General features: G+C 61.5%; 112 protein-coding genes (2 of these 112 running past the window's edge). 39 read left to right on the plus strand and 73 right to left on the minus strand.

Going from position 1 to position 115,343, the window contains the following annotated elements; translation table 11 throughout:
* From L0U82_RS29510 to L0U82_RS29525, 4 genes are all read left to right on the plus strand, one after another.
* Positions 1–422: the final stretch of a S53 family peptidase gene (locus L0U82_RS29510; RefSeq protein WP_233836623.1), read on the plus strand. It extends 1,192 nt beyond the left edge of the window; 422 of the gene's 1,614 nt are visible here — the last part of the coding sequence; its start codon lies beyond the left edge, outside the window; the stop codon is at positions 420–422.
* A gap of 90 nt (positions 423–512) precedes the next feature.
* The gene (locus tag L0U82_RS29515; protein ID WP_233836624.1) at positions 513–737 is read left to right on the plus strand and encodes a hypothetical protein; all 225 of its coding nucleotides are present in this window, start codon (positions 513–515) and stop codon (positions 735–737) included.
* Between the two features lie 8 nt (positions 738–745).
* Positions 746–1,696, plus strand: coding sequence for a DUF692 domain-containing protein (locus L0U82_RS29520; protein ID WP_233836625.1), 951 nt, complete (start codon positions 746–748; stop codon positions 1,694–1,696).
* Positions 1,696–2,361: a hypothetical protein gene (locus L0U82_RS29525; RefSeq protein ID WP_233836626.1), complete on the plus strand. Its 666-nt coding sequence runs from the start codon at positions 1,696–1,698 to the stop codon at positions 2,359–2,361. The genes L0U82_RS29520 and L0U82_RS29525 overlap by 1 nt, the downstream gene beginning before the upstream one ends.
* Positions 2,362–2,452: 91 nt before the next feature.
* Here L0U82_RS29525 and L0U82_RS29530 read toward each other — a convergent pair whose 3' ends face one another.
* The 12 genes from L0U82_RS29530 to L0U82_RS29585 all read right to left on the minus strand — a co-directional run bounded on the left by L0U82_RS29530 (position 2,453) and on the right by L0U82_RS29585 (position 14,861).
* The gene (locus L0U82_RS29530) at positions 2,453–3,355 is read right to left on the minus strand and encodes an SDR family NAD(P)-dependent oxidoreductase (RefSeq protein WP_233836627.1); all 903 of its coding nucleotides are present in this window, start codon (positions 3,353–3,355) and stop codon (positions 2,453–2,455) included.
* A 71-nt stretch (positions 3,356–3,426) separates the two neighbouring features.
* Complete coding sequence (locus tag L0U82_RS29535) at positions 3,427–4,341, minus strand: LysR family transcriptional regulator (RefSeq protein WP_233836628.1); 915 nt, start codon at positions 4,339–4,341, stop codon at positions 3,427–3,429.
* A 231-nt stretch (positions 4,342–4,572) separates the two neighbouring features.
* Positions 4,573–4,881 (minus strand): hypothetical protein, encoded by a 309-nt coding sequence (locus L0U82_RS29540; RefSeq protein WP_233836629.1) that lies wholly within the window; start codon positions 4,879–4,881, stop codon positions 4,573–4,575.
* 44 nt (positions 4,882–4,925) lie between these two features.
* Complete coding sequence (locus L0U82_RS29545) at positions 4,926–5,366, minus strand: MarR family winged helix-turn-helix transcriptional regulator (RefSeq protein ID WP_233837551.1); 441 nt, start codon at positions 5,364–5,366, stop codon at positions 4,926–4,928.
* A gap of 189 nt (positions 5,367–5,555) precedes the next feature.
* A complete protein-coding gene (locus L0U82_RS29550) occupies positions 5,556–6,929 on the minus strand; it encodes an MFS transporter (protein ID WP_233836631.1) in 1,374 nt (457 codons plus the stop codon).
* Positions 6,930–6,961: 32 nt separating this feature from the next.
* Positions 6,962–8,149 (minus strand): porin, encoded by a 1,188-nt coding sequence (locus L0U82_RS29555; RefSeq protein ID WP_233836633.1) that lies wholly within the window; start codon positions 8,147–8,149, stop codon positions 6,962–6,964.
* A 53-nt stretch (positions 8,150–8,202) separates the two neighbouring features.
* Positions 8,203–9,180: an aldo/keto reductase gene (locus L0U82_RS29560; protein WP_233836635.1), complete on the minus strand. Its 978-nt coding sequence runs from the start codon at positions 9,178–9,180 to the stop codon at positions 8,203–8,205.
* A 52-nt stretch (positions 9,181–9,232) separates the two neighbouring features.
* Positions 9,233–10,048 (minus strand): hypothetical protein, encoded by an 816-nt coding sequence (locus tag L0U82_RS29565; RefSeq protein WP_233836637.1) that lies wholly within the window; start codon positions 10,046–10,048, stop codon positions 9,233–9,235.
* Entirely contained in the window at positions 10,045–11,883 is a 1,839-nt protein-coding gene (locus tag L0U82_RS29570; RefSeq protein WP_233836639.1) for a hypothetical protein, read from the minus strand. Before L0U82_RS29570 ends, L0U82_RS29565 begins: the two co-directional genes overlap by 4 nt.
* Positions 11,884–11,918: 35 nt before the next feature.
* Positions 11,919–13,391 (minus strand): aldehyde dehydrogenase, encoded by a 1,473-nt coding sequence (locus tag L0U82_RS29575; RefSeq protein WP_233836641.1) that lies wholly within the window; start codon positions 13,389–13,391, stop codon positions 11,919–11,921.
* Positions 13,391–14,284 (minus strand): alpha/beta fold hydrolase, encoded by an 894-nt coding sequence (locus L0U82_RS29580; RefSeq protein ID WP_233836642.1) that lies wholly within the window; start codon positions 14,282–14,284, stop codon positions 13,391–13,393. Before L0U82_RS29580 ends, L0U82_RS29575 begins: the two co-directional genes overlap by 1 nt.
* A complete protein-coding gene (locus tag L0U82_RS29585; RefSeq protein WP_233836643.1) occupies positions 14,277–14,861 on the minus strand; it encodes an amino acid synthesis family protein in 585 nt (194 codons plus the stop codon). The genes L0U82_RS29580 and L0U82_RS29585 overlap by 8 nt, the downstream gene beginning before the upstream one ends.
* A 311-nt stretch (positions 14,862–15,172) precedes the next feature.
* On the opposite strand from L0U82_RS29585, the gene L0U82_RS29590 reads away from it, so the two are divergent.
* Positions 15,173–15,934: a GntR family transcriptional regulator gene (locus L0U82_RS29590; RefSeq protein WP_233836644.1), complete on the plus strand. Its 762-nt coding sequence runs from the start codon at positions 15,173–15,175 to the stop codon at positions 15,932–15,934.
* 9 nt (positions 15,935–15,943) lie between these two features.
* Here the strand turns inward: L0U82_RS29590 and L0U82_RS29595 are convergent, their stop codons facing one another.
* Positions 15,944–16,882 (minus strand): LysR family transcriptional regulator, encoded by a 939-nt coding sequence (locus tag L0U82_RS29595; protein WP_233836645.1) that lies wholly within the window; start codon positions 16,880–16,882, stop codon positions 15,944–15,946.
* 127 nt (positions 16,883–17,009) lie between these two features.
* Between L0U82_RS29595 and L0U82_RS29600 the strand changes: the two genes are divergently transcribed.
* Positions 17,010–18,008 (plus strand): amidohydrolase family protein, encoded by a 999-nt coding sequence (locus L0U82_RS29600; protein ID WP_233836646.1) that lies wholly within the window; start codon positions 17,010–17,012, stop codon positions 18,006–18,008.
* A gap of 126 nt (positions 18,009–18,134) precedes the next feature.
* On the opposite strand, the gene L0U82_RS29605 is transcribed toward L0U82_RS29600, so the two are convergent.
* From L0U82_RS29605 to L0U82_RS29615, 3 genes are all read right to left on the minus strand, one after another.
* Positions 18,135–19,457: an MFS transporter gene (locus L0U82_RS29605; RefSeq protein WP_233836647.1), complete on the minus strand. Its 1,323-nt coding sequence runs from the start codon at positions 19,455–19,457 to the stop codon at positions 18,135–18,137.
* An 81-nt stretch (positions 19,458–19,538) separates the two neighbouring features.
* Positions 19,539–20,438, minus strand: coding sequence for a porin (locus L0U82_RS29610; protein ID WP_233836648.1), 900 nt, complete (start codon positions 20,436–20,438; stop codon positions 19,539–19,541).
* Complete coding sequence (locus L0U82_RS29615; protein ID WP_233836649.1) at positions 20,404–20,667, minus strand: porin; 264 nt, start codon at positions 20,665–20,667, stop codon at positions 20,404–20,406. The genes L0U82_RS29610 and L0U82_RS29615 overlap by 35 nt, the downstream gene beginning before the upstream one ends.
* A gap of 227 nt (positions 20,668–20,894) precedes the next feature.
* Between L0U82_RS29615 and L0U82_RS29620 the strand changes: the two genes are divergently transcribed.
* Entirely contained in the window at positions 20,895–21,788 is an 894-nt protein-coding gene (locus tag L0U82_RS29620; RefSeq protein ID WP_233836651.1) for a LysR family transcriptional regulator, read from the plus strand.
* Here the strand turns inward: L0U82_RS29620 and L0U82_RS29625 are convergent.
* A complete protein-coding gene (locus L0U82_RS29625) occupies positions 21,779–22,708 on the minus strand; it encodes an AraC family transcriptional regulator (protein ID WP_233836653.1) in 930 nt (309 codons plus the stop codon). The two genes, L0U82_RS29620 and L0U82_RS29625, sit on opposite strands and share 10 nt — an antisense overlap.
* A gap of 100 nt (positions 22,709–22,808) precedes the next feature.
* On the opposite strand from L0U82_RS29625, the gene L0U82_RS29630 reads away from it, so the two are divergent.
* Positions 22,809–23,552, plus strand: a complete 744-nt coding sequence (locus L0U82_RS29630; protein WP_233837552.1) for an SDR family oxidoreductase — start codon at positions 22,809–22,811, stop codon at positions 23,550–23,552.
* A gap of 30 nt (positions 23,553–23,582) precedes the next feature.
* On the opposite strand, the gene L0U82_RS29635 is transcribed toward L0U82_RS29630, so the two are convergent.
* Positions 23,583–23,969, minus strand: coding sequence for a MerR family transcriptional regulator (locus L0U82_RS29635; protein ID WP_233836655.1), 387 nt, complete (start codon positions 23,967–23,969; stop codon positions 23,583–23,585).
* 91 nt (positions 23,970–24,060) lie between these two features.
* Here L0U82_RS29635 and L0U82_RS29640 point away from each other — a divergent pair, with 91 nt between their 5' ends.
* On the plus strand, positions 24,061–24,987 hold the full coding sequence (locus L0U82_RS29640) for an alpha/beta fold hydrolase (RefSeq protein WP_233836657.1): 927 nt from the start codon (positions 24,061–24,063) through the stop codon (positions 24,985–24,987).
* A gap of 311 nt (positions 24,988–25,298) precedes the next feature.
* Here L0U82_RS29640 and L0U82_RS29645 read toward each other — a convergent pair whose 3' ends face one another.
* The 5 genes from L0U82_RS29645 to L0U82_RS29665 all read right to left on the minus strand — a co-directional run bounded on the left by L0U82_RS29645 (position 25,299) and on the right by L0U82_RS29665 (position 31,812).
* Positions 25,299–26,387 carry a porin gene (locus L0U82_RS29645; protein ID WP_233836658.1) on the minus strand — a complete coding sequence of 363 codons (1,089 nt, stop codon included), beginning with the start codon at positions 26,385–26,387 and terminating at the stop codon, positions 25,299–25,301.
* A gap of 210 nt (positions 26,388–26,597) precedes the next feature.
* Complete coding sequence (locus L0U82_RS29650) at positions 26,598–27,641, minus strand: porin (RefSeq protein WP_233836659.1); 1,044 nt, start codon at positions 27,639–27,641, stop codon at positions 26,598–26,600.
* 233 nt (positions 27,642–27,874) lie between these two features.
* Entirely contained in the window at positions 27,875–29,281 is a 1,407-nt protein-coding gene (locus L0U82_RS29655; protein WP_233836660.1) for a uracil-xanthine permease family protein, read from the minus strand.
* Positions 29,282–29,431: 150 nt separating this feature from the next.
* Positions 29,432–30,730: an MFS transporter gene (locus tag L0U82_RS29660; protein ID WP_233836661.1), complete on the minus strand. Its 1,299-nt coding sequence runs from the start codon at positions 30,728–30,730 to the stop codon at positions 29,432–29,434.
* A 398-nt stretch (positions 30,731–31,128) separates the two neighbouring features.
* Positions 31,129–31,812, minus strand: coding sequence for a GntR family transcriptional regulator (locus L0U82_RS29665; RefSeq protein ID WP_233836662.1), 684 nt, complete (start codon positions 31,810–31,812; stop codon positions 31,129–31,131).
* 136 nt (positions 31,813–31,948) lie between these two features.
* On the opposite strand from L0U82_RS29665, the gene L0U82_RS29670 reads away from it, so the two are divergent.
* The 14 genes from L0U82_RS29670 to L0U82_RS29735 all read left to right on the plus strand — a co-directional run bounded on the left by L0U82_RS29670 (position 31,949) and on the right by L0U82_RS29735 (position 48,828).
* The gene (locus L0U82_RS29670) at positions 31,949–32,347 is read left to right on the plus strand and encodes a carboxymuconolactone decarboxylase family protein (protein ID WP_233836663.1); all 399 of its coding nucleotides are present in this window, start codon (positions 31,949–31,951) and stop codon (positions 32,345–32,347) included.
* A 163-nt stretch (positions 32,348–32,510) separates the two neighbouring features.
* Entirely contained in the window at positions 32,511–33,305 is a 795-nt protein-coding gene (locus L0U82_RS29675; RefSeq protein ID WP_233836664.1) for an alpha/beta fold hydrolase, read from the plus strand.
* Positions 33,306–33,428: 123 nt separating this feature from the next.
* Positions 33,429–34,133 (plus strand): SRPBCC family protein, encoded by a 705-nt coding sequence (locus L0U82_RS29680; protein WP_233836666.1) that lies wholly within the window; start codon positions 33,429–33,431, stop codon positions 34,131–34,133.
* Between the two features lie 30 nt (positions 34,134–34,163).
* Entirely contained in the window at positions 34,164–35,045 is an 882-nt protein-coding gene (locus tag L0U82_RS29685; RefSeq protein WP_233836667.1) for an FAD binding domain-containing protein, read from the plus strand.
* 12 nt (positions 35,046–35,057) lie between these two features.
* Entirely contained in the window at positions 35,058–35,570 is a 513-nt protein-coding gene (locus L0U82_RS29690; protein WP_233836668.1) for a (2Fe-2S)-binding protein, read from the plus strand.
* A gap of 4 nt (positions 35,571–35,574) precedes the next feature.
* Positions 35,575–37,941, plus strand: a complete 2,367-nt coding sequence (locus tag L0U82_RS29695; protein ID WP_233836669.1) for a xanthine dehydrogenase family protein molybdopterin-binding subunit — start codon at positions 35,575–35,577, stop codon at positions 37,939–37,941.
* A 64-nt stretch (positions 37,942–38,005) separates the two neighbouring features.
* Entirely contained in the window at positions 38,006–38,734 is a 729-nt protein-coding gene (locus tag L0U82_RS29700) for an enoyl-CoA hydratase/isomerase family protein (protein WP_233836670.1), read from the plus strand.
* Between the two features lie 148 nt (positions 38,735–38,882).
* Positions 38,883–40,553 (plus strand): UbiD family decarboxylase, encoded by a 1,671-nt coding sequence (locus L0U82_RS29705; RefSeq protein WP_233836671.1) that lies wholly within the window; start codon positions 38,883–38,885, stop codon positions 40,551–40,553.
* Positions 40,540–41,139 (plus strand): UbiX family flavin prenyltransferase, encoded by a 600-nt coding sequence (locus L0U82_RS29710; RefSeq protein ID WP_233836672.1) that lies wholly within the window; start codon positions 40,540–40,542, stop codon positions 41,137–41,139. Before L0U82_RS29705 ends, L0U82_RS29710 begins: the two co-directional genes overlap by 14 nt.
* A 114-nt stretch (positions 41,140–41,253) precedes the next feature.
* Positions 41,254–42,726, plus strand: coding sequence for an NAD-dependent succinate-semialdehyde dehydrogenase (locus L0U82_RS29715; protein WP_233836673.1), 1,473 nt, complete (start codon positions 41,254–41,256; stop codon positions 42,724–42,726).
* A gap of 212 nt (positions 42,727–42,938) precedes the next feature.
* A complete protein-coding gene (locus tag L0U82_RS29720; RefSeq protein ID WP_233836674.1) occupies positions 42,939–44,603 on the plus strand; it encodes a UbiD family decarboxylase in 1,665 nt (554 codons plus the stop codon).
* A 57-nt stretch (positions 44,604–44,660) separates the two neighbouring features.
* Entirely contained in the window at positions 44,661–46,019 is a 1,359-nt protein-coding gene (locus L0U82_RS29725) for an MFS transporter (protein WP_233836676.1), read from the plus strand.
* A gap of 62 nt (positions 46,020–46,081) precedes the next feature.
* A complete protein-coding gene (locus L0U82_RS29730) occupies positions 46,082–47,119 on the plus strand; it encodes an XdhC family protein (RefSeq protein ID WP_233836678.1) in 1,038 nt (345 codons plus the stop codon).
* 164 nt (positions 47,120–47,283) lie between these two features.
* Positions 47,284–48,828, plus strand: coding sequence for a methyl-accepting chemotaxis protein (locus L0U82_RS29735; protein WP_233836680.1), 1,545 nt, complete (start codon positions 47,284–47,286; stop codon positions 48,826–48,828).
* A gap of 56 nt (positions 48,829–48,884) precedes the next feature.
* Here the strand turns inward: L0U82_RS29735 and L0U82_RS29740 are convergent, their stop codons facing one another.
* Positions 48,885–49,739 carry a hypothetical protein gene (locus L0U82_RS29740; protein WP_233836682.1) on the minus strand — a complete coding sequence of 285 codons (855 nt, stop codon included), beginning with the start codon at positions 49,737–49,739 and terminating at the stop codon, positions 48,885–48,887.
* Positions 49,740–50,005: 266 nt separating this feature from the next.
* Between L0U82_RS29740 and L0U82_RS29745 the strand changes: the two genes are divergently transcribed.
* Entirely contained in the window at positions 50,006–50,728 is a 723-nt protein-coding gene (locus L0U82_RS29745) for a LuxR C-terminal-related transcriptional regulator (protein ID WP_233836684.1), read from the plus strand.
* 306 nt (positions 50,729–51,034) lie between these two features.
* Complete coding sequence (locus L0U82_RS29750) at positions 51,035–51,910, plus strand: hypothetical protein (RefSeq protein ID WP_233836686.1); 876 nt, start codon at positions 51,035–51,037, stop codon at positions 51,908–51,910.
* Positions 51,911–52,008: 98 nt separating this feature from the next.
* Here L0U82_RS29750 and L0U82_RS29755 read toward each other — a convergent pair whose 3' ends face one another.
* The 27 genes from L0U82_RS29755 to L0U82_RS29885 form a co-directional block, all read right to left on the minus strand.
* Positions 52,009–53,712, minus strand: coding sequence for an ABC transporter permease (locus L0U82_RS29755; protein ID WP_233836688.1), 1,704 nt, complete (start codon positions 53,710–53,712; stop codon positions 52,009–52,011).
* On the minus strand, positions 53,712–54,680 hold the full coding sequence (locus tag L0U82_RS29760; RefSeq protein WP_442793681.1) for an ABC transporter substrate-binding protein: 969 nt from the start codon (positions 54,678–54,680) through the stop codon (positions 53,712–53,714). The genes L0U82_RS29755 and L0U82_RS29760 overlap by 1 nt, the downstream gene beginning before the upstream one ends.
* 13 nt (positions 54,681–54,693) lie before the next feature.
* Positions 54,694–55,374: an ABC transporter ATP-binding protein gene (locus L0U82_RS29765; protein WP_233836689.1), complete on the minus strand. Its 681-nt coding sequence runs from the start codon at positions 55,372–55,374 to the stop codon at positions 54,694–54,696.
* An 11-nt stretch (positions 55,375–55,385) separates the two neighbouring features.
* Complete coding sequence (locus tag L0U82_RS29770; protein WP_233836690.1) at positions 55,386–56,531, minus strand: porin; 1,146 nt, start codon at positions 56,529–56,531, stop codon at positions 55,386–55,388.
* A gap of 133 nt (positions 56,532–56,664) precedes the next feature.
* A complete protein-coding gene (locus L0U82_RS29775; protein ID WP_233836691.1) occupies positions 56,665–58,146 on the minus strand; it encodes a carboxylesterase/lipase family protein in 1,482 nt (493 codons plus the stop codon).
* 15 nt (positions 58,147–58,161) lie between these two features.
* Complete coding sequence (locus L0U82_RS29780) at positions 58,162–59,559, minus strand: MFS transporter (RefSeq protein ID WP_233836692.1); 1,398 nt, start codon at positions 59,557–59,559, stop codon at positions 58,162–58,164.
* 44 nt (positions 59,560–59,603) lie between these two features.
* On the minus strand, positions 59,604–60,710 hold the full coding sequence (locus L0U82_RS29785) for a porin (RefSeq protein ID WP_233836693.1): 1,107 nt from the start codon (positions 60,708–60,710) through the stop codon (positions 59,604–59,606).
* A 144-nt stretch (positions 60,711–60,854) separates the two neighbouring features.
* A complete protein-coding gene (locus L0U82_RS29790; RefSeq protein WP_233836694.1) occupies positions 60,855–61,796 on the minus strand; it encodes a LysR substrate-binding domain-containing protein in 942 nt (313 codons plus the stop codon).
* 69 nt (positions 61,797–61,865) lie between these two features.
* Positions 61,866–63,140, minus strand: a complete 1,275-nt coding sequence (locus L0U82_RS29795; RefSeq protein WP_233836695.1) for an amidase family protein — start codon at positions 63,138–63,140, stop codon at positions 61,866–61,868.
* Between the two features lie 11 nt (positions 63,141–63,151).
* Complete coding sequence (locus L0U82_RS29800; RefSeq protein WP_233836697.1) at positions 63,152–63,469, minus strand: YciI family protein; 318 nt, start codon at positions 63,467–63,469, stop codon at positions 63,152–63,154.
* 3 nt (positions 63,470–63,472) lie between these two features.
* Positions 63,473–64,021 (minus strand): 3-hydroxyanthranilate 3,4-dioxygenase, encoded by a 549-nt coding sequence (nbaC, locus tag L0U82_RS29805; RefSeq protein WP_233836698.1) that lies wholly within the window; start codon positions 64,019–64,021, stop codon positions 63,473–63,475.
* 40 nt (positions 64,022–64,061) lie between these two features.
* The gene (locus L0U82_RS29810) at positions 64,062–65,141 is read right to left on the minus strand and encodes a maleylacetate reductase (RefSeq protein WP_233836699.1); all 1,080 of its coding nucleotides are present in this window, start codon (positions 65,139–65,141) and stop codon (positions 64,062–64,064) included.
* Positions 65,131–65,421, minus strand: a complete 291-nt coding sequence (locus L0U82_RS29815) for a YciI family protein (RefSeq protein WP_233836700.1) — start codon at positions 65,419–65,421, stop codon at positions 65,131–65,133. Before L0U82_RS29815 ends, L0U82_RS29810 begins: the two co-directional genes overlap by 11 nt.
* A 412-nt stretch (positions 65,422–65,833) precedes the next feature.
* Complete coding sequence (locus L0U82_RS29820; RefSeq protein WP_442793682.1) at positions 65,834–66,550, minus strand: maleate cis-trans isomerase family protein; 717 nt, start codon at positions 66,548–66,550, stop codon at positions 65,834–65,836.
* A gap of 14 nt (positions 66,551–66,564) precedes the next feature.
* Positions 66,565–67,593, minus strand: a complete 1,029-nt coding sequence (locus tag L0U82_RS29825) for an asparaginase (RefSeq protein ID WP_233836702.1) — start codon at positions 67,591–67,593, stop codon at positions 66,565–66,567.
* 2 nt (positions 67,594–67,595) lie between these two features.
* Positions 67,596–67,964, minus strand: a complete 369-nt coding sequence (locus L0U82_RS29830; protein ID WP_233836703.1) for a non-heme iron oxygenase ferredoxin subunit — start codon at positions 67,962–67,964, stop codon at positions 67,596–67,598.
* Positions 67,965–67,974: 10 nt separating this feature from the next.
* Positions 67,975–68,880: a dihydroorotate dehydrogenase gene (locus L0U82_RS29835; RefSeq protein WP_233836704.1), complete on the minus strand. Its 906-nt coding sequence runs from the start codon at positions 68,878–68,880 to the stop codon at positions 67,975–67,977.
* The gene (locus L0U82_RS29840) at positions 68,880–69,677 is read right to left on the minus strand and encodes a dihydroorotate dehydrogenase electron transfer subunit (RefSeq protein ID WP_233836705.1); all 798 of its coding nucleotides are present in this window, start codon (positions 69,675–69,677) and stop codon (positions 68,880–68,882) included. The genes L0U82_RS29835 and L0U82_RS29840 overlap by 1 nt, the downstream gene beginning before the upstream one ends.
* Positions 69,674–70,261, minus strand: a complete 588-nt coding sequence (locus L0U82_RS29845; RefSeq protein WP_233836707.1) for a nuclear transport factor 2 family protein — start codon at positions 70,259–70,261, stop codon at positions 69,674–69,676. Before L0U82_RS29845 ends, L0U82_RS29840 begins: the two co-directional genes overlap by 4 nt.
* A complete protein-coding gene (locus L0U82_RS29850; RefSeq protein WP_233836709.1) occupies positions 70,258–71,514 on the minus strand; it encodes an NAD(P)/FAD-dependent oxidoreductase in 1,257 nt (418 codons plus the stop codon). The genes L0U82_RS29845 and L0U82_RS29850 overlap by 4 nt, the downstream gene beginning before the upstream one ends.
* Positions 71,514–71,807 (minus strand): cupin domain-containing protein, encoded by a 294-nt coding sequence (locus L0U82_RS29855; RefSeq protein WP_233836712.1) that lies wholly within the window; start codon positions 71,805–71,807, stop codon positions 71,514–71,516. Before L0U82_RS29855 ends, L0U82_RS29850 begins: the two co-directional genes overlap by 1 nt.
* On the minus strand, positions 71,807–72,220 hold the full coding sequence (locus tag L0U82_RS29860) for a cupin domain-containing protein (RefSeq protein ID WP_233836713.1): 414 nt from the start codon (positions 72,218–72,220) through the stop codon (positions 71,807–71,809). Before L0U82_RS29860 ends, L0U82_RS29855 begins: the two co-directional genes overlap by 1 nt.
* Positions 72,221–72,237: 17 nt before the next feature.
* The gene (locus tag L0U82_RS29865) at positions 72,238–72,600 is read right to left on the minus strand and encodes a hypothetical protein (protein ID WP_233836714.1); all 363 of its coding nucleotides are present in this window, start codon (positions 72,598–72,600) and stop codon (positions 72,238–72,240) included.
* An 18-nt stretch (positions 72,601–72,618) separates the two neighbouring features.
* The gene (locus L0U82_RS29870) at positions 72,619–73,935 is read right to left on the minus strand and encodes an aromatic ring-hydroxylating oxygenase subunit alpha (protein WP_233836715.1); all 1,317 of its coding nucleotides are present in this window, start codon (positions 73,933–73,935) and stop codon (positions 72,619–72,621) included.
* 154 nt (positions 73,936–74,089) lie between these two features.
* Positions 74,090–74,668, minus strand: coding sequence for a TetR/AcrR family transcriptional regulator (locus L0U82_RS29875; protein ID WP_233836716.1), 579 nt, complete (start codon positions 74,666–74,668; stop codon positions 74,090–74,092).
* Positions 74,669–74,856: 188 nt separating this feature from the next.
* The gene (locus L0U82_RS29880) at positions 74,857–76,275 is read right to left on the minus strand and encodes an MmgE/PrpD family protein (protein WP_233836717.1); all 1,419 of its coding nucleotides are present in this window, start codon (positions 76,273–76,275) and stop codon (positions 74,857–74,859) included.
* The gene (locus L0U82_RS29885) at positions 76,272–77,444 is read right to left on the minus strand and encodes an iron-containing alcohol dehydrogenase family protein (RefSeq protein ID WP_233836718.1); all 1,173 of its coding nucleotides are present in this window, start codon (positions 77,442–77,444) and stop codon (positions 76,272–76,274) included. The genes L0U82_RS29880 and L0U82_RS29885 overlap by 4 nt, the downstream gene beginning before the upstream one ends.
* Before the next feature lie 332 nt (positions 77,445–77,776).
* On the opposite strand from L0U82_RS29885, the gene L0U82_RS29890 reads away from it, so the two are divergent.
* Complete coding sequence (locus tag L0U82_RS29890; RefSeq protein ID WP_233836720.1) at positions 77,777–79,087, plus strand: MFS transporter; 1,311 nt, start codon at positions 77,777–77,779, stop codon at positions 79,085–79,087.
* 84 nt (positions 79,088–79,171) lie between these two features.
* Complete coding sequence (locus L0U82_RS29895; protein ID WP_233836723.1) at positions 79,172–80,269, plus strand: porin; 1,098 nt, start codon at positions 79,172–79,174, stop codon at positions 80,267–80,269.
* A 248-nt stretch (positions 80,270–80,517) separates the two neighbouring features.
* On the opposite strand, the gene L0U82_RS29900 is transcribed toward L0U82_RS29895, so the two are convergent.
* Positions 80,518–81,234 carry a type 1 glutamine amidotransferase domain-containing protein gene (locus L0U82_RS29900; RefSeq protein WP_233836725.1) on the minus strand — a complete coding sequence of 239 codons (717 nt, stop codon included), beginning with the start codon at positions 81,232–81,234 and terminating at the stop codon, positions 80,518–80,520.
* A gap of 226 nt (positions 81,235–81,460) precedes the next feature.
* Here L0U82_RS29900 and L0U82_RS29905 point away from each other — a divergent pair, with 226 nt between their 5' ends.
* The gene (locus L0U82_RS29905) at positions 81,461–82,381 is read left to right on the plus strand and encodes a LysR family transcriptional regulator (RefSeq protein WP_233836727.1); all 921 of its coding nucleotides are present in this window, start codon (positions 81,461–81,463) and stop codon (positions 82,379–82,381) included.
* 54 nt (positions 82,382–82,435) lie between these two features.
* Here the strand turns inward: L0U82_RS29905 and L0U82_RS29910 are convergent, their stop codons facing one another.
* Positions 82,436–82,675 (minus strand): hypothetical protein, encoded by a 240-nt coding sequence (locus tag L0U82_RS29910; RefSeq protein ID WP_233836729.1) that lies wholly within the window; start codon positions 82,673–82,675, stop codon positions 82,436–82,438.
* Positions 82,676–82,998: 323 nt separating this feature from the next.
* On the opposite strand from L0U82_RS29910, the gene L0U82_RS29915 reads away from it, so the two are divergent.
* A complete protein-coding gene (locus L0U82_RS29915) occupies positions 82,999–84,705 on the plus strand; it encodes an FAD-dependent oxidoreductase (protein ID WP_233836731.1) in 1,707 nt (568 codons plus the stop codon).
* 63 nt (positions 84,706–84,768) lie between these two features.
* Here L0U82_RS29915 and L0U82_RS29920 read toward each other — a convergent pair whose 3' ends face one another.
* Positions 84,769–85,599, minus strand: a complete 831-nt coding sequence (locus L0U82_RS29920; RefSeq protein WP_233836732.1) for an IclR family transcriptional regulator domain-containing protein — start codon at positions 85,597–85,599, stop codon at positions 84,769–84,771.
* A 167-nt stretch (positions 85,600–85,766) separates the two neighbouring features.
* On the opposite strand from L0U82_RS29920, the gene L0U82_RS29925 reads away from it, so the two are divergent.
* The 6 genes from L0U82_RS29925 to L0U82_RS29950 all read left to right on the plus strand — a co-directional run bounded on the left by L0U82_RS29925 (position 85,767) and on the right by L0U82_RS29950 (position 92,201).
* Positions 85,767–87,038 carry an aromatic ring-hydroxylating oxygenase subunit alpha gene (locus L0U82_RS29925; protein ID WP_442793683.1) on the plus strand — a complete coding sequence of 424 codons (1,272 nt, stop codon included), beginning with the start codon at positions 85,767–85,769 and terminating at the stop codon, positions 87,036–87,038.
* Positions 87,039–87,043: 5 nt separating this feature from the next.
* Entirely contained in the window at positions 87,044–87,514 is a 471-nt protein-coding gene (locus tag L0U82_RS29930) for an aromatic-ring-hydroxylating dioxygenase subunit beta (RefSeq protein WP_233836733.1), read from the plus strand.
* Entirely contained in the window at positions 87,511–88,533 is a 1,023-nt protein-coding gene (locus L0U82_RS29935; RefSeq protein WP_233836734.1) for a PdxA family dehydrogenase, read from the plus strand. Before L0U82_RS29930 ends, L0U82_RS29935 begins: the two co-directional genes overlap by 4 nt.
* Positions 88,534–88,554: 21 nt before the next feature.
* Positions 88,555–89,550 (plus strand): 2Fe-2S iron-sulfur cluster-binding protein, encoded by a 996-nt coding sequence (locus L0U82_RS29940; RefSeq protein WP_233836735.1) that lies wholly within the window; start codon positions 88,555–88,557, stop codon positions 89,548–89,550.
* Between the two features lie 42 nt (positions 89,551–89,592).
* Entirely contained in the window at positions 89,593–90,945 is a 1,353-nt protein-coding gene (locus tag L0U82_RS29945; RefSeq protein WP_233836736.1) for an MFS transporter, read from the plus strand.
* 104 nt (positions 90,946–91,049) lie between these two features.
* Entirely contained in the window at positions 91,050–92,201 is a 1,152-nt protein-coding gene (locus L0U82_RS29950) for a porin (protein ID WP_233836737.1), read from the plus strand.
* Between the two features lie 90 nt (positions 92,202–92,291).
* Here the strand turns inward: L0U82_RS29950 and L0U82_RS29955 are convergent, their stop codons facing one another.
* From L0U82_RS29955 to L0U82_RS29995, 9 genes are all read right to left on the minus strand, one after another.
* The gene (locus L0U82_RS29955; RefSeq protein WP_233836738.1) at positions 92,292–92,693 is read right to left on the minus strand and encodes a DUF3331 domain-containing protein; all 402 of its coding nucleotides are present in this window, start codon (positions 92,691–92,693) and stop codon (positions 92,292–92,294) included.
* Positions 92,694–93,168: 475 nt separating this feature from the next.
* Complete coding sequence (locus L0U82_RS29960) at positions 93,169–93,585, minus strand: cupin domain-containing protein (protein WP_233837555.1); 417 nt, start codon at positions 93,583–93,585, stop codon at positions 93,169–93,171.
* A 189-nt stretch (positions 93,586–93,774) separates the two neighbouring features.
* Entirely contained in the window at positions 93,775–95,058 is a 1,284-nt protein-coding gene (locus L0U82_RS29965; protein ID WP_233836740.1) for an MFS transporter, read from the minus strand.
* Between the two features lie 188 nt (positions 95,059–95,246).
* Positions 95,247–95,990 (minus strand): class II aldolase/adducin family protein, encoded by a 744-nt coding sequence (locus L0U82_RS29970; RefSeq protein WP_233836742.1) that lies wholly within the window; start codon positions 95,988–95,990, stop codon positions 95,247–95,249.
* A 42-nt stretch (positions 95,991–96,032) separates the two neighbouring features.
* Positions 96,033–96,794, minus strand: a complete 762-nt coding sequence (locus L0U82_RS29975) for an ABC transporter permease (protein ID WP_233836744.1) — start codon at positions 96,792–96,794, stop codon at positions 96,033–96,035.
* A complete protein-coding gene (locus tag L0U82_RS29980) occupies positions 96,791–97,609 on the minus strand; it encodes an ABC transporter permease (RefSeq protein WP_233836746.1) in 819 nt (272 codons plus the stop codon). Before L0U82_RS29980 ends, L0U82_RS29975 begins: the two co-directional genes overlap by 4 nt.
* Positions 97,606–98,394, minus strand: a complete 789-nt coding sequence (locus tag L0U82_RS29985; protein ID WP_233836747.1) for an ABC transporter ATP-binding protein — start codon at positions 98,392–98,394, stop codon at positions 97,606–97,608. Before L0U82_RS29985 ends, L0U82_RS29980 begins: the two co-directional genes overlap by 4 nt.
* Positions 98,395–98,399: 5 nt before the next feature.
* The gene (locus L0U82_RS29990) at positions 98,400–99,404 is read right to left on the minus strand and encodes an ABC transporter substrate-binding protein (protein WP_233836748.1); all 1,005 of its coding nucleotides are present in this window, start codon (positions 99,402–99,404) and stop codon (positions 98,400–98,402) included.
* A 551-nt stretch (positions 99,405–99,955) separates the two neighbouring features.
* Positions 99,956–100,912: an IclR family transcriptional regulator gene (locus tag L0U82_RS29995; RefSeq protein WP_233836749.1), complete on the minus strand. Its 957-nt coding sequence runs from the start codon at positions 100,910–100,912 to the stop codon at positions 99,956–99,958.
* Positions 100,913–101,276: 364 nt separating this feature from the next.
* Here L0U82_RS29995 and L0U82_RS30000 point away from each other — a divergent pair, with 364 nt between their 5' ends.
* The 4 genes from L0U82_RS30000 (at position 101,277) to L0U82_RS30015 (ending at position 105,819) form a co-directional block, all read left to right on the plus strand.
* Positions 101,277–102,437 (plus strand): porin, encoded by a 1,161-nt coding sequence (locus L0U82_RS30000; protein ID WP_233836750.1) that lies wholly within the window; start codon positions 101,277–101,279, stop codon positions 102,435–102,437.
* A gap of 260 nt (positions 102,438–102,697) precedes the next feature.
* Positions 102,698–103,930, plus strand: coding sequence for a Rieske 2Fe-2S domain-containing protein (locus L0U82_RS30005; protein WP_233836751.1), 1,233 nt, complete (start codon positions 102,698–102,700; stop codon positions 103,928–103,930).
* 122 nt (positions 103,931–104,052) lie between these two features.
* The gene (locus L0U82_RS30010; RefSeq protein WP_233836753.1) at positions 104,053–104,841 is read left to right on the plus strand and encodes a helix-turn-helix domain-containing protein; all 789 of its coding nucleotides are present in this window, start codon (positions 104,053–104,055) and stop codon (positions 104,839–104,841) included.
* Between the two features lie 21 nt (positions 104,842–104,862).
* Positions 104,863–105,819, plus strand: coding sequence for a PDR/VanB family oxidoreductase (locus L0U82_RS30015; protein ID WP_233836755.1), 957 nt, complete (start codon positions 104,863–104,865; stop codon positions 105,817–105,819).
* Positions 105,820–105,887: 68 nt separating this feature from the next.
* Here the strand turns inward: L0U82_RS30015 and L0U82_RS30020 are convergent, their stop codons facing one another.
* From L0U82_RS30020 to L0U82_RS30065, 10 genes are all read right to left on the minus strand, one after another.
* A complete protein-coding gene (locus L0U82_RS30020; RefSeq protein ID WP_233836757.1) occupies positions 105,888–106,751 on the minus strand; it encodes an IclR family transcriptional regulator in 864 nt (287 codons plus the stop codon).
* A gap of 84 nt (positions 106,752–106,835) precedes the next feature.
* A complete protein-coding gene (locus tag L0U82_RS30025; protein WP_233836758.1) occupies positions 106,836–107,483 on the minus strand; it encodes an SRPBCC family protein in 648 nt (215 codons plus the stop codon).
* Positions 107,484–107,488: 5 nt separating this feature from the next.
* Positions 107,489–109,951, minus strand: coding sequence for a xanthine dehydrogenase family protein molybdopterin-binding subunit (locus tag L0U82_RS30030; RefSeq protein WP_233836759.1), 2,463 nt, complete (start codon positions 109,949–109,951; stop codon positions 107,489–107,491).
* Positions 109,952–109,990: 39 nt separating this feature from the next.
* Positions 109,991–110,860: an FAD binding domain-containing protein gene (locus L0U82_RS30035; RefSeq protein WP_233836760.1), complete on the minus strand. Its 870-nt coding sequence runs from the start codon at positions 110,858–110,860 to the stop codon at positions 109,991–109,993.
* Between the two features lie 14 nt (positions 110,861–110,874).
* Positions 110,875–111,348, minus strand: coding sequence for a (2Fe-2S)-binding protein (locus tag L0U82_RS30040; protein WP_233836761.1), 474 nt, complete (start codon positions 111,346–111,348; stop codon positions 110,875–110,877).
* A gap of 248 nt (positions 111,349–111,596) precedes the next feature.
* Positions 111,597–112,232, minus strand: coding sequence for a thiamine pyrophosphate-dependent enzyme (locus L0U82_RS30045; protein WP_233836762.1), 636 nt, complete (start codon positions 112,230–112,232; stop codon positions 111,597–111,599).
* A 17-nt stretch (positions 112,233–112,249) separates the two neighbouring features.
* The gene (locus L0U82_RS30050; RefSeq protein ID WP_233836763.1) at positions 112,250–112,783 is read right to left on the minus strand and encodes a thiamine pyrophosphate-binding protein; all 534 of its coding nucleotides are present in this window, start codon (positions 112,781–112,783) and stop codon (positions 112,250–112,252) included.
* 66 nt (positions 112,784–112,849) lie between these two features.
* Positions 112,850–113,371 carry a tripartite tricarboxylate transporter TctB family protein gene (locus L0U82_RS30055; protein WP_233836765.1) on the minus strand — a complete coding sequence of 174 codons (522 nt, stop codon included), beginning with the start codon at positions 113,369–113,371 and terminating at the stop codon, positions 112,850–112,852.
* Positions 113,368–114,858, minus strand: a complete 1,491-nt coding sequence (locus L0U82_RS30060) for a tripartite tricarboxylate transporter permease (RefSeq protein WP_233836767.1) — start codon at positions 114,856–114,858, stop codon at positions 113,368–113,370. The genes L0U82_RS30055 and L0U82_RS30060 overlap by 4 nt, the downstream gene beginning before the upstream one ends.
* A gap of 16 nt (positions 114,859–114,874) precedes the next feature.
* Positions 114,875–115,343 carry the 3' portion of a Bug family tripartite tricarboxylate transporter substrate binding protein gene (locus tag L0U82_RS30065; RefSeq protein ID WP_233836769.1) on the minus strand. 575 nt of this gene lie beyond the right edge of the window, so only the last 469 of its 1,044 coding nucleotides appear in the window; its start codon lies off the right edge, out of view; it ends in the stop codon at positions 114,875–114,877.

Below are 115,343 nucleotides of genomic sequence, written 5' to 3' on the forward strand. Positions count from 1 at the left end.
GCAACGAGACGGGATGGGCAGACGGCGGTGGCGGCAAAAGCATTCTGTTCCAACGTCCGTCGTGGCAGCAGGGAGACGGTGTACCAGCCGGCACGAACCGGCTCGTCCCCGATGTCAGTGTCACCGCGGATCCCAATGACGGCGCATTGGTCATCCTGCATGGAAAGCCTGCCCAGATCGGCGGAACGAGTTGGAGCGCTCCTATATGGGCGGGATTCTGCGCATTGATCAACGAAGCCCGACAGAATGCCGGCAAGCCGCTTCTGCCTTTTCTTAATCCATTGATCTATTCGCTGAAGACCAACTGTTTCCGGGACATCGTTTCAGGCAGTAACGGCGTGTACACCGCCGGCAAAGGATACGACATGGTCACCGGCTTGGGGGTGCCGGATGTCAAGGCTCTTGTTCGGGCCTTGTCATGATGAAACGCTTCCGCCCCCGAACGACCTGCCCGCACATTCCGGCATTGCGGATGCAGTGAGGCATTGCCGGAGCCTTTACAGGAGCGCAACATGAACACCCCAAAGCTACAGACCAAACGTGCCACATTAGTACTGACTCCGCATCCCAAGCAGCAGACGAAAGATGACGTCCACGCCGTCGTCGACGAAATTCTCAAACGCAGTGGCTGCATGACGTGCGGTCTGATCGCACTATTCCATGTCGAATTCGGCGGAGATCCTGGTCCGGATATGATCAAGCGGGGCGTGATCGCTGCGAATTACGAGAATGCCTAGCTGACACCATGTCTACGCCGACGATGCATGGCGGACTCACTCGCCGACAAACCGGCACGTCGGCCCATGTACTGGGGGTTGGTTTCAACTATTTCCCGAGCTTGCCGGCCGATATTTATCATCGACGCCTGATGGACTTCGTCGAGGTCACACCTGAGACGATGTGCAATGAGCAAAGCACTTCTGACGGGACTATTGAGGTGCTTATACGGGAGCAGCTTGACCGTGCACGGACCATCTGCGGCGAAATGCCGATGGTCGTGCACGGAGTCCAGCTATCCATCGGTTCGGCGCATGGCTGGAACAGTGCCTATCTCGCCATACTGGATCAGTTGCAGCAGCTGTGGCCTTTCCAATGGCATAGCGAACACCTGTCGTTTCAAACATACGAGGACACCGACGGATCGGTAGCGCAGACTGGCACACCACTACCGTTGCCGTTGACCGAAGAAGCTGCCTGCCTCGTAGCAGACCGCGGTGCCCAACTACTGCACCGCTATGGCGTGCCTTTCCTGCTTGAAAATCCAGCGCACTACCTGACTGACTTGCCGCGCGAACCTGGGGTCCCCGACGAATGCGCGTTAATGAACAGGATCACGCTGTTAAGCGGCTGCGGGCAGTTGCTCGATTTGCACAATCTGTATTGCAACGCCATCAACCATGGCTTCGACGCGTTCGAGGTCGTCGAACACTTCGCGCTCGAGCGCGTCGTCGAAATACATGTTGCCGGCGGACACTGGGAAAGCGGCTACTGGACCGACGCGCACGATCGCGGTGTGCCTGAAACGGTATGGGAACTGCTGGACTACACGCTGCCCCGCTGCAAACATGTCGCTGGCGTCGTGTTTGAACTGCTGGAGCCACACGCAGTTCGGATAGGTGTAGACGAGATCGCGCGCAATCTGCAACGTGCGCGCGACATATGGTTGCGCCACTGTCCCGACGCGAGAGACACCTGATGAGACTCCACGATTTTCAGGCGACGCTCGGCCGTGCAATCTCCAGGCATGAACAGCCGCCATCGCTGCCTTGCGTCCAATTTCAGGCAGCGGAACTCGATCAAGTGACCCGGTTGCTATCAAGTCCAGGCTTTGCTTTTACATGCGACGTGCAACGATCCTGGTGCGAAAGCCGCGTCAAACTGCTCGCGAGACATACGCTCAGCGTACTGCCACCTGACCGGCGCGACGCGCTGATCTGCGCCTGGGTCGACCATGGCGGAGGACGGAACGCGTTCCGTACTGAGGAAGCCATAGCGTTCCTGGAATTTTTATCCGCGAACCTCGCGGATGACTCCACGGCTTTGTACTGGTGCCGTGTCGAACAGGCGACCTACCGGGCATCCATGGGACGTCACGCGTTTGCTTCGCCAGCATGGCCGCGCGATGACACGACGCTAATAGGCCGCGCTCCTGATTCGGCTCTTGTGACCGCTCCACACCTGACGCTGTTCTTTGCGCCGGGTCTTCCTGATCTTGTTCGTGAAGCAGCACCGCTCGAAGAAGAATTGTGGAGACAACTGCAGTCCGCCAGGACTGTCAGTGTGTTCCCTTCTGCTGTGCACGCGACGTTGAAGGAGATGCTTTCGGTCGGCATTCTTGCTGTCGTATCGTCCGGCGTTTAAAGCAAAGCGCTAGCACGTGGACGCCCCGGTCAAGCCGGGGCGCCAGCAAACAACAGCGAACCGTTATACCTTTGCAGCCGGATGCCCTGCGTCAGGCAATCCATCCACCGTCGACGGTCAGGCTCTCGCCCGTCGTGAAGCCTGCTTCGGGGCTGGCGAGATAAGCCACGGCCGCCGCGATTTCCGCCGGTTTGCCGAAGCGACCCACGCTTGCGAGCTTTGTCATCGTTGCGTGGTCTTCCGTGCCGGGTTGCGGAGCAAGTTCTGTCTCGGTCGGGCCGGGCTGGACGGCATTCACGGTCACGCCGTATTTGCCGACTTCACGCGATAGCCCGCGAGTGAAGCCTCTGAGCGCGAACTTCGATGCGATATAGAGCGTCACGCCCGGCAGTGGCGCGGCTTCACCAAAGGCCGAGCCCACGTTGATAATGCGTCCCCAGCCCGCCGCGACCATTCGCGCCGCGGCGTCTTTTGCCAGTTCGATCGGTGCACGAACATTCAGATTGAAGTGGGTGTCGTATGACGTCTCCGAAGAATCGAGGAATGGTCCGTACTCGACCGTGCCCGCGTTGTTGACCAGGATGTCGAGGCGCCCCTCGAAGCGTCCGCCGAACGCACCGCTCAGCGAATCGATCAGGCTCTTGACGCCTTCCAGCGTCGACAGGTTGGCGCCCACGGCTTCAGCCTCGCCGCCGGCACCGCGGATCTCCTCGACGACTGCTTCGGCCCGCGCCTGATTTGACGCATAGTGAACGATCACCGCTGCGCCGTCGCGCGCAAGACGTGCCGCAATAGCGGCACCGATTCCACGCGAAGCGCCCGTAACGAGGGCGAGTTTGCCTTTCAGACCTTGGGTCATGGTTTTCCTCAACAGATAGGTTTCGAAGCGGTCCTCCGGCCTGGACGGCCAGAACGGACTGTTGCATCGGAGCCAATGTTTTCGTGCATTGGTTGATGCGTATCCTCCGCCCGGGTGGCTTCGTTCGGTAGCCACGGGTGAGGAATAGCTTCTATTCCTGCTGCGAGGGAGCAGATCAGGGCAGTGAGTGCGCGGGCACGAAGCGGTTAGGCGGTGAGGCCCTCGCTGGATTTGCGCTCGTTGAGCAGGTGCTCGACAAACGCGACGAAGGCGCGCGCCTTCGTGGTTGCCATGCGGCCGGACGGGAAAACGGCCCACAGGTCGATCGGCGGCAACGTCCAGTCTGTCAGAACGGCCTGAACTGTGCCGTCCGCAAGTTCGGGGGCGAACATCCATTCCGAAGCGACGGCCAGGCCGAGGTGAGCGAGTACCGCCGTGCGCATGCCCTCAGCTGCGTTCACGCTTATTCGGCCTGACAGGGTCACGCTGGAGTCAGAGCCGTCATTGCGGCTGAACAGCCACGATTCACCGCCGCCTCGCACGGAATAAACGACCGCCTGATGTCGGCCAAGATCGTCAGGTGTTTGCGGAAGTCCGGCTTCCGCGAAATACGCCGGTGTGCCGACGACGAGCCGCCGCCCAGAGGAGATGCGACGCGCAGTCATCGTCGAATCGTCGAGAGCACCCATACGCAATGCGACATCGACGCCCTCTTCGAGCAAGTCGACGGACCTGTCGTCAAGCACGATATCGATGCTCAGATTGGGATGCTGATCGAGGAAAGACTTGAGTGCCGGCAAGACATGCAGCCGGGCGAAGGTGACGGCCGCGCCGATGCGCAGTCGTCCGGACAAGCCATCCGACGACTCACGCACGGCCTGTTCGGCGTGCTCCGCCTCATCGATGGCTCTGACAGCGTGATCGTAAAACCGTTGACCAGCATCCGTCGGCGCGAGGCCACGCGTCGACCTGAGTAGCAGACGGGCGCCCAGACGTTCCTCCAACTGCGCGACAGCCTTTGAAACGGCGGGTTGACCAAGCTTCAACCGGCGTGCGGCGGCAGAAAATGAACCCGCATCGACGACTGTTACGAAAGTCTCCATCGCGACCATGCGGTCCATGTGCATTCTCCTGGCAGGTTGTCGGCGCAAGAGCGCAGTGTAACGAAACGACCGGCCTTCACGGACAAAGCACACGTTGTCCGGCGCTGACGTTACGTAGCGCGATTAAATGCGGCGAGCTTTTGTTGTTTGCTGAATCCGATGACTGCTTTCGAATGGAGATCGGCCCCCTGATAGCGTGCCTGGTAATTTTCCAGACCAGCGGATCGAGCTGATCGCGTTGCGTCGCGCTCAAAACAGACCTTCGCGACGCACACGGCCGAAATGAACCGATGCGAACACACCCATCATTAGCATGCCGACAAGCAGAGCGATGCTATCGAGGTTCACGCCCGGCGCGAACGGATGGCGGACCAGCAGCGCCAGACCGATCAATATGTTCAGCATACCCCACAGGAAATTGACCAGTGGCGACGACGGCCCCTTGCCATGCGGTGTCGAGAACGGAGAAGGGAACACCTCGCCGCGCAGACCCGCGGTGAGATGCGGCATCGCGTTGCACAGGAAGGCGCCTGCGAAAAAGATCGCAACGAAGCTCATGGTTCGTCCTATCAAAAAGGGAGAAGCGGGAAAGGCCGGGGAAGTCAGGAATCGCCGAGCTGCCTGATGAGTGGAATGGCCGCTGCAAGCGTTGCGACGTCCTGCGGATCGAACTGTTCGAGCTTCGCCAGCAGCCATTCGCGTTTGGCCGCCGTGCGCCGCTTGCGTTCGTCCAGCCCTTTGCGCGTGATCGCGAACAGGATCTGGCGGCCGTCCGTAGGATGCGGCTCGCGCTCGACGCATGCCTCTTCTTCGAGGCCCGCGAGGATCGTTTTCATGGACTGCGGCTTCATCGATTCGGCTCGCGCGAGATCCGCGGTGGTCATCGGGCCGTCACGTTCCAGCCGCGCGAGCACGCTGGACTGCGACAGGTTCAGGTCACCGGGATTGGCGTTGCGCAGCCGACGCAAAAGCTGGCCGACAGCCAGCGTTAAATCGGAGACGACGCATTCCAGCGGAGGAGTGGATTCACGGGATCGGGCCATCCGTGAAGCGTAAATCAAGACAGATAAACTTGCAAGTTTATCTGTCTAATTACGGTGTGAGGTTGACGCTCGAATACGTTCAGGTGAAATGGAAAGGCGGCCACAGGCGGTGGCCAACGCGCAGACGCCCCGATAAAACCGGGGCGCCCGCAAACAACAGTGAAGCGTTATCCCGCAACACACACACCCTCACTCAATCAACGCCCCCTCCTTCTTCATCTTCTGCCACGCCTTAACCCCTGGCAAAAACACCAGCGCCAGAACCGCCACCACAATCTGCGGCCCAATCAACTCAATAGTCCCCGCGAGTCGGTAATCAGCAATCCCCGTCAACCACCCGGAAACCGGTCCCGCCCCGCTCGCCACCAGATACCCAAGCGCACCGGCAAAGCCCGTTGCAATCGCAACCCGATGATTCGGCACCCCATCCTGCGCGAGCGTATACCCCATGAAATACAGCGTATTAAGCCCAACGCCGATGATAAAAACGATCATCATCGTCACGGCCTGCCCCGCCGGATGATTCAGCAGCACATACAATCCAATCGCATCGACAATCCCGAGTGCCGCGACCACAACCTGACGCCCATAACGATCGGCAATCCAGCCGAACAACGGCGAAACCAGACTCGTCAACCCAAAACCAAAGCCGAACACAACGCCCACGAACCCCACGCTCTTGTGCTGATACTGAATCAGAAACGTCGGCATCAGCCCGCTGAATTCCCAGTACGAAATCAGATTGACCGCATGAATCGCGAGCCCCTTCCACATCGAACCACGGCGCGCGACATCGAGAAACGCGTCGCGCATGCTCTCCCGTTCATGATGGGCAACGGACGCCACGACCACACTGGCAGCCGGCTGATCGCGCCGCATCTTTCTGAGCGTGACAGCCATCACGATAAACATCACGAAAGCAAGCACGATCGTCACGATGCCGAATATCGACAGACCAAGCCGCCATCCCGTATCCGGATCCGAACTCGCGATGATCTGACTGAACACGGTCGGTCCGATCACCGCGCCCGTCGCAAAGAAGAACCCGAGACAGTTATTCAGAAACGCACGCCGCTGCGGCAGTACAGAACCCGCGAACGAATACGCGCTGATATTGAAGATCCCCTCGAACACGCCGAATAGCACGCGATAGGTCAGCGTCAGCGGATAGTTGTACGCGAGGTACGCGAGCAACATCGACGTCGCGCCGGCACCCGCCGTGCCGATCAGCATCAGCGCATTCATCCGCGGCGTGACGCCAGACTTGCCGTGTCCCGCGTTCCACAACCCGGCGGGAACATCGATCAGCGCCTGGCCCAGCAGAAAGATCGTCGCCAGTGTGCCGACCTGCTGGACGCTGAAGCCGAGCGAATGCGCGATGCTGTGCAAGCCGATCGGAAACGCCGAGCGATTCATCGAGTAGATCAGATAGCCCATCCCCACAGTCATCAGTTGCACGAGGAAGATTGAGCGAGCAAGCCGCTGCACCGATTGCGTCTGCGGATTGTCACCCGATGCAGCATTGTCGGAACTGCCTTGCAGTTCGATCCGGCTGGTAGTCATGATGAGGTACTCCTGTTGTCGGGTGATAACGGTCAGAACATATGGCGCATGCCGAGACGCACGAGCGCCTGGCGGCTATTGGACGAATCGCCGATCAGCGAAATATCGGCTACTGCCGGCGCGCCGGTCGAACTGGTGCCGCTCGCCATCTGATAGGTGGCAGCCACATAGAGATCGGTGCGTTTCGACAGCGAGTAATCGGCAACCGCCGAGAACTGGTGATAGGTCTGATCGCCAAGATCGCCCTTCACTGCATTGCCCTTCGTGTAGTTATAAGCAGCCGACACGAATGCGGCCGACGACAGCCGGTACATGCCGTTGATTTCGAAGTTGTTGAAGGTTGCAGTCGCACCACCGAGCTGGCCGATGTTCCCGTACTTCACGTTCGAGTACATCATGCCGACGGCAGCCGAGCCGAATGTGTACTGACCGCCCGCTCCAATAACCTGCCACGACGATGCAGGGGCACTACCGGCCAGATAACCCGAATTGATCGAGCCGAATGCCGACGTGGTTGCCGGCGCAACCGCATTTGCATTGCCATTGAGCACCGCGCCCGCGTTCGACGGATTCTTGAAGAACTGGTACACGACACCCAGCCCAAGCGGACCATTGTTGTATCCAACTCCCGCGGTATAGCCGCTATTCTGCGAGACCGATCCTGCGATGCCACCCAGCATCACCGTGCCGCCGAAACGCAGTCCCGAGAAGTTCGGCGACGCATACTTGATCGAATTGTTCTGCCGATAGGTCCGCGCGCCGTTGTCGATATCGCCCGGGTGCGAGGCGCCGCTGCCATACGCGGCAAGCCCGAATTCGAACGCGCCGAGATAGTCGTTCACGCTATCGTACTGGCGCCCCAGCGTCAGCGTACCGAAGCGATTGCTCGACAGCCCGACGAATGCCTGACGCCCGAACGCGGTTCCTCCTTGCGCGAACGCACCGGTATTCAGATTGACGCCTGATTCAAGCGTGAACAGTGCTGCAAGTCCCCCACCGAGATCTTCCCTGCCCTTGATGCCCCAGCGGCTTCCATACGGTCCATTGAGCGAATCGAGCGACCACTGACGTCCGCCGACGTTGGTCGAACCGACCACGTGCTTTGCATTGGTGTTCAGTTGCAGCGCCTCGTCGAGCACGCCGTACAGCGTGACGGAGCTTTGCGCGAACGCGGGCAACGCGATCGTCGCGGCCGACACTGCGATAACAATCTTCTTCAATTCAAGTCTCCAGTGATTATCGTGATTAGCTAGTTTTTTTGGGTAATACACAGTCAGAAATGTCCGCTGCGCGGACGCGGTTCATAAGCCGCGCCGATCCGTTGCATCTCTTCGGCAGAGAGCACGACGCTCACAGCGGACAGTGCCTGGTCCAATTGCGGCAACGACGTTGCACCGATAATCGGCGTCGCCTGCGGCAGGCGGTTCAGCACCCATGCGAGGGCGATCTGCGCGGGCGTCAGGTCACGTTCGCGGGCGATCGCATCAACGGCCTCACCGACCGCGTGATCCGCTTCGCGCCCGTACCACTCCCACGTGTAGCCATCGGTGCGCGCGCGTTCGGTTGCATCGCGATTGCGCCGTTCCTTGCCGCACAGAAAGCCGCGCGCCATCGGGCTGTATGGCAGCATCGCGATGCCTTCATGCTGGCAAAGCGGCAATAGCTCGCGTTCGTCTTCTCGCCATACCGCGTTGAAGTGGTTCTGCATCGACACGAACGCGGCCTGTCCGCGAAACCGCGCGCCGTACAGTGCTTTTGCGAACTGCCAGCACGGCATATCCGCCGCGCCGACATAGAGAACCTTGCCCGAGCGCACCAGGTGATCGAGCGCGGCCATCATTTCATCGATGTGGGTCGACTCGTCCCAGATGTGTGTCTGGTACAGATCGATGTAGTCCGTATTCAGGCGGCGCAGCGACGCCTCAACTGCTTCGACGATGTGCTTGCGCGAATAGCCACGCGCATTCGGACCCTTGCCCATCGGATTGCCGAACTTCGTCGCGATGACGAATTCGCTGCGGCTGCCGAATTCGCCAAGCAGTGAGCCGAGAATCCGCTCGCTTTCGCCGGCCGAATAAAAATCGCAGGTGTCGTAGAAGTTGATGCCCGCCTCGACGGCCTTGCGCACGAGTGGCCGTGCTTGCTGTTCATCGAGCACCCACGAGCGCCACGCCTTGTCGCCGATGCCCATCGCGCCGAAGCCGATGCGCGAAACCTTGAGGCTGCTGCTGCCGAAATTGATGTAGTCCATGTCGCAATGATTTTGTTGGTGATCGGAATAGCGCGTCTTCAGCGTGGGCTTTCTAGCCGGCCTGGCGGCGGCTGCGCTCCGAAGTCGGAACGCGCAGCGACACCAGTAATTCGCCGAGTCGAGAAAACGTCGCTGCGTCCATCGTCATGCCATGCCGAAGCGCGTGTTGAAGCGCTGCGTCGAAGTCGATGCGTTCAGCGGAAACGGCTTCGCGCGGAGCCTGCTGCATGCCACTTTCGTCATGCCGCTCGACGCGCTCCACACGCTCGACGGCAATCGCCGCCCAGCCGTCGTCGCTGGTTGCATCGGCATGCAACGCGAGAAAGCGATGCAGTCGATCCATCAGCGAGCGCGTGTCGTCGGGATAGTCACCCGATGCGCTGCCCGCGCCGACGTACACCGAAGGCTCTCGCCCCGCGTGGTCCGGCTCGGCGGCAACCGACCGGCTCGCGGCCAATCCGACTACCCGCAGCACCGCGCGATAACCATGACGCGCGGCACGACGCGCCAGATACGGCGCAAACAGTGCGCCATCGGTGCGATGCACGACCATGAACGCGCATCCGGCACGGGATGCCTCGCCGCACGCGAGATCGATCAGACGCGGTCCGATCTGCAACAGCGACAGCCCTGCTCCGTCGATCCGATACTGGCCGTCCTCCGCGTGCTCGACATGCGGCCGCAGCGCGGCATTCAGCGTCGAGCCCTTGTTTTCCAGCAGATAACGGTAAGCGTCGCTGCCAAGCACTTCGGTCATCAGCAGCATTTCGGCGGCATCGTCGGCCTGTCCTACCGAGAATCCGCACGCGCGGAACATTTCCGGCGTCGAGCGCGCGAGTTCCGGATAGCTCAATGTCAACGTGCTCATCGGTTGCCCTCCGGTTGTGCGGCTACGCTATCGGCCAGCGCTATACGTGTATCGTCGGGCTGCGCCATAGATGTGCCCGCGAAATCTTCCGGCAATGGCGCATCGAGCAGAAACACGCCACGCACCCACTGCCGCGTGACCGGTTGCGAGGTTTCGAGACCGAACGTCGTCAGCAGAAACCGGATCGCGTCCATAGGGAAAAAGGACTCGCCGATCAGGTTCTCGCGGATTTCCGAATACGGCAGTACCGCCGCGAGTTGCATACGGCTCGCGATGTGCACGAACTCCGGATGATCGAGCAGCACGCGCGCGACGAGTTCATCGCGTGGCCACGTGCGCAGCACCGCGCAGAACGCCTGCACCGCACCCGCTACGTCGACGAACGTTTCGTTGTCGACGCCCGGGTCGATCGCGCGCTCGCCGCGCCGGTTCTCGCCGTTTTCGCCGGACTTGTACCAGAAGTACATCGCGGCGCCCGGCGCTTGCCGGTCGATGTCGAGCGCCCAGCGATAGCGGCTGTCCGCGATATCGAGCAATTCGCCGACCGTCGATTCGACGCGCTGCTGGCGAGTCACTTTCATGATTGCGGGCAGCACGGCCTCCATCGCCGCGGCGAATTGCGGATAGAGCGCGATCAGATGCGCGGCGAGCTGGCCGTGTGCTTCGTCACTGCCGAGCGAGCGCGCGCGTTCGAGCAACGCGCGCCATGGCAGCGGTGCTTGTTGACCATTGATGCTGCCGTCGACGGCAAAGCGCTCGACGCTCAAAGCGAGCTTCGATAACGCGTGCGCGATATCAGCGTGCCGCTCCATGTCGTCGACGTCACCATCGGGCAGCGCTGCGTACAGGCTCGCCGAGCGCTTCAACAAAGCAGCTAACGTGGGCGCATCCGCACGAGCGGTGTTTAAATCGCGTGTCGTTGCATAGGCCAGCGCAAGTTCGCGCGCAACCGAAAACGCGCTCAACCACGCAGGCCAGCGCACGAGTGTCGCGACCATGCCGAGCCCCGACGAATTGCCAACGCCCAACGCAAGCTTCGCACGATATTCGAGCCGCGCCGCCCCAGCGTTTCTGCTGCGCGCTTGCGCGTCGACCACGCTGAAACTCGTCAGACGCCACATGTACAACGCGAACAGATCGATGTGGTACGGGTACGCGAGCGGATGATCCGACGGCAACGACACCCATGCGCGCGTGCCGTGTCGTCCGTTCGCGTAATAGCCGGCGTTGCGGATGATGTAGCCGCCACCATTGGCGAGGTGATCGGCTTCCGGCTGCTGGCCCGCTTCAAGTCGGCCGAGCACATAGTCGTAGAAACGGTTGCTGCGATTCGCGACGGTCCAGCCGAGCGTCGCTGGATTGGTCGTGCGTCCGCGCCATACCTTGCCGACGATTTCCTCGCGTTCGCGCGCGATGGCCGCGAGATCCGCCGGCCCGTCGACCAGAATGCCAAGGAAGTCGAACGTCCATTCGGTGAACCGGCCCGGACGGTCGACACCGTCGCTTGCTTGCGAAAACGCGGCGAAATGAAACACGTGTCCGGCCGCCGTGATCTCGTAGACCACTGTGCCCTCGCCGTGCGCATCGATATCGCACGACACGCATTCGATACGCCACTGCTCGCGCTTCATGCGTGCGACGAGGCTGCGCGCAAAGCTCAGACTCGTAGCTTTGGCCGCGCGCAACGAGCGCGCGCTCATCACCTCGTCTTCGCTGCGCAACGCGTCGAGTACGCGGGCACCCTCCGCGTCGCCGCATGCCGCGTTCACCATGTCGCGAACGAACGGCGGCATTGGGCCGGCAAAGCGCGCGCCGACGCCCTGCTGATTTGTCATGTCTGCTTTCCTGTCTGCATCACTCATCGCCGGCCTCAGCGCATCACGAACGGATCGGCGATCGGTTCATCGGAGGTGCGAATCCAGACGGTCTTCGTACGCGTGTATTCGAGCATCGACTCGATGCCGCCTTCGCGCCCATAGCCGCTTTCGCCATAGCCACCGAACGGCGCCGTCGGCGAAATCGCGCGATACGTGTTCACCCACACGACGCCCGCGCGAATCGCCTTCATCATTCGATGCGCGCGCGACAGATCACGCGTGAACACACCCGACGCAAGACCGTATTCGGTGCTATTCGCAAGACGCACCGCCTGTTCCTCGGTCTCGAAGACAAGCACGCTAAGTACTGGGCCGAACAGTTCGGTCTGCACGCTCGGCACATCCGGGCTCGGACAGTCGATGATGGTCGGCTCGTAGTAATTGCCGGCCTGCATCGACGCGGGTCGTTGACCACCTGTCAGTACGACGCCACCCGCCGCGCGACTCGCCGCGACGACCTGCTCGATCTTCTCCAGCTGTCGCGACGTCGCGAGCGGGCCCATTTCGGTGGCGGGATTATCGGGCGTGCCGATCCGGATTTGCAGTGCCTTCACGACCAATGCATCGAGGAACGCATCGCGGATCTTCGCGTGCACGATCAGGCGCGAGCCTGCCACACAGCTTTGTCCCGACGCACCGAAGATGCCGGCTACCACCGCGTTCACGGTACCGCCGATATCGGCGTCGTCGAATACGACGACAGGCGACTTGCCGCCCAGTTCGAGCGTGGTAGCCGCGAGATTGGCCGCCGAGTTGCGCACGATATGGCGCGCGGTTTCCGGGCCACCAGTGAACGCGATGCGCGACACGAGCGGATGGCTCGTCAGCGCGCGGCCGCATGGCTCGCCGAAGCCCGTCAGCACATTCACGACACCAGCGGGAAAGCCCGCCTCGTGGATCAGCTTCGCGAATTCGAGCAGCGGCGCGGGCGCTTCCTCGGAAGCCTTCAACACCACCGTGCAGCCGGCGGCCAATGCGGGACCGAGCTTCACCGCGGCGAGAAATAGTTGCGAATTCCACGGCACGATCGCGGCCACCACGCCGATCGGCTCGCGACGCGTGGTGACTTCCATGTCCGGCTTGTCGATCGGCAGCACCGCGCCTTCGAGCTTGTCGGCCGCGCCGCCGAAATAGCGGAAGTACTCGGCGATATAAGCGATCTGCGCGCTCGTCTCGCGGATGATCTTGCCGGTATCGGTGGTCTCGATCAGCGCGAGACGCTGTGCGTTCGAGGCAAGCAGATCGCCGAGGCGAATCAGCAGTTTGCCGCGCTGTGTCGCCGTCAGCTTCGCCCACAACGGATCGCTCAATGCCGCGTGCGCGGCTTGCACCGCGCGTTCGACGTCGTGCTCGGTGGCCGCGGGCATCGTCGCCCATGGCGTGCCCGTTGCGGGGTTCACGCTGTCGAAGGTCTCGCTGCCGTTATCGAAGCGTCCGTTGATGTATTGCTGAAATACGGTAAGCATCACGACTCCCCTTGTCCTGTGACGGCCATCTTCTGGCCGCTGCCGTCGGTGGACATGGTGGTAGCGGCGCAGGTCGAAGCTTGTCGCGGCGATTGATCGAGGAACGCGCGAATCGCGTGGTTGACCTTGCGCGGCGACACGACGGCCATCATGTGCCGTTCGCCGTCGAGCGATTCGCTGATACCGCGCGGCGTCAGCCCGGCCATGCGCTCGGACATCGCCGGCGATGAATTCGCGTCGAGTTCGCCGGTCAGGTAGAACGCCGGCATATCCAGATGCGGCAGCACGTCGACGTGCGCGCGATCCGAGCTGGCGAATACACGATAGGCCCGTGCGTACCCTTGAGCGTCGACGCTCGCAAGGCAACGCAGAATCGCGTCGGCAGCAGGGCCGGGCTCCGGATTCGCGGTGCCGAGCCAACGCCCGAGCGTCACATGCATGTCGGTCAGCGCGCCTTCGGGGCCGAGCGACGTCGCGCGATTCATCACCGCGTCGCGTTGCTCCGGCGTGCGATCGAACACCGCGTTCAGCGCGATCAGACGCCCAACGAGTTCCGGATGACTGCTAGCCAGGCCGATTGCGATCAATGCACCCATCGAATGCCCGACGATGGTCGCTCGTTCGATATCGAGCGAGCGCAGCAAACGCGCCGCCTGAGCGACGTAATCGTCGAGCGTCGCGTTTTCAGGAGGCATTGCGCTATCGCCATGCCCGAGCACATCGAAAGCGATCACCGTATGGTCCCGCTCGAACTCCGCGATTTGCGGTGCCCAGATCGACGCATTCATGCCGACGCCATGAATCAGCACCAGCGGTTCGCCGCTTCCGCTGACCCGGTACGCGGTGCCGTCGAGCATGCGCATCGCGCTGTCCTGTTCTGCGTGATTAGCCATTCGCCGACATCTCCTGAATGTCCTTGTAGCGATCGCCGATGCGGTGATGCGGCCGGCCGCCGATCGACGCGCCCAGCGCCACCACGATTTCGTCCGGACCCGGCGCGTCGGTAATCGAGAACTGCACCGTCAGGTAGTGCGAGCGCATGCCCTCGTCGTGCTTGTGCATCAACGGAATCGTGATCGGGCAATTGGCCGGCCCGCGCAGATTCGTGAACGCGAGATACGACTTCGCGCCCACCGCCTCGCGATATTTGTTGCCGAAGCGCAGCGTGTGAATCAGCGCGGACGCATGCTCCATTTCGCCGTTCAGGCCGACGATCGATGCCTTGCCATAGCCTTCGACGTTATCGCCCGAGCCGGTGATGTCGAGGATGCGCGCGGTCAGCAGTTCGCCGAGCACCGGACCGATGTCGCGAATCTCCGGCCCGAGGTCTTCGACATAGCCGCGGCCGGCCCACGGGTTGGCCAGCACGGCCGCGACGCCGACCAGCTTGAGCGGCGTGGCCGCCTTGCGGCCACCGTCGGCGGCGATGACTTCGAAAAAGGTCACCGTTTTGCGAATCAGTTTGTGCATCTTGAAGCTCCAGATTGGCGGAATGGATCGCGGATTGGTTTGAACGGAGTCGGTCATCGACTCTCGATGACTGGACTTTTTAACCCGAACTACCGTAATCCGTATGTTGGTATACCATGCTATAGTCATTCCGAAATGCTGTGGGAAATTTTCGGCCAGGGGAGAACCCTGGGTAAGCTCGCTTGCTACGCGCTCAGGTCGCCGTGCATGATTCACGGAATCGCCGCACGCCCCTGGCGCCATGCGTACGGCAAGTGAACCGCGCAGCATCAGACAACGCACCTGCCGCGGGACTGAACATGGAACAACCTATGACGACTGAGAAGAAATCGCTGCGTATCGAGCGTGAAGTGAAGACGCTGCGGCAACTCGCGCTCGAACGCATGCGCGACGCGATCCTGCAATCGCACTTTCTGCCTGGCGAACGTCTGGTGGAGCGGCCGCTATGCGATGAACTCGGCGTGAGCCGGACCGTCGTTCGCGAAGTGCTGCGGCATCTGGAAACGGAGGGACTGGTCGAGAACATTGCGAATCTCGGCCCAGTCGTCAAAAAGGTCGATATCGACGAAGCGATCCAGATCTACGAGATTCGCGCGCTGCTGGAAGGCAGTGCCGCGCGCGCGTGCGCCGAGCGAGCCACGCCGGAAATCGTCGAGAAGCTGTCGCAGATCATCGATTCCGTGCAGCAGGCGTTTCGCAGCAAGGACTACGACAGCGTGCTGCTGAGAGTCACTGCGTTCTACGAGCACATGTTCGAAAGCGGCGGCAAGACCGTCGCGTGGAAGCTCGCTGAAACGCTGAACGCGCGTATCAATCAGTTGCGGGCGCATACGATCCGCGCGCCCGGCCGCGACAAGGCGTCATTCAAGGAAATGAAAAAGCTGCTCGACGCGATTGAAGCGAAGGATGGTGAAGCGGCTGAACGTGCGTCGGCCGAGCACGTGCAGGCGGTGATCAAGATACTGGTCGATTCGCAAACGGGCCGTAATGCGGGTGGCGAGCCCACTCAAGCGGAGAAGACAGCGCGCAGCACGGCGCCTACGCGGCAGCGTCGTCAGAGCGCGCCCGCCTGACGTATCGCGTTACTGAAGACGGTCCAGCTGGTTCTCCGCTCGGGTCCAGTCGAGCAGGAAATCGCGGAACGTCTGCGCGGCCGGACCGAGCGACCGGTTGCGCCGGTATAGCAACGCGATCGGTCTGGCTGTCACGAGATTGTCGAGCTTTCGTATCGCCACGAGCGACGTATCGACGATTTTCGACGCGTATCCCGGCACGAATGCAATACCGGAACCCGCCGCGACCATGCCGACCGCCGTGCCGACGTGCGACACCTCGTACTGCGGATTGAGCCGAACGCCCTCTTTGTCCGCGCACTCATCGACCAGCAAACGCGTCGCATTCTTCATCGTCAGCGCGATCAGCGGAAACCCGGCGATGTCGCTCCATGACAGCCTCGGGTAATGACACAACACGTGATCGCGCGGCACGATCAATAGCACATCGTCCTGCTGGATCACTTCGGCGGTCAGCAAATCGCCCGGGCCCTCCGGGCTGCCTACCCCCAGCTCCGCGCCGGCGTCTTCGACCATTTTCCGCACTTCGCCGGACGCCACATCGCGCAGCACGATCGAAATGTCGGGATAGTTACGCTGATAGGCCGCGACGATGGACGGCAGCATCAGCGCCGACAGCAACGGCGAAGCCGCGACACTGACGCGGCCGCGTCGCAGGTTCGAAAGCCCACGCGTATCCGCAATGGCGGCATTCAATTCGTGCAGCAGCCGCAAAGCCGTCGGGTGAAATTCCGCGCCCGCCTCCGTCAGTTCGACCACGCGCGGGGTCCGGTCAAGAAGCCGTACGCCCAGCTCCTTTTCCAGTTCGTTGACCAGCAGGCTCACCGCGCCTTGCGTTACATGCAGCACATTGGCTGCGCTCGTGAACGTCTTTTCCTGCACGACGACGACGAACGCACGCAGCTGTTTGATCGTGACATTGCCGATGTCGGATAGTCCGGAAGCCATTAGCTCACCTCATACTGCTACAACAATTACTCGTTGGCCCTCGCGTAAGGCGGAACCGTATAGTCGGCGATGTCGGTTGCTCATCTGTGTTCCCGGCACCAATCCACCTTCGATCCAGGAGCCTCGAATGAAGGATAATCTCGTTATTGACGTTCATACCCACAATTACAGCGAAAACTGGTTGAACCTGCTTCGCGAGCATGGCGCACCGCGCTACGTCGTCAAGGAAGTAGCCGGCGGCCGTGAAGCCATCCACCACGATGGCGCTGCCTTCAACACGATTTTCCCGACGTTCTTCGACTTCGACGCACGCGTGAAGTCGATGGACATCAACCGCATCGATATCTCCGTCGTGTCGCTCGCGGCACCGAGCGTCTTCTGGGGCAACGAAACCACCAGCACGCAGGCCGCGGTTCAGGCCAACAACGACTTCGCCGCCGCGCAAACCGCCTACCCCGATCGCATCCGCTGGTTTGCAACGCTGCCGTGGCAATACCCGGAGCGCGCGAAGGAAGAACTGGCACGTGCGATCAAGCTGGGCGCAAGCGGCGTGCTGACGCTCGCCAACATCGGCGAGAAGTCGCTGACGGATCCGCTGTTCGCACCGACGTGGCAAGCGATCGACGACGCGGAACTGCCGGTGCTGATTCACCCGACCGCACCGCCCGGAGTTGCTGGCATGGACATGCAGAAGTACATGTTGATCGTTCCGATTGGCTTCATGTTCGACACCACGCTCGCACTTGCCCGCATGATCTACGACGGTTTCTTCGACAAGTACCGCAAGCTCAAGATCATCGGCGCGCACGGCGGCGGCGCTCTGCCGTATCTGATGCCGCGTCTCGACCGTTGCCACGAAAAGATCGATAGCGCGCGCGTGACCATCGCGGATCGTCCGTCGTCGTACGCTGATCGCATCTTCATGGATTCGGTCGTGTACTCGCGCGAAGCCATGCAGATGGGCATCGACTGCGTTGGCGAAGACAACTATCTGTTCGGCTCGGACTTCCCGCACAACATCAGCGACCAGGCCGGTATCCTCGCCCGCGTCAATGAACTTCCGGCGGACGTTCGCCGCAAGGTGCGCGGCGGCAACGCACAACGTATCTTCAATCTGAAGCTGTAATGCAATAGCAAGCTGTAAGCGTTATATACCGGCTTGCGATTCAAGTTTCAATAAAACACCCTGGCTTCTCCACCAGGGTGTTTCTGCTTTATTGCTTGCAATTGAGAATGCCTGGCCGCGCTACTTTTAATAACCGGGTTGCGTGCGCGGAATGCGCGTAGACAGCATGATGATCGAACCGACCATCAGCATCGTCGCGGTGAATGCCAGACCCGAAGCAAAGCTGTGCGTGAGATCGCGCAGAACGCCGAATACTAAAGGGCTGATTGCCGAGCCCGCGAGGCCCGACGAACTGATGATGCCGATTCCCAGCGCGCGATTGCGGGGCTCGAGCACACCGGCAGGCGAGGTCCAGAAGATCGTAATAGCGGTTTGCCCACCACATGTCGCGAGAATCACACCGAGCATGCGCAATTGCGGATCGCCTGCGTAGCCGGTCATCAGGCAGCCGATTGCCGCGACGAGCATCGGAATGATCGTGTGCACCTTGCGTTCGCCGACACGATCCGAACGACGCGACCACATCAGCATGACGAAAATCGCGCACGCGGAAGGAATAGCGCTCCACAGCGAAATGTGGAACAGCGTATCGCCACCACGAAGAACTTTGACGATCTGCGGCGTCCATGTTGCCAGTGCATTGAGCGTCAGCACCAGGCAGAAGTACGAAAATGAAAGTGCAATCACGCGCTTCCACGGCATCCCTTCACCCGCTGACCTCCAGCCGCTGCTTACGGCGGGCTTTTTCCCTTCGTTCAGCATCACCGCGAGCGTGGATTTTTCATCGTCCGTCAGCCATTTGGCCGTTTCCGGGCGATCCGTCAGAAAGAACCATGCAACGATGCCCAGCACAATCGTCGGCGTGCCTTCGAGCAGGAACAGCCATTGCCAACCGGCCAGACCAAACGTGCCGTCCAGTTGCAGAATCAAACCGGACGTAATTGCACCGACCGCAGTCGTCGCCGGCATTGCGATCATGAGCAGCGAGTTCGCGCGTGCACGGAATTCAGCCGGGAACCAGTACGTCATGTAGAGCAGCACACCCGGTAAAAAACCCGCCTCCGTAATACCGACGATAAAACGAATGAAGCTCAAACTGTTCGGACCGACCGCGAACAGCGTACAGGTCGACGCAATGCCCCATGTGATCATGATGCGCGCAATCCAGCGTCGCGCGCCGAACCTCTCCAGCATCAGGTTGCTGGGAATTTCGAAGATCACATAGCCCACGTAGAAGGCTGTATTCGCCAGACCGAACGCGGTCGCGCTCAAGCCCAACTCATGGTTCATCGACAGCGCGGCGAAACTGATATTGATGCGGTCGAGATACGACGCACAAAAGAGAATGAAAAGTAGCCCCAACAGGCGTTTCGCCACTTTGCTCGTCACTGCTTGCCGTTTCTGCCACTCGACCTGTGTCACGTTCAGCGATGTATCAACCGTGCTCATACTCGTCTCCCCGCCTTTATACGGATCCTGATTCGGAAGGCAAAGCAATTGCAGCCGCCACGGCTGCGCGTTTCAGGATCATCAGAACTTGTGACGCATCCCGATCACCGAAACCATCTGCGTTTTCGAAGCCGAAGGCGACATCGTGTACACCTGCGCGAATTTAGCATCACCTGCTGCTCGCTGGTACACAATGTATGCCATCACGTCGGTGCGCTTACTCAGGAAGTAGTCGACCCCCACGTTGAACTGATGGTATTTCGGCTGCAGATCCTGTGAGTAATTACCCCACGTGTACGTATAACTCGCGCCCACATTCAAATCCGGCAGCACGCGGTCGCTGAGCAGCACTTCCGCATTGTTGAGCGTCAGGTGCGAGTTGTCCTGATAGTCGAAGCGCACGCTTGTGTAAGTACCCGTGAGCCTCCATGTGCCGAACCGGTAGCCGCCACCGAGGCCCGCGATGCGGTGCCCGACAATACCGGCATCACTGGTTGCGCTTTTCGTAAACGGCGAGAACGTGCCGTAGTCGCCCGAGACGGCCCCGCCGGTATTGTCCGCCGCGTTCGGGTGGTTGAGGTTCACGAATATCGCGGCGAGCGACAGCGGGCCATTGTCGTAGTGCGCGCCCGCGCTGAACGCATTGTTGTTCGAGAATTGACCGGCCTCGTTCGAGAATGCGTATAGCACCTGACCCTGCAAGCCGCTCACTTCAGGGGTTTTGTACTGCACCGAGTTATTCAGACGGTACGTGTCCAGTATGTTGTCGTTGTCGCCGACGTGCGGGCCATAGCCCGCGAACTGACACGATGCAGTGAAGCCACACAGTGTGACGGCCGCGTCGTATTGACGACCCAACGTCACCGTACCGTATTGCTTCGACGACAGCCCGACAAAAGCCTGACGGCCGAACAGTCGCCCGCCCTGCGACATCGTTCCATTGTTGCTACCGAAAACCACTTTCGAGGGTAAAGATGGCATTCAGTCCACTGCCCAGATCCTCATTGCCGGTGATGCCCCAACGCGGCGGTTGCAGTACACCACTCGACATCATGACCGTTCCGTGGCCCTTTCCATCCGCACCCTTCGTATTGCTCGAATAGGAGATGCCGGTGGAAATCAGGCCGTACAGCGTCACGCTGCTCTGCGCCATTGCATATGAACTACAGCACGCCACCGCGACGGCCGCGAGAGTCAGCTTCCTGTTCATCGATGTCCCCTTTATTCGTTTTCACGAATATGTTAGTGAACATACTTTACGTTCCTGCTGTCCGCTATGTCGATCCAAGGTCGGTGATAGCGGCTATCAATTTTTTTGATAGACTCGAAAAGCCGCGTGAAAGCCGTATCTAGCGCGTACCGTGTGCTTTCTTTTATGGCTGCACGCACTAGATATCAGGGTTTTCCACACGTGATTTTTACGAAAGCAAGGCTGCTTTGGATAATCTCGACCTGAAGACACTGCGCATACTCTGCGAACTTCACACCACGCGCAGCGTGTCGGTGACCGCGGAGAACCTGCATGTCACTCAATCGTCCATCAGCATGACGCTTGCGCGCCTGCGCAAGCATTTCAAGGACATGCTGTTCGTTCGCACGTCGATGGGCATGGAGCCAACGCCGGTCGCGGATGAATTGATCACGCGTTCATCCGAGGCAGTGACATGCCTTGAGGCAATGCTCGGTTATCACGACACGTTCGATCCGGTTGCAACGGAGCGCACGTTCCGGATTGCCATGACCGATGTCGATCAGATGGTTATGGTGCCGATGCTGCTGGAGCGTCTCGCCAGCGAAGCACCCAATCTGACGCTGGAAGTATCGCTAATCTCCAGCCAGACGCCCGCGCTACTCGAGTCCGGAAAGATCGATCTGGCAGTCGGATTTCTCCCTCCGCTCGATGTCGGATTTATTCGTCAACGAATTTTCTCCGAGCACTTTGTCTGCGTGATGCGCAACGATCATCCGCGCATCGGCGGCGAATTGACACGCGAGAGTTTCCTTCGGGAATCCCACGCAATCGTTAGCCGCAATGGGACGGGGCACAAACAGCTGGATCGCGCGCTCAACGCGCACAAAATCGAGCGCCGGCTGGGCATCGAAATTTCGAATTTTCCCAGTATTTCGGCGATTATCGAGCGAACTGACTTCCTTGCGATCGTGCCGTCTCGCCTCGCTGTGCACTGGCAATCAGGCAACCTGAGCATCCGTTCGTTACCGCTGCCGTTTGCGGTGCCCCCGTATATGGTGATGGCGCATTGGCATAAACGCTATATGCGCACGCCTGCGATGCAATGGCTGCGAGGGCTTGTTTCAGGGCTTTATAGCTGAAGAACCGCTGGCGCCGCGGATTGCTTCTGCTCCTGTACATAGCGCGTCGGCGACACGCCCACATGGCGCGTGAATGCGACGCTAAAAGTACTCCCTGAGCTATAACCGACGCGTTGCGCGACCTCGCCGACACCGCACTCGTTGCGTCGCAACAAGTCCTTGGCTACGGCCATGCGCCAGCCCAGCAGATACTCCATCGGAGCGACGCCCACGGCGCCGCTGAATCGCTCGAAGAATGCCGAGCGGGACAGCGCGGCCTCTTTCGCCAGTTGCGCAACCGTCCAGGCCTGAGTCGGACTTTCGTGCATTCGTCGTATTGCGACAGCGAGGCGTTCGTCGGCGAGCCCACGCAAAAGGCCCGGCGGCGCCGTCGTTCCCGCCGTCGAGCGCAACGCTTCGATCAGCAGAACTTCCAGCAGCCGTGCCAGCACGACATCTCGCGCGGGCCGTTGCGCGCGCGATTCGTCGCCCACTAATTGCACGAGCGTGGTCAGTGTCTTGTGCGCGCGAACGTGCACGAGTTGCGGGAGAAGTGAAACGAGCAAGGCGGCGTCGGGCGAGCCGAACACCAGGTGACCCACCAGCAGTCGAACGTCAGACGGCCCGCTTTGAGTGCCGACTCTGAACTCGCCAGGCGCCAACGCGACGGGCGCGATATCGAAGTGCTTCGACGTGACCGGCGCGAGGCTCGACATCGTGAAGTCATACGCCGCGGGGATCAGAACGAAGTCGCCGGCATCGAGCACGATCGGCGTCAGTCCATCGACTGCAAGGCGGCTGGATCCCTCCAAGACCACGCAGTAAAAAGGCTGCCCCACCTCCGAGCGTCGAACGCCCCAACGCCCCGCGCCATTGACGACTTTCGAAAACCGCGCGCCCGGTTTGAGCAACGTGACAACCTCGGCCAAAGGGTCGGTCATGACTGGACTCTTGCAAACGAAACATGGACTTTCGATTGTAGCAAGTCCGGCTTTGGCGCTTTATCGTTTCGGTTCCGCCATCTATCTACAGGGTGCCTCAATGAAAACCGTGCTGATCACCGGATGCTCGTCCGGCTTTGGCCTCGAAACCGCCCGCTATTTCCTCGCTCGCGACTGGAAGGTCATCGCCACGATGCGTACGCCGCGCGAGGACGTGATGCCGCGTTCCGAACATCTGCGTGTACTCGCCCTCGACGTCACCGACGCGGACAGCATTCGTCAGGCCGTGCAAGCCGCCGGGCCGATCGATGCGTTGGTCAACAACGCGGGGATCGGCATGCTGGCCGCGCTGGAAGCGACCTCGATGCAGGTCGTGCGCGACATCTTCGAGACCAATACGTTTGGAACGATCGCGATGACCCAGGCAGTGCTGCCTCAATTCCGGCAACGCAACGCAGGTGTCATCGTGAACGTCACGTCGAGCGTGACCTTGAAGTCGCTGCCCCTGCTATCGGTGTACACGGCGAGCAAGGCCGCGGTCAACGCGTTCACCGAGTCTGTGGCGCTGGAACTGCAGCCGTTCAATGTGCGGGTGAAGCTGGTTCTGCCGGGCCGCGCGCCGGAAACTGCGTTTGGTGAAAATGCGCGGTCCCGAATGACGGGTGACACTCCCGAGGCATACGCCGGCTTCACACAACGGGTCTTCGCGGGAATGGGGGAATCGTCGCTGATCACGCGGGCGCAGGACGTGGCGGAAGCGGTATGGCGCGCGGTGAACGACTCATCGTGTCCGATACGCATTGCCGCTGGCGCGGATGCTGTTGCGTTGGCAACGTCACACTGAACCTGAGGCGCGCACAACCGCCGGTCTACGTCAGTCGACTGGCGGGAATACCCCTTCCGACAGGGTCTTGAGGAGTCTCTTCCGGCGCCGCTCGAGATCCGCGATCTGGCGATCGATCGCTTCGAGGCGTTGCCGCTGGACATCGGTAATTTGATCGCACGAGCGCGCGCCTTCGAGCAGTAGCATGCAGTCCGGAAATCCGCGAATGTCGTCGATGGTGAAACCGGTGGCGATCATGCGCTGGATCTGCTTGACCTGAGTGACCGCCTTGTCGGGGAACCTGCGGTAACCATTGCTCGCGCGCACCGACGCGAGCAACCCGTGTTCGTCATAGTGCCGGATCGATCGCACGCTCGCGCCAGTGCGCTGCGAAAGCTCGCCGATCGTCAGCAACTCGTGAGAAGGCATTCCGTTCATGAAAAGCAGGCTAACACAAACTGCTTGACTCTCACATCAGCGTGAGGGTTGAGACTGAACGGACTGTTCATTCACTCTCGAGGAAAGCACCATGCGGATCCGAATGCTGTTTCATGGGCTAATTGCCGCGATATCCGCCGCAACACTGCTTGCGTCCATACCTGATGCGCTCGCTACCCCTACGACCTATACGGTGACATCGAAGGATGGGGTAAAGCTGGCGGTTCAGGAAAGCGGTAACCCTGACGGCCCGCCGATCATTCTCGTTCACGGTCTGCTCGGTAGCCGCCTGAATTGGGACGCGCAAGTGCGCAGCCCCGAGTTGCGCCCCTACCGGATCATTACGTACGATCTGCGCGGACACGGTCTGTCGGACAAGCCATCGGGCGCCGAGCCGTATCATGACGGGCGCCGCTGGGGCGACGACCTCGCGGCCGTCATCAAGGGTTCGCACGCGCGCAAGCCGGTCGTGGTCGGCTGGTCGCTGGGTGGTGTGGTGATCTCCAACTACCTCGCCACTTATGGAGACCGTGACATCGCCGGTGCGGTATATGTCGATGGCGTGGTCGAACTGAAGGCCGATCAGATCGTCGATCATCCTCAGGTCTATCGGGACATGAACTCACCAGATCTGACGACGCATCTGCAAGGTGAGCGCACGTTCGTCGGATTGTGTTTCAACCATCGCCCGGATGCCGACACGTTCGAACGGCTGCTCGCCAATGCGGCCATGGCGTCCTGGGACATGCAAAAGGAAATCCCGACGATGACGGTGTTCGCCGCAGACGGGCTCAGAAAAGCACACGTGCCGCTGCTGTTCATCTATGGCGGCCGGGACGCGCTAGTCGATACGCAAGCGACGCTCGCCCGCGCGAGCGCGCTGAATCCTCACATCGAGAGCAAGGTGTACGCCGAGTCGGGCCACGCGCCTTTCATTGAGGAACCGGATCGCTTCGATCGCGATCTGGCCGAATTCGTCAGGTCGGTGTCGGCGTCCATGTCCACGTCCACGCAATAACGGGACGCTGCGTGAGACGGAATGGGTGTTGCCGCGTTATCGAAGATCAGCGTGTAGAAGCGCCGCCCCGTTCCCGACGACGATGCGCCGCACGACTCTCGAACCACTTCAGCACGGATGCGACGATCTCGAAGCCGCGTTTGCGTACTGACGCGCTGCAGTACCTGGCCTGAGTGCCCAGATCAAGTACCGGTGAGAGGCGCACAGTGCCCCTCACCGTCAAAGATCAAAAGAGCCTTCGAGCACGCGTGATACGCGCCCGCAAGTACTCAACGCCGGCCCTCTGCGAGTCCGGCGTGTGCTAACAACTCTTAGAAGTTGTGATTCATACCAAACGAGATACCCGTCTGCTTTGAATGTGTGGACGGATTCAGCGTTGCATTGGTCACATAACCACCCGTGAAATGCGTGTAGTCGACGTCAGCATAAAGCTCGGTGCTCTTCGACAGCGAATAGGTAGCGCCCAGAATGGCAACGCCCTTTCTGCCGTTCACGCCGGCCGTCGTGTTGTCGTTGTCGTAATACGCGGCCGTGATGTGGAAGAACGACGATGCCTGATAGCGGAGGCCGCCCCACAGGTATTGATTGCGCGTTGCACCGTGCACCGTAGCGGGAACGGATTGCATGGCGAGCGAATAACCGCCCATCAGGTCGACCGGACCGAGCGCCACAGCACCGCCCGCGGTGTATTGATTGTTGGCGAAATATGGGGTGGTTGTCGCTGTGGCCGAAAACGGCGTCGAGCGGTGCGTATAGCCCGCGCCGAACTTGAACATTTTGGTGTGGTAGTTCAGGCCGACCGCGTACATGGTGTTGTCGGAGAGGCTGCCTGCGATACCGCCCGGTGCATAGACGAGACGCGGCGTCCACGGACCGAAGTCGCCGTGGTAGTGGATCGCGTTGTCGTCGCGGCCGCTGGTGCCGCCCGAAATCGCAGCCGCTTCGGTGATACCCAGATAGCGCAGGTCGAACGGCTCGAAGTCCTTGATCAAACGGTGTTGCAGCGTGAACTGGTGACCCACGTCGACGATACCGAACGGACCGCCGATACCGACCGTCGAGTTACGCGAGAACAGCGCGCCGTTCGAGGCGCTGTTGGCGCCAGTCGACAGAATATAGCCCGCTTCCAGATTGAAGCGCACATAGTACCCGCCGCCCAGGTCTTCGATACCCAGGAAGCCCCAGCGATTCGACTTGTACACGCCGTTCGAGGCCATCGTCAGCGCCGCACCGCCCGCCTTCGTGCCGTTGACGAGATTACGCAGGCCGCCGTCCAACGAGCCGTACAGCGTAACGCTGCTTTGCGCGTGAGCGACGCCGGCTGAAAGCCCCAACAGGGTCATGACGGCCAGTGAGCGCTTCAGACCGATTCTGCGTGCGCCGCGACCTGCTACTTCCATCTCAAACATATCTCCTCCCATGAACATCGTTAAACTCGTGGAGCAGGCGATGTGCTGTGTGCTGCACTTCCCCTGCCATTAACCGTGCATTACGCGAAGGTCGACTCCGAACTGCGTGCGACGACCTGCCGCCGTTATCTGAATCCGCGCGCGCCTCGCTCCGTGAAGCTGATTCAGCAGCTTCCACACGTCGCCGGCGCTTGCGGTCGATCAAAACTGGGTGCGGAGACCTCCGCCCGCCGTGGTGCCGCTCGACATCTTGCTTGCGCGATCGGACAGCACTGCCGCATAGACATCGGTGCGCTTCGACAGCGGATAGTCATACGAGAGCGCCCAGGTGTTGCGATAAACCGAGCTATGGCCGCTACTCTTCGAATACGCGTCCGAGCCGAGAATCCTGCCGACACCCACCGGAATCGAGAAGCCGAGCTGGCCGGTATCGATGCCCACGTCGTCACTCGGGATCGAATCCCAGATGTGCTGGTACTGGCCATACAGCTTCACGAAGTGAAGGTCGTACGACATACCGAGGTTTACGACCGACTGCGTCGTCAGTCCCGGCAACACGGTGTCGAGGTCGCCGGCGTTCAGGCTGTATTTGATTTGCTGATACACAACCGACGTCGCGAAACCGCCGTTGCTGTACGAAACCTGGCCGCTCCACTTGTTCTGACCGAGATGGCCCGGCTCGTTGCCGAACGAGTACATTGCGCGCCCGATCAGTCCGTTGTACGACGGCGACGCGTAGTACACGGAGTTCCACCATTCACCCGCATTGCCGAATACGCCCTGGCCATTCACGCCGACGTAGCTGTGCAGCACGATCGGCGAGAACACGAACGAGTTCCAGAACGGGTTGAACGTAATGGTCGAAAACCACAGCAGCGGCGGAATCAGACCCGCAGTCGCGGTACCGTAACGGCTATTCACGCCGACGTACGCGTTACGCGAGAACAGGCCGTCCTGCGGGAAACCGGTACGGCCCATCGAACCGTTCTGGATGTTGAAATAGCCTTCGAGATCGAAGATGACACTGGTGCCGCCACAAATATCCTCCGAGCCGCGCAAGCCGAAGTACGGCGCCGTCATGCCGCCGTTACCGGCAATGACACTCGAATGCCCGTTCATCGGCTTCTTGTAGGCGACGAATGCATCGAGCAGCCCGTACAGCTGTACGCTCGATTGTCCGTAAGCATCTCCAGCGATCAGCGCCGTGCCGAGCACAAGCGCTGTCACCCCCAATTTTGTTTTCATCTATATACCCTGCTTTTCCAGACCGTTGATTCGCGGCTGCGAACGGAGCTTCTTCGCACACGTTGACTTGTGTCGAATCGCACTCCAAAGATTCGCCTTCGTCTTTGTAAGTACTGAAAAATATTCAACCTGTATGCCGAGCTTTTTTCGATGTCTCCGCTCGATCTTCACAAACTACCGTGCCGCGAAGGGCGCACCCAGGCTACCCGCCCGGGCGTGTTCAACGGCTTTTCCTACGCCCGATTCTGCGCACGGGACGGCGCTCCCGACGACTCCTTCGACTGCTGCTTCGAGCAAAGCAACGAGTGCAGCACGACGAGCGTCAGGCCACCCGAAATCACCGGCTGCTGAAGCACGAGTTGCAGCATCAGCGGCATCGCATGAATGACTTCAGGCGAGATGAAAAGACCACCCAATCCAACGAGAAACGCGAGCCCTGCCGCGATCAACCGGCGATCGTCCCATTCGACCTGCGCGAGAATGTGTACGCCATGCATGAAGACGATGCCGAACAGCAACGTCGCGGCGGCCGAGATCACTGGCGTCGGCACGACGACCAGCAGCATGTCGAACTTCACGCAGCCGCCGAGTACGATCAGCAGAACGCCTGCAGCGAGCGTCACGTAGCGCGAACCGATGCGCGTCGCGCGCAAGATGCCGATGTTGTCGGGATACGCGATCGTGCTGAAGCCACCCCACACTGCCGCGACAACCGAACCGAGCGCGACGCCAAACAACCCTTCGGACATGCGGCCGGGCGTCAGCGTCTCGTTGCCCCAATCTGCGACCGCCTGATAAAGGGCCATCGATCCCATGCCGGCCGGAATCAGCACGAGCAGGAACACCGCCACCAGATCGGCGCGCGCGCCGAAACCAAACGGAAAGATACGTGGCTCGACGAGCAGCGGCGCCGCGCTCACCGCAGCAAACGAAACCGGCTGGAACAGCGTGTAAGCCAGCGTGCCGAGCGCGAGGCCGAGCAGAATCGCGACGGTGCGCAGACGGCGGCCGCCCCACAGCATCGCGAATACGATGCCGGCGACGGCGACCGCACCGGAAAGCAGATTCACGAGCGGAAAACCGGGGCTTTTAGGGCTGCCGATCCAGGTCGGCAGCGCGACGCTGGAGATCTGCACCATGATCAGCATCACGATCATTCCGGAGATGATCGGCAGGCGCAGATGCCGCGCGAACATCCCCACCACGCTACGTCCGCGGATCGGCACCGTGAGCACGCACCAGATCAGCGAGGCAACGAAGAACGAGCCGAATGCCGTACCCAGTCCGCCTGCCTGCAAATGACCGACCGTCAGCAGCGCACCGAAGCTGCCTGCGTACGGACCTTGCGCGATCGGCAAGCGCAACAGCAGCACCGACTGCAGGATCGTGATGATCCCGCACGCCATGAAGGTCATCCCGTACAGATAGGAGATCTGCGGATCGGACAACTGAAATGCGCGGCCAAGCAGCCCCGGAAACACGAACATGCCCGTCATGCCGAAAACGTTCTGCAGCGCGAGCACAGCCAACTGCGACAGCGGCAGCCGCTCGTTGATGCCGACGTCGAAAATACGCGCCGACGACTGCTCTGCTGTGGCCTCCCGGGTTGAAGCGCCGGGCTTCGGCATTTCTTTACTCAAGGTATGTTCCATTGGACCGAAAAAGAAACCCTGTCTGTCGACGCGGACCAGGGCCGCGCCGCTCTTTTCCCTTCACGCGCAATCGCGCGAAGAAAACGCCTGTATTTCCCGAGGCGAACGGCTCGCTCGCCCGGTTGTCTTCAATGATCCTCAGCTATCGAGCGGAATGCCCTTGGTCTCGGGACCGAACCAGATCGACACCATGCCGACGATAAACAGCAGCGACACCGCCGCCGATGCCGCGGAAAACGACCCGAACTTCGCGACCACTGCGGTACCGGCGATCGGACCGATACTTGTCAGCGCACGGGCCATGTTCCAGCAGAAGCCCTGCCCCGTCGCGCGCACGCGGGTCGGGAAAAGCTCGGGCAAATAAGCGGCGAACGTGCCGAACGCGCCAATCACGAAATAGCCGTACACCGGCATCAGCCACAGCACTCCGCCGATGTCGTGCACCGTCATGAACAGCACGAGCGACACCACGAGCGAGCCCGCCGAAAAGATGAAGTACGACAGCCGGCGCCCGAGTGCTTCGAGCATCCAGATCAGCGTCAGATAGCCGAGCGTCGCGCCGATCATCATCAGAATGAACGCGTAGCTGACTGTCGAGCCGATGTCGCGATGATCGGCCGCTGCGACCGACAGCTGATGAATCCAGCTCGGCAGGAACGTGAGGCCGCCCCAGCAACCGAGCATCGCAGCCGACGACACGACCACGCCGATGATCGTCTTGCGGCGCAGTCCCGGCGCGAAGATGGCGGTGAAGGTTTGCATCGCCGATTCGGCTCTGACGCTGTCGCGCACCTGCACCCAGCGTTGGGGCTCCGGCACGAAGCGGCGCACGAGGATCGTGATGAGCGCGGGCGCGGCGCCCACGGCGAGTACGACGCGCCAGCCGAAACGGCCGAGCAGCAGGTTGTCGAGCGCCGCGGCGAGAAAGCCGAACGCGAAGGCCATCTGCATGATCTGCATGGCGCGCACGCGTTGCTTGCCGGGCCACGATTCAGCGACGAGCGCGGCGCCGGCCGCCCATTCGCCGCCGATGCCGAAGCCGGCCATCGCCTGCGCGACGGCAAGCTGGCCCCAGGTCCGGGAGAATGCGCTGAGCAGCGTGAAGGCTGCGTAGATGAAGATGGTCCAGCCCATCACGCGCGAGCGGCCGAAGCGGTCCGCGGCCACGCCGAACAGCACGCCGCCGATACCCCACGTGAGTAGCTTGCCCGCAATGATGTAGCTGCCGATCTTGCTGATTTCGGTCGCGTCCGTGCTGTGCAGCAACTGCGCGACGCTCGGCACGAGCACGAGTGTGAAGAGGTTCAGGTCCATCGAGTCGAACATCCACCCGAGGAATGCGGAAATCAGCGCTAGCCACTGGTAGCGCGACAACCTGAATCCTTGCGGATCGGCCGAAGCCGCCGACGCCGTGTTGGCGCCCCGCGTAGTGCCCATTGTCTCCGTCTCCTGATCTTGCGCCGCAAAGCCTAGCGACTGGCCCGGATCGTATGCCCGATTCATCAATGGGCGCAGTATAACGTAATGCAATTAGATTGCAATACGGATTATTGTATTACTGTCTGTGTGCCGTTGGTGGCGTGCAACACCGCCGCCGTCGGTCGGCTGGAGAGAGGATCAAAAGGGGAACGATTGCCGCAGCCGCGATCCGGCTAGCTGACGCGCCGGCAAACACGCTGGGATAGCGCTAACCGGGCGGATGGCAAGGAACAGCATACCGAGACTACGTGTCGCTCATCGGACCGGTCCGCAAACCGACACGCCGTGCGACGAAGATTTCATCTTCTGCGCAGCGTATCGGGTACAAAACGAGCCCGCTGATGCGGTGCCGGGACTCAGTCCGTCGATTCGGCGAGCACCTGAACCGCCAGCCGTTCGGCCTGCTCGACATGACGCTTGCACGCCGCAGCGGCCGCATCGGCGTCGTTGCGCATGATCGCATCGACGATCGCCGCGATTTCGTCGTAGCTTTGCGGCAGACGCCCGTCCTGCGACAGCGTCGTCGCGCGCAGCATCATCACTCGCGTATGGACGAGCCGCAGCATCTCCGTGAGGACGGGATTGGCGGCACCGTCGAGCATCACCTCGTAGAACTGCGACTTCTGCTTCAGGAAGAGCATGATGCCTTCCTGGCCCTGCATGTTCCGGATCAACGACAGTTCGTGCAGCGCCTCCTTCAGCGCGACACGCTGCGGCTCCGACGCGCGCTCGGTGAACTGCCGTCCCGCCAGCGCTTCGAGCACCGCGCGCACTTCATATAGACCTCGCGCCTCATCTCCTGTCATCACGGAGACAATCGGACCTTTATGCGGAATGATCTGCACGAGCCCTTCAGCCACCAGTTGGCTCAGCGCTTCACGAACGAGCGTGCGGCTCACACCGAGCATTTCGCACAGCTCGCGTTCGATCAGCCGGTCGCCCGGCTTGAAGGTCAAGTCGCTAATGCACGAGCGCAAACCGTCGATCACCTGCTGGCGCAGCGTCGCTACCGGCCGCACTACCAATCTGTTGGTATTCATTCCACCTCTTTGCCGTTTGAATTAATGGGAGCTACGTGATCTTCGTAATACAATCATATTGACATTTCGAAGTGAAGCTCCGATACTGCCTCCTATTATACAATCCTACAACAGTTGGATGAACTTAAGGACAGTCATGGAAGACGTTACGATTTCCCAACGCCGTGCGATCGGCGCAAAGATCCGTAAGGAAGTGCTTGGCGCGAGCCACACGCAGAACACGACCCCCAATATTTTCGACGCCACGTTCCTCGAGTACACGGAAGACGTGTGCTGGGGCAACATCTGGAATCGCGAAGGCCTCTCGCGCAAAACGCGCAGCATGCTGAATCTCGCTATGCTGGCATCGCTCGGCCGCTGGCACGAGTTCGAAGTGCATACGCGCGGCGCGGTGAACAACGGCGTGACGGAAGAAGAAATTGCCGAAGTCGTGCTGCAGGCCGGCATGTATGCAGGTATCCCGGTTGCTGCCGAAGGTCTGCGTCGCGCGAAGGCTGTCGTGCTCGAACTGAAGGCGAAGGCTGCTGCTGCCTGAACGCGGTTTGCGGCTGGTGAACGCGCGCTGCTGATTCGTCATCCCATTCCAGACGCGTCTGTCTGGCAAGTCCAGCGGGTCGCAGGCGTCTCGCGCTGAAGGTTGCCCCCAGGGCCCATCGCGCGAAGCACCTGTCGCACCCCGCGATTTACCCGTATACGTCATGTCTCATTCAACTTTCTGCGAAATTCCAGCCGGCCGCATCGCCTACTCCCGTCGTGGAGCAGGCCGGCCGCTGGTTCTGCTTCATCCGATCGGCGTCGACCGAAGCTGGTGGGACGAATACATCGCGGTCTGGGCCGCATCGTATGACGTCGTCGCGATCGACATTCGCGGCCATGGCGAGTCCAGCGCCGTCACCGCTCCGATCACGCTCGCCGAGCACGCGGCCGACATCGCCGCCGTGCTGCGCAAGGAAAGCCTGACCGGTGCCACCCTGATCGGTGTCTCGATGGGCGGCATGATCGCGCAACGTGTCGCGATCCAGTTCCCCGAACTGGTCGGCGGCCTGATTCTTTGCGGCACGGCCGGTGGCTTCCCCGACGAAGTGCGCCCGCGCATCCTCGCGCGCGGCGACATGAACCGCCAGGGCTCGATGACCGAAGTGATCGACGAGACCATCACGCGCTGGTTCGCAGCCGAAACCCCGCGCCCCGACCTGATCCAGAAGTGCCGCGAGCGACTCGCCGCGGACGACTGGTACAGCTGGAGCGCAAACTGGCGTGCGATCTCGCTGCTCGACAATCTCGGCGAACTGCCGGGCGTGTCGGCACCGGCGCTCGTGGTCGCGGGCGATGCGGATGCAAGCATTCCGCCGGCGGTATCGCAAAAGATCGCCGATGCACTGCCGAACAGCCGTTTCGTCGTGGTTCCGGGCGCGGCGCACTTTGGCGCGTTCGAGATGCGTGATGTGTTCGCGGCAGTGTTCGACGACTTTCTGTCGACGCTCGCTCAATGAATTAAAACGTGGGGCCGCCCGCACGTTGGGATCGTTTCAACGCGCCGCACGGCTCAGTAGTAGTGGCTCAATAAGTGTTAGTGGAGCGGCACACGGTCGGCCCGGTCGCTCCCAGGAGGCTGTATGGCAATCACAATCCGTTCGTCTTTCACCGTCGAAGCATCGCCCTCGGACGTCTGGAAGACCATGATCGACATCGAACGGTCCGCACCGTGTTTTCCTGGCGCGGAACTCAAGGAACAGCAGCCCGACGGCAGCTACAAGGGCGGCTTCACCGTCAAGCTCGGCCCGCTCACGCTGAAGTTCGCGGGCAAATTCAAGATCGCTGAACAGAACGACGCCGACCGCACGGTCGTGGTGTCCGCCAGCGGCACCGACACGAAAGGCCGTGGCGGCGCCGATGCGCAGATCAACGCGGCAGTCGCCGACGCGGGCGACGGCAAGACCAAGGTCGACGTCGTGTCGGACGTGAATCTGTCGGGCACGGTCGCGCAGTACGGACGCGGCGCCGGCATGATCGAAGCGCTGTCGCAGCAAATGCTGAACCAGTTCGCGAAGAATCTGGCTGCCCTGATCGAATCGGACGCGGCGCACGCCGCTGCCGAAGCCGCACCGGCCGCCGCGAGCGAACCGGCCGCAGGCCAACCGGCTGCATCGGCCCCGGCCGGCGCAACGGATGCGCCGAAGCCCGCCACCGAAGCGCGTCGTCCGCCTCCCCCGCCGGCACCGGTCGTGCCGCTCGACGCCGGCGCGCTGGTGCGCAAGGCGATGTGGCAGTCGGTCCGGAATTTCTTCGCGCGGCTCTTCGGCGCCAAGCAGCAGCACTGAAGAAGTCACCGCCGCACTATCGGAGCACGCATGAAACCCAGTGAATTCCAGTATCACGCGCCGACCACCGTCGACGAAGCCGTGCGACTGCTCGGCACGCTAGAAGATTCGCGAGTACTCGCCGGCGGCCAGTCGCTGATGCCGATGATGAACTTCCGGTATCTGATGACGAGTCACCTGGTCGACCTGAACGGCGTCGACGCACTGACCCGCATCGAAGAACGCGACGGCCGTCTGCATATCGGCGCGGTGGCGCGCCAGCGCGACATCGAACTGTCGCCGCTCGTCACCAGGCGCGCACCGCTGATCCGCGAGGCTTACCAACTGGTGAGCCACAAGCAGATCCGCAATCGCGGCACGCTCGGCGGCAGCCTGTGCCAGCTCGATCCGTCGTCGGAACAGCCGTGCTTCACCGCCGCGCTCGACGGCATCCTGACGATCGCCCGCTATGAAGACGGCGCGGTCACGACCCGCGAATTGCCGATGTCCGACTGGGCGCTGATGTATATGACGCCCGCGCTCGAAGAAGGCGAACTGCTCGCCGGCATCTCGCTCGAGATCTGGCCCGAAGGCCACGGCTATGCATTCGAAGAGTTCGCGCGGCGCCATGGCGACTACGCGATCGTCGGCGTCGCGGCGCTCTGCACCGCCGATGCGCAAGGACGCCTTGACCGCGTCTCGTTGACGATCTGCGGCGTCGCACCCGGCCCGGTCCGGATGCACGAAGTGGAAGCCGCGCTGCACGGCCGCCCGATGGACGAAAGCTCGCTGCGCATTGCCAGCGACGCCGCCCGCGAGCTGGACGTGATGACCGACGCGCACGTAAGTACCGACTATCGCCAGCATCTCGCCGGCGTTCTGACCGAAAGAGCGCTGAAGACCGCGTTCTCGCGCGTCGCACGACAATCGTAAGAGGAGAAGGACATGGAGACTCGTATCGTCAGAGTCGTTGTCAACGGTCAAGCGTATGAGCGCGAAGTCGAATCGCGCCGCATGCTCGGTGACTTCCTGCGTCACGACCTCGAACTCACCGGCACGCACTACGGTTGCGAGCACGGCGTATGCGGGGCCTGCACCGTGTTGATCGAAGGCCGCACCGCGCGCGCCTGTCTGACGCTCGCCGCCCAGGTGAACGGCCGCTCGCTGACCACCGTCGAAGGTCTCGCCCAGGCGGACGGCACGCTCAACGAACTGCAAAAAGCCTTCAGCGAAAAGCACGCGCTGCAATGCGGGTTCTGCACGCCCGGCATGCTGATGACGCTGACCGAACTGCTGAACGAAACGGATTCGCCGACCGAAGACGAGATCCGCGAAGCGATCACGGGCAATCTGTGCCGCTGTACCGGCTATCAACCGATCGTAGCCGCTGCCCTGCTCGCGGCAGAGCGCATCCGCGAACAGCGCGCCAACACACCGGCGGCACACGCTACGGAGTAACACGATGGAAATTTCCGATCTGAAGGGTGCCACGACCGACCAGCGCTTCATCGGCAAGCGTGTCGCGCGGACCGAAGACAAGAAGCTGCTGCAGGGCCAGGGCTCCTACGTGGACGACCTGCACCTGCCGAACATGCTGCAGGCCGCGGTGCTGCGCAGCCCGCACGCGCACGCGAAGATCGTCTCGATCGACTGCACGGCCGCCCGCGAACTGAAGGGCGTGCACGCCGTTTACACGCACGCGGATCTGAGCGGCCGCGCAAGCGGCCGCGTGCCGTCGATGCTGCCGAACCCGGCAATCCGCTTCGAGCGCACGCAGGAACTGCTCGCCTCGACGGAAGTCACGTTCGCGGGTGAAGCGGTGGCCTTCGTCGTCGCCGACAACCGCTATATCGCGGAAGACGCCTGCGGTCTGATCGAGATCGAGTACGACACGCTGCCGGCCGTCGCCGACTGCCGCGATGGTCTGCGCGCCGACTCGCCGCTGTGCCACACCGACGCGAAGGATAACGTCGTCGCCCATATCGAAATGGGTTTCGGCGACATCGACGCAGCCTTCAACGGCGCGCCGCACGTCGTCGAGGAAACCTACTGGCAGAACCGCGGTTCCGCGCATCCGATGGAAACGCGCGGCTATGTCGCCGAATATCACGCGACCAACGGCGAGCTGACCGTGTGGTCGTCGGGTCAGGCGCCGCACCACGAGAAGAAGAACCTCGTTGAACTTCTCGAATGGGATGCCGAGAAGCTGCGCGTGCTGATGAACGACGTCGGCGGCGGCTTCGGTCCGAAGCTGCCGTTCTATCCGGAAGAAGGCCTCGTCGCGATCGCGGCGGTCGCGCTGAAGCGTCCGGTCAAGTGGATCGAAGACCGTCGCGAGCACTTCCTCGCGGTCACGCAGGAGCGCGATCAGTGGTGGACCGTGCGCATGGCGCTCGACAACGACGGCAAGATCCGCGGCGTCAAGCTCGAAATGGTGCACGACAACGGCGCGTTCCTGCCGTGGGGCATCATCACGCCGTACATCTCGATCACGACGACCCCCGGTCCTTACGTGATCCCGGCGATGGGCGCGAAGCTCGACGTCGTCTATACGAACAAGTGCGCGACTTCGCCGGTGCGCGGCGCGGGCCGTCCGCAAGCGGTGTTCGCGATGGAGCGGATTCTCGACAAGGCCGCGCGCGCGCTCAAGATGGACCGCGCCGAGCTGCGCTGGCGCAATCTGATCCAGCCGGAACAGATGCCATACGACGCGGGCTTCATCTATCGCGACGGCAGCCCGCTGCGCTACGACAGCGGTGACTATCCGGCCTGCCAGAAAGCCGCGCTCGAACGTGCGAACTACGCGAGCTTCGCCGCCCGCAAGGCTGAAGCGCGCAGTCAGGGCCGCTTTATCGGCATCGGCATGGCGAGCTTCGTCGAAGGCACCGGCATGGGCCCGTTCGAAGGCGCGACGGTGCGCGTGCAGGCGAACGGCCGCGTCGTCGTGATCACCGGCGCGTCGCCGCAAGGCCAGGGCCACAAGACGACCTTCGCGCAGATCTGCGCGGAGCAGCTGAACGTCCCGCTCGAAACGATCGATGTGATTACCGGCGATACCGGCGGCATCTCGATGGGCGTCGGCACGTTCGCGAGCCGTGCGACCGTCAATGCCGGCAACTCGGTGTACATCGCCGCGCAGGCCGTCGGCGAGAAAATGCTGACGCTCGCCGCTCACCTGTGGAAGTGCGAGCCCGCCGACCTGCTGCTGATCGGAGGTCACGTGGCGCGCCGCTCGGGTATCGAGCAGCGCATGAGCTACGGCGAGCTGGCGAAGATCTCGCAAGGCATGCCGGGCTTCACGATGCCGAAGGGCCTCACCGCGGGCCTCGAAGAGACGAAGTACTTCTCGCCGGCGCAGTCGACGTACTGTAATGGCACCGCTGTCGTCGAAGTCGAAGTCGATCGCGAAACCGGCCACATCACGATCCTCAACTACGTGATGGCGCACGATTCGGGCAAGCTGATCAACCCGCTGATCGTCGACGGCCAGGTGATCGGTTCGGTCGCGCACGGCATCGGCAACGCGACGCTCGAATGGATGCAGTACGACGAGAACGCACAGCCGACCACGACGAACTTCGGCGAATACCTGCTGCCGATGGCAACCGACGTGCCGAACATCGACATCGTCCACCTCGAAACGCCGTCGCCGCTGAACCCGCTCGGCGTCAAGGGCGCGGGCGAAGGCGGCACGATCCCGGCCGCAGCCGCAATCGTCGCGGCGATGGAAGATGCGTTGTCGGAGTACGGCGTCGAATTCACCGAAGCACCGCTGGTCCCGCAACGCGTGTTCCAGAAGCTCAAGGAGGCCGGCGCATACGCGCGCTGACCTGCGCGGGCGCTCGCTGAACGCGGGCGCCCTTTCCTGTTTTCATTGTTTGGACCTTTTCTCCATGACGACCGAATTCACCGCAGCGCTCCACGAATCCGAATACCGGATCACCCTTGCTCAACCCGAGACCGGCAACATGCTGACGCTCGAAGCGATGCGCGAGCTCGCCGCCGAGATCCGCAAGGCCGGCCGCGACAGCAACGTGAAGATCATCCGCATTCGCGCAACGGGTTCCGGGTTCTGCCGCGGCCGCGCGGTCAGCGCACCGCCGGCCACGCCGCCGAGCGCCGCGCAATTCCGCCGCAACGTGGCCGATCCGATTCTGGACGTCTACCGCGCGATGCACGAAAGCGAAGTGCCTATCCTCGCTGAAGTGCAAGGCGATGCGGAAGGCTTCGGCTGCGCGCTCGTCACCGCGTCCGACCTGGCCGTCGCCGCGGACACCGCCCGCTTCAACCTGCCGGAACTGCAGAAGAACCTGCCGCCGACGCTCGTGCTGTCCGTGCTGCGCTACAAGGTGCCGACCAAGGCATCCGCGCACATGGTCTACCTGACCGAGACGATCGACGCCGCGAACGCGCGCGACTGGGGCATCGTCGCCGAAGTCGTGCCGGCCGACAAACTGGCCGAGCGCGCCGACGCAATGGTCGCGTATATCTGCTCGCGCGACCGCATCGCGATCGCCACGCTGAAGTCGTATTTCCGCGAAATCACGGTTCCGAACTTCTCGCTCGCGAGCGAAGTCGCGGGCTCGGCACTCGCGAATGCAATGACGTCGATGAAACGCTGATGTACCACTGATCCGCCGCACGACGTGCCGCGCCATCCGCGCGCGGCACCCGCGAGACGGATCGGACGTCGCAACACCCTGCCCGCTTCGGGCAATCTTCAAGCAATAAGGGCGCCGCGCAACGCGACGCTTCACGGGACCTCTAGCCATGGCTGATCAAGACACCACTTCCACGTCCTCCGCGACCCCCGGTTACGCGGACCTGCACGACCACATCGCACGCCTCGACGCGGCAGGCTTGCTGTACCGGATCGACGAGCCGGTCAACAAGGACACAGAAATGCATCCGCTCGTGCGCTGGCAGTTCCGCGGCGGCATTCCGGAAGCGGAGCGCAAAGCGTTCCTCTTCACGAATATCGTCGACAGCAAGGGGCGCAAGTACGACATTCCGGTGATCGTCGGCGGTATCGCCGCGAATCCCGAGATCTACCGCATCGGCATGAACGTGCCGTCGCTCGACGACATCGGCGACGCGTGGAACCGCGCGATCAACAATCCGCTCCCGCCGGTCGTGGTCGAAAGCGGCCCGGTGCATGACATCGTGATCGAAGGCAAGGACCTCGAAGGTCCGGGCAATGGCCTCGAATCGCTGCCGCTGCCGATCTCGACGCCGGGCTTCGACGCCGCGCCGTACATGACGATGACCGGCGTGATTTCGCGCGATCCGGAAACCGGCGTGCAGAACATGGGCACCTATCGCGGCCACCTGAAGTCGCCGACGCGCCTCGGCATGATGATGCTGGTGAACCTGCGCGCGGGCGGTCTCGACCACTGGCGCAAGTACGCGGCCAAGGGCGAGAAGATGCCGGTCGCGATCGTGCTCGGCGCGCCGCCGGTCGTCGCGTTCCAGGGCCCGCAGAAGCTGCGCCCGAACGTCGATGAAATGGCTGTGGCCGGCGCTCTCGCCGGTGCGCCGATCCGCATGGTCAAGGGCCGCACGGTCGATCTGCTGGTGCCGGCCGAAGCGGAAGTGGTCGTCGAAGGTTACGTCGATCCGAAGTTCCTCGAACCGGAAGGTCCGTTCGGCGAAAGCCACGGCTACGTCGCGCTCGAAGACTACAACATGTCGATCGAAATCACCGCGATCACGCGCCGCAAGGACGCCGTGCTGACGTCGATCATTTCGCAGGTCACGCCGTCGGAATCGAGCGTGATCAAGCGTCTCGCGTACGAGCCGATGTTCCTGAGCCATCTGCGCGATCATCTCGGCATCCGCGGCATCAAGAAGGTGTTCCTGCACGAGCCGCTCACCAACCTGCGCCGCTTCGTGTTCCTGCAGTTCGAGCGCGGTTCGAAGAAGACCGAAATCTGGCGCGCGCTGTACGGCACGATGTCGCTGCAGGCCGCGATCGGCAAGTACGTGATCGCCGTCGACGACGACATCGATCCGGATAACGCGGACGCAGTGTTCTGGGCAATGGGCTATCGCTGCAACCCGGTCGAAGACGTGAAGCTGATTTCGTATCGCGAGCACGGCCACGGCCCGCGCTCGGACCACGATACGGGCCTCGATTCGGCGATGCTGGTCGACGCGACGATGAAGTACCCGATGCCGCCGCTCGCGCTGCCGAAGAAGGAATACATGGAGAACGCGAAGGCATTGTGGGAACGCCTCAATCTGCCGAAGCTGAAGCCGGAGTCGCCGTGGTACGGCTACTCGCTCGGCGACTGGACCGACGAATGGGACCGCAACGCCGCGCAGGCGACGCGCGGCGAATGGATGCAGCGCGACGAGTCGTACAAGGCCCGCCGCCGTGCCGGCGTCGAGCCGAACTCGCCGGTGCGCGGTTACGAGAGTGGCGATCATGACGACGCATAACAGCACCCCGGACCGGATCATCGTCGGTATTACCGGCGCGTCCGGTGTGATCTACGGGATTCGCGCGCTCGAACTGCTCGCCGAGGCGGGCGTCGAGACGCATCTGGTGATCAGCAAGGCCGCCGAGCTGACGATGACGTACGAGACCGACATCCGCGCGGCCGATCTGCGAGCGCGCGCGTCGCGCTGGTATTCGGCCGGCGATATCGGCGCGGCGATTTCGTCGGGCTCGTTCAGGACCAAGGGCATGCTGATCGTGCCGTGCTCGGTGCGCTCGATGAGCGAAATCGCCACCGGCATCACGAGCTCGCTGATCAGCCGCGCGGCCGACGTCGTGTTGAAGGAGCGCCGCCGTCTGGTGCTCGGCGTGCGCGAAACGCCGCTGCACGGCGGCCATCTGCGCACGCTGGTGCAACTGTCGGACATGGGCGCGGTCATCGCGCCGATCGTCCCGGCGTTCTACAACAAGCCGCAGACGATCGACGACATCGTCAATCACACGGTCGGCCGCATGCTCGATCTGTTCGACATCGACGCCGGTGTGGTCAAGCGCTGGAAAGACCAGCCGGAGCAGCCGGAAGAGTAGCCGTGCCGCAGTAATGGCGCGGTAATGGCTCGGTAACTCGGGCACCGCGCCGCTATCACCCACTTCACAGGACCGCCGCGCCACGCGCGCCGGCGGCCCCTCTTTGCGACGACCATGACTGAATCCAATCTGCTGTCCCGGCTCGCCGATCCGAGCCTGTTGCGCACGCTCGCCTATGTCGACGGCGCATGGTGCGGCGCCGACGATGCGCGCACGTTCGCCGTCGACGATCCCGCCACCGGCGAGACCCTCGCCAACGTCCCGCTGATGACCGGCGCCGAAACGCGTCGCGCGATCGAAGCCGGCGAACGCGCGCAGCGCGGCTGGCGCGCGCTCACCGCGGCGCAACGCGCGGCGATCCTGAAGCGCTGGCACGCGCTGATGGTCGCGAGCACGGACGACCTCGCCGTGATCATGTCGGCCGAGCAAGGCAAGCCGCTCGCCGAAGCGAAAGGCGAAATCGGCTATGCGGCATCCTTTATCGAATGGTTCGCCGAGCAGGCCAAACGGATCGACGGCGATGTGCTCGCGTCGCCGGCCGCCGACAAGCGCATGCTGGTAACGAAAGAGCCGATCGGCGTCTGCGCCGCGATCACGCCGTGGAACTTCCCGGCCGCGATGATCACGCGCAAGGTCGCGCCGGCCCTCGCCGCAGGCTGCGCGATGATCGTCAAGCCCGCTGAAGCCACGCCGCTGTCGGCGCTCGCGCTGGCCGAACTCGCGCATCGCGCGGGCGTGCCGGCCGGCGTGTTCAGCGTCGTCGTCGGCGACCCGCGCGCGATCGGCGCGGAGATGACCAGCAACCCGATCGTGCGCAAGCTGTCGTTCACCGGCTCGACGCCGGTGGGCCGTCTGCTGATGAGCCAGTGCGCGCCGACCGTCAAGAAGCTGTCGCTCGAACTCGGCGGCAATGCGCCGTTCATCGTGTTCGACGATGCCGACCTCGATGCGGCCGTCGAAGGCGCGCTCGCGTCGAAGTACCGCAATGCCGGCCAAACCTGCGTCTGCACGAACCGCTTCTACGTGCAGGACGGCGTGTATGACGCGTTCGCCGAGAAATTCGCGGCGGCGGTCGCCCGTATCAAGGTCGGCAACGGCTTCGAGAACGGCGTCACGCAAGGCCCGCTGATCAACGAAGCCGCGGTCGAGAAGGTCGAAGCGCATATCGCCGACGCGGTCGAGCACGGCGCTCGCGTGCTGACCGGCGGTGCGCGTCATACGGCCGGCAAGCTGTTCTTCGAACCGACCGTGGTCGGCGACGTCACCGCATCGATGCGCTTTGCGACCGAAGAAACCTTTGGCCCGGTTGCGCCGCTGTTCCGCTTCCACGAAGAACAGGAAGCCATCGCCGCGGCCAACGCGACCGAGTTCGGTCTCGCCGCCTACTTCTTCAGCCGCGACATGGCGCGCGTCTGGCGCGTGTCCGAAGCGCTCGAATACGGCATGGTCGGCATCAATACCGGCCTGATCTCGAATGAAGTCGCGCCGTTCGGCGGCGTCAAGCAATCGGGTCTCGGCCGCGAAGGCTCGAAGTACGGCATCGAGGAATACCTCGAGATCAAGTATCTGTGCATGGGCGGTCTCTGAGCGACGCCGCTTCGGTAACAGGCCGACACCTTGCCAACAGCGGGATTCGTGATCCCCACGCGCCGCCCGGCAGTCGTTGGACAGCAGTCCGACGGCGCCGGGCCGTCGCGCATCGGTCGGTGAAGCCACGCGTTGACACTCGTAATACTGCTATGCAATCATACAATCACACCGATTTACCCATCCGCTGGGTCTCATTTTAAGGAGACAGAATGTCATCATCGACTCAAGATCTTTCGCGCACGGCGCCTGCCGGCGGTGCGCCGCGCGACTTGCAGGAACATATCGCCCGGCTCGAAGCCAAGGGCCTCCTGACCCGCATCGAGCGGCCGATCAACAAGGACACGGAACTGCACCCGCTGGCACGCTGGCAGTTCCAGGGCGGCCTGCACGAAGATCAGCGCCGCGCTTTCCTGTTCACCAATGTGGTGGACGGCGAGGGCAACAGCTATGACATCCCGGTGCTGATCGGCGGCCTCGCGGCTTCGCCGGAAATCTATGCAACGGGCCTCGGCCTGCCGGTCGAGCAGATCGGCAAGGTGTGGATGGACGCGATCAACGAACCCGTCCCGCCGGTCATGACGGAAACCGCGGCGTGCCAGGAAGTCGTGATCACCGGCGACGAGCTGAAGACCCGCGGTCTGTCGCGTCTGCCGGTGCCGGTTTCGACGCCGGGTTTCGACTGCGCCCCCTACCTGACCGCAACGCTGTGCGTAACGAAAGATCCCGAGAGCGGCGTCCAGAACATGGGCACGTACCGCGCGGCGCTGAAAGCCGAAGACCGGCTGGGCGTGCGTATGGCGAGCCGTCTGTCGGGCGCCGGCGGTTATCTGCACTGGGAAAAATATCGCGCCAAGGGCGAGAAGATGCCGTGCGCGATCGTGCTCGGCTGCGCGCCGGCCGTGCTGTTCACCGGCCCGCAGAAGCTGCAGATCGACCAGGATGAAATGGCGGTTGCCGGCGGCCTGATGCGCGCGCCGGTCGACGTCGTGCGCTGCAAGACCATCGATCTCGTGGTCCCGGCCGACGCCGAAATCGTCATCGAAGGCCTGATCGACACCGATGCGCTGGAGCCGGAAGGTCCGTTCGGCGAAAGCCACGGCCATATCGCGCTCGAAGACTACAACATGTCGATGCACGTCACCGCGATCACGATGAAGAAGAAGCCGGTCTTCGTGTCGATCATCAGCCAGGTGACGCCGAGCGAAAGCTCGGTGCTGAAGAAGGTGGCTTACGAGCCGCTGTACCTCGAGCATCTGCAGAAGGTGATGGGCGTGCGTGGCGTCAAGCGCGTGGTGATGCATGAGCCGCTGACCAACCTGCGCAAGGTGATCTTCGTTCAGTTCGCCCGTAAAACGCCGCAGGCTGAAGTCTGGCGCGGCCTGCAAGGCGCGGCGACGCTGCAGGCGCAGTGCGGCAAGCTGGTCATCGCGGTCTCCGAAGACATCAACCCGGAAAATGCCGACGCCGTGTTCTGGTCGCTCGCCTATCGTTCGGACTTCACGCACGACGTGCACGTGACGCCGTATCGGGCCAGCGGGCACGGCCCGAAGTCCGGTCGCGCGCCGCTCGAAAGCACGCTGCTGATCGACGCCACGCTGAAGCACGACATGCCGCCGCTGGCTTTGCCGACGGAGCCGTACATGACGGCCGCGCGCAAGATCTGGGAGGAGCTGAACCTGCCGGGCCTCACGCCGCAATCGCCGTGGCACGGCTATCACCTCGGCGACTGGGACAAGCGCTGGGATGAGTATGCAGAGGCAGCCACTTCGGGCGGCTGGCGCGAAACCGGCGAGCGTACGTGGGCCAACCGGCGCGGCGGCGTGAAACCGGAAACGCCGGTTCGCGAAGCTTCGGGTGGTGGTCACGGCGAGTAAGCGCCAACGCGCCTGCTGAATGTCAATAACCCTGGAGCAGAGGCATCTGGAGACTCCATGACTCAAAACAATACTGTCGATATCGCTGACGTCGTCGAGACGCAGGAACGAAGCTGGTTCACCATCACCCTCTTCGTTCTGTGCGCCCTCGTGATGCTGGCGGATGGCTTCGACAACCAGGCTTTGAATTACGCCGCCCCTCGCATCATCAAGGAGTGGGGCATCAACCGTGCGTTGATGACGCCGGTGTTCAACATCAGCATCATCGGCTGGATGGCCGGTTCGGTCGTGTTCGCGATGCTGGCCGACCGTATCGGCCGGCGGCGCGCGATCCTGATGGCGACCGCGCTGTTCGGCGCGTTCACCTTCGCCGTACCGTTCGCCCACAACCTGGTCGAACTGTCGATCCTGCGCTTCTGCGCGGCGCTCGGCATCGGCGGCGGTATGCCGATGGCGGTGTCGCTGATCACGGACTACGCGCGCTCGGGTAAGCGGGCGTTGATCATCACGCTGCTCTACCTCGGCTACACCGCCGGTTCGGCCGGCGGCGGCCTGCTCGCGGCGGAGATCATTCCGGCCTACGGCTGGCGCTCGGTGTTCTACGTCGGTGGTGCGGGCGCCGTGCTGGTGATGCTCGCTCTGTTCGCCGGCCTGCCTGAATCGATCCGTTACCTCGCCCTGCGCAAGCCCAACAGCGAGCGCATCCTCGGCTATGCACGCAGGCTCAAGCCCAGCGCGCATTTCGCGGACGGCACGCGCTTCACGATTCAGGAGCAGGTGCGCACGGGTGTGCCGGTGGGTCACCTGTTCACCGAAGGCCGCTCGGCGATGACCATCTTCCTGTGGCTGGGGCTGGGGCTGTCGTTCGTCACCCACTTCTTCCTGTCGCAGTGGATGACGACGCTGCTGTCGGACCAGATCGGCTATGCGAATGCAGCCCGCAGCCAGGCGCTGTTCCAGCTTGGCGCCGGCTTCAGCTGGTTCTTCGGCTGGATGATCGACAAGAAGGGCCTGAAGGTGATGACGCTGACGATGATCCTCGGCGCGATTCCGGTGGCGGCACTCGGCGTGGCAGTCGGTTCGGGTGCCAGCCTGACGATGATGATGGCGATGGCTTCGGGTCTGCTGGTGCTGGGCGGCAATATCGGCCTCAACGCAGTATCGAGCATGATCTATCCGACCTTCATCCGTTCGACCGCGACCGGCGCATCGTTCGCGGTGGCGCGCATCGGGGCCATCATCGGCCCGCTGCTCGCCGGTCTGCTGATCGCCGTCGGCACGCCGATCGGCACGATCTTCCTGCTCGGCGCGCTGCCGCTGCTGGCCTCCGGTATCGCGTGCTTCATGCTGAACCGGACCATCACGCCGGAAGCAGCGAAGGAAATGTCGTTGCGCTCGGCACTGTCGCGGCATTAAAGCACTAAGGGGCTTCTTCGGAAGCCCAACTTAAGGGTCAACGCAACCACCCGGTCATTTTCATGGATAGCGTCAATCTCGAAGTACTGAAGGCAAGCGTTCGCTGGATCGACAGCGGACGTCGCGTGCTGCTCGTCACCGTCGTCAAGACGTGGGGCTCGTCGCCGCGGCCCGAAGGATCGATGCTGGCAATCTGTGAAGACGGCTCGGTGGTGGGCTCGGTATCCGGCGGCTGCATCGAGGACGATCTGATCGACCGCGTGCGGCAACTGGGTATCGAGCAGACCCGCCCTGAAGTCATGAAATACGGCATCTCCGCCGACGAAGCACATCGCTTCGGCTTGCCGTGCGGCGGCACGATCGAGCTGGTGCTCGAACCGCTGACACGCGCGAGCGGCATCGACGAATTGTGCCGCCGCGTGATCGCCGGACAGCTCACCGCCCGCTCGCTGGATATGGCGAGCGGCACGGTGAAGCTCGTGCCGGCCCACTCTACTGAAGGCGTCGATTTCGATGGCCGCCGGCTGCTGACCATTCACGGTCCGCGTTACCGGATGCTCGTGATCGGTGCCGGTCAACTGTCGAGCTATCTTTGCCAGATCGCACTCGGACTCGACTATCAGGTGACCGTCTGCGATCCGCGCGAAGAGTACACGGACACGTGGCACGTTCCGGGCACGACGCTCGTGCGTACGATGCCGGACGACGCCGTGCTCGACATGAAGCTCGACGAACGCTGCGCGGTCATTGCGCTGACGCACGACCCGAAGCTCGACGATCTCGCGTTGATGGAAGCCGTCAAAACGCGCGCCTTCTACGTTGGCGCGCTGGGCTCGCGCCGCAACAATGCGGCACGACGCGAGCGGCTCGAAACGCACTTCGATCTGAACAAGGATGAACTGGGCCGCTTGCGTGGGCCCGTTGGCATTTATATCGGCAGCCGTACGCCGCCGGAGATCGCAGTGTCGATACTGGCCGAAGTAACAGCGGTGAAGAACGGTGTCGCATTGCCAGGGGAATTCCGGATCGAGCAGGCAAAAACAATGCTCGATATAGCGGTGGATGAGCAGACGAGTTGCGCCATTACGACGCGTCACTGATTCACGCAAATAGTACTAATTTCGCGATAAGATCGCGCCGCGATTCGGATCGTGGACAACCTCGCGAACGGGAGTAGCGGGGCTTGCAGTAGAAACTCAGACTGATAGAAATTCAGACTGCTTCAGTCTGATCAGACCAAACCAAATAATAAACGGGGGACACCATGCTTTCTCGCCTATCGATTTCCGGCCGGCTGTCGACTGTGATGGCCGTGCTGGGCCTGCTCATCGTCACCGTCGGCATGCTCGGGCAGCTCGCCATCGAACGTTCGAACGAAGAGCTGGATTACGCTTACTCGAACCAGCTGGCGGCATCGATTGCCGTGGGGCGAGCCAATCTGAAGCTGGAGATCGCGCGCGCGGTACTCAATCGCGCGCTGATGCACCCCGAAGCCGCCAATGTGCCGGAGGCCGTCACGAAGGCACTCGGTCACCTTGCGGACTCCGATCGCGCGTGGCAAACCTACCGTGCGCTCGACCTTCCGGCTGAAGAACGCGCGCTCGCGGACCGCGTGAACGAAGCGCGCTCCGCACTGGAGCAACGCGGCATCGTGCCGTTGGCCGAGGCGCTAAAGAAAGGCGATCGCGACACGGCGGACCACATCGTATCGAAGACGATGTCGCCGCTGTCGACTGTGCTCGCGAATAACAGCGACGCACTCGATCGCTGGAAGAGCGAGCGCGGCCAGCAGGTATTCGCCGCCGCCGAACATTTCCATGCACAACTGCGCATTGCGGGCGTGGTGCTGATCGTGCTCGGGCTGGTCGTGTGCGTGGCCTGCGCGTACGGATTGCGCCGTGCGATCGTGATGCCGCTCGCGAGCCTGCTTGCGGCGCTTCAGCGTATCGCACAGGGCGATCTGACCGTGTCGCTGAAGGCACGCACGAGCGACGAAATGGGCCAGCTCGTTCACGGACTCGAACAGATGCAAGGCGGCCTCGAACAGATGGTTCGACAAGTCACCGACGGTTCCGAATCGATTGCCACCACGACCGGGCAGATTGCCGCCGGCAACAACGACCTGTCGCAGCGTACCGAGGAACAGGCGGCATCGCTGCAGGAAACGGCGGCCAGCATGGAACAGTTGACGGCTACAGTGCGCCAGAATGCAGACAATGCGCGTACCGCGCAAACGTTGACGGAGTCGGCGCATGACGTGACCGAGCGCGGCTCGCGAGTGGTGGGCGACGTCGTGAATACGATGACGGAAATCGATCGCAGCTCGCAAAAGATCGCCGACATCACCGGCGTGATCGAAGGCATCGCGTTCCAGACCAATATCCTCGCGTTGAATGCCGCCGTGGAAGCGGCCCGTGCCGGCGACCATGGCCGTGGCTTCGCCGTGGTTGCATCGGAGGTGCGTTCGCTCGCGCAACGCGCCGGTGCGGCTGCGAAGGAAATCAAAACCTTGATCGACGATTCGGTTGCACGCGTGGCGTCAGGTTCGCAGCTCGTCAACGTCGCCGGCGAAACGATGCAGGAAATCAGCGACTCGATCACGCGTGTCACGACGATCATGCGCGAGATCGCCAACGCATCCGATGAGCAGCGCGAAGGCATCGAGCAGGTCAGCCTCGCCGTGTCGCAGATGGATCAGGTGTCGCAGCAGAACGCGGCGCTGGTCGAGGAAGCCGCCGCGGCAGCCTCCTCTCTCGACAATCAGGCGAGTATGTTGCGGGATGCTGTAGCGGTGTTCCGGTTGAAGTAGTTTGTTTAGCTCTAGTTAGCCGGCAGCGGCGGCGCTGCTGCCGGCTTGCGCGCAAATCAGAGCAATGCGTCGCGAGCGCCGAACAGGTACTCCGATATCGCGCTCATGATCTTCACGCGATCGTTCTGCCCGAAACACAAGCCTCGCAACGCGGCGCAATAACTGGTGAACGTCGCGTTCGCGGCCTTGACCCGATCGGCGCACACGAAGCCGAGTTCATAGTTCGAAAAGACCGGCTTGTACCCGAACATCATCAAGCCGATGACTTCGCGCGCGAATACGCGTGGAACGCCATCTCTGAAGAACGTTTGGGGATTCGCGCGAAAGAACGCTTTCCACTTCTCCCTGCTGGGATCGCCATACGCGTTTGACGCGGTTCCAAAGATCGTGCGCACCATTCCAAATCCTGCCTGCATCTTCGGCGCATGAGCCTGCGGCACCGGCGCTGGCGGCACAAATGCATCGAAAGCCTCGTCGGCCAGATGGAAATCCTGGAAGCGCCGCACTCCCCCCAGAACAAAGCTGTCGTTGAGCAGCGGACTCCAGTTCTTGTCACTGAGAATGCTGCCGGGACCCAGCACGTCGACCACCCGCGCGCGCGGTCCCGCCGAGATCCCAATACGCCGCCGGTCGTTCATGATCGAATCGATCAGATTGATGTCCTTCTGCTCCTGAACACCATGCGCTGAGGTCAGGCCGAAATTCAGCAACAGCTCCTTGTTCGTGCGAATACCGGTATCGCCCAGCAGCAGAAAGCCCAACGCGTTCATCGACGCTTGCCGGTACATTCTCCAGCCATTGAGGACGTTGATCGTATCGTCCGCATCCCACCATTTGAACCATGCATTGTCGGTCTTGTAACTGGGCAAGATCTGCTTGACCTCGAAGACATAGGTATTTAACTGATACATCTTTCCTCGCTTTCGGTGAGACGAACCATCGCGGTGTATGAATATTTAGGCGCCGTAAAACTAACGGCGTGAAGGTCGACGTGCAATCCCTGGAATCGGGGAGCGACATGGGGTAGCAGCGCGGCGCCTATATCACAACCAGCGTCAACTAAAACTGGACACGCGAAGCCCAGGTTGCAGGGGTATACGCTGTACATTCCCGTTCCTTGCCGGATTGTCAAAACTCAATAAAGAACAAGACATCCGGCGAGGCCACGAGAAAACGTATGTTCGCTACCCTCCGTTCCAACCAGAAGCCGTTACCCAGCCCGGTACTGATCGTCGAAAACGAATTGCCCATGCAGAACCGACTGCGCGCGATATTGATTGCGCTCGGTTATGGGGAGAAAGACCTGCTGGTCACAGGCAATATCGCGGATGCCCTCGAAACGCACGCGAAGCACCCGTGCGCCATTGCCCTTATCGACATCCGTCTATCGGATGGCTCGGGCATCGACCTGATCCGGACATGGCATGCCTGTGATCCGGCTTTGCCGATTCTGGTCATTTCCGCATCGAACGCGGCCACCGTGATCGTGGCCGCGCTTCAGGCCGGTGCGGTCGGGTACTTGCTGAAGGAACGCGACGATATCGAAATCGCACTGTCGGTGCGCAGTGCGCTGCGCGGAGGCGCGCCGATCGATCCGTTCGTGGCGCGATATGTGCTCGAAACAAGCAGCGTGATTGCTCAGCCGGTAGTTCGGGCAATTCCGGCAATTTCGTCAATTGGTGGCTCAAAGCCGGCGCCGATTTCAGTCAAGCTCAGTCGACGTGAAACCGAAGTCCTCACGCTGGTGAGCAAGGGACTCGCGAACAGGGAAATCTCCGATCTGTTGTCTCTGTCCAAACTGACCGTGGAGTCTCACATCAAGAACATGTTCAAGAAATTGCATGTTCGCTCGCGTACAGAGGCTATTTTCGAGGCGCGTGCTCAGGGGTTGTTGCCGTAGAGCGGGCAAGCGTTCACGAAATCGCGTAGTCCGGCCGCAATGCGATAAGCGCCCGATGATCGCGGCATATCCGACCCGCTGCATGATTGACGCAACCGCACGACTCAATAACAAAGTCATCGAGCTTGTCCGCATCAAGGTTCACATTACCCGGCTTCATTCCCACGCGATTACCCAGCCTGCATCGCACATCTTCGCTAATAGCAATTAATTCATCTGGCGAAGATCACTTCATCTTGTTGTCACTCCGTATTATTAAATTGATCTCGCTGTACCCCTTTAATGTTTTATTTAGCGAGACCCAGAATGACGAAGATCAGATGGAATCGCGTTGCCGCTGCATTGCTATGCACGAGTAGCGCTGTCGCCTTTGCAGGAACCCCGTCCGTTGGCAGCCGTGAATACAAGGTTCTGCTCAACCCGGTCGCCTTCGAGAACCAACCTGTCGACGCGGCCAACCGGTTTCTAACGGACCTGCAGGCGAGCCTCGCCGCCAACGGGTTCGATGAAACCGTGACCGGCAAATTCGCGGCGGATCACGACCGCATCGTGACTTACTACGATTCGCCGGGTACCTGCCCGCTGCGTCAAACCGGCTATTCGTTCCGCGAACGTAATGAAAGCGGCGACCTCGATATTGAATTGAAGTTTGGTTCAGCCAACGAAACTACGTCAGCCAAGACCGACGTCAGCGGCAGTTCGTCCGATGCGGACAGCAAGCTCGAAGACGACATCACGCCGCCCGCGAAAGAGACGTTCTCTCACTCGACCAGTGAACCGTTGAAGGCATCGAAGAACATCAACATCCTCGATGACATCAACGATCTCTTCCCGACCACAACGGTGTTCAACAGCATCAAGAGCAACCCGCTCGTGCCGGTCAGCGGTCTGTCGATTCACGAGCTGACCTACGAAGGCCCCAAGAGCGATATCGGCCAGGAAACCGCCGATTTCACGATGACCGTCTGGTATGCGAATGGTTCGACAACGCCGTCGCTCGCCGAGATTTCCTTCGATGTGGACGCCACCGATGACGGCGACTTCACCGACAAGGTCACGGCCCGCTCGCAACTCATCTTCAACGTAATTCAAGGGATGACGAACTGGACACTCACGCCGAGCACGACGAAGACCGCGTGGGTCTATCAGTATCAACCGAGCTTCTGCACGTCCAGCCAGTAACACGTTAGACGCGGTAGATGCAGTAGATGCGGGCAACACAGCGCAAGCTGGTTGCCCGCCTGGGATCTGACCACTCATCCACGCTCAGGCATCCACTCTCAAGGCGCGGCATCGAAACGCTTCGCAAACCACGCGCCAGCGCCGAGCACGAGGCCACTGATTGCCAGTGTCACCACACCCATCGCCATGCCGTCGCCAATCGAGCCTTGCTCGAATTGCTGCCAGATAAAAATCGACGCCGTCTCGACACCGCTCGGTGCGAGCAACAGCGACGTCACCAGCTCGCGCGAAGCAATGGCAAACACGATCAGCATCGACCACAGAAGCGTCGGCGCCACGAGCGGCAGCACGATGCGCATCATCGTGCGCATGCCCGTCGCGCCATGCACGCGTGATGCTGCTTCAAGACCCGCACCCAGTTGAGTCAACGCGACACCGGTGTAACGCACCGGATAAGGCAACAGCAGACAACTGTACGAGAGCAGCAGAATCACCCACGTGTTGTAGGGCGTAATGGGCCAGAACGAGCGGTTCCATGCGAGGATCAGCCCGACGCCGACGACGATCCCCGGTAATGCATGAGGCAGCAACGTCAGCGCATCCAGTGCCGCGCGCCCACGCATGCGCGTCCTGACCACGTACCACGCGCTCGCGAAACCCAACACGCCCGTCACTGCCGCCGTGCCCGCCGCGAGCCCGACACTGGTTGCCAACGCACCGGCCCCTTCGCTCCCCGCCGACAACGCGCGGAAATGCAAAAGCGTCAGGTTCGACATCGCCAAACCCGCCGACAGAGAACCCGTAAATGCCGTAGCGATGATCGCGAAAAGCGGCGCGAGTGTGGTGAAGATGGCGACGATGCCGAACGCGGCAAGCACGGGCCAACGCCAACCGCGCAACACGTACCGCGTGGCGGCGGCCGGCTTGCCATTCTGCGTTTCGAAATCGCGCCCGGCCAGTACCTTGCGCTGCGCGCAGAACGCGATCAGCGCGAGGCACGCGAGCATCAGCGACAGAACCGACGCGCCCGGCAAATCGATTGGCCAATCGGAAAACCGTGCCTCGATCGATGTCACCATCACATCGAAACCGGAGTTGGCGCCAAGCGCGGACGGAATGCCGAATTCCTCGATCGCCATCGTGAACGCGAGCAAGCCACTCGCCGAGATCGCCGGCAAGACGAGCGGCAACGTGATGCGTACAAAACCGCGCCACGGCCCCGCGCCATATACGCGCGCAACCTCGGCCAGCCGGCCGCCCGTCACGGCCAGCGCGCGCGACACCGAAAAATAGACGACTGGAAACACCGTCAACGTCATCGATGCCACCATGCCGCCGAACGAAAACAGCAACGGGCCGCCGTTCACGCCAGTGGCCTGGTCGAGGTAGCCGCGCGGCTGCATCAGCAGAATCCACCCCAACGCGACGAGATACGGCGGCATCAGAAACGGCGCGGCAATCAGCAAATCCCACACACGTGCGAACGGTACGCGAAACAGCGCGCGCAGTGCGCCAAGCGGCACGCCCAACGCGATACTCGACAGAGCGACCGCGCCGCCGAAGCCGACGGTATGCGCGAGCAGCGTCCATGTCCGCGCATCGCCGAAGGTCTGCCCGAACACACCGAACGGGTGATCGAACGCACCAAGAGCGAAATGCGGAAAGACGGCCTGCAGTACGACAAAGATGATTGGCAATGCGACCAGTATCGCGAGCGCCGCGAGGAGCGGCGCGACTGCGATCGGAAAGCCGGGCCGCGCGTGCGACGCGTGCTGCCGCACGCGTCTTGCGACCGTGTTCATCAGTGCTCGCCGAACAATGCGTTGAAATGCGCGAGTACTTCCGCGCGCGACTTCGCATTCGACTCGCCGCCTTGAGGCAGCAGTTTCAGGTCCTGGAATTTCGGTCGGGAAGTCGAAATATCGTCGCGTGCCGGCATCAACCATGCGGCGGCAACGAGCTTTTGCCCTTCATCCGATAGCACGTAGTCGACGAACGCACGCGCGGCATCCTGCTCGTGCGACGTCTTCAGGATCATCATCGGCCGCGGTGCGATTACCGTGCCGCTGCTCGGGAAAATGACCTTCACCGACTCGCCGTTTGCAGCGGCGCCATAGGCGACGTAATCGACCGCACCGAACACCGCGGCCTTCGCACCTTGCAGCACCGGCGTAATGGCTTGTGCATTCGGCCCCTGCACGATCATGCCGTTCGCGTGCAGACTGCTGAACAGTTTCCATGCGCTATCGCCGAGACGCTCCTGCAAGCCGAGAATCAGATCGAGCGAAGCACCGGACAAAGCGGGATTCGGCGTCGTCACCTGATTGCGATACGCCGGTGCGGCGAGGTCGCTCCAGTCGCGCGGCTCAGGCTTGCCCGAGCGCGTATTCCATACGATGCCGAGCGCCGATACGCCCTGCGCGACGTACGAAGGTCCCTTGAACATCGGCGGCACATGCGCGGCGTTGGGGCTCTGATAGTCGAGCAGCCAGCCGCGCTTCTCGAGATCCTGAGCAGTGTCCCACGACGCGGAAATCAGCACGTCCGCGCGCGGATTACCGGACTCGGCTTCGATGCGGGCCATCACCTTGCCCGTGGTGGCCTGGAACAGATCGACCTTGATGCCAGTCTTGTGCTCGAAGCCGAGCGCAAGTTTCTTGCCTAGATTGCCAGGGCCAGCGGTGTAAACAGTAAGCGATTGGGCATGAGATGTACCGAGCCCGAAAGTCGACAACATAACGAAAGTAATGAGATGAATGAATCTGGACATTGTAGCCATTCCACTATCGGTGAATGATGTTTTCCACGCGTCCGTGGGCAAGCGTCACGATGGTATGTGCGAGCACATCGGCCTCGCCGCGATCGTGCGTCACATAGACCGCTGTCGTACCGAGTTGCGCGAGCAGTTCGCCGATTGCGTCGCATAGACTCGCACGCAATGGCGTATCGAGATTGGACAGCGGTTCGTCGAACAGCATGATGCGTGGCTCCGCAACGATCGCGCGCGCGAGTGCAACGCGTTGCTGCTGGCCACCGGATAGTGCCGACGGACGGCGCGCACCCATGCCCGCGAGCCCCACGCGTGTCAGCGCTTCTTCGACGCGATGCAGACGCTCCGCGCGCGCGACGCGCCGCATTTCCAGCGGAAACGACACGTTGCCGGCCACCGTCATATGCGGCCACAGCGCGTAGTCCTGAAACACCATGCCGAGACCGCGCTGCTCGGGCGGCACGAATGTCGTTGCGTCGGCGACGATATCGCCGCCGAACGACAGGTGCCCCGCATCAGGTCGCGATAGTCCGGCCAGCAGCTTGAGGAACGTGCTTTTGCCACAACCGGACGGTCCAAGCAGCGCGAGCGTCGTGCCGGCCGGCACGTCGAGATCGATACCGTCCAGCACGGGCTGACCGTCGAATGCCTGCGTAAGCCCACGTGCTTCGATCTTCGCGCTCGCCTGCGTCATTGACCGGGTCCTTAGAACTTGTGGCGGATGCCGGCCATCAGACCGAACTGGTTCGAGCCCGCGACGACGTCAGTGCCGAAACCGTTGAGGCCCAGATTCGAGCCGTTACGGTTGAGCACGTAGCCCAGGTTCGCATACAGGTCGGTGCGCTTCGACAGGAAGTAGTCGGCGTCGACCTGGAACGACCACGGATCACGCGCGGTGCCATAGAAGTTCTGGTACATCGCGGTGCCGGAAAATTGGAGCGCCTTCGTCGCGTACCAGGTCGCGCCGGTCCAGTAGAGGCTCGATGACTCGACGGGTCCGGTCGACAGCGTGGTCAGGTGAATCGCCTGCGAATTGAGGTAGCGATAGCCGCCGTACAGCATCACGCTCGGCAGGCGGTAGCTGGCAGCAACGCCGATACGACGGTCCATGTCGCCTTCGTAGCCACCCGCCTTCGTCGTATGAGCCGCCGCCGGGTTCGTGCTGCCGCCGTTCTTCTGGTCGTAGACGAGCGTCGCGCTGAACGGACCTTCCGTATAGCGCAGACCCGCTTCGATCACGCGTGCTTCGCGCGTATCGCCAGCCGGCTGCGTACCGTAAGTCACGTTGTCGTAGCCGAAGCTGTATTGTGCGAGCGCGGTCAGCGGACCGAAGCGCTTTTCATAACGCACGGTGTTGTCCAGACGATCGGAGAACGCCGAGTCCTGCATCTTGATCGCGTAGACCGCGTTCTTCAGCGGGTTGTACTCGCTGACCCAATCGAGAAAGAGGCCGCCCTGGCGTCCGAGCGTGACCGTCCCGTAGGTCTTGTCGCTGAGGCCAACGTAGGCGAGACGTCCGAACAGGCGTCCACCCTGCAGCAGGCCGCCCGTATTGACGTTCAGACCGCTTTCCAGCAGGAAGAACGCCTGCGTGCCCCCGCCCAGGTCCTCCTTGCCGGTGAAGCCCCACCGCGAGCCGGACATGTCGCCCGACGTCATGCGTGTGACGCTGTGAGTACCGTTCTTGTCGGCTGAAGCGTGAGTCAGATATTCGATGCCGGAGTCCAGGATGCCGTACAGGGCAACGGAGGATCCGGAGTTATCGTCGGTGGCGGCTAGAGCGCCCGGGGAAAAGCTCGCGCAGACGGCCAGACAGCAGCCGACCGCCGCGATGCGGCAGGTAGGGTTCACAGGTTTGTCCTCTTTGGGATTAAATTGAGCCGCCAATGTAAGCGGCGCTCAAGTCATTCGCATGACAATTGCAAACCTGTGGAAGTGCTTGCTGCAAGGCGGGAAGTCGCCGCGAGACAGTCAGACGTTGACGCTAATTCCGAACATAAAACGAATCGACGCGCAGCACGGTATCGAAAATTACCGCTTGCCGTGAACCGCGAGAATAGCTCGGCCAGTCTGGAAGACCCTCTCCGTTCGGGTCGCCTCGCTCGACAAAATTCAATACCGCCGCCTGAAACGCCTGAGCGACCGCGCGTGCGCCAGTCAGATCGAGATCGCGCAGCATTGCGGCATCCGACCAGTCTTCGAAGTTGTCGAACAGGAACGGAAGCTCGAGACAATGACACGCTCCGACCCGATCTGCTTTCGATCGCCACGCGAACTCGTACATATAGCAGCGGCCGCCCAGGCTGACTAACGTGTCCGCCAGCCGCGCGGTGGGCTTGCGAAAGATCTGGTCGGAGACGAACTGAAGCAGATGCTCGTAGGCTCCCACGTCAGGATGTTCGCGACGCCATCCTGCGTAGACTGCGGCGCCTTCGGCGCCCAATACCGTCTCGAAGCGTCGGCTCGCGTCTGCATGCGTCGCGTCCAATACCGCCTTGTCGTGCGAAAAGAAGACGCCCATTTCATCCGGCAATGAGCCGATAAGGAGCGGCTTGCGAAACGAGCGCGCGGCCGCTGCCGCGATCATATCGGCAGGCAGAGAGTCGGATTGCAATGGCAGGAACGTCTCGGGAATATCCGCGAATACAGGTGTCGCGCGAGCGAGTAACGCCTGACCCTCCAGTAACTTTTCCAGCGGCAATTGCCGCAACGCTTCAATGTTGGCGGAAACGCCGAGTAATCGGCAATAGTGCCCGGCGAGCGCGGCGGCATCGTCGGGCGATTGCGGTGTGATCGATCCTGGGACACTCAGCAGAATCGCCTGCGCGAATAGATCGCTCGACTCGCTCCATGCCGACAGCGCCGCCGTGTACCACGCCCCCGCGGATTGTCCGCACAGCGTGATGCGCGACGCGTCTCCGCCAAATGCGGCGATGTTACTGTTGATCCAGAAAAGCGCCTGACGCAGATCGTGCAAAGCCATGCTGCCGGTCGTCTGACCGGGCAGATAGAGATTGCCGAGCGCACCCAGCCGATAGTTGACGCTCACCACGATCGCCCGCCCGCTGCGTGCGAGGTTATCGCCGTGATACCAGGCCAGCGGCGCGCCGCCAGTCAGCCAGCCGCCGCCGTGAATCCAGACCAGCACCGGCAGTTTCGCTTCGCGCCGCGACGGCGCCCAGATGTTGAGGCGGAACGCGTCTTCCGATTGATGGTTGAATTCCGGCGTCGTGCCCATCACCGCGGTGAGGCGGCTGGGCGTCTGCGGAAACACCGGACCAGGGTGGCTTGCATCGCGCACGCCCGTCCATGCGGCGGGCGGCTCCGGTAGCGAGAAGCGCCGCTTCGCACCGAGATCGGCGGCGTACGGAATGTCGAAGAACGCGTCGACACCATCAACGCGGGTTCCTGACAGCAAACCCTGTCGGCATTCAATCGTCACAGATGGATCGTGAATCGTCGGCATGATTCTGGTCGCTCGCTAGTGGTGGGATTCCGCGCCCGTGAGCGAACGACTCGGCGCGCTGTCCATCTGGCACGACCCGACGTTGTCCGCGCTTCGGTTCAGTTCGCCGCGCATCCGCGCCATCGCCGCGCAGGCCAGCAGCAACGGCACGGAGAGAAGCATGCAGACCGCGGAGAACGACGCGCTCGACGACACGATGACGCCGATCAGCGCGGAGCCCACGATCGAGCCGAGCCGGCCCATCGCAAGCGTCCATCCGCCACCCGACGCACGCAACGAAGTCGGATAGAAGATTCCCGCGATCGTATTGATGCAGATGAGCGGACCGCCGACGGTCAGGCCGGCCAGAAACACGACGCCGGCATACCAGCTCTGCGACTCGAGGCCCCCCAACGCCATCATCGTCACCACGCCGCAACCAAATGCGCAAGCAACCACCGTGGCGACATTGAAGCGCCGCACTGCCCACGCAAACAGCACCGCTCCGCCAAGCGCGCCGAACTGGAACATCGACGATAGCTGCGACGCGGCCACCATCGAAAGTCCCTGCAGCCGCATATGCGAGGGCAGCCAGCTACCGACCAGAAAGAACACCAGATATCCGCAGAATTCGGCGCTCCACGTGAGCAGCGTACCGAGGCGAAAGTCGCGAGACAGAAGACCGACGCGCTTGCCGTCGACAGTGCTGGGTACTTCGCCGCCATACCCAACCCGAGACAGATCGATGCGCGGAAAGATTCTCGTCATCGCGCGCTGAATCGCTTCTCGCGGTTGCGCCCGTACCAGCATATGCCGGGGCGACTCCGGCACGCGCCACACGAACACCACCAGCACGACGAGCGGCAACGCGCCACTCAACGCAAGCATGCCGCGCCACCCTACCGCACCGATTAGTGCGGCCGTCGCGAAACCCGCGGCTGTCGCGCCGAGCAGGAAGCCGCAGAACGTCGCGGCGAGCATTGCGGAACGTGCTTTGTCCGAACAGTATTCCGCCACGAGCGCCGACATCACCGGCATTGCGGCGCCGACGCCGATGCCGGTGACGAAGCGCCATAAAACAAGCTGTGAAACCGATGTCGCCACACTCGAAGCGAGCGTCGTCACGCTAAACCACGCAATGGCCGCGGCACCGACCCATTTCCGGCCGAACCGGTCGGCCAGCATGCCGCCGCCGACGGAACCCAGCAGAATTCCCGCCAGTCCGGTGCCGACCAGCGGAGCCAGCGCGACTCTCGGTAACGACCACTCGGCGGAAATAGCCGGTGCGATAAAGCCGACAATAGTCGTATCGAAGCCTTCGATCGCGGTGACCAGAAAACAGAGAATGAACACTGCCCACTGACATGCGCCGAACGGCACGGAATTGAAAACGTCGTGAATAGACTGTGTTGCTGCCTGATGAGGCCGATTCATATGAAACTCTCCGGGATGCCGCGGGAACGCCGGTGGCGGCCAGATCAGAAACGATGCCGGATCGCGACGCGTACCGCGATCTGGGTCTGCGTCGACGACGGGGCCGGCAAATACGTGATGGCGGCCTGTTTTGCCGCGCCGCCGGCTTTCATATACACGCCGGACATGTACACGTCCGTGCGCTTGGACAATAGATAGTCCGCGTTGAGATCGATGGCGCGGTAATTCGGCGCCGCACCGCTGGCGTCGAGCTTGCCGTGCGTGTAGTCGAACGCAGCGCCGAGCTGCACATCAGGCCGCACGAACCATCCAACGTTAGCCTCGTAATTGTCGAAGTTCACATCGGCACCGTCGAAGCCGTGAGCGAACTGCGTCGTCGTAAACTCGAAGCCGGTCGTAACCGTCCCGATCGCATACGACGCACCCGTGCCGATGACTCGCCAACTGCTCGCCGACGGTACATAGGCCGAGTAAATGATGTTCTTCGGCGCGAGACCGTCGAAACCCGCCTGCAGCGGATTCTTCATATACAGATACGCGGCTGCGACGTAAAGCGGCCCGCGCGTGTAACTCACGCCCGCCGACGAAGTGCTTTGCGCGGAAAACTGCCCCGGTTGGCCGCCGAAGCTATAGAGCCCGGCGAACGTGATGCCGTACAGCGACGGACTCGTGTACTTCACCGAGTTGTTGATACGGACGCTGCCGCTCGTATTGTCGACATCGCCCGCATGCGCGAAATAGATACCCCACTGCAGGCTCGCGTCGATTCGCGCCAGCATATCGACCACTGCGTCATACTGACGTCCCATCGTCAGCGAACCGTAACTGGACGAAAGACCCACATACGCCTGGCGGCCGAACAGCCGGCCGTTATTGCCAAGAGAACCAGTCGACGGATCGAAGCCGTTTTCCAGCACGAAGATCGCTTTGGTACCGCCGCCGAGATCTTCGGTGCCGCGCAAGCCCCAGCGCGAAGCAGATGCCACGCCGCTTTGCATCTGAAAGGCAGCGTGGCCGTTCTGGTTGTTCGAATAGGTGATGCCTTCATCCACGATGCCATACAACGTCACCGAGCTTTGCGCGGCACATACTACGGGGCCCGAAGCAACCGCAAAACCCAGTAACGCGAGAGGCACATACTTTTTTCTCATCTCTGTCTCCAAACGCCGATTGACACGCCCTGATTTTTTTCCTGCGGCGGGCATGGGGAGACTGTAGATGTCCGGATCGAGAAACAATAATGAAAAACTGGTGGGCTCACTTAACCAGATGGCAAAGTCGGCTCACACGCGTTGCTACTCCGCGGGCTCTGGCGCCGACGCGGCGGTCTCATCCACGAGCAGATCGACGAACGTGTCGCGCAGACGGTCGATCACGCGTTCGCTTCGCCACATCGCGATTAACGGCCCCACGCTCACCGGCAGGTCGACGGGCACGATCGCAAGACGTCGCGCGCGCGTCTCCTCTCTGGCCACGCAGTGCGGCATCAACATGATGCAATCGGTCGACTGCACGAGGCGCACGTTGACCGGCATGGCCAGCGAAGTCATCGGCGTCGCGGTGAGCGACAGGCGGGCTGCGGCGATCTCCATCTCGAGTTGCATTCTCACGATGTTCCGTTCGGGCGGCAGAATCCACGTGTAGGCCATCAGACTCGCCAGATCGGGCGACTCGATCTTCAGCACCGGATGCCCGGTGCGCACGACGGCGACGATGCCATCCGGTCCGAGGCCTCTGACGGTGTGGTGCTGCTGCTGACTCGCGTACGGATAGCGGCCCACGATCACGTCGAGACTCCCCGCCTCCAGTTTCGGCACGAGGTCTTCCATGTTGCCGTCTTCGATCACCAGCGACAGACCTCTCGACGCATCGCGCAAACGGATCAGTGCGCGCGTGATCGGCTCCCATTGCGCGATCAGCGAAAACACGCCGACACGCAGCGTGCCGGCTTCGCCTCGCCGCACCGCTTCGAGCGCGTCGTACATCCGGTCCATGTCGGTCAGTACGTTCCGGCCGTACTGAATCAGCGCTTCGCCGGCGGGTGTCGGTTTCGTGCCGAACGGCGTGCGGTCGAACAGACGCTCGCCGATCACTTCCTCGACTTCGGCAAGCGCTTTCGAAATAGCGGGTTGGGTAATGTTCAGCGATTGTGCCGCGCGCAGCAGATTGCCCATGTTGGCAATCGCCAGCGTCACCTGAATGTGTCGTATCTTCAGGCGCGAACGAAGCGGATTCATATCGATCACTCGCAGGAAGTCTTCGGGTGACGCCAGAATGACAAATTTCCTCGCGCTTTGCTATTCGCACTAATCCACAGGTCGCAATAGTTCCCGCGCGCAAGCAAACAGCGTCCGCTCTTCGCCGGGTCGCCCGATCAATTGCAACGCAGTGAGCGGGCCGCCCCGATCGTCTCGCGCAGCCGGGATCGTTAGCACCGGCAATCCGGTCAGCGAGAACGGCCGGGTAAATAGACCCGCGGCATCGGCGGCTGTGACCTCGTTGCCGCCAAGCGTCACATGAGGCTCATCGAGTCCGAGCCCGTTCACCGGCGCAACAGGTGCGATGAGAACGTCGATCCCGTCGGCACTGAAGGTTTGGCGCACCGCGCGCCCGATACGATTCTGCGCATGCTTCGCGAGTTCGTAATCGGCGGTGCGGATCCGGGCTCCCGCCGCCAGCCGGCGTGCGACAGCGTCGCTATAAAGGCCGGGCTGGTCACGCAATCTCGCCCGATGATTCGCCGCCGCTTCGAACGCCGTCAGCCGCGACGCGGTAGCCAAACTCTCTTCGACATGCAGCAATTCGACTTCCGCGCTGCCGGGCCATTGGGACTGGATCTGAACCAGAGCTGCGCGCACAGGTGCGCTGCTCAGATCGCGATAGTCGCCCGCCGCCCATCCCAGCCTCAGCGTGTCGCGGTCCACCGACGGCAAACCAGCGGGGTCCAGCGCGAACCACACCGATGCGAGCGTATCCAGCGAGTCGGCGAGAATGCCCGCATGATCGAGGCTTTGCGCAAGCGGCATACTGCCCGCCAACGGCAAACGGCCATAGCTCGGCTTCAGTGAAAAGATGCCGCAAAAAGCGGCCGGCACCCGTACCGAACCGTTCGTGTCGGAGCCCACCGCAAACGGCACGATGCCCGCCGCCACCGCGGCCGCCGAACCGCTCGACGAGCCGCCGCTGACCCGTTCCCGATAGATCGGATTGAGTACCCGGCCGTGGTGCGGACTGTTGCCGAAAAAGCCATACGCGTACTCGTCCATCTGCCCGATGCCGATCAGAATCGCGCCTGCGTCCGTCAACTCGCGCACGAGCTGGGCATCATCGGCGGCCACCGGCAAGCTGGCGTCTGCGGGTCCCCCCGCAAGGGTGCAAGCGCCCTTTACATCGAACAGACTCTTGACCACATACGGCAGCCCGGCAAGCGGCGGCACCGCGAACCCCGCCGCGATCCGGCGGTCCAGTTGCGCCGCCTGATCGAGCGCGCGGTCGCGCAATACATCGGACAAGCAGTTCCATTCATCGGCGCGGGCGCGATCGAGCGCCTGCTCGATTGCCTGCAGGATCGTTCCAGTCATCGCCATCCGATCTAATTGCCGTCCACCGATTGCGGCGCCAACTCGGGACGCCATTGAGCACGGCGCATCCTCGTAATGTCGACGCTTGCGTACAGTCCCGCGCGGCGAAAAGGCTCGTTCAACGAAAATGCTTCTGCTTCAGCGCGGCTTTTGACATTCAGAACGAGCGTGCTGCCGACTCGCGTGTCGCCCTCTTCGGCAAGCATCGCTCCACCGAGAACGATCACGCCCGCATGCTCGGCCAGATACGCGAGATGCGCGTCCTTATACGTCGCGCGAATCTGCGCCGACACGACCGGATCGTCCCGGCAATAAAGAATGTAGAGCATCGCTTATCTCCAGTCGTCGCCTTCCCATTGCGGCGTTTTCGTCGGATCGGGCAGCACCGTGGCGCATTGCTTGCAGGTCCGCAGATGCTCGTCGTCGTTGAATTCCTGAACGTAGCGCCTGAGATTCGTTTCGATGTCCTCGCACCAGAAATACACGCTATGCAGCATGTTTCCGCAGTTTTCGCAAAACCACGCAATGCCGTCTTCTTCGCCTTCCGCACGCGGCCGCTCGATCACCACCCCCACGCTGCCCGGCGGACGACGCGGCGAGTGAAACACGTTCTTGGGCAAATGGAAAATCTCGCCTTCATTGATGCGATGCCGGATGACCTTACCGTCCTCGACGGTGTCGACGAAGATATGCCCGCTCAGTTGATAGAAGATTTCGTCCCACGGATCGATATGAAAATCGTTGCGCGCGTTCGGACCTTTGATGACCTGAAAGATGAAGTCGGTTTTCTTGAAGACCTCGCGATTGCCAATGGCGCCGAGCGAAGTCGGCAGATTCTCCTCCGTCCACGCTTCCAGATTAAATGCCTCAGGTATCTTCATGTTCTGCTCCTGCATGATGATTTGAATCGATGTGCCGGCGCTATGCCGACAGTGCGCCTGTATACGCCCGGGTAAGGAGCGCGCGAACGTCGCAGGTATTGACGGGTCGCGGGTTCGCCACAGGCGTTTCCAGAACCTTTTGCGCCACTTCCGGTATCTGTTCGATCGTCAGACCCAATTCCCGAAGCGACCTGGGTGCACCGTGCAGCGCGGAAAATCCGGCAAGGCCTCCGGCGAAAGTCTGTTCGGGGAACAGGTCGGCGAGCGGTGCCAAAGCCGCCGCATGATCGAAGTTCCATTCGACCGAATACGGCAAAAGCACGGTATGAGTCTGCGCATGCGGAAGGCCGAAGGCGCCGCCGAGGACGTGGCAGATGCGGTGATGCAATCCCATCCCCACCTGCGATAACACTTCGCCGCAAAGCCAGGAGCCGGTCAGGCAAAGCTGCGCCGCATGATCGGAGGATTGCTGCGATGCCGCCCACTCCCGCAGCCCGCCGATCATCTTTCGAATTCCTGTTTCAGCCAGAGCATGTGTGAGCGGATTAGCCTGCGGCGCATAGAGCGCTTCGATTGCGTGAGCCACCGCATTGATGCCGCTGCATACCGCGACATCGAGTGGCAGGCTCCGAAGTAGCGAGTGATCGTAGATGACCGTTTTCGGCAGCACCGCGGGATTTCTCACGGTCTGCTTTGCGCCGTTCGCCGTCAGGCCGAAATTCCACGTGACTTCGGAACCGGAAAAATTGGTTGGTACTGCAATAATCGGAAGACCCAGACGATCGCTAACCGCTTTCGCGGTATCGAGCGAAGAACCGCCGCCGAACGCAAGGAGTCCATCGGCGTCGCAATTTCGCGCTGCATCGGTCGCATTGATCACACTGGCTTCGGGTACGTGCGAGACGATGCCGGTGAAACGGTCCGCGATCAGACGCTGCACGGCGTCGCCCGCGACGGCATCGAAACGGCGTGCCAGCTCTTCAGAACTCAGCAGCAGAAACCGCCGAATACCCACCGAAGTAAGCTCGTCCGCCAGCACTTCGGCAAACGGTGAGCACCAAACGATGCGATGCTCGAACAGATCGATTGCGAAATTGGCAGCGCTCGCGCTATCGGCCATACGACCACCCCCATCGCTCGAGCGAGGCAATCGCGAACAGCCCGGCGCGATAGAACGGTTCGTCGCCAAGCCATGCATCCACTTGCGGCTTCGAACCGGCTTCGAGAATCAGGCAGGTGCCGATAACCCGATCTTCGGCGTCATATAGCGGGCCTCCATGAACCATCGTCACCGGCGCGGGCCGGCGAACGTACTCGCGATGCGCGTCGATCAGCACGTCGCGCATTCGCTGCGACTCGGCGTGATCGATGCCGCGAAATACGAAGAAAAACTTATCCAATTGAAACTCCGCTGATGTCGCTCGCGGCGCGATCGGGTGGACCCCGGTCGCTCGGCCAGAGGTGACTATCGACGCCAGTATCGTGACGGGACCCGCCGAAGTCGAATGAATTTGTCCTCCGCCGGCTTGCCACTTCGGTTAAGTCTTCCGATACGAATGGCGCGAGAGTCGCCCGTGTCACAGGGGGTACGCACACGCCTTGGGCGTGTTACCCCGCTGCTGGACATGCTTGAGATTTTGTCACCGACGCTCTGGAGAGCCAGTGCGAAGCCATTGCCGCCGTTATTCGTATCGGTCAGTTATCAGACCATCTTGTTCGGGCGTTACTCGAAGCAACGCCAGGGCAACGACGCTTTTGGGCGGTACGCCAGATTTGGCGAAGGGCGGGTAGTGGGGGAAACGGGATTTCAAACTAATCGAATTTGCCGGCCAGCAGCGCGCCAAATTGCTTGGGGCGCTCCTCGATATTCAGCATTCGCAGGCAGTGCCATACCGCTGCCTGATTGCTTGCGACGACAGGTACGCCGAGCAGGCTCTCAATCTGCCCGATCACGCCGCTTATCTGGATACCGGCGCAGCTAACCAGCAGGCCATCAATCTGCCACCCCAGCATCGACTTTGCCGTCTCGACCCACTGCGCGGGTGAAATACGGCCTTGATCGACGGGGTTACCGCAAGGCGTACCCGCACATACGACCACGTCGTACCCTTGGCTGCTCAGGAATTCGACTTCATGATCGACCACTTCCTGCGGGTACGGTGTCATCAAACCGATGTACCTGAATTTCGCCGCCTTCATGCCGGCCATGACGGCTTCAATCGTCGTGGTCGATTTCACGCCGGTTGCCTGCTCGACGCGCGCGTTGATCACTTCGGGGCCGACCACGATGCCCGCCGCGGTGCAGTTCAGCAGCATCAAATCGACTTCGGCATCGGCGCAGAGACTGGCGTGCTTCTCGATATCGTTCACGAGTGCCGCATCGTCTTCAAGACCCGTTTTACGGAATGGCAGACGCGTCGTCACGAATTGCACGCCTTCCGGCGCCATGATTTGAGTCTCGAAATCGCACTGCCCACCGGACGGATATAACTGTCCGATTTTTGCTCGCCAACCGAATCCCTGCGACATCGTGAATACCTCGTTCAGAGTGCGCTCAATAGCGCCTGTAATTGCGCCTGCAACTGCTCCGCAGTAGTCGACTCGTAGACTGCAAGCGCAACCATCATTGCGATGCGCAGTTTCTGCGGCGCAAGATCATTGCCCGAAAGGATGCCATCGGCTTTCAGAAAGCGCTGCACCGGCACACAGCCGCGCGCGGCACGACTCGATTGCACCACGACTACACCCTGCTCGACGGCCCGCCGATAGGCTGCAATCTCGCCGGATGCGGGGCGCCCCGGCACCAGCCCGGCACTGATAATACAGCGCGAACCCGCTTGCACCAACGCGTCAATAACGGTGCCGTCCGCGCCCGCATATGACAACACGATATCGACACGCGGCAACGTGATCGATTCGTCGTCGAGCAGCTTGTGTGCAAACGAATTGATCTGCGCGGCCTTGCGCCGCCACGTCACCGAACCGTCGGGCTCGACGCGCGCCAGCGGACCGAATGGCGGCGCTTCGAATGCATTCAGTTCGAAGCTCGCGGCTTTCGTTACATCGCGTGCATCGAAGAGCCAGCCATCCATCGCAACCAGCACGCCGGCATTGCGTGAGCCCGGTGTGCTCGCCGCGCTAATGGCGGCACGCAGATTGGCAGGTACGTCGCTCCCCGCTGTATTCGCGGGTCTCTGCGCACCCGTGATAATCACCGGCTGTTCGATATCCAGCACGATTTGCAGGAACCACGCGGTTTCCTCCATCGTCGCGGTGCCGTGCGTGACGACAAATCCGGTGATCGACGGATCGGCCTTTGCAGACCTGTCGATCAGACGCGCGAGTTCGAGCCAGTCGGTCGGCTGAATCGCGACGCTACCGAGGCTGCGAAAGTCGATCGGCACGATTTCAACGCCGGGTGCCAATTCACCGAGCGTTTCCAGCAAATGCCCGATTGGATGCACAATGCCGCTGTCGGCGTATTCGACCCAGTCGAACGGGTCTCGCGCATGCATGGCGAAGGTGCCGCCGGTGCCGATCACCGCGACACGCGGTTTGCGTTGAATGCTCATGCTTATCCGTAGAGTTTGATGAAGATCTGACCGTCCTCGACACGCACCTGATGAGCACGCGTATCCCGAACGATGGGCGCCGTGCAGGCCTTGCCGTCGCGCACATCGACCAGCCCGCCATGTAGCGGACATTCGATCTCGTGACCTTCCAGATACCCTTCGCTCAGCAGCGCGTAGCCATGGGTACAGATATCGTCGATTGCGAAAATATCGTTGTCCACGCGGAACACACCGACCTTGACGCCCTCGAGTACGAGGCCCTTACAGTCGTTGTCACCGAACAATTCCTCGGGCGACCCGACCGCGTACCAGCCATCCACCGGCGGCGCAGTGCGTGTTTCGTCAGCCGGGATGATAGGAATAACGCTCACGGTAAATCCTTTATTCGTATGGTTTCATTGCGCCAATGAGGTCGCGAAGATGCTCGATGCCGCGACGTTCACAGAACGCATGGAGTTGATCGATGATGGTCGGCATGATGCCGGGCGAGCGAAAATTCGCGGTACCTACCTGCACCGCGGTACAGCCTGCCAGCATGAATTCGACGACGTCCTCCGCCGAGCCGATGCCACCGCAACCAATCACCGGAATGGATACCGCCTTCGCACATTGGTAGGCCATTCTCAGCATGATGGGTTTCGTCGCCGCGCCCGTGATTCCGCCCATTACGTTGGCGACGCGCGGCATGCACGTTTCAACGTCGATCGCCATCGCGAGAATTGCGTTACCCACGATAAGCGCATCCGCGCCGGCTTCCTGCGCCGCCTTCGCCACGTCGATAAGGTTGCCCGCGTTCGGGGTCATCTTGGCCCACACGGGCACGCCGGCTGCCTTCATGGCCCGCACAACCAGATACGTCGCCTCGGGGTCCATGCCGAACGCCTTGCCGTCTTTCTTCAGATTCGGACACGACACATTGGCTTCGAGCGCTGCAATTCCGGATCCGGCCAGTTTGGTTGCGAGCGCGCCGAATTCTTCGACCGTGTCGGCCGAAATGCTGCCAATAAGCGGTGGCGTGAAGCGCCGATAAAACGGCACCGTGGTATTCAGGTAGTAATCGACGCCCTTGCTCGGAATACCGATCGAAAATAGCGTGGCGTCACGAAATTCGGCGACGCGCGGCGGCGGCACACCTTCACGGACATCATGTGTGATGGTCTTGGTGACGATCGCGCCAAGACGGTTCAGGTCGAATACCCGGGCATGACCCTCCGCGAATGTGCCGGACCCAGGCATCACCGGATTGTCCAGTTGCACGCTGCCAATCTCGACGCTTAAATCCGACATCACGCTACTTCCCGGAGATTGAAGACAGGACCATCCCAGCACACCCGCTTATAGGTGAAGTCGTCGCAGCTGGTGCGCATCGGTAGCACGCACGCGTAGCATGAGCCAACGCCGCAGCCCATTCTCTGTTCCACCGCGACTTCACCGGCTATTCCCCATTCGCTGGCAAGCCGATGCATCAGTGCGGTAATCCGCTTCGATCCGCATGTGGCGATGTAATCGAAAGGACGCGCCGCGTGCAGCCAACGCAGTTGTTCTTCGAGTTGTTTGATATCGCTGGTACCGTCTTCGTCGGAAACCACTTCGACATGGCCGCATGATTCGCGCAACCGCGCTTCGGACATCACGAGCGCACGTGTCCGCGCACTCAATACTGCTGTCACTTCCGCACCGCACGCTGCGGAATGAGCGGCGAGTGGACAGAGCGTCGCCAGGCCAACACCGCGTGCAATCAACAATACGTGCTTCGTTGCGGCCGGTGGGGCAAAGCCTTTTCCTAAAGGCCCGAGCGCGTTGAGAATGTCTTTCGGCCGCAACGCAGCGAGTGCCTGCGTACCGGCACCGTGAACTTTGTAGAGGAATTCAAGCTGGTCAGGCGCCGCACGATAAACGCTCATTGGGCGCCGCAGAAATGCATCGCCGCATTGCAGATGGAAGAACTGCCCCGGCAAAGCGAGTGCCGCACGATGCGGTGGCAACAGAATCAGATGACGATATTCCGCGTTGACCGGCTCGTTGCTGATCACCTCGCACAGATGCTCGACAATCTCTGGTTCAACGTTGTCATGTGCTGTCATGATGCGGATCGCTGGCGAATTGCATCGAGTCCGGCAAGTGCGCTGGAGACAGGCAACGTCGTGTCGGCAAGTTCCATCATCTGCAGATCGCTGAAGCGCATATAGCTGATCAACCAACGACCCTCTTCGAACCGGTATCTTTCGTGCGTGACCGCGCCAAGCCACACTGCACGCGCAGTGTCCGAGCGAATGGCCACTTGCATAAGACGCCAGTACGCCTCGGCTTCGTTACCGTTCGCGCTGACGCGAATCGATTCGCTGGTGTAGTAATGCATCGCGAAGCGCCACGGCGAGCGCCTGAACCATGCGTGCAGCGCTTCGCGGCCGGTCAGATCGTCGCCGAAATCATTACCGCCGGCCCATACCGCATCGTGCGTAAAACATGCGGCCTGCTCGCCTGCAATGCGATCCATCTGATCGCTCGGGATACGCTCGTAGTCGGACGTATATTTCGCGTCGGCCAGCGCGCTGTAATGGGCTTTCAACGCGCGGATCGCTTCGATGGCTTCGAGTCGAAGCACGCGTGTTTCCAGACTGCTGCCCGACTCCGCCGGCATCGGCTCGAATGAACGTACGATGGTCATACAAAGCTCTTCAAAGCAATAGCGGGGTCGGCCAGTTTCATGCGGTCAACCGGCTTGCGGCTTTCGACCAGCCCTTCCAGGAAACGACGCTCCCGGCCCTGGTTGATCAAAACGCCCCCCTGCACGATGCCATCACGCACGAGCAGGATCGATGCCGGGCCTTCGTCAGGCAACCCGCGCACGACTTCATCGGCACCATCGCGCAGACTACCGACGACCTGGATGTTGTAGCCGAGAAGATCGGTCCACATCCATGGCGTTTCCTTGTAGACCTCGGTTGCACCGAGCAGATTCCGCGCTACGGTCTTCGCCTGTTTTTCAGCATTGCGCCATGTTTCGAGACGTACCCCGCCGCTATCCTTTTCCGAAGAATGGATCACGTGCGCAACATCACCGGCCGCGAAAAGCCATGGCATGCTATCGACGCGGCAACACTCGTCGACCTTCACACCGGTCGCACCGCCAATGCCGGTGCCGTCCAGGAACGCCGGATTGCAATCCACGCCTATCGCGATCAGCACGGTATCCGCGGCCACTTCAAACGATTGGCCGCCGTTACGCTGACAACGCACGACCAGACCATCTACGCCGCGCTCGATTCCGCTGACGCTCACATTGGTCTCGATTCGCGCGCCACGATCCTCGTACTTGTTCGCGAGCCATTTGCCCAGCGATGGCGTCATGCCCCGCGAAAGAATACGCGGACCGCCCTCGATCACCGTCACCGATGCATTCATCGACAGCGCCGACGACGCGACTTCCATTCCGATCACACCGGCGCCAATGATCGCGATGCCGCGGCTTTTCGACAGTGCTTCGCGAATCATCACGCTGTCGTTAATCGAGCGCAGTACATGCACGCCCGCGAGATCCGCACCGGGGATTTCACCGTTACGCGGTACTCCGCCCGTTGCGATCACCATCTGATCGAACTGAACTTCACGACCACTCTGCAGATGCAGCACGCGCTTTTCGACATCGAGCCGCACAACCGCGTCGTTGACGAATTCGATGTTCGATGCAGCGAGCGCATCTTCCGTCCAGAAACTCGCTGGCTCCAACGTCACGGACGGCACAGTCGCTTCCGTCAGCCATGCTTTCGAAAGCGGCGGACGCTCATAAGGCGCGTGCGCTTCGTTGCCGATCAGCGTGATCTTGCCTCGGTGGCCAAGCGAACGCAGATTCTGTACGATGCGTCCGCCCGCATGACCCGCGCCGACAACGGCAATGTGGGAATGGAGCACGTCGGTCATTACCGATCCCTTTGCGGCAACGTGCTTACGTGATACAGCTTGCCCGTATCCGACACGCAAATGATCTGACGCGGCTCGCCGGGTGGAATCAGAATGACTTCACCCGTCTGCAACCGATACGACTCCCCCGCGGCATTGATGTCGAACATGCCTTCCACGATAGCGACGATCTGCTCGCCGCCCGTTTCCGCTTCTCGCACATCGCCTTTGACGAGGTTATCGAAACCCATCGACAGCAAATTGCCTTGAGTACTGTCGCCTTGCACATGCGTGCAGCCGATTCTGTTTTCCATCACGCAGCACCCCGGTTCGCGAGCGGATAGTAAGGCGTATCGTCCTCGGCGGTGTATTCGGCGCGCGGCGGCGACACGACATTCAGACGCATGCTGACGCCTTCCTCGCCATACGAATTGACGCCGTAATGACTGAGACCGCCTGGAATCAGCATTGCGTCGCCCTGCGGCAACCGGCGCTCAACCTCGCTGCCGTCCGGATGAACCTCGAAGATCGAACACGAACCTTTGACCTGAAACGAGGCCTCCTCGCCGTGATCATGTGCCTTGGCCGGAAGCGCCGTGCCCTTTTCCTGCACGAACTTCACGACCGCGACGCTCATCGTCTTGCCGATGATCGTCTTCATGTACAGACCGTTTTCGACAACGGCCTTCAGGTTGTCATCGATAGCGAACACGCGACATTTAGGCATATCTATCTCCCCTCTGGTTACGGACGCGGCGAGAGCACGAAATCTTCGTCGGCGGCAAATCGGCGCGACTCATAGCCGTCGATCACATTCGGCTGCTTGTAGAACTCGACCGCCGGAGCGATTTCCGCGAGCGACAGCAGCAGCTTCATCATCGTGAGCGCTTGCGGATCCTGCTCGAGGGTGTCCAACTGGAACTGGTTCACCCATGCGATGATTTCGTCAACACGCGGCATGATCGCGTCGCGGAATGCCTGAATGGCTTCCATACCGACTGTATGGCGTTGCGTGTTGCGTTCGGTTTCGGTGGTCAGTGCCCACATCGCGACAAAGGGGGCGAGTTCGGCAAACTGTTCGGGCAACGGCGTTGCGATATTCGTCATTTCTGGATTCCGTGAAGATTAGTTGCCCACTGCGTGCTTCGCAGCAGCATCCCGCGCTTCGCCCTGCGCAATCATGTTTTCGACCACGTGGTACGCGTGACGCACCATCAGTTCGTTGTCTTGCAGGATCATGTGCGTCTTGACGCCGGTTTGCGCCGCACGTTGCGTGCGCTCCAGCGTGCTGAAATCTTCGAGCAGCACGTCACGCAGCGCGACCTTCATGTATTCGAGGAAGAAGCGGCCGCCAGGTGTCGTCATTTCCGGGTAGAACACGCGTGCATCGACCAGCGTCCTGTTGTGCGACACCGGCCGGAACGTGTAGGCCTGGAAATAGTTCGGACGTAACGACACGTAGAAATCCGGAAAGATGACGTTCATGTCGAACAGCCAGTTCGGGCTCTTCGTCCAGTTCACGCCTTCCGGCAGTGCGTCGAGCGGGAATTGCTCCTTGGCGCTGCCCATGCCGGCGCGCAGCGCGGCGGCGGCAATCGGGCGCGCGCTAGCGGCATCCGACAATGCATTCGACGCTGCCGCGCCGCCTTCGGTGACAGCCTTCGGATTGCCGTAGACCGACTTCTGGTTGCCCGCAATCGACAGACGGCGATGCAGTTCGCCGCAGATCACATCGAGCGGCGGCATACCTTCTTCATCGCCCGACTTGTCGATCGCGTCGGCAATCGAATTACCGTGAACATAAGCGACGTGGTAGGCCTCCTGGAATGCATCCAGTGCCAGCTTCCAGTTGCAGTTCACAACCGAGGTCCAGCGGAAACCGTTCGTCAGCTTGTCCCACGGGTAGCCTTCGATGCTGCCGAAAACCGGCTTCATGAAGTCTTCCAGCGACTGCTCCGGATTCGGGTTCATGTTGACGAAGATAAAGCCCTGCCACACTTCGCACGCCACCCGGCTCAGGCCGAATTTCTCGCATTCCAGATTGAAGAAACGCTTTTCTTCCGGAACACCGGTCAGGTTTCCGTCGAGGTCGTACGCCCAGCCATGGAACTTGCAGAAGAACTTGCGCGTATTGCCTTTCTTGTCATAGACGATTTCATTCAGACGGTGCGCGCAGACGTTGTGCATCGCGCGGATTTCGCCCTGACGGTTGCGCACGACGATGATTTGCGTATCGCACACTTCGAGATCGGCGACGAAGTAATCGCCGGTCTTCGGAATCTGATCGACGCGGCCGACGTGCAGCCACGTCTTTTTGAAAATGTGCTTCTTCTCGCGTTCGAAGTATTCGGGCGAAATGTACGGCTCGACCGGAATCAGGCCCGAACCCAGTTCCGGATACTTCGCGGTCACCGTACCTTCCGGCGCGGGGATGGTGTCCATAGTGTCTTGCATAACTTTGACCTCGATAGCGGCGTCTTCCAATAATGAATAGCATTCTGTTTTTAGACGCAGCTTCTGTCAAGCGCAAAAACAAAGCCCCGAAGACCGCGCAGGGCCTTCGGGGCTAGGTGGGACGGACAGCGGAGCAGCAGGGTTAGGTGTTTTCACCTAACAGCAGGTCGATCATCAGATCGGCCAGCGCATCGCCGTCACGTATATCGCCGATGCGTTGATTGATGACGAATCCGTCGAACGCCATCCATATGATGTGCGACAGCAGTTTGCTTTCCGCGATATGCCTGCGCTCCGGCGGCAGCGAGTCAATGATCATTTGCGTCAGCAACGTTTCCGCCTGACTCAGCAGATTGTTCGGTTTGGACGCTCCCTCGGGCGCGCCGGCAAGTGCCTCGATCATCGCGTTCGCAAACGAATGATCCGCCTGGGGTATGTCGCGCCAGATACCGAGGAAGATACGCCGCAAGCGCGTTTCCGGCGTTCTGAACTTCTGCACCTGTTCCGCGAGCGTGTGGATCTGACGGAGCAGCCAGGGCGTATTGATTTCGTAGAGAACCGTCAGCTTCGAATCGAAATAGATATACAGATTCGACACTGTCGTACCGGCTACGCGGGCAATTTCCGCCATCGTTGTTGCTGAATAGCCCTTTCTGCAAAAAAGATCGAAAGCGGCCGCAAGGATCGCGTCACGTACCTCTGTTTTCTTGACCTGTGCCATTGGTTACCTTGCCATGCGAAGTGAGCTTATGAGCGGAGACCAATCCGCCTTGTTGTGATGAAATTTTCGCCCCAATAACGAGCAATACTCTTATTTTCCCCGGATTATAAGGCAACAGCCCGTACATCGATCGACGACGTACGGGCTGCCTGTTGCCTGCTACCTGTCTGCTGATCCAGATCAAATGATCAGCCTGGCGATATGGCCTGCAAGATGTATGGTACTGCCTGCCAGCCGCCGTCGAGAATCAGACGAGCTGCCGATGCCGCGTCGATCTGGCCGCCGCGCGGATACACAACCGTACCGTCATCCGGATTGATGCGGTCGAACACCGGCTGCACGTTGTCGACGAATTTCTGTGTCAGCCGATTGATGTCCGAACCCGGCATCACGACGTTTTGCACATACCGCGCGCCTCGGGTGAACAGTTCGACGCTGCCGTCAAAACCGCGCCCAAGCGCCGGATCAGTCACGTGGAAAATGCGCTGCGCCATTGCACTCAGATCCGCGCGCGAACGCTGATCCGCGTCGAGTGCCTTGAGGCCGACCTGACGGTCAACGGCTGCGACCGCGAGTTGATACGGCAGACTCGCAATAGCCTCGAGTTCGGTTTCAAAACGCAGACGCGATTCACGCGGCTCGGCAACGATGGCCGCGGCCCATGGCGCGATATAACAGTCGATCCGTTCGATGTCGTCCGCGGTCAGTCCATGCCGCTTCATCAAATCCAGCACCGCGTCGATGTACGGATGGGTGACGTGAGCGCACGGGTAGTACTTGAATTCCGAAGCGGCGCCCGGCCACAGTGTTCCGAGGCTTTCCGTGAGATTCGACAGGTCGATGGATTCACCGTGCAGCAACGCACCGTAAAGGCCCTTGGGTCCTTCGATCGCGAAAGCGGGCCCCTGGAATCCACGCTTTGCCATCGACGCCGCCACGATGCCGCCGTGCGCCGCCCATCCCGCGTGCAGCCATTTCGACCATCCGCCATCGACTGTGAACGCCATCAGACCGCCGGACATACTCGCGGCAAGACCGAGTGACGAACTGATCTGCCCGGCGGATAACCGCATCAGACGTCCGGCTGTCACTGCCGCCGCGAGCGGCCCGACGATGCCTGTTGCGTGCAGATTGTGTTCGTGGAATTTGCGCCCGGCAGCGCCACCTATACGCGCCGCGATCTCGTAACCGGCAACGACTGCCGCGCCGAAATCTTCCGGCGTTGCATCGAGCGCTTCGGCCATGGCCAGTGCTACCGGCATCACGACGCTGCCGGTGTGCACGACCGAATCGACGAATGTATCGTCGAAATCGCGGCAATGACTCGATACGCCGTGCACCAGCGCGGCAATGCTGGGTGGCACAACTGTCCGTGAACCGATCACCGTGCTGCCCGGCCCGCTACCGCCGATACCACCGATACTCGCGCCATAGTCGCGCGCAAAAGCCTCCGCGGCGCGTACCGCTTGCGTGTTCGCACCGACGACGATAAGACCCGTCGTATCAAGTACCCGCAAACGTACCTGCTCGCGAACGTCCGCTGGAATGTTCTTCCATTCGAGCGTCGCGGCAAATTGCGCAAGCCGGTTCGAAATGGATTCGTTCACCATGCCTCCCGCAGCAGCGCTTCGACATCCTGTTCGCCCAGCGGGCCCGGCAGATTCGCCATCATGTAGTCGCCCATTGTGTGATGGGCGATATCGGCGATTTCCTCTTCGGTCACACCGACGTCACGCAAACGTTGCGGCAACGGCAGTCTGGCAAGCAGCGCGCCGATTGCGTTCGCCGCAGTATTTGCGGCGTCCGTCACCGAATCCGTCTGCTCGCAGCCGAGCGCGTCGAGCACGTAGCGGTGCGCGTCACCGCCTGCCATCGGCAGCAACTTGCGGAGTGCCGGGGCGAGCATGATGCCGTGCGAAATGCCGTGCTGCAGGCCATAACGACCGCCGACCACATGGCCGATTGCGTGCACAACCGACACCATCGAATTGATCGCGGCCGTACCGGACATTACGCAGGCAAACTGGCAGTCGGCGCGCGCATCCAGATCGTCGGGATGTTCGACGGCGACCGGCAGCGATTTGCGCATCAAACGGGCTGCGTGCAAAGCCAGACCCGTCGCGATCGGATTGCGGTCCTTCGAATACAACGATTCGATTGCACGTGCAACGGCGGTCATGCCACTCGCCGCGGTCAGCTTCGCGCCTGCGAATACGGCCATTTCGGGATCGAGAATCGTTGCGTCCGGAACCAGTGCCGAATCCCAGAACAATAGCTTGCGATTAGCGGCCACGTCGCGAATACCCGCGGTAGGCATCACATCGCTTGCGGAACCCGCGGTGGTCGGAACCGCGATATGACGAAGCGTGGCCGCGCCGAGCGACGCGCGCTGCATGCCCTTGTCCGCGTATTTGATTGCATAGGGATCGTAGTCGCCGCCGGTGGCGAGTGCGAGCACGACACCCTTTGCCGCATCGATCGCACTGCCGCCGCCGACCGACACAACCACGTCCGCCTGAAGCTTCTGGATTTCCGCGGCGGCAACGAGAACATCTTCGAGCGGGGTATGCGCGCGAACGCCCGTGAACACTCCGGCGTATCTGTCACCCAGCGCGTTCTTGACCATCGTGAGCATCGGGCCGCTCGCCACGCTGTTGCCGCACATCACGACCGCGCGCTTCGCGCCGATGCGATCCATCACGTCGCGAATCCGACTCAGGCTCGCACGACCGAATTCCACGTGCTTGGGCCAATCCCCGATGTTCCCGTTGTACATATGAAAGTTTCCTCGAACCTGGTTAGAAGCATGCAAAACCGAATATCACTATAGCACCCACAAATTCATCGACGCAACGAAGCAGCGGGTCGATTGACCACTCACGCCCCCATAACCCCTTATATTTAAGCCACTTTCAAACAAAACGCGCCGCCGTCCGAGCACGACGCAGGGCGCCAATTTTCCGCGCAGTATTGGAGAAAACCCTGATTTCGCATATTAAAAAGGAATGTGATTCTGTTATTCGTGCGCAACGCAATCGCCACGAAAGTCGAACCACTACACACAACGATCACCTTCGATACCTGGGTAGCTCCTCGCCCGCTAAAAATATGGCCCTCCCATCCAACAAGAGTTCTCTCACTCATATTCCCGACCGGCTAGCCAATCTGGTCCTGCTGCTGTGCTGGTCGGCGATTCTTTCCGAAGGCTACGACGTCGGCGTGATGGGAACGATCATCCCGGTGTTGTCGGTCGATCCGGTCTGGCATCTCAATCCGATTCAGATCGGCGCGATGAGTAGCGCGGCGCTGGTAGGCACGGTCATCGGCGCGGCCATCATCAGCCTGATGTCGGACGTGGTAGGCCGTAAGCGTCCACTGATCGGTTGCGTGGCGCTCTTCTCACTGTCCATGCTGGCTGCCGCCTGGGCACCGTCACCGGAACTGTTCTCGATCGCGCGCTTCATCGGCGGCGTCGGTCTCGGCGGGCTGATTCCGGTTGCCGCGGCTTTGACGGTCGAATATTCGCCGCTCGAAAAGCGCAACCTGAACTTCGCGCTGATGTACTCGGGCTATCCACTCGGTGCGCTGCTTTCCGCGTTCGCCGGCATCCTGCTGATGAAAGACGGCAACTGGCGCCCGGTCGTCGCGATCGGCGGCATTCCGCTGCTTTTTACGCCACTGATGATTGCCATGCTGCCGGAGTCGCTCGACTTCCTGCTCGCGCGCAATCTGAAAGACAAAGCCTCCGCATTGCTCAAAAGACACGGCCTGAGTTGGGAATCGGTCGACCACAGTGCGAAGGCTAGCGATGCTCCGCGTCAGAGCATGATTTCCGGCCTGATTGAAATCTTCTCGAGCAAGATGATTGCCGCGACGATTCTGCATGGCATCGCGCAGTTCACCGCGATGATCGTGATTTACGGGCTCGGTTCGTGGCTTCCGCAATTGATGCGCCGAAGCGGCTACGACCTCGGTTCGTCGCTGACATTCATGATCGTTTTCGATCTGTCATCGGCAATCGGCGGCGTGCTGATCGGCCGTATCGCGGACCATTTCGGCACACGTCGCACGATCTCGCTGTCATTCATCGTCGGCGCATTCGGCATCGCCGCACTGCCCTTCTCACACGTCACGCTGATCAACTACTTCTTCGTCGCGCTCGCAGGCTTCGGCAGCATCGGCGTCGCGCTCGTGATGCTTGGCTATATCTCCGGCTGGTACGGCCCGCGCGCACGGGGTGCGGCAAGCGGCTACGCGGTGCTGGTCGGCCGCGCTGGTGCGATGTTCGGCCCGATGCTGGGCGGTGTGCTCGCTTCGATGAGCCTGCCCCCGTTGTGGAACTTCGTGGCGTTCGGCTGCGTTGCCTCGGTTACCGCGCTGGTCGTGGGCGTCACGCCGCGCTCCCAGGCCGCCGCGTAGCCCTCTTCTGATTTACAGCAAGACAGCCGCGCGCATTCTCGCAACCCGCGCAGTTCCTTTCATTTTTTCACGGGGTTCAATATCTTGACCAAAATAACAAAAGTTAGCGCCACGCTCATCGCGGCGGCGACAGCAGGACTCGCGTCAGGCGCGGCACAGGCGCAAAGCAGCGTCACGTTGTATGGCAGTGTCGATTTCGGCGTCAATTACACGAGCAACATCGGCGGCGGTCATGTCGTGCAGGCGGTCTCGGGCAATAGCGAACCCGACAAGTGGGGCTTGCGCGGCGTGGAAGATCTGGGCGGCGGCCTGAAAGCCATCTTCCAGTTGGAAAACGGCTTCACGGTAACCAACGGCCAGGGCACGAATCCAGGCTCGATGTTCAACCGCAAGGCATTGATCTCGCTGTCCTCGAACGACTACGGCACGGTCACGATGGGTCACGGCCCGTCGATCGCCAGCACGTGGGTCAATCCACTGACCTCGTCGGTTCTCGCTGACATTTACGAAAACTACCACCCCGGCAATATCGACGAGTTAACCACGAGCAGCAAGGCACTCAACGACAACATGGTGCGCTACACCACTCCGTCGTGGCGCGGACTTCAGGCCGCGGCGGAAATCAGTCTCGGCAATACGACCAATTTCGGCTACGGTCGCAGCACCGGTTACGGCGTCAATTACAACTCCGGTCCGATCCGCGCCGCCGTCACTTACGAAATCGAGGCAAACCGCGCGACGAGTATCGGCAACAGCATCGGCATCAGTTCGTTTCAGGGCGTAGACGGCTCGACGACCTATGTCGCCGACAAGCTTTCCAACCTCGCCGCGGCTTTCGTCTACGACCTGGGACGCTTCTCGCTGCACGCGCTATACACGAACGTACGTCTCGAACATGGCCCGGATGCCGATACATTCCAAACCTACGAGGCGGGGACCAGTTTCCGTCCGAACCCGTTCAATCAGATGGACGTGACCGCGTACACGTCGACACTCGATAGTTACCGCTGGACGCAAGTCAGCGCGGTGGAACAACACTTCCTGTCGAAATCGACATCGATCTACGCCGCCGTGGCTTACCAGCATGCGACGGGCGGCGCGAAGGCCGTGATCTATTCGAATGGCCCGTCGTCGGGTGCAAACCAGTTTGCGCTATACACCGGCGTCCATCATTCGTTTTGACCCGTCTGATTTCCGTTTCATTTCAATTCGTCGGTCAGGTTGCGGGCCCGTTGCTCGCTGCCGCTGTGTCGAATTACATCGGTTTGCGCGCGGTGTTTCTGATGACGGGTCTGTTACTTCTCATTGGTTGCGTGTACACGTGGCTTGTATTCGTTCAGCGCCCTACACCGCAGAACGCGTGAGTCTTTCCGCTGGTCCCGGTTAGCCCGACCACAGGCTAACCGGAATGTCCTGGCAAGCGCCGTTGCTTAGCGCGGTTGGCGCGACGCCAGCAAATCCAGCACCGCCTTCGCGGTCGCGGCTGCCGACTGCGGGTTCTGTCCGGTCACGAGGTTACCGTCGATCACGACATGCGAACTCCACGGCGCACCCGCATCGAACGATGCGCCGGCATCGCGCAACCGATCTTCGAGCAACCACGGCGCGTTTGCCGCGAGGCCGACCTGTGTTTCTTCAACGTTCGTAAACGCGGTCATCCGGCGCCCCTTGAATGCCCAGCTAGTCGCATCGCCGGCTGAAAGAAAGCTGGCCTGCCCATGGCAAACGGCTGCGACGATCATGTCCCGGTCGGCCAGCGCAGTGCTCAGCGCGTTGCCGACGGCTTCGTCCACGGCCAGGTCCTGCATCGGGCCATGCCCGCCGGGCACGAAGACGACATCGAATTCGGACACGTCGAGGTCTTCGATACGAAGCGGCGATTTGAGTACATCCTCGTGCTTGTCGAGGTAAGCGGACAGCGCTTCGGTCTTCGCCACATCGCCCTGATTCGCTTGCGCGGAAAGGCTAACCTGATCGACCGTGGCCGGCTTTCCGCCCGGCGTCGCAATCGTAATCGTCACGCCAGCCGCGCTCAGCACTTCGTGCGGAGTGGCGAATTCTTCGGCCCAGAAACCGCTCGGACGCCGCATGCCGTCTTTCTGCGTCCATGAGGTCGCGCCAGTGAGAATCATCAAAACTGAGTGCATGCAATCTTCCTTAAAGTAAGGCTCGTTATGTGCCGGAACACGGCCGGCTATTCGAAAGCCGGCATGCAAAGGATGTCGCTCTCTGCGATACTGCCAGGCGTTCTACGCCGCACGCGAGCGGTCAGTCGATTCGACTGGAAGCAGTGTGACGATCAACGATCTGGCCGTAAATGAACCCGATGCGATTTCACAATTCCTGCCTGAGGAATGCTGTCCGGAGCGATACATGAACCGATTCGACGCGCTACGTATCTTCTGTATCGCGGCGGAAAGCCTGAACTTTCGCGACGCGGCGACCCGGCTGGGCATATCGCCTCAGGTGATAACCCGGGTCGTCAAGAAGCTGGAGGAAGAAATAGGCGAGCCGCTATTTCATCGGAGTACGCGCGGGGTTCGCTTGACGCATTTCGGCGAGTCATTCGCGCTCAGAAGCGCGCAGGCGATTGCCGGCATCGATGACATCTTCTCTTCGAGTCTCGCGAGTGCGCACGACGAGTTGAGCGGTGTGGTTCGGATCGCGACGCCTGGCGCACTGGGTCGACGCTTCATTACGCGCGGCCTCGCGCCGTTGCTGGCACAACATCCTCAACTGATCGTCGACTTGCGTCTGTCGGAAATCCTGGCGGATGTCGTGGACGAGCAGATCGACATCGGCGTTCGAATCGGCCCGGTGCGCGACAATCGCTTTATCGCGCGATCGGTTTCGACGGCATCGTTGCATTTCGTCGCCGCGCCTGCGCTGCTGAAGCGCATCGGGACTCCGGCAAACAGGGACGCACTATTGCAGGCGCCGTTGACGACGCTGATCGACAGGAACACCGGAAGGCCGTGGCCGCTGATGTTCAACGACGGCGATCAGCACATCCCGACGAACCCCGTGTTCATCACCGACGATCCCGAGAGCGAGTGCGAAGCCGTTGCCGCCGGCATCGGTATCGGGCAATTACCGGGGCATCTCGCACTGCCTTTGTTGCGCGAAGGCTATGTGGTGACGCTGCTGGATCGGCTGAATCCTCCGCCATCGACACTGTATGTGTACCGGCCTCACCGAACCCCGGTACCGGCGCGCGTTCGCCTTGTCTTCGACGCGCTCTGCGCGATTCTCGAAGACTGTGAGAAGCCGCAGCACTCCGTTACATCGGCGTGAGGACGACTGGATATTCCAGATGATCGTTGATGGCCTTCACGCCCGGCGCGCGCACTACACCGCAATGGTCTTCGTCGACTTCAACGCAATCCATGTCATGCCTTCGCGCAAGCCTTCCAGTACCGCGTCGCGCTCCGTGACGAAGATCGTCGAATGATGAAACGTATGTTCGAAGTCGCCGCCTGGCGACGCATGCGTGACGTGGATCGTCGCCTGGAAGCCGCCGTCTTTCACGGCATCGGTCTGCACGCTCACGGTCCAGCTTCCCTGCCGCGCGTTTGCCGAAATAGTCATTGAATGCTCCTTGTCTTTGCGCTCGCACTTCGCGAACGCTCGCGCCGTGAAACCGCACCTCAAGCGTAATCGCGCGCCACGTTGCGTCGTTGATCCACGTCAAGCGCGGCTGGACACACCGGCAAGCGTCCGACCAGCGAGACCCACGCCCGCTTGTGTCATTCGACACGACAGTCCAGAATATTCACACCATTGTGGTACAGATCCAGGTCTCGGTGCACTGACGTGCAATCGGCTAGACTGCGCAGTGCCCGCCTCCGCGCGAGCAGCTTTTATTGCATCACGGAAGTGAAGATCACACTATCGACTCCAGGATTGGCCCGATGCTTTTAACGCCCGATGCCGAAGTGCAAGGCACTCAAGTTTCCGACGCACCCTATTCGTCGCTGTCGACACGACAGCATCAGATGTTTCCGACGCTGACGCGCGCGGAACTCGAGCGCGTACGCCGCTTCGGCGAACTGCGCGACTGGCAGGCCGGCGAGCAGGTCTATAAATCCGGCCATCCGAGCCCAGGCATGCTCGTGATACTGTCGGGCCGGGTACGCATGACCCGCCGCGACCGGCATGGCGTCGAGCACACGGTCACCGAGCATGGTCCGTCGCAGTTCTCCGCTGAAGTGGGCCAACTGTCCGGCCGCCCGTCGCTGGTCGACGGCACCGCGGTCGAGCCCGTCAGCGCAGTGGTAATCGCACCGGACCGCCTGCGCGAGCTGATCGTCGCGGAAGCCGAAATCGGCGAGCGCATGATGCGCGCGCTGATCCTGCGGCGCGTTGCGCTGATCGAGCAAGGTGCCGGGCCGGTGCTGGTCGGCAAGAGTCACGACGCGCGGCTACGGTCGCTGCAAGGCTTCCTGACGCGTAACAGCCATCCGCATACGGTCGTCGACGAAAGCGATGAAGAGGCGTTTCGCCTCACTGAAGAATTCGGCGCGGAAGCCGACGATCTGCCGCTCGTGATCTGCCCGGACGGCAAGGTGCTGCGCCGCCCGACCGATCCCGAACTGGCCTCGCATCTCGGCCTGCTGCCGGACCTCGACGAGCAGTGCGTGTACGACGTGGCGATCGTCGGCGCGGGGCCCGCGGGGCTCGCTACGGCGGTTTACGCCGCCTCCGAAGGGCTGTCGGTGGTCGTGCTCGACAGCCGCGCGCCGGGCGGCCAGGCGGGCGCCAGTTCGCGCATCGAGAACTACCTGGGTTTCCCGACCGGCATCTCGGGCCAGGCGCTGGCCGGCCGCGCATTCGCGCAGGCGCAGAAGTTCGGCGCGCACATCGCGATTCCGATGACGGTCAAGGCGCTGCACTGCGACGAACATCCGCATCGGCTCGAACTCACCTGCAAGAAGGGCCTTCGCATCGGCAACATCCGCGCGCATTCGATCGTGATCGCGAGCGGCGCCGTGTATCGCGGCGCGAATCTGGATGGGCTCGACAAGCTCGACGGCCGCGGCGTCTATTACTGGGCGTCGCCGGTCGAAGCGAAACTGTGCAGGCATCAGGAAATCGTCGTGGTGGGCGGCGGCAATTCGGCCGGCCAGGGCATCGTCTATCTGGCGTCGCACTGCGCGCACATTCACGTGCTGATTCGCCGCGGCGGCTTCGAAGCGACGATGTCGCGCTATCTGATCGACCGCATCCGCTCACTGCCGAACGTGACCGTGCATCCGCACAGCGAAGTCGGTTGGCTCGAAACAGACGATACGGGGCTGTCGTGCATCGGCCTGAAGGCGCCGCTGCCCGACGGTGCGGATCGCTTCGATCTGCGCCATCTGTTCCTGTTCACCGGCGCGCAACCGAACACCGCATGGCTACGCACCTGCGGCGTACAGCTCGACAGCAAAGGCTTCGTTCTGACCGGCAGCGATTCGGCGTGCGATCTGGAAACATCGGTAAAAGGCGTGTACGCGATCGGCGATGCGCGCGCCGGTTCGACGAAGCGCGTCGCGGCGGCGGTAGGCGAAGGCGCGGCGGTGGTCGCGCAGATCCATCAGGCGCTTGCCGCGCGCTCCGGCGAATATCAGCCTTGCTAACTTCTCCATTGCGGGCGGCCGCGCATGTAACGCCCGGCCTCCGCAGCCTCCCGCACACCCGTGCTAAAGCGCGCGCTGCACGCGTTGCGCGACCCGCTGCAACGCGGGAAGAAACGACTGCGTTAGCGTTTCGCGGCTAACCCGCCCCGAAAACGCACTGACGCTGATCGCCGCCTCGATCGTGCCGCTGCGCCCGCGCACCGGCACGGCCATCGAACACATGCCGACTTCGAGTTCGTCATAGCTGAGCGCATAGCCGTCAGCCTTCGCCTGCCTGATTGCCGCCGTTACCGCGACGACGTCCGTGAGCGTATGCGCGGTAAGCGGCTGCATGGGCACCGCGTCCAGATGACGACGAATCTCGTCGTCGCTCAATTCCGACAGCAGCACGCGCGCGGTCGCCGAGCAGTACGCGGGCAACCGTCCGCCTAGCTTGACGCCGGTCGACACGAGCCGCACCGCCTCCGCGCGCGCGACGAACACCGCGTAACCATCGTCCAGCACCCCCAGCGAAACGGACTCCTGCAATTCATCGCGCGCCTCGGCGAGCAGCGGCTGCGCGATCTGCGGCAGCGACGACGTGCTCAGGTACGCACTGCCGAGCCGCAGCATGCGCGGCAGCGGCATGAAGAACTTGCCGTCGTGCGACAGATAGCCCAGATCGACGAGCGTCAGCAGACAACGGCGCGCGGCCGGCCGGCTCAGATCGGCGTAACGCGCGGCGTCCGCGACGGTCATCCGGCTGGTCGATGCACCGAACGCTTCGATGATCGCGAGCCCCTTCGCGAGCCCCGCCATTCCTTCCTTCGCACGCCCTTGTGCAGGCGCTTCGCCGGTTTCTTCGGACGAAGTCTCGCCGTCCTGTCCGTTGACAGGCCTTTTGATCGATGTCATATTTTATCTAAATATCGAACACTGTACGATATTCGAACACATTCCAGCGATGCAGTCAACTGCGTCGACGCGGACATACCGCAAGCGAAAACGATGAACACCGGAGGCAGGCAACGTGCGCATAGGCGACACGCGCGCCGCCACTCCGACATGCATGGAGCGAGCCCTTGAACTACATCCCTATCCAGCCGGCGCCGCGCGCCAGCATCACGTGGCCGTCGGAAGGACTGACGCGCGTGCCCTATACGGTCTTTCAGGACCAGAAGGTCTACGCGGACGAACAGGACGCGATTTTCCGCGGCCCGAACTGGAGCTATCTGTGTCTCGAAGCGGAAGTGCCGAATCCGGGCGACTTTCGTACCACGCGGGTCGGCGACGCGCCGGTCGTCGTTACCCGTGCCGAAGACGGTGAGCTGTATGCGTTCGAAAACCGTTGCGCGCACCGCGGCGCGCTGGTCTGCCTCGAAGACGAAGGCAACGCGAAGGACTTCAGCTGCGTGTATCACGCGTGGACCTACAGCCTGCAGGGCGACCTGGTCGGCGTGGCGTTCAAGGACGGCATCAACGGCAACGGCGGCATGAAGTCCGACTTCCGCATCGGCGATCACAACCTGCGCAAGCTACGCGTTGCAACATTGCACGGCCTCGTATTCGGCAGCTTCTCCGACGACGTGCCGCCGCTCGACGAATACCTCGGCGACGAGATCAACGAGCGCATCGCGCGCGTGCTCGAAGGTCGCCAGCCGGTCGTGCTGGGCCGCTTCACGCAGATGCTGCCGAACAACTGGAAGCTGTATGTCGAGAACGTGAAGGACTCGTATCACGCCAGCATCCTGCATCTGTTCTTCACGACGTTCCAGCTGAACCGGCTGTCGCAGCGCGGCGGCATTCTGGTGTCGGAGAACGGCGGCAACCACGTCAGCTACTCGGCCGTCGATCACGCGGCCGCTGAATCCGCGCCGCCAGCCTCGAACGACTACGCGCAACAAAACATCCGCTCCGACAGCGGACACCGCCTCGAAGACACCTCCGTACTCGCCGGCACCGACGAATTCGGCGACGGCATCACGTTGCAGATTCTGTCCGTGTTCCCCGGCTTCGTGCTGCAGCAGATCCAGAACGCGATCGCGATCCGTCAGATCCTGCCGAACAGTACCGAGGAAACCGAACTGAACTGGACCTACATCGGTTTCGAAGACGACACGCGCGAGCTGCGCGAAATGCGCATGCGGCAGTCGAATCTGGTCGGGCCGGCGGGGTACGTATCGATGGAAGACGGCTGCGTCGGCGGCTTCGTGCAGCGTGGCATCGGCGGCGCGAGCGAGCATCGCTCGGTACTCGAAATGGGCGGCGATACCGCCGACAGCAGCACGAGCCGCGTGACCGAAGCGTCGATCCGCGGCTTCTGGAAGGCTTACCGCAACGCGATGGGGTATTGATCAGCATGGCCAACGACACTTTTCAACGCATCGCTCGCGCGCAGGCCGAGTACGTCCGCTGTATCGACGACGGCGATCTCGCCCAGTGGCCGGATTTCTTCACCGACCAATGTCTGTACCGGATCACTACCGCCGATAACCATCGGCGCGGCCTCGCCGCCAGCATGATCTACGCGGCCTCGCGCGGCATGCTGATCGATCGCGTCGCATCGCTGCGCGACGCCAATATCTACGAGCGTCATGCGTACCGGCATCTGCTCGGCCAGCCGTACATCGTCGAAGAAAGCAACGGCGAAGCGCGCAGCGAAACGTCGTTTATGGTCGCGCGCATCATGCGTAACGGCACGACGAGCCTGTTCGCGACCGGGCGCTATTGCGATGTGTACGTGCTCGGCAGCGAGCAGGTGATGCTGCGCGAACGGGTGGTCGTGTGCGACAGCTCGCGGATCGACACGCTGCTGGCGCTGCCGCTATGACGACGCGCTCGCTGACCATTGCGCTTGCGATCGGCGACCCGAATGGGATCGGCCCCGAGATCGCGCTGAAGGCCGCCGCGCAGCTGTTGACGGATGCATCCGCGCCGCGCGTCGTGCTGTTCGGCGATGCGCACGTGATTCATTGGTACGCCGATCGCTGCGGCACAGGCCTGGCAATGCGCGAAGTGCAGGCCGACACATTGCCGCCCGCGGCGCCTCGCACGCTCGACTTCGTCGATGTCGCGTCGCTGCCGCGCGATGCCTTCATGCCGGGCCAAGTATCGCCCGCGGCCGGCACTGCGACGCTCGCGTACGTGTCGGCCGCGCTCGCCGCCGCGCGCGCAGACACAGTCGACGCCGTGATCGCCTGCCCGCACTCGGAGACGGCGATCAACGCGTCCGGCGTCGAATTCGCCGGCTATCCGGGCTTTGTTGCGTCGCAGATGGGCCTGCGCGCCGACGACGTTTATCTGCTGCTCGTCGGCGGTGGGCTGCGCATCGTCCACGCGACGCTGCACGAAGGCATTCGCGGCGCGCTCGCGCGGATCGACCAGCAACACGTGGAAGGCGCGGCGCGTGCCGCGGTCGCGGCGCTTCAGCGCATGGGCCTGGAACGCCCAGTCGTCGGCTTGATGGGCATCAACCCGCACGCGGGCGAAGGCGGACTGTTCGGCCGGGAAGACATCGAGATCACCGAGCCCGCTGCCCGCACGCTGCGCGAGGCCGGCATCGACGTGATCGGCCCGCAGGGCGCGGACCTGTTGCTCGCGAATCCGGATGTCGACGTGTTCGTCGCGATGTATCACGACCAGGGCCATATTCCGGTGAAGCTGCGGGCCGGCCGACATTCCGCCGCGATGTCGGTCGGTGCCGGCGTGACTTTCTCCAGCGTCGGACACGGCAGCGGCTTCGACATCGCCGGCCAGCTGCGCGCGGACCCCGCGCCGCTGCTCGGCGCGATCCGCCTCGTCACGACAGGCAGCGTGCTCGCGGATAACGCCGCTCCGCTCCAGTCCTGAACTGCTTTTGGAAAACTTATCTTGGACTATCAGATTTCCGTCGCGGGCAGCGACATCGCATTCCGCTGCGAAGAAACCGAAACCGTGCTCGACGCCGCCGAACGCGTCGGCTATGCCATCCCGTACTCGTGCCGCAAGGGTGTGTGCTCGACCTGCGAAGCGGGCGTGATTGCAGGCACTGCATCTTCGTCCGTGCAAGGCCGCATCGAGGGACCGGCCGAACAGGTGTTGCTGTGCTGCCTGTGCCCCACAGCGGATTTGACCATTGCGCCGCGTCGGATCGAGAAGCGCGAGCCCGCCGCGCGCAAGACCCTGGACATGACGGTCTATCGGGTCACGCAGCCGGCCGCCGACGTCAGCATTCTGCAGCTTCGCCTGCCGACCGGCGTGCGCGCGAAATTCCGCGCCGGCCAGTACCTGCAAATCGAACTCGACGATGGTAGCCGCCGCAACTATTCGATGGCGAATCCGCCGCACGAAAGCGACAGCGTGCAGTTGCACGTGCGCCATGTGCCGGGCGGACGCTTCTCCGAAGGCATGCTGCGCGGACTCGACAAGGGCCACAAGCTGCGCGTCGAATTGCCGTTCGGCGAGTTCTCGCTGCAAGAGGCATCGACGAAGCCGGCGATCCTGATCGCGACCGGCACCGGCTTCGCGCCGATCAAATCGATCGTCGAGGATGCGATCAAACGCAAGCTCGACCGGCCGCTGTATCTGTACTGGGGTGCGCGCCGTCTGGAAGACCTGTATCTGCGCGAGCTCGCCGAAAAGTGGGCGAACAGCGGCCGCCTGCACTTCGTGCCGGTGCTGTCCGATCCGCAACGCGAATGGAGCGGTCGATGCGGCTTCGTTCACGAGGCCGTACTCGAAGACTTCGGTTCGCTCGATGGCTACCAGGTGTACGCATGCGGCAATCCGTCGATGACGAGCGCCGCCCACGCCACATTTACCCAGGCCGGCCTCGCCGAAGACGACTTCTTTAGCGACGCCTTCGTTCATACGGACCAGGCCGCGTAATCGCAGCCTCGTTCCTCATACATAACAATCCGGAGACAAAACGTGACGTTTCAAACGATCGACGTAACCGAACTCATCGAACGCGAGAAGACCGGCTACGGGCAGTATCTCGTCGTATTGCTGTGCGCGCTGCTGATGTTCCTCGACGGCTTCGATACTCAAGCCATCAGCTATATCGTGCCGGCACTGTCGAAGGCGTGGCATTTGCCGCGCGAGATTCTCGGTTCGATTTTCTCGGCCGCGCTGGTTGGCCTGATGATCGGCTATCTCGCGATTGCACCGCTATCCGCGCGCTTCGGCCATAAGCGGATGATGGTCACGAGCACGCTGCTGTTCGCGGTGTTCACGATGCTCACCGTGTTCGCCACCAACGTGTTCGAACTGATCGGCCTGCGGTTTCTGACCGGTATCGGCCTCGGCGCCGCGGCGCCGAGTGCGGTTGCGCTCACCTGCGAGTTCGCGCCGAAGCGCTTGCGCTCCACGTTCGTTCTGCTCGTGTATTGCGGGTTCTCGCTCGGCTTCGTCGTCGCCGGACTCGTATCGGGAGCGCTGATGCCGACGTACGGCTGGAAGTCGCTGATGCTGGTCGGCGCCATCGCACCGATCGCGCTTGCCGCGCCGCTCGCGTGGCTGCTGCCCGAATCGCTCGGCTTCCTGAAGCGCCAGCCGGACGGCGCCAGCAGCATGCGCGCCGTGCTCATCCGGCTCTTCCCGCGGGCCGTGATTCCCACCGGCAGCGCATTCCGCCTCGAAGACGAAGAGCAGAAGCGCGCCAGCGTGACCGCGCTCGTACGAGGCCGCGTGACGGCCGGCACGCTGCTGCTGTGGGTGGTGTTCTTCCTGAACCTCGCCGAGTTCTACTTCATGCAGAGCTGGCTGCCGACGATGCTGACCGGCCTCAAATACGAGCCTGCGACGGTCGTGTGGGTCACCGCGCTGCCAACTATTGCGGGTGTGCTCTCTGCCGTGCCGCTCGGCCTCGCGATGGACCGCGTTGGCCCGTACGCGACGCTGACGACGCTATACGTAGTCGGCGGCGTATTCATGTGGCTCGTGGCCGGTGCGTTCTCGGGCAGCGTTGCGTGGCTGATGGTCACCGTGTTCTGCGCGGGCTTCTGCATCAGCGGCGGCCAGAAGAGCGTGATCGCGCTCGCCGCCATCTACTACCCGCAGAGCCTCCGCTCGACCGGTGTCGGCTGGGCACTCGGTATCGGCCGGCTCGGCGGCATCGCCGGACCGCTGGTCGCGGGCATGCTGTATGCCGCGCACTGGACGCCCTCCGCGATCTTCTCGTTCTCGGCGTTGCCGGTGCTCGTGGCAGGCATCGGCGTGTTCGCGATGGGACGCGTCTATCGCGAGCGCCCGATCGCCGCCGAAACATCGGCTGTGCATTAGCGGCTCGAACCCTTCCCCCTCTCAAGCTTCTTTACAACGACAGACGCAGACCTTATCCCCGCCACGGCGGGGAGGAGTCGACGCGTCCCCACATCGGAGACACGATGAAAAAAACTACTGTCGCACTCGCCGCGCTTTCGTTTGGCGCTTCATTGACTGCTGCAAATACCGCACACGCGCAAAGCTCGGTCACGCTGTATGGCCTCATCGACGCCGGGATCGTCTACGTCAATAGTCAGTCGGGCCACTCGAATATCGAATCGGTGACCGGCCCGACCAACGGCAGCCGCTTCGGCCTACGCGGCAACGAGGATCTCGGCGGCGGACTGAGCGCGATCTTCACACTCGAAAACGGCTTCGACGTATCGAACGGCAAGATGCTGCAAAACAACCGTTTATTCGGACGTCAGGCGTATGTCGGGCTATCGGACAAACGCTACGGCGCGCTAACGCTTGGCCGTCAGTACGACCCGATGACCGAGATCATCGGCACGTTTGCCGCGACGTCGATGTGGGCATGGCTCGGCACCCATCCGGGCGACTTCGACAACCTGAACTCCACGTTCCGCGTGAATAACGCGGTGAAATACAGCTCACCGGTTTTCGGCGGATTGCGGGCCACGGGCCTGTTTGCCCCAGGTGGCGTGGCGGGCAATTTCGCGTCGGACCGTGTGTACGCTTTTGGGCTGCACTATGTGCGAGGGCCGTTCAGCGCCGCGCTGGCCTACGACTCGATCAACGACCCATCGACGTCGGTGCTCGACAGCGCAATCGCACCCGGCGCCCCCGGCTATACGTCGCCGTCGAAGACACCGCAATTCGGCGGCTACGCGTCCGCGAGCGCGTGGAAGATCTTCGGCGCGGCGCTCGGCTATCGGATCGGCGACGGCGTCGTCCACCTCGTCTATACGAACACGCGCTTTCAGAATATCGTGCGTACCCCGTCGACGCCGAACGTCGGCACCGCGGTGTTCAACAGCTACGAAATCAACGGCCAGTACGCGCTCACGCCGACGTTTTCGCTCGGCGCGTCGTTCGACTACACGAAAACGGCCACGGCGAAATATCAGCAGGTCGACTTCGGGCCGAACTACAAGCTGTCCAAGCGCACCGATATCGACCTCGTCGGCGTCTGGCAGCATGCGTCCGGTATCGATTCGACCGGCCATGCGGCCGTCGCGTCGATCAGCACGCTCGGCCAGTCATCGACGCCGACGCAGGTCGCGGTGAGGCTGTCGTTGCGGCACCGGTTCTAGGCATCGAGAAGACGCGGTGAGCCGCTTGCGTCCACGATCGTTACTCCCCCGCGACATAACAGTAGCGGCAGGACGTTCGGAAGCTACGGCTTATTCCACAGGGGTCGATAAGTCGTGCACGCTCGCGACCAGAATCATGTCGCTGGCATTGGGTGGTTCTGTACCGTTACGGAGTTGAGGACGAAAAATCCGGTCGCCGCGCCGGACCGGCTTGCCCGTTAGCCGGCACGTCCCGCTCATGCGCGCACTTCCTGGCCGCCATCGTTGATCGACAAACCGGCCGAGCGTCGGATCACTCCACGAAACCAGCAAGGTGGCATTTGCTTGCAGTTCGATCCCGATGATTACCAACGCGCCTGTCGAAGTACGCATAGGGCATTCGCGATATCCGTCTTGCGGACGCGGGGAAATTTTTTGGGTAACAGGACGCGGAAGCCTCCTTTCTTCAACCAACCAATAGACGATGCCAGGCCAGGGGTCAAGAGCTGCCAAAGTTGGACCTCCAATCACGCTTCGGGTTAATTCATTTGTCTCATCGCATGTGTACGAATAACGGTTAGGTGGCATTCGAAAGCGGACTTTGCGTGGACGTGAGATACAGAGGCAGCGCCGGGCGAGTACTCGGCTTCTATAGCGACGAGCGATTTGCAGCGCGGATTGAAGAATTCATTCTGTACCATCGGCGGCACGAATAGAAGAATCAAGATTCGCGATTTTCGTGTGTACCAAGAACTTGGAGCTGCGCGGGTTTGTCAGGCTGTGGGGGCGCCTTCGAGTTGGCGTGACATCGAAGAATTGCTCTTCGAGCCGGGGCGGGACTGTGATGGGCGAGAGGGTGTGGTGCTGGCGTGGCAGGTCCGGCACGTCGTGACCAATTCGACGTGACAACACCCGGGTGACGTGTATTAACGGTTCTTGTATTGGATTGGACCAGTCACCCGGCTGTCTTTCACTGTGATAGTCGGAATTACTTCAGCGGAGCCGTGTAGGGCTTATCGTCGGTGTCCACCACGATCACCGCGAGCAGCTTCGCGGACCTGGACTTGCTTGCATTGCGACTGATTCGATGAATCGAACCGGGAGGTTCAAAAAAACTTTCACCGGCGTGGTAGATCCGTATTGGCGCGTCGTCGATTTGTGTTTCGATATCGCCTGACACCACATAGGCAAAGATCGATGCCGACTTCGCGTGTTCGTACGCCGGCGACGCGCCACCGGGGGCATAGTCGAGCGTGACGGCAATCAACGACTTGCCGGGCATGTTGGGGATGGCCTGCGCGAGGCTCGGTACTATCGTTTCGCCCGAGCCTTGTGCCGCGGCCGGCAGCGCGGCGGCAAACATCGCGGCCGTCAGGACGGTGGAGATCAGCAATCGGATATTCATAAAATGGGTCCTTTGTTTGGACAGTGACATTATCGTCTGCCACTGAATCGCAAGAAAGAACCAAGAATACGAAACCCTCGTGTACTAAGCGCCGATCAGAACACCGCCTGAAATTCAACCTCAGAGATTAACCTACATCGCCGCAGTGGCTGCGTCGATGTACAAGCTGCACAAGATGCAACCACAACCCTAGCGCTTACCGAGAATTTTGCTGCGTTCGCGATCCGGGTTAATCAGGAAAAATGCAACGATCGCACAGCCGACCACGAACAGCCCTTCCCAATGAAAACCCGAGTGTGAGCCTTCGACGATCGTGCTATATGAATCTACGATCTTGCCGAACAGCACTGGCGTGATCATGCCGGCAGTCGTCAGAATCGCGTTCATGATCGCGAAGACTGCACCGCGTTGACGTTCAGGGCAGAACTGGCCAACCATCAGCGGACCGAGTGTCAGGAAACTCGTACCGAGCGTAAAGGCCGGCGCGATCATGATGATGTTCAGAATGCCTGCCGACGTCGAAGACATACCGAGAATAGCAAGACCTGAAATCAGCAGGCTCGCGCACGCTACGCCACCCCGTGCTATCCGGCCCGACACGCCACGCTCGCTCAGACGCTGCGAAATATAGGCGGTCCCAGGCAGCGATATCATCCACACGATCGATGCGATGACGAAGATGTTAGCTGTCTGCCCAGCACTGTAGCCGAGCGATTTCGTCAGATAGCGTGCGACCCAGACGGTGTTCAGCGAAATCAGCGTATACGACGCGAATCCGCCGATGTAAAACCCGATGGCAGTCGGATTAAACAGCAGTTTCGCAAACGACACCGAGGCACTCGACGATTCCTGCCCGCTATGTTCGTTGACCGTTCCCTCCTTGCCAACGAACAGCCAGATCACGCACCAGATGACCGCGACGGCGCCGACAAAGCCATAGGCCGCGTGCCAGTTGTAATCCCGAATGATCGGCACGAGCACCGGCGCGATGATGCCGGTGCCAATCGAAGCGCCGGAGATCACGACGCTGGTGGGAATAGCGCGTGCGCGGTCGGGAAACCATTTATGCACCGCATGAATCTGGATAGCGAAAGCCGGTCCTTCGGCAGCCCCAAGAAGCATGCGGCTCAACAGAAGCCCGGTGAATGTCACATGCCCCATCATCGGAATCAGGGATAGTGCCCACAACGCACACATCCAGAACATGATCATCTTTGTCGAGAATCGAATCGACAAGATTCCGGCGAGCATGCCGGCAAACGGAAAGAGGAAGTAGAAGGCGCTGCCGAGTTCGCCAAATTGTGTATTAGTCAGCTGAAGCTCGCTGACCATCTGATTGCCGGATAAACCGAAGACGGTCTTCGCCGCGTAATTGATAACCTGAAAGATGAACAGCAGGATAACGATCTTCCAGGCGTCGCGTCTGCTCCACGCGTCGTTCCTGCTGTGTTCCGATATCTGCAAAGTTTCCATGGCAGTCTTCTGAATTGGGAGGACGAGGCGGCTGGAGCACCGGCCCATCGCGGCACTGGGAGCGTGAGAGGCGTCGAAGAAGGGGTAATCAGCGTTGCCAGGTGCACGCCTAACGGATACCGCGACGGCGAATATTTCGTCGTGCAGATCCGCGCCGCGCTACCCGGCAATCCGCGATGAACGTTCTATTAGCGGAAGAGCTTCGGCTGCGTTCGCGCGTCAGGGTTGGTCAACCAGTCGAGCTTGCGGCAAAAGTAATTCCACGAATGCTCTACGTGCACCGGGCTCATGATCTGCGAATTGCGCCGCGCGCGAATCGGAGCGGTTGGCATCGACGTCTGAAAGCCCGCGCTGGCGCCTACGATATGCGCCTTCGCCGCCTTCTCCAGGAATACACCCACACAGGTTGCGTGTTCGATCGACGTACCGCAGAAGGTGACGCCATGATTGCTCAGCAGCACCGCGAAATGCGGACCCATCGCCTTCGCCATCGCCACGCCTTCGCTTACCGCGGTGATCAGCGCTACGTCATCTACGTGCCGCGGTACTTCACCGAAGTAATCGGCATCCAGCGTGAATGGACGCAACGGTTCCGTCGACGACGACATCACGCAGCTATAGAACGGATGCGTGTGAGCCACGACATTGACGTCGGGCCGCAGGCGCAGTACCTCCGAGTGAATAGGCCATTCCGAATGGCGGCCGCCCTCTCCTTCCAGCTTCTCGCCGTCGAAAGAGACGAGCACGAAGTCTTCCGGACCGCACACCTCGCCCAAGCCGATCCGGTTGCGTTTCATCCAGAAGCCACGGCCATCCGGATCGCGCAACGACAGATGGCCCAGCGTCAGGTCACCGTGTCCTTCCATTTCCAGAATTCGACAAGCGCGAGCCAGTTTGTCGAGCGATTCATTGAGTGATGAATTTTCTGCCATTTCTATTCCTTTACTGAACGTGCGTACGTGTGGGTGTCGAGATCAATGCGCGTCGTGTGAAACCCAGCGCGAAACGAAAAGCAGGATCCGGTCAAGCACCAGTCCGACGAGCCCGACGGCAAGCATCCCCGCATATAGCCGGTCATAGCGGAAAGATGCGCCTGCAAAAGCAACGTAGAAACCCAGACCGTGCGTATCGCCGATCATTTCGGTCACGATCACGACCGTCATTCCGATCGGAAGCGCAATACGAAGGCCGTTAAGGATGCCCGGCAGCGCCGCCGGAATCAGCACATGACGCAGTAGCGCCCCCTGACTCATTCCCATGTTCTGCCCGGCCCAGACGATTTCGCGCGCGGTGGCCCTGCTTGCCAGATGCGTAGCCACTACGACCGGATACAGACATTCGAGCGCGGCGAAAGCGATCTTCGACGGCGAGCCGATACCGAACACGAACGTAAGGATCGGAAACAGCGCGATCTTCGGCACCGGATAGCCCGCGAAGAACACGGGTTCGAACAGATACTCGAACCATTTCACGCGGGCGAGCGCGAAACCGATCAGCACGCCAGCCACCGAGCCGATCGCGAAACCGGCGAGCGTCCTTTCGGTGGTGATCAGCGCGTGATACGGAAGGTTGCCAGACAGCAAGTCGTCGACGAATGCCGCCAATACCTTGCCGAGCGACGGCAGCACGCGCGGCGAGATGAGCCCCGAAAGCGCGAGACACTGCCACAGCAATAACACGAGCGGCACCGAATACCACGCGCGCGTGCCGGCCCAGATACGTTTGAGCGCAATCATCGCTTCGCCTCCTCGGTGCCGAGCAGCGCGCCGCGCAGCACGCGCTTGCGCACGGCCATCAATACGCGGTCGGCGATAAAACCCAACAGGCCGTACGCAACCACGCCTGTCAGCACGATGTCGTAGCGTCCCCAGTCTTCGCCCTCGGAAATGAAAAGGCTCAGGCCTGTTTTTGCACCGATCAACTCGGCCGCGAATAGCGACACGAACGACAGCGCAAGTGCAACGCGCAGTCCCGCGAAAATGCCAGGCAGCGTGGCGGGCAATACCACCAGCAGCAGCATCGTTGGAAACGGCGTCTCGGCATTGCGCGCGACCCACAGCAGATGCTTGTCCATTTGCTGCACCGCATGTTGAGCCGCGAGAAACACCGGAAACGACACGCTCAATGCGACGATCGCCGTCTGCGTCGCGCCGGATAGCCCGAAAATAAGCAGCACGATCGGCAGAAAAGCGATTTTCGGCACCGGGTAGACAAACGCCACCAGCGGATCAGCGAATTCACTCACTCCCTTCGACATGCCGGCAAGCAGGCCGGTAGCAACACCGATCGTCGAGCCGATTGCAAAGCCGCCGATGAGCCGGACCAGACTGTCGCGCGTATAGGGCCATAGTTCGCCTTCTCCGGCCAGCTCGCGCAGTGCCCCCAGGATCGCACTCGGGTACGACAGATAGAGCGGCAGCTTGCCGGTCACGCCGAGCCATTGCCACAGCATCAGCACGATGACCGGCACCGCGACCCGGCCCGCCATATAAGGCAGGCTCCGCCACGCTGCACGACGCGGCTGCGCGGCAACGTTCAGAAGAGCGCTCATACGATCCGCTCCACTTCACGCGCCTTGATCACTTCTTCGCGCAACGCTTCCCACAACGTTGTGCGCAGCTCGAAGAAACGCTGCGATTTCCGGAACGACTCGAAATCGAAGCCATCCCGGTCCACTTTCAGATCGAGCTTGATTTGAGCCGGTCTGGTGGAGAACACAACCACGCGCGTAGCCAACGTCACGGCCTCGTCGATATCGTGCGTGACGAACAGCACGGTGCGGCGATGCCGCATCCAGATATTGCCGAGCTCTTCCTGCAACAGCTCGCGGTTTTGCGCATCGAGCGCGCCGAACGGCTCGTCCATCAACATGATGCGCGGCTCGAGCGCCAGCATGCGCGCAAGCGCGACACGCTGCTTCATGCCACCGCTCAATTGCGCCGGATACAGACTGCCGCCTTGCGGCAGTCCAATCATCGTCAGCAATTCGGCGACGCGCGCCGCGCGTGCGTCCGCGGACGCGCCTGCGATACGCATCGGCCACGCGATGTTGTCCGCCACCGTTGCCCACGGAAACAGCGAATAGCCCTGGAACATCATGCCGCGATCGCGGCCCGGCCGACTGATCGGCTTGCCATCGACGAGAATCTCACCGCCACTCAACTGATCGAACCCGCCCGCCATGTGCAGGAACGTGCTCTTGCCGCAACCGGAAGGCCCGAGAATAGCGAGAAACTCACCCTCCTCGACCGCCAGATTGAAACCATCCAGCGTGGCGACCGGGCCTTTCGGCGTTGCAAATACTTTGCGCACACCGCGCGCTTCGAGAATCGGCATTGCGTTTATTCCTTCGGCAGCCAGGACATGTCTACGAGTTGATTCACATCCGCCGGCTTGCGTTGGATACCGTTCTTGATCAGGATGTCCTGCATTTTCGCGAGCGTTTGCACGTCGACGTGGTCGGTCGGGTCGCGATAGTAGTCGGCCATCGACAGATACACAGGCGGCGCCACGCGCACCTGGTGCGCGCTGATCAGCGCTTCGCGCGCGTCCTTCGTATGGTCGTCGTAATAGCGCGTCGACGTGACGAGATCCTTGACGAACGAATGCACTGCAGCCGGATTTTTCTTCAGGATGTCCGGCGAAGCGATCACGAGCATCAGCTCCTGATCGAACGGCACCGCGTCGCGCGACGTGAATAGCGGCCGCACGCCGCCTTGCGTTTCCTCCGTGCTGGCAAACGGCTGCGGAAACACGCCAACGTCGATCATTCCGGAGCGCAATGCCTGACCTTGCGCGGGAAAGCTGACGGGCACGAACGTCACGTCGCGATTCGGGTCAAGGCCGTTCTTCTCGAGTACGAGTTTTGCCCACAGGTGCGTCGAACTGTTCAGCGCATCGATGCCGATCTTCTTTCCCTTCAGATCCTTGATCGACTTGATCGGCGAGTTGCTGTTCACCAGATAGGTGGTCTGAAAACCATTGGCGCTTTCGCGCGACAGCGACGCAATGACTTTGAATTTCGTGCCTTCCGACGCAGCGAGCAATGCGGCATTCGCGCTGGTCGTAATGAAGTCGAGCGCGCCCGCTTCGAACGCCTGGAAGCGCTTATCGTTGCCGGCAAAGCGCGTGACGTCGAGTGTGTAGTCCTTGCCCTGCCCCGGGGTAATCGTCGGCTTCGCGCTCATCAACCAAAGCTGTTCCTCACCCGCGCCGCCGATGCCGACACGCAGGGCCGCCGGATCGGCGTGCGCAATTGCAGCAGTCAGCATGGCCCCGGCTAGCACGGCGGCACGCGCGATCGCACGTGCGACGAGGAACGGATTGGACGCACTTCTACTTCTCATAAGGTCACCTCGCTTCTGAACATGAAGAGTCTGGCTTTTGTTCCATTAATGGAACGATGTTTTGTTTATGGTTCAACCTATTCTACTTCGCTAGAAATCGCTAACGAAAAACTTTTTGCGATTTTTATCGGCGGACTGCTCGCGGGAGGTGATTGATGTGAGCGTCGACGTGCCGGCGAGTACTCTTGAGCCAGAGAACTTGTGCCGGATTCATTCACTTGCGCGCGCGATGGAGTGCGAATGTGAAAGTATTACCGAGGTACTGGAGATTCGGCCGTACAGGTCCGACCAGAATCAGAAGATGTCCGCCTACCGTACTTCTGAAAGACCATCCGCAATTTTTTGTTGTGCTAGTGCGCGGAGAGAGAAAGCAGAACCGTCTGGGTACGGTTCTGCTTATGGGCCTACTGCTTATGGTTCTACTTTGGCAGCCTGTCATAAAAGACTGCAACGAATACTGTGTACACGCGCTCCGCGGATTCGCGGAGCAATTCGCGGAATTGGAGTCAATTACATTCCGAAAGAAAGCAGCAGAGAAGCGTCTGGCCAATTCACTGCGATGCAACAGCGCAACGCTGGGCCAGCAATACAGTCGGATCGCCGTCGTTGGGTCGATACCCGAGACGCTGCGATACATCGAGTGCCGCACCGCAAACCGCCGTGACGAGCGGTTCCTGTTTGGCGGTCTCGCCGAGGTCCGAGCGCGGCATCGTGGCCGTCAACGCGGCGACGACGTGGCCACTAAGATTGCGCACGGGAGCGGTGACGACCGAGATGCCACGCTCGAACGAAGCCTCGCTCGTCGCATAGCCAAGCACGGCAGTTGTGCGAATGCGCTTGTGAAGTTCACCGACCGACGTCGGCGTCTGATCGGTGAAGCGCTCCAGTTTCCCCTCTGGATATAGCTGTTTTAGCTGATCGAGCGTCAGATCGGCCATCAGTATCTGGCCATGCACTGTCGCGTGAGCCGGCAGGCGCGTACCGACGTGTACTTTCACCGAGCTGAACATCGGTTCGTGCGCTTGAGCCTTTGCAACGAAGATCACGTCGCGTTGATCACGAACCAATAGATGAGTACTGAGCCCGGTCATATCGCGCAGCCGCTCCAGTACTGGCGTGCTGACCTCGGTGACTTCCAGCGAGTTCAGGTATTCGAAGCCCAGTCGGAGAACGGCCGGCCCCAGCGTGAAACGCCGGTCACCGCCTGCGCGCTCGAGAAAGCCGAGTGCTTCGAGCGTTTGCAATAGACGGAACGTCGTACTGCGCGGAATGCCGATCCGCTTCGATAGCTCGGGAGCACCGAGTTCTGGCTCGCGCGCAGAGAACTCCGAAAGCATGCGCAATCCCCGCTCGAGACCGGGCACCAGATACGAAGACGTCAATTCGCCATCGGAGATCTTTTCTTTTAATTCATCGCTATTGCGCAAAGCGCCGGCGTTCTTTTCGAGTGCGACTTCGGCTCGGCTCGCACGCTTTTGCGGGCGTTCGCTCGCATGACTCTTCTTCATAGGTACCTGATGTCGGCAAATATTGCTGAAGCCCGAATCATAGCGCGACGTCAGTAGCTCATCAGGCGAATAGAAAGCCTCTGGAGAATTGCACATCAATCATTCAATTCAATTTCATTTGGCCGACATCCAGACCTCCGCTACCGTCCTCTACACGTAAACCCCAGCAGAAATTGTTTTTGATCTCGCGTCCGAGAAGTCTAAGATATTCCATAGACCAAACGTTGTTTCATTACTGGAACAAACGAAAACGTTCAGCCGAGTTGTCTGCACGCAGCAGCGAGCCCAACGATCGCTGCCGAATCGAATACGTTGATACGCAAAAACTCAAGAATTCAGTCATCAATAACCTGGGGATTCAGCAGTGAAAAAAACGCTTCTTGCTTTCGGGCTGGCCACGCTTTCCGGCGCCGCATTCGCACAATCCAGCGTCACGCTGTATGGCGTGATCGATGAAGGTGTTCAATTTATGAGCAACGTCGGCGGGGGTCGCCAGTACACGCTCGACTCCGTGAGCGGACCTTGGGGATCGCGCTGGGGCATCAAGGGTACCGAAGATCTCGGTGGCGGCCTGAAGACGATCTTCACGTTGGAGTCCGGTATGAATCTGAACACCGGCGCGCTTGGCCAGGGTGGTACGTTCTTCGGACGTCAGGCATTCGTCGGCCTGACTAAAGACAACCTGGGTACCCTCACGCTCGGTCGGCAATACGACAGCGTGTCGGACATGTCGGCGGCCTTCGGTCCGCAAAGTCCGTGGGGAACGAGTGCCGGGCATCCGGGCGATCTCGACAACATGATCCGGAGCAACCGGTTCAACAACACGATCAAGTACACGAGCCCGAGTCTTGCGGGACTCGTGCTGAACGCCACGGCGACGCTTGGTGGCGTTGCTGGAGATTTCTCGCAGAACAGCGCGTACACATTCGGTGCACTCTATACGCGCAACTCGTTCGTGACGGGCGCGGCGTATGAATTCGTAAAGAATCCGTCGAACGCCGGCGCGCCGTTGAACAGCAATGCGAATGCGGTGTCTCCAGCGACGACCCACATCTTTACGCCGCTGAACTCGGGCTATCTCGCGGGTAATGCGCCCGCTACGTCGTGGCAGGATATCGTCGCCGGCGCCGCTTATACGTTTGGTCCGTACGGCATCGGGGTCAACTATTCGAATGTCCGATACGGAAACATCGGCAACCTCGGCGGCGCCTCGGCCACCTTCAACACCGTCGAGATCAACGGTAAGTACCAGTTCAATCCGCTCTGGTTTATCGGCCTCGTTTATAGCTACACGAAGGGCAATGCGGTCGTCGGCAATCTTGGCAACCAGCATTTCAACCAGGCCGGTTTCCTCATCGACAATCTGCTGTCCAAGAGAACCGAACTCTACTTTGAAGGGGTCTATCAGGTCGCGAGCGGTACGAACTCTCTGGGTCGTCCTGCGAGGGCGGACATCGACTCGCTCGGCGAGTCGTCATCTAATAACCAGCTCTTTGTGCGGCTCGCATTGCGGCACAAGTTCTAATTGGAGTTGACCGGCGGCCGAGTACTCTGCGCCGATCACTTTGTTGTGCAAACACGAAAAGACCCGTAACGCCCTGCGCGATACGGGTCTTTTCGCTTCTACATGACGACGGTAGTCGTAGCTCGCTACCCTGAACGAGTGCTGCCGTTCGCATGGGTTGTCCGTTAAACGGACACCTTGATACTTTCACGTGGACTGGCTTATGCCACCGCTCTAGAGTTGGAATCAGAAGGGACTTACAACCAGAACGGAGCGTTTCCATGTCGAGTAACGGCACCCCCGAACAACCTGCAGCGCTGCCTCGCCTCAAACCCGCGGACTTCCAGCGAACCGGACCCGGCACGCCCGCTGGCCGCTTTATGCGGCTGTTCTGGCATCCGGTCTTCCACTCGGCTGATCTGAAACCCGGCAAGGCCAAGCCGATCAAGATCATGAATGTCCAATACACGCTTTATCGTGGCGAAGACGGCCAGCCACATCTGACACAGTTTCGCTGCCCGCACCGTGGTACCCAACTCTCCGTCGGTTGGGTCGAGGGAGACAGCATTCGCTGCCGCTATCACGGCTGGAAGTTCGGTTCGTCCGGTGCGTGCGAAGCCCAGCCGGCAGAGCCCAAACCATTCCTCGACAGAATCAAACTCGAAACCTATCCGTGCCGCGATTACCTCGGCTTCGTGTTCGCCTACCTTGGCGACGGTGAACCACCGGAGATGCCGCGTTATCCGGAATTCGAGAACTTCGACGGCATTCTCGATCACGACAGTTGTGTGCGAGGATGCAACTACTTCAACGATATGGACAACGGCGGTGACCACGCTCATTCCGGCTTTGCCCACCGCAACAATCCGGGGGCTTTCGACGGATTCGCCGAATGTCCCGTGATGGATGCGGAAGAAAGCGACTGGGGAATGACCATCTACACGCAGTTCTCAGGCGACAACACCCGCATCTCGCAGTTCGGCATGCCCAACATCATGCATTTCAAAGGGCAGCCGATCGATCCCGGCGTTGCGATCTTCCGTGAATTGCTGTCCTGGTGGGTGCCGATCGATGACGAAAGCCACATGCTGTTCCTCGTCGCTCGGGTCGAAGTGACCGGCGACAAGGCGCGCGAATACCTGGAGCGCAAAGAACGGCGGCTTGCCGCTCGCATTAGCGATGGCATGGAGATCGCCATGCGCGTATTGCGCGGTGAACTCGAACTCGACGAACTCGATCCGGAGACGTGTCAGTTGTTGCATATTCAGGATCACGTAGTCCAGGTCGGACAGGGTGTACTCGCGAATTACGATGCCGAGAATCTCGGCCGCTCCGATCGGCAAATGGTTCTGCGCCGTCGCATCTGGACCAGAGAGCTCACCGCGATGCTGGCCGGTGCTCCAATGAAACGCTGGCATCACGACCCCACGAAGATAAAACTCTGGCGTGGCTCGCTGGAACAGGTGTACGAGAAACAGCGCGAATTACGTAGCGACCAGACCGTAATTTCCTAGTGCCAGGCTCACAGCCTTCGTCGCAATGCGGGCGCCGCCGCGCCGCGAACCGCGCCGTGTCGAAGTAACCTTCAAGCTCCGGCGGCGACTGCCGCCGGACGGTGCAACGAGACAGCAATCTTATGCGATCGAATAGTGCGACCCGCCTGCTGCAACTGATGAAGGTGCTCAATCAAAACGGGGCGAGCAGTGTCCAGGCTTTGCACGAGGAGACTGGCCTTTCGCGCGCGGCGATCTACCGTTTGCTCGCCATCCTGCAACAGTTGGGCTACGCCGAGCAGTTGCAGGACCAGGCGCGCTTCCAGCTTACCCTCGCCGTGCATGAGTTGAGCGACCGGGTCAGCGATAGCGAGCGTCTCACCGCCATCGCCACACCACTGATGCGGGATCTGCAACGGGACGTACTTTGGCCCTCCTCGCTACAGATATTCAGCAGAGGGCGCATGGTCACACGCGCTACCACGCGGCCCTATAGTCCCTTCGTATTCGACAGCGGCCATATCGGCGCCGACTACGCGGTTCTGGAAACCGCCGCGGGCCGTGCTTTTCTCAGTGCCTGCTCCGAGAAGAAACGTGAGATCGTGCTCGACTTTCTCGCCTCCTCGTCTAACCCATTGGACCAGGTGGCACGCAACCCGTGGCAGGTCCGGCGCATTCTTCACGAGAATACCCGACGCGGCTACGCGGTCCGCGTCGGCGAAATACAGGCGAATACCACGAGTCTCGCCGTGCCGGTACGCGTTGGTGGCGAAGCTTTGGGCGCGCTCACTGTCTCCTATCTGAACTCCGCGATGACGCTGCAGAAGGCCGAAGCGCTGCTACTGCAGCCTTTGCTGAAGGTAGCAGATGAAGTCGAGAGGCAACTCACCGACACACCGGCTGCTGAAGACCGCACATCTGTCCGCTCATAACTCCGCACGACAAGCGATCAAATGAACACGACTTCCCCACTAACCTTACGCGTGCAAGCGATCCGATACGAGGCCCAACGCGTTCTTGCCGTCGAACTGATGGACATCGAAGGCCATTTACTACCCGAATATGATCCCGGCGCCCACATCGATCTGCACCTGCCGAATGGCATCGTGCGTAGCTATTCCCTATTGGGTAACCCGGCGCATCGGGATCGATACACGGTAGGAATCTTGCTCGATGCGACTAGCCGTGGCGGATCGCGCTACGTACACGAGCAATTGCGGATGGGTACGCTACTTAAAATTGATGGTCCGCGTAACCACTTCACACTCGACGCAGACGCATCCAATTCCGTGCTGATTGCAGGTGGAATAGGCATCACGCCGATCGTCTGCATGGCGCGGCGTCTCGCCGAACAAGGCCGCCAGTTCAGCGTGCTGTACTGCGCGCGCTCACGCGCCGAAGCGGCATTCGTGGCTGAGCTATCCATGCTCGGTGACACCGTGCAGTTTCACTTCGACGACGAGCAAAGTGGGCCGCCCGATTTGAACGCCGTGCTCGCCGCTCAGCCTCGTGACGCTCATTTCTATTGCTGCGGCCCCGATCCGATGCTCCGCGCGTTTGAATCTTCATGTGCATCGCTCGGATATCCGCATGTTCACGTAGAACGCTTCGCGGCGGATCAGTGCATGACAGCGGCCCAGCATAGCGAATACTCGGTAACGCTGGCACGCAGCGGAACCGAGTTACGGGTAACCACTGGAACGACACTGCTGGACACACTGCTCGCTGCAGGCATCGACGTCGATTACAGCTGCAGGGAGGGGATATGCGGTTCCTGCGAAACTCGTGTACTGGACGGCATTCCAGATCACCGCGATAGCATATTGAGCAGAAGCGAGCGTGAATCGAATACTACGATGATGATCTGCGTCTCCGGTTGCAAGAGCAAACGGCTCGTGCTCGATCTATAGTTTTCGTGCATGCCCGCGAAGCGAGGTCGATCGGGATCGGTGAATACCAACGCCTGAGAAAGCCGAGGTCATTTCAGCCCCGGCGTCTTCATGTATCGGCGCTCCACCGCATCGACAGGTGGACGATAGTTGAGCCGCAACGACAGTTCGATGGCCGCCGAGCGCACCTGGTCGATCAACTCCGATTCGAGCTTCTGCTCGCCGATTTCGGCACGCGGAATCGTCACCGTGACCACCGCGACGATGTGCGCCGCGTCATTGCGCACCGGCGCCGTGATCACCGAAATTCCGTGCTCGAACGATGACTCGCTGATCGCGTAGCCCCGCTCCACGTCTTCACGAATCTTTTCGTACAGTTGCTCGACGGTGGCCGGCGTCCGCGACGTGAACTGCTGCAACTGTTGCTCCGGATACAGCTCACGCAGTTGTTCGAGCGACAGGTCGCCCATCAACGCGTGCCCGTGAATCGTTGCATGCGCAGGCAGCCGCGTGCCGACGTTGACCTTCACCGACGAGAACATCAGGTCGTGGCTCTGCGCCTTCGCGATGAAAACGACGTCCCGTCCGTCGCGGATCGCGATATGACTGGTGTAGCCGGTCTGGTCGCGCAGCCGTTCGAGAACGGGAGCGCCGAAATCGGTCAGTTCAAGCGAACTCAGGTACTCGAAGCCGAGCCGCAGCACAGCGACGCCAAGCCGATAATTGCGCTCGGCGCGTTCGGCCCGTTCGAGAAAGCCAAGCGATTCGAGCGTCTGTAGCAAACGGAATACCGTCGTGCGCGGAATGCCGAGTCGACGTGCGAGTTCCGGTGGACCAAGCTGCGGCTCGCGTGGCGAGAACTCAGTCAGGATCCGCAAGCCGCGTTCGAGCCCGGGCACTGGGCACTGCCCGTCCTTCACGTCGTTTTGTTCGTCGTCTTCGTTTTTTTTCATGGTGTCAGTCGTTGATCCGTCTGGCCGCGTGCCGTTCGAACCAGCTTCAACTCGCGCGCCGCCGCACACGGCGCTCGACAGGCACTAATGGCCATGGGCAACGATGAGGCCGATCACGACCACCGCCACGATCGCCGCCGCTCCCCATCGCCACGACGACGCAAACGCTGTTTGCCCGCGGGCTGGCTCGTGCTGCCGTGCGTGAGGTACGGACTCTGCAATCGCGGCAGCAGGTTCAGATGTATCGAGCACCGTCTCATTCGATGCCTCATTCGAAACATCGTCAGTTGAAGACGCACCGACCCGCTCATTGAACGCCGTGAAAAAATCCTCGGCAATTTTTCGCCCCACGCCGTCGATCAGCCGCGAGCCGATCTGTGCGAGCTTGCCGCCGACCTGCACCTTGACCGCATACGACATCCGCGTACCGCCAGGCTCCGCCGCCAGCTTCACCGACGCGTCGCCTTTGCCAAATCCCGCCGCGCCGCCGTTGCCCTGGAACGTCAGCGCATACGAGTCGGGCGGCACCACGTCGCGCAACACGAGCTTGCCGTTGAAACGCGCCTTGACCGGCCCCACCGATGCCGCGACAACAACCTTGTATTCGTCGTCGGCAACCGCTTCGATCGATTCGCAACCGTTGATGCACGCCTTCAGGATTTCCGGGTCATTCAGTGCCTGCCAGACCTTGTCCTGCACCTGCGCGATAAATTGTTCGCCCTGCAACTCCATACGCGCTACGCCTCCGTCGTTGCCTGCTGAATTGCGCTCCAGACCTTCTCGGCAGTGAGCGGCGTCGTAATGTGCCGCACACCGAGATGCCATAGCGCGTCGACCACCGCATTGCCGATCGCCGCGGGTGCGCCGATCGTGCCGCTCTCGCTTCCGCCCTTCGAGCCGAGCGGATTGCTCGGTGCGGGCGTTTCGATCAGTGTCGTGTGCAGATTGGGCATGCAGTCGGCACGCGGCAGCGCGTAATCGGTGAAGCTGCCGGTGATCAGCTGTCCGCTGTCGCGGTCGTATACGACCTGTTCGAGCAGCGCCTGACCCAGCCCCTGCGCGAGTCCGCCATGCACCTGGCCTTCGACGATCATCGGATTGATCACGGTGCCGCAGTCGTCCGCCGTGAAGTAGTCGGTGCACTTCACGACGCCGGTCTCCGGATCGACGATCACCACTGCCAGATGCATCGCCTGCGGATCGTTCGAGTCGGGCGGATCGTAGAACGACGTCGCTTCGAGACCCGGCGTGATCGAACCGTCCTTCGGCAGGTTCGCGCCGTGGTACACGATGTCGGCGACCTGTGCGAACGAGATGCGCTTGTCGGTGCCCTCGACGCTGAACACCGAGTGCTCGTATGTCAGCGCCTCCGGCTTGCAGCCGAGCAGATGCGCGGCGAGCCGCGCGGCCTTGTCCTTCACTTCGCCGGCCGCGCGGAAGATCGCGGACCCCGCAACCGATACCGAACGTCCGCCCCACGTTCCATTGCCGTACGGAATCTTGTCGGTGTCGCCTTCGAGCACCGTGATGTGATCGACCGGAATGCCAAGCCTCTCGGCCGCGATCGCCGCATAGGTGATCCGGTGCCCCTGGCCATGGCAATGCGTGCCGGCAAACACCGTCACTCGACCATCGGTATGAACGCGCACGACCACCGTTTCATAACCACCGTGCAGACCGCCGCGCGATGCGAGATTCGCGCTCGGCCCCGTGCCGGCCTTATCGAGGAAGCAAGCCAGACCGATCCCCATCAGCACACCCCGTTGACGAAGCGCGGCTTGCCGCGCTCTGAGGCTCGGGTAGTCGGCGATATCCAGCAGCTTGTCGAACAGCAGCTTCGGATTGCCGCTGTCGTAGCGGCGGCCGCTCGGTGCAGGATACGGGAAGTCGGCGGCGTCGATCAGGTTCAGCTTGCGCAATGCGACGGTATCGATGCCCAGTTCGCGCGCGCCATTCTCGACCAGCCGTTCGTTGACCCAGCACGCCTCGGGCCGGCCGGAACCCCGATATGCATCGACCGGCACGGTATTCGTATAGACACCGCGCACACGCAGGAACAGATTCGGCGTGCGATACAGGCCGGTGATCGTCTGCGGATACGAATTGCCCGGAATGCTCGGCGCGAAATTGCTCAGATAGCCGCCGAGTGCCGCGAGCGTGTCTACGTAAAGCGCGACAATCCGGCCATCCGCGTCGAACCCCATGCGTGCCACCGAGTAGTGATCGCGCGCCTGGGTATCCGACATCAATGCCTCGGAGCGAGTCGAGGTCCACTTGACCGGCCGGCCGACGAGGCGCGATGCCCACACCACGGTCGACACCTCCGCCGGAAAGTTGCCCTTGATTCCGAAGCTGCCGCCGATCGCCGGCGAGATCACCTGCAACTTGTGTTCGGGGATAAACAGCGCATACACGGCGAGCCATCGGCGCAGGTAATGCGGTTGCTGGCTCTGCGCGTATAGCGTGTAGCGCTCGTCGCCCGCGTCGTAGCTGCACACGTATGAGCGCGGCTCGATCGGACTCGCCGCGAGACGGTTGCTCGGCAGCACCAGTTCGACGACCTTGTGCGCGGACGCGAGCGCGGCTTCCGTCGCTTGCGCATCGCCCTTGCGCACATCGAACACGACGTTGGTGCCGAACTGCTCGTGCACGAGCGGCGCGTCATTATCGAGCGCACGCGATACGTCGGTGACCGACAGCAGTTCCTCGAAGTCGAGCTGGATCAACTCGACCGCCTGCAGCGCGATATCGCGCGTTTCCGCGATCACCGCCGCGATGATGTCGCCGACGTGGCGCACCCGATCTTTCGCGAACGTCGGACGCGTCGCGGTGTTCATCGGCTTGCCGTCGCTGAACGGCATCGGATGCACGACGGTCAGCTCGCCGAGCCCCGCCTCCGCCCAATCGGCCGCGGTGATCACGCGCAGCACGCCGGCGAGCGCGCGCGCCTCGGATGTATCGATGTCGAGAATCTTCGCGTGCGCATATGGGCTGCGCAGAAACACGCAATACGCCATGTCCCGCAGTTGCACATCGTCGACATACTGGCCTTGACCGGTCAGCAGCTTGCGGTCTTCCGGGCGCAGCAGCGGCTTGCCGATGTATTGGGTTCCGGCCACTTCCGCCGGTTCGATACCGATGACTCGCTGCTCTGCGACCGCGCTGTCCGTGCCGGCCCCATCGCTATAGATTGCTTTCATGCATGCGTCTCCTGTCGACCGGAGTTAGCGCTTTAGCGCTTACTCCTGTCCCATGAAAGATGGTTGCTGATACGGAATCTGCCAGCCGTCGGCCGGACCGTCCTGACCGTCGAGCGCGAGTTGCACCGCGCGACGTGCGAGCACGGGAATCAGATGAGCGCGATAGGCAGCCGATGCGTGAATGTCTGAACTCAAGGTATCGGCCGCCACGCTCAGGCCATCGAGCGCAGCGGCGCTGAAGTCCTGGCGCAGTGCGTCTTCCATCTGCGTGACGCGGAACACGCCCGCACCCGCGCCGGTCACGGCGACGCGCACCGACGTGCCGAACTCGGCAACGAAGACGCCAACCAGCGCGAAGCGCGATGCGGGATTCTTGAACTTGACATACGCGGCCCGGCTCGGAATCCTGAATGCGATCGACGTCAGCAGCTCGCCTGGCTGCAGCGCGGTCTCATAGAGGCCGACGAAGAAGTCGTCGGATGCGATCCGGCGGCGAGTGGTCTGCACGGTACCGTCGAGCGCGAGCACGGCCGCCGGGTAATCGGCGGCCGGATCGTTGTTCGCCACCGAGCCGCCCATCGTGCCCATGTTGCGCACCTGACGGTCGCCGATGCCGGCCGCGAGCGCCGCGAGCGCGGGTATGGCGGCAGCGATTTCGTTCGACGCGGCCACCGTCGCATGACGCGTCATCGCACCGATCACGACCTCACGGGCGTTCACGCCGATCGATGCCAATGCATCGAGCGCGCCGAGATCGACGAGCGCGTCGGGCGCCGCGAGCCGCAGCTTCAGCGCGGCGATCAGACTTTGACCACCGGCGACTGGCCGCGCGTCCGGCCGTTCTTCAAGAAGACGAAGCGCGTCGTCGATAGTCGCGGGACGCGCATATTCGAAGGGATACGTAAACATCGACTCGCTCCGTGTCAGGCGCTCATCGCGCGCGAGGCCGCGTGAATCGCCTTGACGATGTTGTAGTAGCCGGTACAGCGGCACAGATTGCCGTCCAGCTGCTCGGCAATTTCCTGTTCGGTCGGATGCGGATTGCGCCTGAGCAGGTCGAGCGCGCTCATCACCATGCCGGGCGTACAGTAGCCGCATTGCAGACCGTGCTTGCGACGAAACGCGTCCTGCAGCGGGTGCAGCGTGCCGTCCGGCGACGCGACGCCTTCGATCGTCGTGATCCGGCAACCCACGGCCATCGCGGCCAGCTGGTTGCAGCTCTTCACCGCGCGACCGTCGCGCAGTACCGTGCAGGCGCCGCATTGCGCGGTATCGCAGCCCACATGGGTGCCGGTCAGCCCAAGATGCTCGCGAATGTAGTGGACGAGCAGCGTGTGGTCGTCGACCTCGCGGGTCACCGCGCGGCCGTTGACCGTCATCGATACTTCGATACTCATGAGTCGCTTCCTGTCGGTTGAAAATCGATCGCCGGGACTGCTCGACAGTTCGGCGACGGCATCGTCGATGCACCGTTATCGATGAAGCCTGAGGTGAGCCGTGCGGCTCGGCCTTCGTTCCAGCCTCGGCGCCCTCGACAGCCGCCATCCATCGGCACGGTCCTCAGCGGTCGCTTCGGCGTGCCGTAGCGTGTTGCTGCGTGCAGTAGCGTGCGAAACGCCGCGGCTCCTTCGCGATCCGCGCCGGCCTAGCCGTGCACTGCTAACGGCGCGTCGATCCGATAACCGAACACGTCGGCGCCGGTGCGCTGTTCGAGCGCGCGGCCAAAGCGGTACTTCAACTCCGGGGCATCGAACGGCGGCTGCTGAAGTCGCTGCTCCTGCGGTGTGAAAGGCTCCACGTGCAGCACGACGAACGTATGGCCGGGCGCGTCGGCGCGGAAAGCCTCGTCGAAACCGCGCTCCAGTTCCTCCACGCTGCTGAATTCGAAAATCCGCTTCAGGCCCATGCCCCGCGCAATCTCCGCGTAATCGCCGATCGAATCGTTCGGCAGCGTCGCATTCGATGTCGCGCCGTAAGCGCGATTCGAAACGAGCAGATGCGTGAGGTTCGGCAGATTCATCTGACGCTCGACGACCAGCATGCCGGGATTCATGCAGAACGCGCCATCACCCATGAAGGCCCAGAAACGCGCGTCCGGCTGCGCGGCGGCGAGGCCGGACGCGAACATCGTCGACAGGCTCATCGACGCATCCAGATAGAAAGTGGTTTCGCTGTCGCGTGTCGCCTCCCACCATGCCTGACCGGAATTACCCGCGGACGTGATCACGTATTGATTGGTGCGACGAGCAGCAAGCCAACGGAAACAATCGAGGTAACGCATAAGTCGTGTCCTTGTTCTTATTTGAGCAGGTCACGCGTAAACGCAACGACCGTGGGGCGGGAGAAAGTGCGGCTGTGTGCGTAGGCGCGGCTGATCTCGGGAAGCTTGTCCGCGCTGTCGACGATCGTGTACGGCATGTCGATCGCGTTGAGCACCGGCTCGAAATACAGGCCGTTGGAAATGTGATGCTTGTGGTGATCGCCGAACGCGCCGCGCAGCGTCGTCAGCAGCAGCAATGGAATCTCGTAGCTGTAGTTGATTTTCGTCAGCGCGTAGATGCAGGTCATGAAACCGGACGCGCCCATCACCGCCGCGCTGCCCTGCCCGCCCATATAAGCGCCGGCGCACAGGCCGATCGCCGATTCCTCGCGATTGACCGGCACGTGCCGAAAGCGCTCGTCACTGTCGATTTCGCCGATCAGATCGGTAATCCAGTTGTCCGGCAGCGTGGCAACGAGTTTGACGCCGCAGCCGGCCAGTTGCTCGGTAATGCCGCGGGCAATCCGGATCCCCTTATCGGGATCGGCGGCCACTGTGTTCGTACTGTTCATATCGTTCTCTGAATTGCAAAACATAAGGAGCTTCGAAGCGATTCACGCAACCGGTACGGCTTCGCTTCAACGCATGAAAATGGGCCAGAAAGGCAGCGGCTGGAAGAACATCAGGTCGAACAGCACCCATACGACGAACCCCGCCGCGAAGCCGTACAGCACCGATGCGCGCCACGACCAGCCCGCGATCCGCAGATAGCCGAGCACGAACACGACGATCGCGGGGATGAAGCCGAGCACCCAGCCGAGCCCCATCAGCAGCACCGGGCACGCGAGATGCACCCATACGCTGGCGCCACGCAACGAAGCGGCTTCGTCTTCCGAGCAGTGTGTTGCGTGGTGCGCGGCGCTGTGTGCGGCACTGTGTGTGCCCACGTCTTTCTTCGTGCTTTTCTTCGCACTCGCGTCACGCGGCTTCGCCAGCTCCATCGCGCAGACGCTCACCCCGGTGACGATGACGATCAAGCCGAGGACCAGCGGATAACCGAGCACCGACATCGGATACCGATAACCGAACCACCCGATCGCGAGCAGCGCCGTGACCAGCGTGACGACAGCAGCGGGAAACGCTACCTGCATCGACTTCATGCGTTGGCCCTCCTGCGCAGCGAACCAAACGACTTCAACGCGCCCCACAACACCCGCAATACGATCGCGCTCGTAATGACGAACGGAACCGGCCGCATCAAGAATCCCCAGCCGTGCGCGTCGAGCGTGATAGCGAGCGAGTTCTCGATCATCGGCGCGAGCACGAAGCCGAGCAGTAGCGCCGGACGGCTGAACGACAGCGACTTCATCAACATGCCGAGTACGCCGAAGCCGGCCATGAACACGATGTCGAGCGGCTCGTTGTTCAACGCATAGGTGCCGACGACGAGCGTGCACATCAACAGCGGTGCAAGCAGGCGGCCGCTGATCCGCGTGATCGCGGTCAACCTCGCGGCGATCGGAATCAGCACGATGGCCGCCAGCACGTTCGCGATCGCGATCGTCAGTGTCAGGTGCACCGCGATGTCCATGTGCGACTTCAGGAATTCCGGTCCGGGGGCGAGCCCGAACAGAAAGAACGCGCCGATCAGCACCGCCATCGACGAGCCGGCCGGGATACCGAATGCGAGCGTCGGAATCATCCCGCCGCCCTCTTTCGCGTTATGCGGCGCCGACGCGGCAATCAAGCCTTCGACCGCACCGTGCCCGAATTGCGCGCTGTTCTTCGAGCTGCGCTGCGCGGATGCATACGCGAGCCACGGTGCCGTCGCACCGCCCATGCCCGGCACGATGCCGAGCACCACGCCGATTAGCGACGAACGAATCACGAGCGGCCAGTGAGCGAAAGCGGTGCGCATGCCGTGCAACACCTGTGCGGTATTGACGGGCGGCGTTTCCTGCGCGGCGATCCGCTTGCCGGTCACGCCAAGACCGATGATTTCAGGCAGCGCGAAGATGCCCAACGTAAGCGGCACCAGATGAATGCCATCGAGCAGATAGTCGAGATGAAACCAGAAGCGCGGCACACCGGACGTGCCCTGGTAGCCGAACGTCGCGAGCACCATGCCGAGCGCGCCGGCCATCAGCCCCTTGCCGATGCTGTCCTTCGAGATCAGCACGATCATCAGCACGCCGGCGACTGCCAGCATCAGCGTGTCGGGCGACTGGAAATACAGCACCAGTGGCGGCAGCACCGGCAGCACACCGGCGAGCAGCAGCGCGCCGAGCACACCACCGATTGCCGACGCGGTCAGCGCGGCGCCGATCGCCTCGCCGCCTCGCCCCTGCTGCGACATCGGATAGCCGTCGACGACCGCGGCCGCATCGGCCGGTTGCCCAGGCATGCCGAGCAGCACGGCGGTAATCGAGCCGGCGGTGTTGATGACCGAATGCATCGCGAGCATCAATGCGAGACCGACTGCGGGCTTCATGCCGTAGACGAACGGCATCACCAGTGCGAGCGCGGTGACGCCGTTCAGGCCCGGAATCAGACCGACGAACGATCCCACCAGCACACCGATGCAGATGAACAGCAACGACATTGGAGAAGCGAACGACAGAATGCCGGAGATCACGTGGTGATACATCGAACTCTCCCCGGCCCTAGAAGTATTGATGCAGCACGACCTGCTGGATTTGCGGCAGATGATCGCCGGCTGCGTTCTGCATGATGTTTTCGATCTGCTTCTGCAGCGCGACACCATCGAGGAAGCTGACCGGCAAATTAGCCTTGTTCCCCTGCGCAATCACGGCGGGATCGGTCAGCACTTCGCGCAATGTCGCGCGAAGATAGTCGACGCGGTCTTGCGGCACACCCGGCGGCGCCACCAGCGCGCGCTGCACCTCGCCGACCTGCTCGCGGAAATCGATCCACCACGTCTTGTCCGGCGCAATCTTCGTCAGTTCGAAAATCGTCGGCACGTTCGGCAGATCCGGCCACCGCTTGTGACCGATGATCGCGATCGGCACCAGGTCGCCGGACTTCAGCATCGGCAGCACGGAGCTGACCGTCAGCACGCCCGCGTCGACCTCGCCGTTGGCCACCGCGAGCGCCATGTCCTTCGCGCCCTTG

Origin of the sequence: Paraburkholderia sp. ZP32-5 (assembly GCF_021390495.1) — a bacterium.
GTDB lineage: Bacteria > Pseudomonadota > Gammaproteobacteria > Burkholderiales > Burkholderiaceae > Paraburkholderia.

Coding starts and splice junctions, on each gene's coding strand:
- L0U82_RS29560 (WP_233836635.1), bottom strand. CDS start 9,180: ATGGACTACATCAATTTCGGCAGCAGCAGCCTCAAGGTTTCGCGCATC.
- L0U82_RS30005 (WP_233836751.1), top strand. CDS start 102,698: ATGTCGAGTAACGGCACCCCCGAACAACCTGCAGCGCTGCCTCGCCTC.
- L0U82_RS30015 (WP_233836755.1), top strand. CDS start 104,863: ATGAACACGACTTCCCCACTAACCTTACGCGTGCAAGCGATCCGATAC.
- L0U82_RS29775 (WP_233836691.1), bottom strand. CDS start 58,146: ATGCCGACGATTCACGATCCATCTGTGACGATTGAATGCCGACAGGGT.
- L0U82_RS29615 (WP_233836649.1), bottom strand. CDS start 20,667: ATGAACAGGAAGCTGACTCTCGCGGCCGTCGCGGTGGCGTGCTGTAGT.
- L0U82_RS29570 (WP_233836639.1), bottom strand. CDS start 11,883: ATGACAAATCAGCAGGGCGTCGGCGCGCGCTTTGCCGGCCCAATGCCG.
- L0U82_RS29800 (WP_233836697.1), bottom strand. CDS start 63,469: ATGCTCTACATTCTTTATTGCCGGGACGATCCGGTCGTGTCGGCGCAG.
- L0U82_RS29710 (WP_233836672.1), top strand. CDS start 40,540: ATGACGACGCATAACAGCACCCCGGACCGGATCATCGTCGGTATTACC.
- L0U82_RS29965 (WP_233836740.1), bottom strand. CDS start 95,058: ATGGAAACTTTGCAGATATCGGAACACAGCAGGAACGACGCGTGGAGC.
- L0U82_RS29755 (WP_233836688.1), bottom strand. CDS start 53,712: ATGAACACGGTCGCAAGACGCGTGCGGCAGCACGCGTCGCACGCGCGG.
- nbaC (WP_233836698.1), bottom strand. CDS start 64,021: ATGAAGATACCTGAGGCATTTAATCTGGAAGCGTGGACGGAGGAGAAT.
- L0U82_RS30055 (WP_233836765.1), bottom strand. CDS start 113,371: ATGAAGTCGATGCAGGTAGCGTTTCCCGCTGCTGTCGTCACGCTGGTC.
- L0U82_RS29595 (WP_233836645.1), bottom strand. CDS start 16,882: ATGGCTTCCGGACTATCCGACATCGGCAATGTCACGATCAAACAGCTG.
- L0U82_RS29765 (WP_233836689.1), bottom strand. CDS start 55,374: ATGACGCAGGCGAGCGCGAAGATCGAAGCACGTGGGCTTACGCAGGCA.
- L0U82_RS29835 (WP_233836704.1), bottom strand. CDS start 68,880: ATGTCGGATTTAAGCGTCGAGATTGGCAGCGTGCAACTGGACAATCCG.
- L0U82_RS29910 (WP_233836729.1), bottom strand. CDS start 82,675: ATGACTATTTCGGCAAACGCGCGGCAGGGAAGCTGGACCGTGAGCGTG.
- L0U82_RS30010 (WP_233836753.1), top strand. CDS start 104,053: ATGCGATCGAATAGTGCGACCCGCCTGCTGCAACTGATGAAGGTGCTC.
- L0U82_RS29745 (WP_233836684.1), top strand. CDS start 50,006: ATGTTCGCTACCCTCCGTTCCAACCAGAAGCCGTTACCCAGCCCGGTA.
- L0U82_RS29590 (WP_233836644.1), top strand. CDS start 15,173: ATGACGACTGAGAAGAAATCGCTGCGTATCGAGCGTGAAGTGAAGACG.
- L0U82_RS29820 (WP_442793682.1), bottom strand. CDS start 66,550: ATGTCGCAGGGATTCGGTTGGCGAGCAAAAATCGGACAGTTATATCCG.
- L0U82_RS29580 (WP_233836642.1), bottom strand. CDS start 14,284: ATGGCTAATCACGCAGAACAGGACAGCGCGATGCGCATGCTCGACGGC.
- L0U82_RS29920 (WP_233836732.1), bottom strand. CDS start 85,599: ATGACATCGATCAAAAGGCCTGTCAACGGACAGGACGGCGAGACTTCG.
- L0U82_RS29545 (WP_233837551.1), bottom strand. CDS start 5,366: ATGGCCCGATCCCGTGAATCCACTCCTCCGCTGGAATGCGTCGTCTCC.
- L0U82_RS29685 (WP_233836667.1), top strand. CDS start 34,164: ATGAAACCCAGTGAATTCCAGTATCACGCGCCGACCACCGTCGACGAA.
- L0U82_RS30045 (WP_233836762.1), bottom strand. CDS start 112,232: ATGCGTTACCTCGATTGTTTCCGTTGGCTTGCTGCTCGTCGCACCAAT.
- L0U82_RS30020 (WP_233836757.1), bottom strand. CDS start 106,751: ATGAAAAAAAACGAAGACGACGAACAAAACGACGTGAAGGACGGGCAG.
- L0U82_RS29640 (WP_233836657.1), top strand. CDS start 24,061: ATGCGGATCCGAATGCTGTTTCATGGGCTAATTGCCGCGATATCCGCC.
- L0U82_RS29855 (WP_233836712.1), bottom strand. CDS start 71,807: ATGGAAAACAGAATCGGCTGCACGCATGTGCAAGGCGACAGTACTCAA.
- L0U82_RS29535 (WP_233836628.1), bottom strand. CDS start 4,341: ATGGACCGCATGGTCGCGATGGAGACTTTCGTAACAGTCGTCGATGCG.
- L0U82_RS29870 (WP_233836715.1), bottom strand. CDS start 73,935: ATGGACACCATCCCCGCGCCGGAAGGTACGGTGACCGCGAAGTATCCG.
- L0U82_RS29915 (WP_233836731.1), top strand. CDS start 82,999: ATGCTTTTAACGCCCGATGCCGAAGTGCAAGGCACTCAAGTTTCCGAC.
- L0U82_RS29585 (WP_233836643.1), bottom strand. CDS start 14,861: ATGCACAAACTGATTCGCAAAACGGTGACCTTTTTCGAAGTCATCGCC.
- L0U82_RS29890 (WP_233836720.1), top strand. CDS start 77,777: ATGGCCCTCCCATCCAACAAGAGTTCTCTCACTCATATTCCCGACCGG.
- L0U82_RS29565 (WP_233836637.1), bottom strand. CDS start 10,048: ATGAGCACGTTGACATTGAGCTATCCGGAACTCGCGCGCTCGACGCCG.
- L0U82_RS29850 (WP_233836709.1), bottom strand. CDS start 71,514: ATGACCGACGTGCTCCATTCCCACATTGCCGTTGTCGGCGCGGGTCAT.
- L0U82_RS29785 (WP_233836693.1), bottom strand. CDS start 60,710: ATGAGAAAAAAGTATGTGCCTCTCGCGTTACTGGGTTTTGCGGTTGCT.
- L0U82_RS29810 (WP_233836699.1), bottom strand. CDS start 65,141: ATGGCCGATAGCGCGAGCGCTGCCAATTTCGCAATCGATCTGTTCGAG.
- L0U82_RS29865 (WP_233836714.1), bottom strand. CDS start 72,600: ATGACGAATATCGCAACGCCGTTGCCCGAACAGTTTGCCGAACTCGCC.
- L0U82_RS29700 (WP_233836670.1), top strand. CDS start 38,006: ATGACGACCGAATTCACCGCAGCGCTCCACGAATCCGAATACCGGATC.
- L0U82_RS29875 (WP_233836716.1), bottom strand. CDS start 74,668: ATGGCACAGGTCAAGAAAACAGAGGTACGTGACGCGATCCTTGCGGCC.
- L0U82_RS29980 (WP_233836746.1), bottom strand. CDS start 97,609: ATGAGCGCTCTTCTGAACGTTGCCGCGCAGCCGCGTCGTGCAGCGTGG.
- L0U82_RS29970 (WP_233836742.1), bottom strand. CDS start 95,990: ATGGCAGAAAATTCATCACTCAATGAATCGCTCGACAAACTGGCTCGC.
- L0U82_RS29960 (WP_233837555.1), bottom strand. CDS start 93,585: ATGAATATCCGATTGCTGATCTCCACCGTCCTGACGGCCGCGATGTTT.
- L0U82_RS29990 (WP_233836748.1), bottom strand. CDS start 99,404: ATGAGAAGTAGAAGTGCGTCCAATCCGTTCCTCGTCGCACGTGCGATC.
- L0U82_RS29985 (WP_233836747.1), bottom strand. CDS start 98,394: ATGCCGATTCTCGAAGCGCGCGGTGTGCGCAAAGTATTTGCAACGCCG.
- L0U82_RS29550 (WP_233836631.1), bottom strand. CDS start 6,929: ATGACTACCAGCCGGATCGAACTGCAAGGCAGTTCCGACAATGCTGCA.
- L0U82_RS29885 (WP_233836718.1), bottom strand. CDS start 77,444: ATGTACAACGGGAACATCGGGGATTGGCCCAAGCACGTGGAATTCGGT.
- L0U82_RS29725 (WP_233836676.1), top strand. CDS start 44,661: ATGACTCAAAACAATACTGTCGATATCGCTGACGTCGTCGAGACGCAG.
- L0U82_RS29690 (WP_233836668.1), top strand. CDS start 35,058: ATGGAGACTCGTATCGTCAGAGTCGTTGTCAACGGTCAAGCGTATGAG.
- L0U82_RS29930 (WP_233836733.1), top strand. CDS start 87,044: ATGGCCAACGACACTTTTCAACGCATCGCTCGCGCGCAGGCCGAGTAC.
- L0U82_RS29845 (WP_233836707.1), bottom strand. CDS start 70,261: ATGACCATCGTACGTTCATTCGAGCCGATGCCGGCGGAGTCGGGCAGC.
- L0U82_RS29600 (WP_233836646.1), top strand. CDS start 17,010: ATGAAGGATAATCTCGTTATTGACGTTCATACCCACAATTACAGCGAA.
- L0U82_RS29695 (WP_233836669.1), top strand. CDS start 35,575: ATGGAAATTTCCGATCTGAAGGGTGCCACGACCGACCAGCGCTTCATC.
- L0U82_RS29680 (WP_233836666.1), top strand. CDS start 33,429: ATGGCAATCACAATCCGTTCGTCTTTCACCGTCGAAGCATCGCCCTCG.
- L0U82_RS29740 (WP_233836682.1), bottom strand. CDS start 49,739: ATGTATCAGTTAAATACCTATGTCTTCGAGGTCAAGCAGATCTTGCCC.
- L0U82_RS29750 (WP_233836686.1), top strand. CDS start 51,035: ATGACGAAGATCAGATGGAATCGCGTTGCCGCTGCATTGCTATGCACG.
- L0U82_RS30030 (WP_233836759.1), bottom strand. CDS start 109,951: ATGAAAGCAATCTATAGCGATGGGGCCGGCACGGACAGCGCGGTCGCA.
- L0U82_RS29905 (WP_233836727.1), top strand. CDS start 81,461: ATGAACCGATTCGACGCGCTACGTATCTTCTGTATCGCGGCGGAAAGC.
- L0U82_RS29975 (WP_233836744.1), bottom strand. CDS start 96,794: ATGATTGCGCTCAAACGTATCTGGGCCGGCACGCGCGCGTGGTATTCG.
- L0U82_RS29950 (WP_233836737.1), top strand. CDS start 91,050: ATGAAAAAAACTACTGTCGCACTCGCCGCGCTTTCGTTTGGCGCTTCA.
- L0U82_RS29715 (WP_233836673.1), top strand. CDS start 41,254: ATGACTGAATCCAATCTGCTGTCCCGGCTCGCCGATCCGAGCCTGTTG.
- L0U82_RS29935 (WP_233836734.1), top strand. CDS start 87,511: ATGACGACGCGCTCGCTGACCATTGCGCTTGCGATCGGCGACCCGAAT.
- L0U82_RS29795 (WP_233836695.1), bottom strand. CDS start 63,140: ATGACTGGAACGATCCTGCAGGCAATCGAGCAGGCGCTCGATCGCGCC.
- L0U82_RS30025 (WP_233836758.1), bottom strand. CDS start 107,483: ATGGAGTTGCAGGGCGAACAATTTATCGCGCAGGTGCAGGACAAGGTC.
- L0U82_RS29860 (WP_233836713.1), bottom strand. CDS start 72,220: ATGCCTAAATGTCGCGTGTTCGCTATCGATGACAACCTGAAGGCCGTT.
- L0U82_RS29610 (WP_233836648.1), bottom strand. CDS start 20,438: ATGCCATCTTTACCCTCGAAAGTGGTTTTCGGTAGCAACAATGGAACG.
- L0U82_RS30035 (WP_233836760.1), bottom strand. CDS start 110,860: ATGTTTACGTATCCCTTCGAATATGCGCGTCCCGCGACTATCGACGAC.
- L0U82_RS29520 (WP_233836625.1), top strand. CDS start 746: ATGTCTACGCCGACGATGCATGGCGGACTCACTCGCCGACAAACCGGC.
- L0U82_RS29670 (WP_233836663.1), top strand. CDS start 31,949: ATGGAAGACGTTACGATTTCCCAACGCCGTGCGATCGGCGCAAAGATC.
- L0U82_RS29635 (WP_233836655.1), bottom strand. CDS start 23,969: ATGAACGGAATGCCTTCTCACGAGTTGCTGACGATCGGCGAGCTTTCG.
- L0U82_RS29760 (WP_442793681.1), bottom strand. CDS start 54,680: ATGTCCAGATTCATTCATCTCATTACTTTCGTTATGTTGTCGACTTTC.
- L0U82_RS29840 (WP_233836705.1), bottom strand. CDS start 69,677: ATGACAGCACATGACAACGTTGAACCAGAGATTGTCGAGCATCTGTGC.
- L0U82_RS29605 (WP_233836647.1), bottom strand. CDS start 19,457: ATGAGCACGGTTGATACATCGCTGAACGTGACACAGGTCGAGTGGCAG.
- L0U82_RS30050 (WP_233836763.1), bottom strand. CDS start 112,783: ATGAACAGTACGAACACAGTGGCCGCCGATCCCGATAAGGGGATCCGG.
- L0U82_RS29900 (WP_233836725.1), bottom strand. CDS start 81,234: ATGCACTCAGTTTTGATGATTCTCACTGGCGCGACCTCATGGACGCAG.
- L0U82_RS29705 (WP_233836671.1), top strand. CDS start 38,883: ATGGCTGATCAAGACACCACTTCCACGTCCTCCGCGACCCCCGGTTAC.
- L0U82_RS29660 (WP_233836661.1), bottom strand. CDS start 30,730: ATGGGCACTACGCGGGGCGCCAACACGGCGTCGGCGGCTTCGGCCGAT.
- L0U82_RS29720 (WP_233836674.1), top strand. CDS start 42,939: ATGTCATCATCGACTCAAGATCTTTCGCGCACGGCGCCTGCCGGCGGT.
- L0U82_RS29790 (WP_233836694.1), bottom strand. CDS start 61,796: ATGAATCCGCTTCGTTCGCGCCTGAAGATACGACACATTCAGGTGACG.
- L0U82_RS29735 (WP_233836680.1), top strand. CDS start 47,284: ATGCTTTCTCGCCTATCGATTTCCGGCCGGCTGTCGACTGTGATGGCC.
- L0U82_RS30060 (WP_233836767.1), bottom strand. CDS start 114,858: ATGTATCACCACGTGATCTCCGGCATTCTGTCGTTCGCTTCTCCAATG.
- L0U82_RS29515 (WP_233836624.1), top strand. CDS start 513: ATGAACACCCCAAAGCTACAGACCAAACGTGCCACATTAGTACTGACT.
- L0U82_RS29675 (WP_233836664.1), top strand. CDS start 32,511: ATGTCTCATTCAACTTTCTGCGAAATTCCAGCCGGCCGCATCGCCTAC.
- L0U82_RS29630 (WP_233837552.1), top strand. CDS start 22,809: ATGAAAACCGTGCTGATCACCGGATGCTCGTCCGGCTTTGGCCTCGAA.
- L0U82_RS29625 (WP_233836653.1), bottom strand. CDS start 22,708: ATGACCGACCCTTTGGCCGAGGTTGTCACGTTGCTCAAACCGGGCGCG.
- L0U82_RS29540 (WP_233836629.1), bottom strand. CDS start 4,881: ATGAGCTTCGTTGCGATCTTTTTCGCAGGCGCCTTCCTGTGCAACGCG.
- L0U82_RS29645 (WP_233836658.1), bottom strand. CDS start 26,387: ATGGAAGTAGCAGGTCGCGGCGCACGCAGAATCGGTCTGAAGCGCTCA.
- L0U82_RS29665 (WP_233836662.1), bottom strand. CDS start 31,812: ATGAATACCAACAGATTGGTAGTGCGGCCGGTAGCGACGCTGCGCCAG.
- L0U82_RS29650 (WP_233836659.1), bottom strand. CDS start 27,641: ATGAAAACAAAATTGGGGGTGACAGCGCTTGTGCTCGGCACGGCGCTG.
- L0U82_RS29525 (WP_233836626.1), top strand. CDS start 1,696: ATGAGACTCCACGATTTTCAGGCGACGCTCGGCCGTGCAATCTCCAGG.
- L0U82_RS29780 (WP_233836692.1), bottom strand. CDS start 59,559: ATGAATCGGCCTCATCAGGCAGCAACACAGTCTATTCACGACGTTTTC.
- L0U82_RS29575 (WP_233836641.1), bottom strand. CDS start 13,391: ATGCTTACCGTATTTCAGCAATACATCAACGGACGCTTCGATAACGGC.
- L0U82_RS30040 (WP_233836761.1), bottom strand. CDS start 111,348: ATGAGTATCGAAGTATCGATGACGGTCAACGGCCGCGCGGTGACCCGC.
- L0U82_RS29825 (WP_233836702.1), bottom strand. CDS start 67,593: ATGAGCATTCAACGCAAACCGCGTGTCGCGGTGATCGGCACCGGCGGC.
- L0U82_RS29995 (WP_233836749.1), bottom strand. CDS start 100,912: ATGAAGAAGAGTCATGCGAGCGAACGCCCGCAAAAGCGTGCGAGCCGA.
- L0U82_RS29730 (WP_233836678.1), top strand. CDS start 46,082: ATGGATAGCGTCAATCTCGAAGTACTGAAGGCAAGCGTTCGCTGGATC.